The sequence below is a fragment of the Yoonia sp. genome (assembly GCF_042093035.1).
In the GTDB taxonomy this organism is placed as follows: Bacteria; Pseudomonadota; Alphaproteobacteria; order Rhodobacterales; family Rhodobacteraceae; genus Yoonia.
Genome location: NZ_JBELFI010000001.1, coordinates 1 through 105,129, shown reverse-complemented (window position 1 = coordinate 105,129; position 105,129 = coordinate 1). Strand labels below are relative to the sequence as shown.

Sequence of the window (105,129 nt, the reverse complement as noted above, 5' to 3'; positions counted from 1 at the left end):
GTCGGATCGAACAACTTTCCCACCCGCGTCTATGAGAACCCGCCGGAGCTTATTGAATGGCTCGCCTCCGAGATGCGCAAATACAAGATCAAGCCGGAAATTGAGGCCTTTGATCTGTCCCACATCCATCAAGCCGCCGCCATGAACCGCGACGGGCGTATCCCCGGTGACCTTTACATCCAATTCGTGATGGGTGTCAGAAACGCAATGCCGGTCGACCGCGAAACATTTGACTTCTACGTCAAGACAGTGAACCGGATTGCCCCCACCGCACAATGGTGCGCGGCGGGCGTGGGCGCCGGGCAAGTCATGGTCAGCGAATGGGCCATTGCCGCTGGGGGTCACACCCGCACTGGACTGGAAGACAACGTGCGTTGGGACAAACACAGGCTCGCCCCATCCAACGCAGCCCTTGTGAGCCGCACAGCAGAGATTTGCGCGCGCTATGGCAGGCCTGTGGCGACAACTGCGCAAGCACGCGAAATTCTGGGGCTGCACGCCTAGGATTATCTTCGCAATGGCAATCGGGTCCAATCAAAAGCCGCAGATGTCTGACCCGGTTGATTTTTGTCAGTCCGGTCTCTCACAGGAAATGGCACGATTGAATACCAGCCTTATCGTCGCGCTGGCCCGTGCACGAGCGCCACGGTTTCTGTCGTTTTCAGGCGCATTTGCCCGGGCACTGCCGCTGATGCGGGCGGTGGGGTTTTATCTTCCTGTCATCACTGCCCGCATCCCTTATCAACCATTTGTCGGAGCGCGGCGCTGGTCTTTCGTAGCAGAACAGACCGCAATTGACTTTGGTCAATCACGCTTTCGCGCTTTGTGATCTGGTCGTGTTGTACCTGACGATCATAACGGAGGTTTCAACCATGGGCGCATCCCTGAAGGCCCAGATTATTTTCATCATTGATGAAACCGATGACAGCGTCGAACTTGCGAATTTTCGCAGTGTTTCGATCTTGATTTCTGCTCTCGATTGCCGGCGGGGCTTTGGTCACGCTGATCTGGTGCGTGTCTGAAATGCGCGGCAATTCGCAGATACCCCGAAGCGGCAGTTGGTGGGTGCTGCAGGGCACCGGATGGTTGCTCCTGGCCTACCTGACATACGCGCAGCTTATCCCCGCTTTCAACTATGAACGCGGTGTGCAGATGGGCACACAGGAGTCCGCCGGACAAATCACGGAGGTCGGCGTCGCCTTTTTCAAGGGGTTCGCCTTTGGGGATCTGGTAACCTATGCACCGCTTTTGTTCGCGGGACTGGTCGGACACTTTCTACGGCGGCAGTGGGGGCAAATCGCCTTTGCAGCGGCGCTCGGCATTACTGTTTACTGGCCCGTCGTTTGTCTGGCAGCGGTTGTTTCAGCCCAGGACGCAGAAGGTTGGATGCTCGGCAGTCCGATCGCGTATTGGATCGTTCTGCCCATCATCACCTTGTGGGGTGTTTGGGGGCTGCGGGCATTGCTGAAAGAAGGGCAGCTTGCAACAAAAGGAGGACAAAACGGCTTTGAGAGCTGAAACAGATGGACCGGGGCAAACCACTCCAACTGTTCAATCGCTCAAACGCATTGGGTCCGGCCTGCGTTTCCTGCGGTTTCCAATCATGCTGCTGGTTGGTTTTGTCACCCACCCCAAAAAATTCAACTCTGCCGCGGTCACTGACAACGCAGAGCGGGCGTCGCAGTGGCTGAAACCGGGGCCTTCTCTCCCTTGATCGACCGGACCTATCCGCTTTCCGAAATCAGGGACGCCCATGCCTATGTTGCCGCTGGCCACAAGCGCGGCAGCGTTGTGATATTGATGTGAGACAAGCAATCGCGATGACAGCCAACGCAACTGCAAAGAATGTGCAGATTTTCGTTTCCGGTGCAGGGCGATAGCCACTTTAACGGCAGGTACCACTGTTGCCACAAGGCGCCAACCCCGAATAGCGGCCGCCGGCCCTTGGTCGTCAGGCGTAAATGTCTATCGGCGTTCCATCGCGGACCATTGCATAGACATCTTCTATTTGCCGGTCCGTGACGGCGATACACCCAGCAGTCCAGTCCCGTTTGTTGACGGGGTCAATGCCGCGCCGTGGCCCGCCATGGATAAAGATATCCCCGCCCGGCGACTTGCCCTGGGCCCGCGCAAAGGCCCGGTCTGCTGCGTTGGGGTATGAGATCCCGATAGACAAATGGAAGAGGCTGTTCGGGTTTCGCCGGTCGATGCGATAAGCGCCTTCGGGCGTGCGTCCGTCCCCTTCAAATTGCTTATGCCCAACCGGCGCGAATCCAAGTCCGACCGGATAGGTGCGCAACACGCCTTCCGCACCATCCAGTACCAGCCGTCGTCCCGATTTGTAGAGACGAACACGTGTTACCTCTGGCCCGTTATAGGCCCGAAATTTGCCTGCACATCCCGACAGAAAGGCGGTCACACCGCCCAAAAGAACGAATCTTCTTGGAAATTTGCCCATCGTCACTGCTCAATGCCCCATTTTTTTCGAGGTCTGCTATAAGTCAGTGATAACCGAAGCCGACTGCCCGATCAATGTTCCCGTTCAAGGGGCCTTATGCCAATTCGGTCCTGCCTTAGTCGGCAGCGGGATCATGCACGTGTGATTTACAAAAAAGGCCGTCCGTCCCTAGCTGTGAGGCGCGAGACTGTCTTCGGCTGGATAAAGATACGCGGTCGCGCCTGTTTGTACCTTTGGATACATCACATTGATATGCGCCATCACCATGCGCACGCATCCAGAGCTTGCACGGCTGCCGATTGACCGTGGACTAGGCGTGCCATGAATTCGCAGATACGTATCCCGGCCATTCAGATAAAGATAGATCGCACGCGAACCAAGCGCATTTGTCGGGCCCGGCTCCACGCCATCTGCATATTTTTCATAGGTCCACGGCTCGCGTTCGATCATGGACTGGGTCGGCGTCCAATGTGGCCACTCGACCTTTCGTTGCATGACATACGTGCCGGGCTCGTAAAGATTACCCTCTCCGATTGCCACGCCGTAACGCATCGCGGTTCCACCAAATTCGATATGATAGAGGTATCTGGCAATGGCATCGACATGAATATCACCCACCTTGAGATCCTCACGCGCCTCAACCCGCTGCGGCATCAAGCGCGGGGGCAGCCCCCAGGGGTTCGTTGTCTCGAGATCGAAATCCAGCGGGGTCACTTCCGCATCCCAAGCGGCCCGTTGCGCAGGACCCGGCCAAGTGCTTGCGAAGGCGGCGTTTGCAATCGGCGTCGAAAACAGCGCTGTGCTGGTTGCAATGAAATGGCGTCTCGTAAGCATTATCAATTTGTCTCCGTGGTCACGTGCAGGCGCGGGCGCCGATGACAGCGTCCACAGTTGAGCAGGTACAGCCTACCCCTACGGGAGGTTCAAGGGAAAATCCCTGCGATCACGCATAATTGTGCGCCGGGCATGAAAGAAACGGCAGGTTTTTTGCCCTAGGCGCCGAAAAAGGCACCACGCGCAGCCACCTACCCTGCTTTTGATACCACATCGAATTGAGATCAGCCTTTTTTCGCAACTATCGCGTCAGGGTCCGCCAGACAGGCCCGAAGCCGCCCTTTGTGTCGATCCAAAAGCGCCAGCGCCGTTTCTTTCGGGATGCCGCGGGCGACCAGTACCGCCGCCTTTGTCCGGCAATCAGTGTCTTGCAGCGCGCGTTCAGCTTCAGACTGACTTGCGGCAGAGATTTGCCGCACGATATCCACCGCCCGTTTGCGCAACTTGGTGTTTTCGGGCCTGAAATTGACCATCAGCCCGTCATGCACATGCCCAAGTAGAATGCCCATCTGGGTGGACATCATATTCAGGGCGACCTTCTGGACCGTTCCGGCACCCAGCCGCGTTGACCCCGCAAGGATTTCCGGCTGGGTCGGCAGCGCAACGGCGACATCTGCCAGGTCCAAAAGAGCAGACCCCGCCACATTGGCAATGCCGATCACCCTGCCACCTCTGGCACGGGCGGTTTGTGCGAATGCAATGGCATAGGGTGTTGTGCCGCTGGCGCTGACAACAATGGCGACGTCCTCGGGCGCAAGCGATGACGCATCGCGGATCGCATCCTCCGTGTTGTCATCGGTTTCGCCGGGAATGATACCATCGACAGGAACACCCCCGGCCATGTGGATTGCGATCTGCGATGAGGCAATGCCGAATGTCCCGTGCAATTCACAGGCATCGGCAAGTGCCATCAAACCAGAGCTACCCGCCGCAGCAAAATGCAGGCGCGCACCACGCGCGACCCCGTTCGCCATCAGGCGGGCACCCTTGGCAATGGGTTCCAGCGCATCACCCGCAACCGCCACGGCCGCCGCATGGGACGCAAGCATGGCTGACAGGGCGACCTTGGGGGCAAGCGTATCGACCGGATGGGTGACTTTCTGTGGCGGTGCGGACATTATGGCCTCTCTTGAAATCTATCTTTTGTCGACCAATCCTTGCAAATCAGACTGACACGGGCAGAATTCGCAAAGGTTCTGGATTATTGGTATACGATTGGCTTCGGTCTATCCCCAGCATATCTAAAAGGTTTCCAGTGGATACATGCATTAGTCATATTCTTTTTGGTGTCGATGGCGGTGGCACCGGATGCCGCGTGGCGGCGCGCGACATTTCCGGGCAGCTGATCGGAGAGACCAAAGGCGGTCCGGCGAATTTCGCCAGCGACAAGGATCAAACCATCGCGAATGTGCGCGGCGCGATTGCGAAGCTGGCGCGGGATCATGCCATTTCGGCTGACATTCTTGAGAGAAGCGTCGGCCACGTTGGTCTGGCCGGTGTCATGTCCGATGATGATGCGAAGGTGGTTGCGGCTGCGATGCCGTTTGGACACGCTGTGGTATCTGATGATCGCATGACCTCTCTTGAGGGTGCATTGGGGGGCGGGTTTGGCATTCTTGCCGCAATTGGCACCGGATCGCTGATTGCCGCGCGGCTGGCCACGGGGGCGCGGTCCTTTGGCGGCTGGGGCCTGCAACTGGGGGATCAGGCTTCCGGGGCCTGGCTGGGTCGAGAGGCACTTCGACGCACCGTTCTTGCGCATGACGGGCTTGCGGGGCACTCGGACCTGACCAGAACGCTCTTGGCGCAATATCATGGCACACTGCCCGCGATGATCGCATTCGCCGCGCGCGCGACACCCGGTGATTTCGCGGCACATGCGCGGCTTGTGGTTGACGGGGCCCGTGCCGGCGACGCGAACGCGACAGCGTTGATGCAACGCGGCGCGGACTATCTGAATGCCTGCCTTGGCGCGGCGGATCCCGGTCCGGCCGATCCATTGTATTTGTCAGGCGGCGTCGGTCCGCATTACGCAGACTATATTGCAGACCACTTCCGCGCACGCATTCGGGCACCAAGGGGAACCGCCCTGGAGGGGGCGTTGGCGCTGGCCAGACAAGCCCATGAAGAAATCGGAAAAACGACATGACGATTATCAAAATCAGGCTTGAGGAGGAATAGCATGTCGCCCCAAACCCACATGCGCCGCGAGATACTCGAAATCCCGCAAGCGGTTGAAGCACTGCTTGGCACGGGGGCAGATGCCATAGGCAAAGCATCTGCGGCGCTGCGGGACAAAGACCCCGCCTTTATGATTTCTGCCGCGCGTGGATCATCCGACCATGCCGCACTGTATTTCAAATATGTCAGCGAACTCATGACTGGCATTCCCGTCGCGTCCGTCGGGCCGTCAATCGCTTCGATCTACGGCCGCAAACTCAAACTGACCGAGGCAGCGTGCCTTGCGATCTCCCAATCAGGCAAAAGCCCCGATATCGTGCGCATTGCAAAGATGGCCGCGGCGCAAGGTGCTTTGAGCCTTGCGCTGACCAACAATGCCGAGAGCGATCTGGCGCAGGTCAGCGAACATTCTCTTGTGCTTCACGCCGGGGTTGAAACAAGCGTGGCAGCAACGAAAACCTTCGTGAACTCCGTGGTCGCAGCGGTCTGGCTGCTTGCTGAATGGCAGCAGGACACGGATCTGCGAAAGGCGATCCATGCTTTGCCGGATGCGCTGGAGCAGGCGACAAAAGTAGACTGGGGGTTGCTCGCACAAGAGCTTGCAGGAAGCCATTCGCTGTTTTGCCTTGGGCGTGGCCCAGCGCTGGCCATTTCGCATGAGGCGGCCCTGAAATTCAAGGAAACCAGCCAGCTTCACGCCGAATCCTATTCTTCAGCGGAGGTTCTGCACGGTCCTGTGTCAATTGTTGATCGCGGATTTTCCGTGCTGGCTTTTGCCGCCCATGATGCGGCTGAAAGCTCTGTTGTGGCGGTGGCCGACGCGCTTGCGGCCAAGGGAGCAAGGGTTTTCGTCACCTCTGATCGCGCGGATGCTGCGCAAAGACTGCCCGTCGCAAGAACCGGCCATCCCCTCACTGACCCGATTTCCATCATCGTGTCTTTTTACGCGATGGTCGAACGGGTCGCCCGGGCCCGCGGGATGAACCCGGATGCCCCACGCCACCTCAGAAAGGTCACGGAAACGATATGAAAAAGCGCGCCTATCTCGGAGCCGGGATTTTCGACGGCACAGGGCTTCACGACGGCAAGGCGTTGCTGCTTGACGGGACAGCGGTTGCGGGCATTTGTGACCCCGATGACCTGCCGGTCGACTGCGAAGTGACGACACTGACGGGTGGAACGGTTCTGCCGGGGTTCGTTGACCTCCAGGTCAACGGTGGCGGTGGCGTGATGTTTAACGATGAAACGTCACTTGATGGTCTGGTTGCGATCGCCAAAGCGCATGCCGCGACGGGCACGCGCGCGCTGCTTCCGACATTGATTACGGACACCCCCGAACGGACCCGCGCCGCCGTCGATGCCGTTGAAAAGGCGATTGCCGCGCAGGTGCCGGGCATCATCGGGATCCACCTTGAGGGGCCGCACCTGTCGAATGCACGCAAAGGCGCGCATGATCCCGCATTGATCCGCAAGATGGATCAGGCGGACGAGGAATTTCTTGTGCAGGCGGCCCGGCGATTGGCAAATGTCATGGTCACCGTTGCGCCCGAAAACGTGACGCGCGCGCAGATCCGGCGATTGGCAGAAGCGGGGGTGATTGTGTCGCTCGGTCACACGGATTGCAGCATGGCCGAGGCGGTGGCTGCCTTTGATGCCGGTGCCCGCTGCGTGACGCATTTATTCAACGCCATGCGCCAGATGGGCAGCCGGGAGCCCGGGCTCGTCGGTGCGGCATTGCGCACCAAAGGCGTGTCGGCTGGCCTGATTGCAGACGGCATTCACGTTCATCCGGCCAGCATGGCCGTCGCGCTGGATGCGAAAACTGACCCCGGCGCAATTTTTCTTGTCACGGATGCAATGGCGACGGCAGGTTCGGCGATCACCGAATTTGATCTCAACGGGCGCCGGGTCTTGCGCCGCAACGGGCGGTTGACCCTTGAGGACGGAACACTGGCGGGGGCAGACTTGGCATTCGGCCGGGCTCTTTGCGTGATGGTGAAGCAGGTTGGCCTGACAAAAACGGATGCTTTCAGGATGGCCACGACAGTGCCCGCGCAGGTCTTGAACACTGCATTCGGCTATGGCCGTCTTGCCAAGAGCGCCAAGGCCAACGCCATCTGGCTGGACGATAGCTACGGGAATGTCCGCGCACTATAGCAATAAGATCGTTTCACAGGACCAAGCATCCCATCGCATCAGGTGTCTGCGGTCATGGCTGCCTGTAATGAGGTTTTCGCGCCGGTTGCGGCATGTCGTTGATTATTATCAATATTGCGATCCATTTGGCTGCTATCAAATGGCCACGCTGGTCTACAAACCAGAGCGGCATCTGCGCGATTCTCGCCTTTTTTGCCGCGTTTTTGCATTATCGGAGCCTTTGCGCATCGGTGAAACAACGAAGACGGGAGAATGGTATCTTGCAGCGGACCAACACCTTGGCGCAGACTACCGGTGCATCAACCGCGCTGCGTCTGTGCTGCGCATGGTTGCGTAAAACCGGCGCCACTTCGATGAAAGCTCTGTCAGCGGTCGTGCTTTGGACTGCGATGTTCGCGTCGGCCTATGCGCAGACAGCGCTGTCCACCAATGCCGATGGTGCGCCGGAATGGTACGGTGATCCACCCTCGCAATGTACCGCGCTCACCCCCATGATTCCGCAAAAAACCATTCTGCTGTTGCCGGCCCGCGTCAGCGCAGAAAACAACCTCGGTTTGTCGGCCTTTCAGGAGGCACTTGCGTCCTATCTGAACAGCAACGTCAGGATGATTGCCCCGGCGCATTACGATCCGGTCCTGCTTGAAGGCGCTGACGCTGTCGTCGTGATCGGAAACGGGCCGTTCGACGATGCCGCCAACGTCCGGCAGGCCTTATCCGACGCAGGCGCGCGGGACCTCCCCATCGCCTGGATCGGCACAGGAGGCGAACAATTCGCGGACGCGCTCGGGCTGCAATTTGCACCCAGCGAAGCGATCTCACTGCAAGATGACCCCAAAGAGATCACCTATAATGGCGTTTCCATGCCGACCGACTCGCTGGTCTTGGCGCGCCCGCTAACCCTTGAAATGGCGGAGCTGGGCGAGGTTTTGGCCCAGCATCCCGTCCTGAAAAGCCCCATTGTCCTGCATCGCGACCAACTCGCATACGTTGGCTTTCTTCCATACGCAAACAACCGCGGCCAACTGCCCTTTGTTGCGGCGGTAGACAGCGTTGCACGGCTTTTTGGCCCACGTGTACCAGATCGCAGGGTACTTTTGCGGCTCGAAGATATCAGCGCGACCAACTATCCACCTGAGACAACGGTCTTCACCGACGTCACAGATTTCCTTTTGGAGCGCGGGGCCTTCATGCATCTGGGGATCATTCCTCAGGATGTCGATCAGAGCAACGGTTTGCCGGATGAACCTGTCCTTGCAGACATAGGTGCTGCGCGCGACGTCGTGAGCCTTGCCCTGAACCACCCCGATGCGGTGGAAATTGTGCTGCACGGATACCGGCATTTCCGGCCAGACCCGCGAAACGCGGACTGTGCGGAAACGGGTTGCGGATGGGAATTCTTCGATGATGACGAAGAAACCCTTGGCGTTGAAGGCGCCGCTGCTTTTGCGCAAGAGCGGCTTTTGGCCGGGCGAGCGGTGATTGCACAACATCTTTCCCCTGCGATGGTCTTTGAAGCGCCGCATTACACGATGGCGCCCGCACAGATCGCGGTCGCAGAAGAAATGTTCCCGCTGATCCTGCATCAACCACTCAGCTATGGCGGCGAACGCGGCGACCTTTTTCTGCCCTGGTTCACGCAGCGCGCGGGGATGGCCTATGGGCCATCTGACGTTGGATATGTCGCCTATGATGAACCTCTAAGTGTCGATCTTATCCTCAACAAAATGGAAGAGGTCGCCGGTATCCTGCCCGATCCGGTCGTGATCGTGTTCTATCACCCGTTCATGCGTAATGCAGAGGGTCGCGAAGATGATCTTGAACGCCTTGTCGATGGGGTCGCGCGCCTGAACTATCGTTTTGCCTCTGCCTGCGGGGAACTGGCAGCCGCGCGCTAGGCATCACGCCCGATTGCAGTGGTCATTCGTCCGGGGTCAGATTGTCCTTGCGCGTGCGGGGTGTCTTGACCCAGTTTCGCGTGTTCCTGCCTGCAAGCCAGACAAATAGCCCGCTGTAATACGGGATCAGTTGCCAGAACAAATAGACAAAGGCCCAGCGCAGGATTTGCCAGCGTTCCTGACGCCTGCGTTGCCGCCAAACGCCGCGACAGGCAGCCTTTTCCAAAGTCGTCGCAAGCCGTGACAGCCGACCGGTCAGCGCCGCGTCCGGTACCGCACTGGAAGCCGCGGGACGGCTGGCCCAATCGGCCAAAGCCGCAAATTCCGCAGCCAGACTGCGGTCGGCACCCGACCGGACAGCGGCTGGCGTCGCATGCAGCAGCTCTTGAATATTGCTGTCGTCCCACTGCTCAAGCGACCGCGCCGTGAGGTAGCGATGTACAAAGCCGTCCGGCGCTGCGCCGATCTCAAGCGATATCGCAATATGCCTGAGGTATTCGGCGTCTTGGGCGCTCACGCCTGTGTCCTTCAGCCGCGCATGGATCAGGTTGGCAAGATCGCGGCCTTCATCAAGAATGTAATCAACGCTCGTCGCCCGACGGTAGCCGATCACAAAGCGCTCATGGGCCAGAAGATACGGGATTAAATACACCAGATTGCCAAATGTCAGAACCACCGACCATGCCACCAGAACAGGATTGTTCAGAAGGTCCCCGCCATAAACCAATATCCAAAGCGCGATGGTGACGATCGGGCCAGAGCCGCTGAAAACGATATCCAGAGGAAGCAAGGCGTATTTGAGCTTCTGAAGCAGCGGAAGCCTGCTGCGCAGGATCGTTGAAAGGGTCTGAAGCGTGCCAAGCGTCCAGCGGCGGCGCTGGACGATCATATCGCTTGGCTTGGCGGGGACCTGTTCGTATTCGGTGAAAGGATGCCACACTGCGTTGACGTGCCAATCGCTGAAGACACGCACGGCGACCTCAAGGTCCTCGGTGAGCTGACGCGGATCAAACGACAATAGAAACTGGCGCTTGCTCTCGTCGTAGTCGGCCATGGGGATCAGGTGGTCACCCTCTTTGAACCCTTCGATCCGGAAACACCAATTGGTCCCGGCCAGCACATGTGCCCAAGTCTCATGCGACATCATGCGCGGATAGCCGGTTGCGTGCCAGAACCCCATCCAGAGCCCGCCCAAGCGACAGAGCGGATGGACATCATCGTAATTGGCGACAGGCGCGACGGGCCCCTGAAATCCCATGATGCCGGGATCGTTCAGGATATCAGCGGCCAGATGACGGAACAGTTCTATCGGCGGGTCGGCGTCGGCATCGTAGACAGCAACCCAGCGCGACCCGATCTGCCGGGCAAGCTGAAAGAGCTGCGCATGGTTCGTGGCGGCGCCGATTGCTTCATGCAGACGAGGGCGCGTGAGCGCGAGCTTGTGTTCGGTGCGGCGTGATGCTTCTTCCAGTTTTGCCAAAGGACGCGCCTCGATGACCCGCATTTTGTCATAGAGAAAGCGGCGGTCTGCCATCACCTCAAGCCTTGCCGCATCCTGACCGGCACCTTCCACATAATTCAGGAAGAACCGTGCAGCTTCGCCCTGATTGTACTGCAAGAGCGTTTCAACCGCGTCAGTGCGCGCACCAAGCCGGCGCCGCGCAAGTGCGAGGCAGTCACTTAACCGCACGACCTGTCGCGATAACACGCAGGACCCCAGGAAACCCGGTTGGCGTGGGTCGAAAATTGCGCCGATAACAGACGCCGCCTCATCTGGCCCCGCGTCAATTGCCAAAGCAAGCGCGTCCAGCGCCTTATCGATTGCATCGATCCGGCCAAGGCGGCTCATCCGACCGATATGGAAGCTGCGTTCCTCATCTTCGTTCTCTTCATGGATGCTGCGCAGCGCAAAGTTCAAACCTCGCGACTTGCCGATGAATTGCCGGTCTGCGTCCATGGTACCGGGGAATTCACCGTCGAATGTGGCTGGCACGGACAGGACTTGGACAAAATCCACATCTGCCTCCGCGTTGATCTGCTCGGCGATCCGGCTGGCAACGGCGAATGTGGTTTCCTCGCCCGGGGCGGCGACTTCATCGGCATAGGTGACCACAATCGCTTCAAAATGTGTCTGCGGATAGTTCTGAGCCGCCAGCCGCCGCAGGGTTCCGTCAATGACCAGAGCCTCGCGGTAGGCAGGGATTACGACCCTGAAACACGGCAGATCCTGCCCTTTCGCGGCGGCGGCCTGGGCAAGTGCGGTCAGCGGAACGTTTGAGATGCGGCCATATTTCTTGGGAAAGACGATGAAGCGCCGGATCAGCACCGCAATCCGCAAACACACAAAAGAGAACCAGCCAACGGCCAGATAAAAGAAGATCTCCACCCCGGTCATGGTTTGGGTCGCCTCCGGCGCAAGTCAATGCGACCAATGCTTAACAAAACTGTTCCACTTTGGTGAGTGCCGGTTGCTGCCCGTCAAGGTAGCGGGCGATACCAAGTGCGATGCGTTCCGCCGCCCGACCATCACCATAGGGGTTCTGGCCCCCCTGCATGGCTTGATGTTCACGCGGATCATCAAGGATCCGGCTGGCCGCGGCAAAGACTGCGGCGCGACTGGTTCCGGCAAGAAGGGCAAGACCCGCCTTGATCGCCTCGGGCCGCTCGGTGGTGTTGCGCAGGATCAGCGTCGGCACACCGTAGCTTGGGGCCTCCTCCGAGATGCCGCCGGAATCTGACAGGATCAGATGCGCCCGCCGCATCACGGCGTGAAACTGCGCGAAGGCCATCGGTTCGGTCAGGTGCACGCGCGGCTCACCTTCCAGCACGCCCAGCACTGTCGAACGGACCTTGGGGTTCACATGCATCGGCAGGATGACCTCTAGATCGTCGTAGCGGCGCACGATATCGCGGATTGCAAGACAAATATCCTGCATCGGCGCACCCCAGGATTCGCGGCGATGCACCGTCACCATCATCAGTCGTCGATCGGCAGCCATTGGCGGCAGCGGCGGGTCATCGGGTGATGCGCGCGCTTGCAGTTCATCCACCATGCCGAGTGCATCAATCGACGTATTGCCGGTGCAGTAGATTGTATCGGCAGGATAGCCTTCCGATTGCAAGTTTTGCACCGCCAGAACACTTGGCGCAAAGTGAAGGACCGTCATGGCGTCGGTCATGCGACGGTAGGATTCTTCCGGGAAGGGATCATGGATACTGTCTGAGCGCAGGCCCGCCTCGACATGCGCAACGGGAATCCCTTCGTGAAACCCGGCAAAAGCACCCGAAAACGTGCTGGCCGTGTCACCCTGCACAACAATCAAACGGGGCTTTTCGGTGCGCATCAGCTGCGTCAGGCCCTCGATGAGATGTGCATCGAAATCAACAATGTGCTTGTCCTCCGGGCGGCGCGGTTGACGATGATGCGGCGTGATCCCGAAAAGCGCCAGTGTCTCGCTTTCAAGCTGCATGTGCTGGCCGGTTGATATCCAGTGCACAGCCTCGTTGCCGAATTGATGCTGCAAACTGCGCAGGACGGGCGCAAGTTTTATCACTTCTGGACGGGTGCCGGAGATAATCCATATCGGGCGATCCTGCTGACTTTGCGCCATGCTGCTCCCTTTCCTCTTGCAGCAACCTTACACCCGGAAAAATCAATTCCAAGCTTGGAATTCCGTCTGGTCCGACGTAGCGTGAATGACGTATTGTTATGCTCGTTGAATGCGGTTGCACCCCGGGAGAAGCATTCCAAATGGAATTGACCAAAGGCGAGACAGCACTGTTTGAACGCGAGGCAGACGATTATGCAGCGCTGCTGGCCAAGGTGGGAAAAGCAGACACAAAGCACCAGACACGCGGGATCGAACTGACTTCAATCGGCCAATGGGGCGGCGCGTCCAGCGTCGTTCGGGGCGCACCCTGCGGTGGCTTCCTGCTGCGCATAGGCGACCGGACCTTGATTGTGGATCCGGGTGAAAACGCTGTGAAATTCCTTGTGGGGCAAGGCTTTGATCCCTATGAGATCACGGATGTCCTTGCCTCGCATTCCCATAACGATCATGTGGGCGAACTCAGCCTTGCCGTGTCTGCCGCTATCAATCTCGGGCTTAGCGCGCATTGCGATGGCAAGATCGTCGTGGTTCCTGCGCTTGCGGATTACACCCATGCCAGTGCAACGCGGTTTGGCTTTACGCTGCCGGCCTATGCGTGGAAGGCAGAGGTTGTACCGCTGCTGTGGCACGATACGACTGTGACATTGCACGACGGACGCAAGGTTCAATCTGTCCCCCGCACCACAATTGGCGACGCGATTGGAGTGAAAGCAACAGAGGCGCGGCATGGGGGCGTCATGTCGACCGGCTTTTTGATTGAAACGCCGCTTGGAAAGATCGGCTACAGTGGTGACACCGAATATTTCCCGGAGTTGGCCGAATGGCACAAGGGTGCCGATATCTTGTGGTTGAACATGAACACGCTTGCGATTGACGCGCAGGCGATGGGACAGATCGGGAATGGATGCCCGCAAGCGCCAACACACACACATCTGGGATATGTCGGCGCCTGCCAATTGATTGCGCGGGTCCGCCCGAAAACGGCGATCGTCACGCATTTCGGTGCACAATTGGGCCCACAGCATGAAGCCATCGAAGCGGCCCTGCAGGCGCGGTTCTCGCCGCAGGGTATCACGGTGGCCTGCCCGCGAACCGGTGACAGCTTCATCTTTGAGCAGAGCCTGACAGATGCACCCAAGCGCGAAGCATTCCGGCCATGAAAGACACAGGCACGACACCAGTTATCGTGCTGGCAGGGGGACTTGGGACACGGTTGCGCGCAATCACACAGGATCGCTGTCCAAAACCGATGGTGCCGGTGATGCTGGACGGGCAACCCTACCCGTTTCTTGAGTTCGTTCTGGCCGCACACAAGGCCCGCGGTTTTGATGACGTCGTGATCTGCATCGGACATCTGGGCCAGCAGATCGTCGATCACTTCGCAGACGGCAGCCGGTTCGGGATCAAGATCCGCTATGCCGAGGCCGAGACAGCCGATACGGGCCTGCGGGTTCTACAGGCGCAGGCCGTCGCGAAAGCGCCGGTCCATCTGGTTGTCTGCGGCGACGTCTATCTGCCCATTGATGCCCGCGCGTTTCTGCGGTCATTCGCAACACACCCCGACTGGATGGTTGCGCTCGCATCGGTCCGCAGCGGGTCCGCTGGTGCTGTGCCAAATGTTTGCGCCGATGAGAGCGGCACAGTTCTGGCCCATGGCGACGTGCGCGCAATGGCGTGTGAAGCTGTTGGCATCGAAGGTGGAACGTTGGCCGTGCGCGAAAAGGCGTTGGGCGAGTTCGCGACAGGCAAGGATTTTTCGTTAACGGCGGACCTTTTTCCGCAATTGCTGCGCGCGCGCCAACTTGGAACCGTCTTTGTCGAAACGGATTTCTTCGACATCGGCACACCGGAAGGCTATTATCGGTTTTGCAGCTTCGCGGCCGCCGGTGGCGCGCGACCGCTGTCTTTGACAATGGATTGAGATCTCATGCGCAGCACCCGAAAACCTTGGCACGCCCTATCTTTGGCCCTGATTGCAGCCGTGATTTTCATCACGCTGGCAGCACAGACCCAGGCGCAGGAAGCGCAATCGGCAGCGGAGACAAAGCCAAATGTTCTGCTCATCGCGTCCGAACCGCGGCAGGTCTCTGCGGGTTGGCTTGCCGATTACTTAAGCGAGGCTTTCAACGTGGAGGTGACCACCATCGGGCCGGCGGATTACACCCCCCTGATCGACGCCGCCGTCTTTGATGGTTTTGTCTATCTGGGCAACCAGTATTTCAAGCCGCCCAGCGCTGGCTTTCTTGCCGATATCGCCGCAACTGACAAACCTGTGCTGTGGGTCAACTACCATGCATGGCTTTTGTCGCAGGCGTTTCAGGAAGCGCGCGGTTTGGCTTTCTCCGATGTCCACAGCACCGACTTTTCCAAGATAAACTACTTCGGTATGCGCCCGCTGAGTGCGACTGACACGTCTGCGGTGACGGCAGAGTTCCCCGCTTTGCCGCTCTATTGGGTCTATAGCGATGATCTTGGCAGCTCATTGCCGGGCGCAACGGTGTCGGGAAGCTTCGTCTATGTGAGCTATCTGCCTGCGCTTTTGCCGGATCGGCCTGACATGACACCGTTTGAAGCCGCAGCCGATGCCGCGCTTTCACAGGTGGCCGCGCAGGCCGACCCGGCCCCGACCGCCGCCGACCGCCAAAGGGACGCGCGCGCTGATACCTACCGCACCTCTGTCCATTTGCCCTTTATCGTGAACCCCGATCAGGTCTCTGCGCCGCCTCAGTACAGCAGTGAGGCGATGCACGACAATCTGCTGCGCATCCGCGATATCGGCGCCGAAACGGTGATCGTTCATCAGACCTTCTTTCAAAACGGCACGCAGGGGTCTGAGCCGCTGGCAGACCCCGACGCCACGGCAAGTTTCACGGCGCTGGAGAACATCGTTGAGGACGCGCATAAGCTTGGCCTCAGCGTTCGGCTCTCGGTTATTGTCAACCTCTCAGAGGAAGGTCGCAAACCAAACGATTGGCGTGGTTTCATTCAACCAAGTGACCCGGACAGATGGTGGACCAATTATCGCCGGATCATTCTTGAAGCGGCAACCTTCGCCCGCGCAAACGACATTGAGGCGCTGACCATCGGGGCAGAACTAAGCAGCCTTGAGGCCGAGGAAGAAAGATGGCGCGCGTTGATCGATGCGGTCCGCAAAGAGGCGGGTTACGAAAACCTGATCGGATATCAGATCAACTTCGACAAGGTGACGCAATTCACTTGGGGCGATGCCATCGATTACCTCGCGGTCGCGGCCTACTGGCCCTTGGCCGCGCATCGCGACGAACCGCTTGAAACGCTGATGGCGTCATGGGACCGCATCAAGACCAAGCTCGACGTCTGGTTGGCCCAAAACCCCGATGTCACGCTCGAATTTGGTGAGGTCGGTTATACCAGCCAACCCTATGCCGCGGTCTTTCCGTTTTCCTGGAAACCCGACCGAGGTCGGCGACTGAGCCTTGAAGAGCAGGAAAACAGCTATCTTTCGCTCGAATACATGCTGCGCAACTCCCCCCAGATCGCGGGTGTCGGCATCTTCGCATCCACGCAGGACGACCTTAGCGAGGCGAATATCGGGTATAGTCCTTTTGGAAAACCTGCTGAAGATGTCGTGCGCCGCCTTATGTCACTGCGTTAGGCACAGCGCGCAGGCGACCCACAGTTTCTGCAATCAAGGCGAGATACGGGCCGTTGACACAAAGACGGGATTGGCGATGCCTTCACGATAGGCTCTGGTGACGGCTTGCGAGGAATCAAGCCGCATTCGCGACCACGTGCCATCGTCATTGCGCCAGTCACTGTTCCACCAGGAAACGGCCTTGACGCGCGGATAGCGCCCGCTTGCAATGTCACCCAGCGCGTTGCGGATCCACTGCGGTTTGCCATCATGCGCGACCACTCCAAACTCAAGCAGCGCAATCGGCTTTGAGGGAGAAATCGCAGCGACGGACCTGTAAGCGCCGTCCATGACCTCACGGAATTGCGGGTTCCAAGTCCGCATCGTTGTCGGATCCTGCGCGCCATAAACCGAAAGGCCCAGCCAGTCGATGTAGTCATCACCCGGATAATAGGCCGCGTAGCGGTTCCAGGCGGCATCCGATCCACCCGAGGAATTCAGGTGCAGGACCCAAGTGACGTTGTTCGCCCCTTGTTCGCGGAAGATATCAATGATGCGGCGATACGCATCGCGGAACCGTTCCGGGCCATCCGCCTCAGTCGGGGAGCCGTAGCCGGTGGTAGTGGCGCCGCCGTTGCAGGCCCCGCTCCAGGGAAACCAATCGCCGTTCACCTCAGTCCCGAACTCCATGATAAGCGGGCCATCCACGCGCGCGGCTGCCCGTGCATAGCGCCGCAACTGGGTATCGAAGTTTCCCTGATTGATCTTGTCGAGACTATAGCGCTTGTCCGAGCAGGCATTCCAGGTGCTGCGCGGCATCACACGGATAAACGGGACCACGCCGCGACGCTGGATAGTGTTCACATCAGCCGTCGGAAAGGTGATCCCGTCGAACCAATTGTCCGAGAAATACGCCCAGGCCAAGTTCTTGCCGCTGATCCCGTTGGCAAAATCATCAATAATACGCGTGGTGACGGTGTCTTCGGCAGGGCCAAATCCGGGAAACGCCGCGTGGTAGATACTACCCTGCTCCGGCGGAGCCACCTTGTAGGAGCGCCCACTGACCTGTTCAGCGCCCACGGCGCCAGATGCTCTGGTCACGTCAATGCTGTCCTGATTTGTCTGGCCCATGGTGCAGCCTGTGATGGAAAGGACGACCGAAAGTGCAACGCCCCTGAATATATTTCGCTTTGTCATTTACCTTGCCACTCTTGTTTTGGGGACGAGAAGTGGCGGTACTAATCGCATCTTTCGTCATTTCAGTTGGCACCACAAAAAAAACTGGGGCGCGCCCAGTAATTTTGCATGGCAGCCCGTCTCCGGGGCCGTGCCGAATAGGGTGACAGCTAGGGGCCACATTTACACATTACAAGATGTAAACGTTTTCCCTCTGGGCAAACGACTGTCTTATCATGCCCCGGAACGTCCCTGCGCACCCCGTCACATGCAACGCTCCGCTGCAATCAAGCACAAGAATATGGCGCTCGCAAGGCAGCCCTTGCAGTTGTTGCGCAATGCCGTCTTATCCCTTGATACGGCCGCCGTCCGCATCGAAACGAAACGCAACGCCGGGATCAAAACCCAAGGTTACCTCCGATGCCTGAACAATGTTGTGCTGGCCAAAGAGCCGGACAGTCAGCGGAATATCCTCTTCGATATCGACAATAAGGTTTGTATCACCACCCAATTTCTCAACATGGATCACCTTGCCTGAAAGCGGCCCGCTGTCATCCAGCAAAAGATGCTCTGGGCGGATTCCCACGACCTCGCCCGAGGGGCCGTCAAGGCGCGCGGCGGGCAGGAAGTTCATTGTTGGCGCACCAAGAAAGCCCGCGACGAATTGGTTGACAGGGTTGTTGTAAAGCTCCATCGGGCTTCCGACCTGTTCGACCCGGCCATCGCGCAACACGACAATCTTGTCGGCCAGCGTCATCGCCTCGGTCTGGTCATGGGTGACGTAAATCATCGTCGCATTCAGCGCTTTATGCAGGTTCGCAATCTCAATCCGGGTGTTGATGCGCAAAGCGGCGTCAAGGTTTGAAAGCGGCTCATCAAGCAGGAAGAGCTTTGGCTGGCGCACAATGGCGCGCCCAATGGCAACACGCTGGCGTTGGCCGCCCGACAGCTCCGACGGACGCCGATCTAGATAGGGTTCGAGGTTCAGCATCCGGGCTGCCTCTGCCACGCGCGCCGCGATGACATCGCGCGTCTGACGCTCCTGCTTGAGCGCAAGCGCCATGTTGCCGCGCACGGTCAGATGCGGGTAAAGCGCGTAGGTCTGGAACACCATCGCGATGCCACGCTTGGCGGGTGGCGTCGTGTTTACCATCTGGCCGTCGATATAGACATCGCCCGAGGTCGCATCCTCAAGTCCGGCGATCACTCTGAGGACGGTCGATTTCCCGCATCCCGAAGGGCCGACAAAAACGACAAATTCGCCTTGCTCGACGTCAAGCGTGATGTCGTGGAGCACCGCAACCTTTCCGAAGGACTTATAGACATTCCGGAGCGACAGCGCAGTGGTCATTCATATCTCCTGAAGGGCGACAACATTGCCCGTGCGAATGCTTTCATCAGCAGCAAGGCAGATGCGCAGTGATTGAACGGCGTCGGTCATGTGCCGCGAAAGGTCGATGTCTTCAGCAATGGCCCGCAAGACATAGGCTTGCTCGGCATCGCATAATTCCTGATGGCCGGGTTCGTCGGGCAGGTCAATCTGGCGGTCGCCTTCGGGGCGATGGACAAGAATGCCGCCCACCTTGGTATGCCCGCCGATATCGGCCGACGCGCCCTTGTTGCCGTCCGTGATCGACACTGCCCCCAGCGGCGTGACGATATCTTTGACGAAAAAGGCCGTCTCGGACATCATCGGCCCCCAACCGGCCTCATACCAGCCGACAGAGCCGTCGTCGAAGACCACCTGAAACTGGCCGTAATTATACATATCCAGAGGGATCTCATCGCTCAGGCGAAGGCCCATGCCGTGTACACGAACGGGCTTGGCGTCGGTGATCTGGCACATCACATCGACATAATGCACCCCGCAATCGACAATCGGCGGCGTCGTCTGCATCAACGATTTATGCGTCTCCCACTCCGCGCCCGACGACTGCTGGTTGAGGTTCAGGCGAAACACATAAGGCCCTCCAAGCGCGCGGGCCTCTGCAATCAGGCGAATCCATGACGGGTGGTGGCGCAGGATATAGCCCACAACCAGCTTGCGACCGGTTTGCTGCGCCTTTGCCACGACACGGTCGGCATCGGCAACGGTGGTGGCAAGCGGCTTTTCAACAAACACATGCGCGCCTTGGTCCATCGCGGCACAGGCAAAATCGGCGTGGCTATCGGAATAGGTGGCAACAACAACAAGGTCGGGCCGGGTGGCCATCCCTTCCTCAAAACTGTTGTAGAGCGGATAGCCCTGCAATGCCTCTGGCAGCGTCACTGGTGACCGGTTCACAAGGCCGACAATCTGTGCGTCCGGGTGGTGGTGATGGGCCAGCGCGTGGCTTGACCCCATATTGCCCAGCCCAACAATCAAAACACGCGTCATTTGACAGCCCCCGATGTTATGCCGCGGATCAGTTGCCGCGAAAAGATGATGTAAAGGATCAGCACCGGCAAAATAGCCATGGACAGGGCTGACAGAACCGCGTTCCAGTCCGTCACGAATTGCCCGATAAAGACCTGAGAACCCAGCGTGAGCGTCTTGGTTTCCTCTGCCGGAGCAAGGATGAGCGGGAACCACAGATCATTCCAGATCGGGATCATGTTGAACACCGCGACCGTCGCCATGGCGGGCCGTACCAGCGGCAGAACCAGACGAAAGAAGATCGTATATTCCGACAACCCGTCAATCCGCCCCGCATTCTTGAGATCGTCAGAAACCTGACGCATGAACTCTGACAAAATGAAAACCGCAAGCGGCAGGCCCTGCGCCGTATAGACCAAAATCAGCGCCCAAAGCGTGTTTACAAGACCCGTGGCCACCATCATTTCCAAAATCGCCACCGTGCCGATCCGGATCGGGATCATAATGCCAAGCGCAAGGTAGAGGCCCATCAGCGTATTGCCGCGAAACCGATATTCCGACAGCGCGTAGGCGGCCATGGCCCCAAAGAGCAGGGTAAAGAACAGCGCGGCCAGCGTGACGATCATCGAGTTCTGGAAGTAGAGAAAAAAATCACCTTGCCGCATGACCGTCTGGTAGCCGATCAGGCTGAAACTGTCGGCATCTGGCAGTGCAAGAGGTTCGCGAAAGATCGCCCGGCGCGACTTGAAACTGTTAATCAGGATCACGAAGACCGGGAACAGCGCGATCAGCGTGTAGACTATCAGGACTGCATGAACAGCGAAAAGGTTAAGCGGGTTTTGGCGGGCCTTGTTCATGCGCGACCCTAAAGCTGGTAGCGGCGCATCCGGGAATGGATGGCAAAAAGGTAAAGACAAACGCCGATCAGGATGACGGCAAACATGGCGCTCGCGATAGCCGAGCCCATGTGCGGGTCACCAAGCTGCAGCTGGAAGCCAAAGAAGGTGCGGTACATGAAAGTACCTAGAATATCGGTCGAGAAATCCGGCCCCGCCAGCGCCCCTTGCGTGGTATAGATCAAGTCGAATGCATTGAAATTCCCCACGAATGTCAGAATTGAGATGATCCCGATTGCAGGCAGGATCAGCGGTAGTTTTATCCTCCAGAAGGCGGCGGATCCGGTGATCCCGTCAATCTCGCCTGCTTCGAGGATTTGCTCGGGGATCGACAAAAGCGCCGCATAAATCAGCATCATCGGGATGCCGACGAATTGCCAGACCGAAATAAGGGCCAGCGTGGTCAGCGCGGTTTGTTCCTGCCCAAGCCAAGGTGCGAAAAGCCATTTCAGCCCAACCGCATCGAGCATACCCGGCGCGATACCCCAGATCGGCGACAGGATCAGCCGCCAGGCGAAGCCGACAATCACGAAACTGAGGATCGTCGGAATGAAAATCGCCGAACGATAAAGAGCGGCAAAGCGCAACCGGGGGTGCGACAGGATCGCCGCCAGCAGAATGCCGATCGGGTTTTGCACGAGCATGTGAATGATGAAAAACCAGAAGTTGTTGCCAAGCGCGTTCCAAAACGCGTCAGACCATAGCGGGTCAAGAAACAGCGTCCTGAAGTTGGCAAGCCCCACAAAGATGCGTTCCTGATCCACCTTTGTATACAACGCAAGACGCAGCGTGTTGAACAATGGGACGATCATAACCGCCGTATAGACAAGAACTGCGGGCGCAAGGAAAACCGCGATATGCCAGCGTTTGCGGGGGGTATTCATGGCGTCTCCGGTCTTGAACCCGGGCGGTAACGGTACCGCCCGGGAAGTACGTAGCGACCTCAAAAGGCTATTGTTGCGGCGCGTACCAAGACGCCAGGCCGTCCTGCAAGCTCTGGCCCAGTTCCTCTGGCGTCGCGGTGCCCTTGATCGCAGCAACCGAAGCACCCCAGGTTTCGTTCTCCAGGTTCGGGGTCCCGCGTGACAGGATCTGATAGGTCGAACGGATCGTGGACTCGCACTGTGCGCGCCAGCTTACGAATTCCTGTGCCAGCGGATCCTGCATCGGGACGTCGAAGTTCGAGAGCGAGAAAAAGCCGGGAAGCGCGTTGGCATAGATGTTGGCAAATTCCTCTGAGCCGACCCAATTCAGGAAGGTGCGCGCGGCATCGGCATTCGGACTGTTGGCGTTCAGGCCGATGGCAATGTCGGTGTGATCCGAGATATAGCAAGTGTCACCAGCGTTGCGAACCGGCGGCTTGAATGCACCCATCTCGAAATCGGCCAGTGCATTGAACCCGCTGATTTCCCATGATCCCGCAGGATAGATGGCGGCACGGCCAAGGGTGAACACGTTCTGGCTGTCCGGATAAGTTTGCGCCTCATAGCCATCGCCGAGGTAGTTCTTCCAACGGGCGAGTGTTGCATAGGGTGCGACCCAAGCGTCGTCGGTCAGCTTCTGTTCGCCTGCAATCAATGCAAGCCGGCCTTCCTCACCATTCCAGTAGTTCGGGCCGATGTTGTTGTAACCCATCGTGGCGGCTTCCCACTGGTCATTCGTGCCCATCGCCATCGGGACGTAGCTCCCGTCCTCCTTGATCGCATCGAGCACGGCGAAGAATTCGCTTTCCGTCTCAGGTACTTCGAGGCCAAGCTCGGCGAAAGCATCCTTATTGTAGATGAAGCCGTGAATAACACTTGCCATTGGCACGCAGAAAGTGGCCGACCCGTCATCAGTCTGCCAGGCCGACTTGGCCACATCCGAGAAATTCGACATCGCGTCAAGATCACTGAGGTCACTCAGCCGACCCGCATCATAAAGCGCAAGCGAGGCATCAAACGGACGGCAGGTAATCAAATCACCAGCAGATCCGGCGTCCAGTTTGGAATTCAGGACGGCGTTGTATTCGGCCGGGGCCGACGGGGTGAACTGAACCTTGATGCCAGGGTTGGCGGCCTCGAAGGCCGGGATGATCTCTGACTGCCAAAGCGTCAGGTCATCGTTGCGCCAGCTTTCGATCGTCAACGTGACATCTTGCGCCCATGCGCCGCCAGTGGCGATGGTGCTGGCCACAAGGGCCGTGATTATGAGCCTGTTTTTCATGGTGATTCTCCCGTCTGTTAACGCCTAAGCTCTCTGCCTCGACGCAATGGACGCGCCAGCAGTGGTAACTAGATCAATGGAACCCAAATGGCCTTGCTGCACAAATGGGTTGCCGGGGTATTCCTCATCAATCGAGGAAGGTCGCTGATAAGCATCCGCCACTTGATCCCGACGCTTCACCTTACCAAGTGCGCGCCGGATTACAATCGGGACTTGAAAGGAAATGTCGCGCCGCGCGATCCGGCAAATTGACTGACTGAACGTCCTCAAACGCAGTCAATTTTCGCAGCTCTGACGTCATGGTGAGGCGAACTAACTGCCCTGCAAAACAACACTTGTCAGATTTGAAGGGAGCGCGGGCTAAAGACATCGGCCCCAGCTTGATCGTCGCCGGGCTGCACGACAGCATCAATGGCTATCTCGATAATTGATCTTTTGCAAAGACTTCCCGCAGCAACCTTAGCCATGCCTCACGCGGCGGGGCACACCTTGGCATTGGAGCGCCGCTACAATGCCAGATCAGCCATCAATTCCTCTTTGGAATAACCCGCCTTCTGAGCGGATTTCTTCACCTTCCCCTGCTCGACAACGGTAAAATTGTCAGCAATCCGATAGGCGAAATCGGCGTTCTGCTCGACCAGCACAATCGCCATTTGCCCCTGATCGCGCAACGTTTCCAACGCATCGCCGATCTGCTGAATGACGTTTGGCTGAATGCCCTCCGTCGGCTCATCCAGCAAAAGCACCGAAGGTTTGGTAATAAGCGCACGGGCAATGGCGAGCTGTTGTTGTTGACCGCCAGAAAGATCCCCGCCACGTCGCGTTTGCATCTCTTGCAGGACTGGAAACAGCGTAAAGACAAAATCGGGGACCTGGTGATCGGCCTTTGGCAGGCAGGCAAACCCTGTTTCAAGGTTCTCGCGGACGCTCATCATCGGGAACACCTCACGGCCCTGCGGGACGTAAGCGATGCCCGCGCGCGCCGAATGATAGGCAGAGGACAGATGCACCTTTTGACCTGCTACCGATACGTCACCACTAGCAACCGGATGCCGCCCGGACACGGCTTTCAACAGGCTCGTTTTGCCGACCCCATTGTTGCCCATAACGGCCGTGATTTTACCGACATCCGCCGTCAGGGACACGTCGTAGAGGATCTGGCTTTGCCCGTATTTGAGATTGATCCCGCTGACATCAAGCATGGGCGCGCCCCAGATACACGTCAATCACAGTCTGATTGGATGTCACGTGATCGAGCGAGCCTTCCGCCAGTACCGCACCTTCGTGCAGGACCGTGACCTTGCAATTCAGGCGGCGCACGAATTCCATGTCGTGTTCAACAACAACAACCGCGCGGGTCTTTGCGGCTTCGCGCAAAATATCCGTCGTCTTCTCACGTTCCTCCGGTGTCATGCCAGCTGCGGGTTCATCGACCAGCATCAAGCGCGGCTCCTGCGCCAGCAACATGCCAATCTCAAGCCATTGCTTTTGGCCGTGGCTCAGTTCGCCCGCAACACGTGTCAGACTGTCCGACAGCCCGATTTGCGCCGCGACAACTTCAATCCGTTCGGCGTTCGGTTTGGTTTTCTTATGCATCAACACTGCAAAAGGCCCGCGCGGGGTCTTGAGCGCCATTGCCAGATTTTGGCGCACGGTTTGGGCCTCAAACACGGTCGGTTTCTGGAATTTGCGCCCAATGCCTTCGCGCGCGATCTGGCTTTCTGACATGCCGAGGAGCGAGACATTCTGTTCACCCCAAATCACCGTGCCTTCATCGGGTTTTGTTTTGCCTGTGACGATATCCATGAATGTGGTTTTGCCGGCACCATTGGGGCCAATAATCGCCCGCAATTCGGTCGGGGCAAAGTTGACCGACAGGTTGTTGATCGCCCGAAACCCGTCAAAGGAGACGCTGACGCCAGAGACCTCAAGCAACATGCTCATGACGGCTTCCTCACTAGATAGTCAAACAGCCCGCCAATCCCTTTGGGAAAGAACAACGTGACCGCCACAAAAGACAGACCAAGCAGCACAAGCCACCAATCTGTCCATTGGATGACATAGAAACCAAAGTTGATGTCAGGGGCGCCGCCGCCAGTGAACCAGCTCGACAGCAGGGACACGAACGCCGCGCCAATGACGGCCCCGTAAAGGCGCCCGCGCCCACCAATCGCGACCCAGACCGCAAGATAGATCGATGCAATTGGCGCGATTTCACCGGGGTTGATGATGCCCGCCTGCGGATAGTAAAGCGCGCCGGCAATGCCAGCGACAACGGCAGTCGTGGTAAAGACGAAAAGCTTGTAGCTTTCCACATGGTAGCCAAGAAAGCGCACGCGCGCCTCATTGTCACGGATCCCCTTGATGACGCTGCCCATCTTGCCGGACACGATCCAGGCAAAAAAGACATAGCCCGCCGCCAAAGCGAGTGCAGAGGCGATGAAGAACACGATGGATATCACGGCTTGCGACGTATCCTCATAGCCGGGAATGTTTTGCAGACCGGACAAGCCATTGTTGCCACGCAATCCGCTGTCGTTCTGGAACAGATAAAGCGCCAGCGCGAGGGTCATCGCCTGGGTCAGGATGGATAGGTAAACACCCGTCACACGGCTGCGGAACGCCAGCCAGCCAAAGACCAACGCAAGCAAACCCGGCACCAGAACAACCATCATCAATTGCAACACAAGATTGTCTGCAAAGACCCAAATCATCGGAAACTCAGAGCTGCCAACGACCCCGAATATCTGGTTGCCAATCGTGTCTGATATTTCTGCCGGGGTGGGCGGTATCGGTTGTCCGGCAAGGCTGTCTATCACAATCGCCTCTGTGCGGGCGTACATCAACCACATGCCTATCGCGTATCCTCCGATACCGAAGAAGGCGAAATGGCCCAACGACAATATCCCGCAATAGCCCCACACGACATCCATCGCAATCGCGACGAGGCAAAGTGCCAGCGTCTTGCCCAATGTCTTGACGAATGATGTTGAAATCAGTCCGACGCCTGTCACATCGGACAACAGGGTCACGACGATGGTAAAGACAGCAAGGATCGCGATAAACCACAGGACCGATGGGTTTTCTGCAAGAAAGCTTTTTCGCATGACTTAATCCGCCGCCGCACGGCCTTTGAGGGCGACGATACCCTTGGGCCGGAATTGAATGAAGAGGATGATAAACAGGATCATATAGGTCTGGGCAGCCAGCGTGTTGGAGGGGTTTAACCACTCAATCCCCTTTTGCAGGAACCCGATCAGCGACGCGCCTGCCAGCGTACCCCAGACATTGCCGACGCCACCCACAACAACCGTCATGAAGCTTTGTACGATATAATCGGCACCCATCTCTGAGGTCACTTTCGCGTAAAGCCCGATAGCCACCCCAGCGATCCCGGCGATGCCCGAACCCAGACCAAAGGTCAGCATGTTGATCCGGTCCGGGTTGATCCCCATGGAGGCTGCCATGCCGGGGTTCTGGGTCACGGCCCGGACCTCCAGCCCCAATCGTGTGCGCTTGAGGACAAACAGGATCAGCGCGAGGAAGATCAGGGCCAGCACGAATATCGCGATGCGGATATAGCTGATGGCCACGACATCATTGAACACAAGCGCCCCATCCAGCCATTCGGGCGATGTCAGCGGGCGTGCCTGAGTGCCGAAGATGTTCTTGGCCAACTGCTGCAACGCGATTGAAATACCGAAGGTCGCCAGCAATGTTTCAAGCGGGCGGTGGTAAAGGTGGCGGATAACAAGGCGTTCCATCAACACACCAGCGCCAAAAGTAATCGCAAAGGCCAGCGGCAGGGCGATGATGATGGACAGCGTGTAATCGGGCACAAATTGCTGTACGACAAAACCCGTATAGGCGCCCATCATAATGAATTCGCCATGCGCCATGTTGATAACGCCCATCACCCCGAAGGTGATCGCAAGACCGATCGCCGCAAGGAAATAGATCGATGCAAGCGACAGCGCATCAAGCCCAAGGTCAATCCCTTGGCTGACGGCGACGCTGGTCTCGATGGCGCGCTGCGCTGCGCGCGCGGCATCTGTTATCGCCACATCCGTTTCGTCATAGGCCAAAAAGAACGTATGCGCAGCGATAGCCTCTGCCTGTTGCGCATCGGTAACGCGGGGTGCCGCGATGCCGCCCGCCGCAAGCGCATCATAGGCACCGGCGCGCGCTTCATCGGTATCGAGCGTGGCCACTGGGATACCGGCGACAAGCCCGCCTTGGATGTTCGCGACAAGCGCCTCCCTGATCGCCGCCTTCGTAATCAGCGCGGGCGCAAGGTCCGCATCAACAAGCTGCTGATAAGCCTCCACCGCGCTGATATCGGTGCCAACATCGAGCGTTTGCGCCAGATTGGTGCCATCAGGTACCGTCGGTGCAACACTGGACGAGGTCGAAAGCACCGTGCTCAACACTGCGCGCACATCGACTGATAGATCGCCCGCAAGCGCCTCAATCGCGGCAATGCGCGCCTCTTGCGTGTCCGCGAACAAAGCGCCGAGCATCCCGGCCAGCCGCGTTTTCGTGGCCTTCAGGTCCCGGTCAGATTCGCCTTCGATGGACGCGGAAAGCGGTGCCAATTGGCTGGCGTCCATGCTGCGGGCGATTGCTTGGACGGCAGTCAGGCGCTTTTCAATGTCAGGGTCCGAGAGCTGAAACTGCACCAGCGCATCACCAATTGCGCGGCGCACGCCGCCGTTGGGGCGGGATTCTGTCAGGCCTGCTGCATTGGCTGGGCCTAGATTCTCGCCTGTATCAAGATCCATCAGGGTGACCATGTCGCCGTCCTCGCTGGCGCGAAAGAACAACCCGTCACTGTCGCGCTTCACGATTTCGCGGTCGCGCCATGCCTCAAGAAACGGCAAGGCTTGCGGCAATCCGCTGGCCACCAGATCGTCCAACACCACGCCGACACTGCGGCGCCCGGGCTTGAGCACTTCTTCTTGGTGGATTTGCAGAATGTCTTGCAAGGACTGTGCGGCAACTGCGACGGGCACGGTCAGCCACAGCGCGAGGGCCAGTGAAAGCAGTCGGGACATGGGGAATTCAGGCCAATCTGTCAGGTATTCGTGAAACGGGGCGCGCAATACGGCACGCCCCGCCCCCTTTGACGTCTTAGTAGTTTGAGGTCAGCTGAACGCAGGTCTCGGTTTCGGTGTTGTACATGCCGCAACCCAAGGTCTGCCAATCAGACACGAGAGCCGCAGATTCCGGTAGGTAGTCCGTCCATGCATCGCCCGGCACTTCCGTGGTCTGGCTGATGATGTCGAACTGGCCGTCGGCTGTGATCTCACCGATCAGAACAGGCTTGGCGAGGTGGTTGTTTGGCAACATGACCGCCGTGCCACCCGTCAAGTTCGGGAATTCCTGCCCGTACATCGCCTCACGCACGGCATCAACATCTGTCGTGCCAGCGTCTGTCACGGCATTCACCCACATGTTAAAGCCAATATAGTGCGCTTCCATCGGGTCGTTGGTGACACGATCTTCGCCCATTTTGGCTTTCCAGGCTGCGACCCATTCGTCGTTCAACTCCGATTCAGCGGATTGAAAGTAGTTCCAGGCAGCCAGGTGGCCCACAAGGTTAGATGTATCGAGGCCCGAAAGCTCTTCCTCACCCACGGAGAAAGCGACAACCGGAATATCATCCGCAGAGATGCCGGCAGCGGCAAGCTCTTTGTAGAAACCGATGTTCGCATCACCGTTGATGGTCGAAATCACGCCAACCTGCTTGCCATCCGCACCGAGTGCGACGACATCGGCCACAATTGTCGCCCAGTCTGACTGTCCAAACGGCGTATAGTTCACAAAGATGTCCTCAGGCGCGATGCCCTTGTCGATCAGGTACGCTTCAAGGATGTTGTTGGTCGTGCGCGGATAAACATAGTCAGTGCCAAGCAACGCGAATTTCTCAACGCCGAGCTCTTCAAGAAAGTAATCTGTGGCCGGAATAGCCTGCTGGTTTGGCGCGGCCCCGGTGTAGAACACATTTCTGGAGCTTTCCTCACCCTCATATTGCACCGGGTAAAACATCAGACCGTTGAGTTCTTCCAAGACAGGCAAAGCCGATTTGCGGCTCACTGATGTCCAGCTGCCAAAGATCACGTCAACTTCGCTGACGGTCAGCAGCTCACGTGCTTTTTCGGCGAAAAGCGGCCAGTCGGAGGCCGGATCAACAACCACAGCTTCGATTTCACAGCCCAACAGACCACCGGCAGCATTCTGATTTTCGATCAGCAGCTCCATTGTGTCTTTCAATGTTGTCTCGGAAATCGCCATGGTGCCGGAAAGCGAGTGCAGAACGCCCACTTTGATCGGATCAACGCAGTCGGAAGCGGCGGCAGCCATTACGGTGGTGCCCAGCAGGGCGGTCACTGCAAGAGCAGGAATTTTAAAAGTCATAGGTCATAGGTCCCCGTTTGTCGCTGCGGGTCGTCGACCGGACGTAAGCGCCCTTTCAAACAGAAGACCAACCACATAGGTAGGACCCGCAACAGTGATGTTGTAGTCGCGTGAGGGGATTAATCTGCCAGGATGGCCCTTCGCGCGACGCTGATGCTCTTTCGAACGCCTTAACATGATGCTGCGGTGCAGAAGGACGCCAGTGAAAACTGGGCGGCCCGACTTGTCGCTTCCGGTCTGCTCAAAAAAGTGGCGTTTTTTTCGCTTTCGCCTGTAATCCCGACAAACCGATTACGGATTTGGCAGAATCGGCGGCAGGCAACGCCTCTGGGTCGGAATCACTCCTGCCGTATGCCTCATCTGTTATGTCGATTTCATGCAAGCACGGAACAGGTGTTTCACGCATGAAGCGATCAAACGCGATACCGACGACTTGTTTCAGGCAGCCCGGGGAGGACTTCCGGCATGATGACCGCAAAGAATTTTGGCTTCGGCACTCAGATCCGCAAGTCACCCTACTTCGACGCAACTGTGCGCTGGGGCGCGCAGGGTTTTTCTGTCTACAACCACATGTATATCCCGCGTGACTTTGGCGATCCGGTACAGAATTTCTGGAACCTTGTGAACACGGCGATCCTGTGCGACGTCGCGGTCGAGCGCCAGGTGGAAATTACCGGCCCTGACGCCGCCATATTCACGCAAATGCTGACCCCGCGTGATCTGTCGAAGATGGCTGTCGGGCAATGCAAATACGTTCTGATTACAAATGCAGATGGCGGCATCCTGAACGACCCGATCGTGTTGCGCCTTGCCGAGAACCATTTCTGGCTGTCGCTTGCTGACAGCGACATTCTGCTCTGGGCGCAGGGGCTGGCGGTGTATTCCGGACTGGATGTGACAATTCGCGAACCTGATGTTTCTCCGTTGCAATTGCAGGGGCCGAACTCTGGCATGATAATGCAGGCCCTTTTTGGCGATGACATTCTCGACCTGCGTTATTTTTGGCTGCGTGAAGTAGAACTGGACGGTATTCCGCTGGTCGTTTCGCGGACCGGTTGGTCCAGTGAACTTGGCTATGAGCTCTACCTGCGCGACGGAAACCTTGGCGATGTGCTTTGGGAAAAGATCATGGCAGCGGGTGCGCCATATGGTCTGCAACCCGGTCACACATCATCCATCCGCCGGGTTGAAGCTGGCATGTTGTCCTATCACGCCGATATGGATGCCGGGACAAACCCCTATGAGCTTGGTCTGGGCCGTCTGGTAAACCTTGATACCGATGCGAAATTTGTCGGCAAAGAGGCCCTCGCGCGGATCAAGGAGACAGGCGTCAGCCGCAAGCAAATTGGCTTGATTATCGGCGGTGCGCCTTTGACCGGACCGAATACTGTGTTTTGGGATGTCGGCAAAGACGGCGAACGCATCGGGAAAGTGACCTCGGCCGTTTACTCACCAAGGCTTCAGCAAAACATCGCACTTGCCTTGATTTCGGCGGAACATGCGGTGCTTGGCGAATATGTTGACGTGGATCTTGACGGTCAAACAACGTCGGCCGAAATCGTCGATCGCCCGTTTTTCGATCCCAAGAAAGAGCTTCCATCAACTCCAAAGGTCGCTTGAGACATCTTAAGCTGATTGCGGGGCGCGCGCTGGCGTGTCCCATTTCATTTCAGACGAAAGCGTGCGCGCCATATCGGAGATCACGCGCCCAATCTCTGCACGATAGGCGTCGGTAAAGACCCGCGTTGACCCGGTCGCCCCAATCGACATGCTCGCCCCCGGCCCTTCACGCCCCAATGTCGTCGCAACAGAGCACATGCCGCGTTCAATTTCTTCCACGCATTCGGCGTAGCCACGCCGCCTGATCGCCTCAAGCTCAAGCTCCAGATCAGCGACGCGTGTCAGGGTGAACTCCGTATAGGCTTTCAGACGCCCTTCGAGACCTTGCCCCGCAATCAGATCGGGCGAAAATGCCGCGACTGCCTTTGAGCACGAACAAGCGTGCAGGGGGCGTTTTCCCAGCCCCGGGTGCAGGAAGGACACACCAGTGTCGGGGGTTTCAACTTGAATAATCTCTACGTTGCGGCCGCGCAGCCGTGACAGAAAGAACGCCGCACCATGTTTGGTGGCGGCTTGCCGCAGCGTCGGGCCGACAAGCGCGATCAAGGCAGCGTCCGACTGATCCGCCTGCGTGATCTGTTTGAGGCGCATGCCAATGGAAAAGCGGCCTCTTGCGACGGGCTCTAGCAGGCCAACACTCACCAGATCATGCACCAAACGGTACGCCGTTGGCTTCGGTAAGTCGGAATGGGCACAAATGTCTGCGACCGTGGCCTCACCCTTTTGCCCTGCGATTTCCAGAACCACTGCTAAACGTTCGAGGTGCATCATTTTCTCGTATCTTGATAACTATCTTTTCGATATACGGGAAACAACAGGGAATCAAGGAGGAGCGTCAATCATGGATGGAGTATGCTGCGGACCGGGCTACGCTAGCCCCGCTGAGGCAATCAAAGCGCCACGAGAGAAGCTTCTGTATACGATTGCGATCTACACAGGCACGGGCATCCAGAAGCCGGATTACCTTGCAACAGTAGACGCCGACCCAGATAGCCCGACCTATAGTCAGGTCATTCACCGGCTTGAAATGCCCGGCATCGGCGATGAATTGCACCATATGGGTTGGAATGCCTGTTCGTCGTGCAACGATGACAGCTCTATGTCGCGCAAATACCTGCTGGTGCCCGGTGTGCGCTCCAACAACATTCATATCGTCGATACCGCGACCGACCCGCGTGCGCCGCGTTTGCACAAGATCATTGATGGCGCCGAGATCAAATCGAAGACAGACCTGTCCGGCCCGCATACGGTCCATTGCCTGGGATCAGAGATCATCATCTCATTTCTTGGCGACGCCAAGGGCGAAGCGCCGGGCGGCTATCTGCATCTGGACCAAGACTTCGAGATCATGGGCCGTTGGGAAAACTCCATGGGGGACATCCCCTTCGGCTATGACTTCTGGTACCAGCCCCGCCACAACGTGATGGTCAGCTCCGAATGGGCGGCACCCAATACCTTCATGCCGGGCTTTGACCTCGAAGAGGTGGGCTATCTGAAATACGGGCGTAGACTCCACATCTGGGATTTCCAGAAACGTGAACCTGTCGAGACCATGTATCTGGGTGAAGACGGTCTGATCCCGCTTGAGGTGAAGTTCCTGCATGACCCAGACAGCACGCACGGTTTTTGCGGCGCTGCACTTTCGACCAATGTCATCCATTTCTGGAAAAGCGATGCGGGCAAATGGGAATGGGAAAAGGTCATCGACGTCCCCAATGAACCGCATCCGGAATGGCCCATACCAGTGCCCGGTGTGATGTCGGCGATCCTTGTGTCGATGGATGACAAGTATCTCTATCTCAACAACTGGCTGCATGGGGACATGCGCCAGTACGACATATCCGACCCGCATAACCCGAAGCTGACCGGGCAGGTCTGGATGGGTGGGCTTCTGGGCAAAGCGCCAGAGGTGAATGGCGTCAAAGTCGCGGGCGGCCCGCAGATGTTCCAACTGTCGCTGGACGGCAAGCGCCTTTATGTGACGACGTCGCTGTTTTCGACATGGGACAACCAGTTCTACCCCGACATCCGCACCCAAGGCGGGGTGATGTTGATGGTCGACTGCGATGTGGAAAACGGCGGCATGAAGATCAACGAAGACTTCGTGGTTGATTTCGGCAAAGAACCCAACGGCCCCAGTCGCTGCCACGAAACCCGCTACCCCGGTGGCGATTGCACAAGCGACATCTGGCTGTGACCGGCACACGGTCCATCACCATCGGCAATCGCGACTGCCAAACGCTTGAAGTCGATGCACGGCGTCCCTTGCTGGATACGTTGCGCGAACAGGGCGTCGATCTGCCTTACGGCTGCAAATACGGGGGCTGTATCACCTGTGCGGCCAAGCTAACGCGCGGCGAAGTTGACCAACGGCGGCAGGTGGCGCTGAACAATCGGCAAATCGCGAACGGCTATGTGCTGCTTTGCGTGGCCCGGCCCGTGACCGATTGCACCCTCGATATCGGTGTCGAAAGCCACGACACCCTGTACCGCAACCCCTTCCTTGATCCGCTGCAAAGCCACGAGCTGAAAGCGGATATCGCAACCCCAAAGGAGAGCTGAATGCCCGAAGCTGATGTTGATCGTCGTTACGACTATACGCAGGATTACCTGTCCGGCATTTTGCGGTCTGTCAAAACCATCGCAATGGTCGGTGCAAGTGCCGATAAAACCAAGTTCAGCTACGGGGTTCTGCGGGTGTTGCATGAAACCGGCTATGACATGATCCCGGTCAATCCAAACCCGAATGTCACAGAAATCCGCGGGATCAAGGTCTATCGCTCACTGCAGGACATTGACCGCCCTGTGGATATGGTTGAGGTCTTTCGGCCGAAAGAAGAACTCTATGATATCACCAAACAAGCGATTGCGATCGGCGCAAAGGTGCTTTGGGGTCAGATTGGCGTTTATGATGAAGCCGCTGCCAAACTGGCAGAGGACGCCGGATTGAAAGTCGTCATGGACCGTTGCCCCAAGATTGAGCTGTTCCGGCCGTTCTGGAAGCCACGGCTTGATCTGGCAATCTAGGGGAACGATCCCGCCACTGAAAATCCTTTGCAATTCGTTTGTTGGCTCAGCGCGCTAATCGTGTACGATTGGTCAACGGGAGCGTGAAGTAAGTGGATGCGATCACCCTAACATTCGAGATGTCGGTGGTTTTGGGACTGCTGGCCTTTACGGTCGTTCTCTTTGTTTCGGAGGTGGTGCGGATCGACTTTGCAGCCATCCTTGTGATGGTTCTGCTGGGGTTGCTCAGTCAGCTTCCGGGTCTTGGATCGCTTGCGAATATCAGTCAGCTCTTTAACGGATTGGCGTCGAATGCGGTGGTGTCGATTATCGCGGTGATGATTATCGGGGCGGGTCTGGATAAGACCGGACTTATGGGCAAGGTTGCCGCACTGATCCTGAGATATGGCGGCAACACCGAAGCGCGGGTTGTGCCCATCATCTCTGGCACGGTCGGGATCATTTCATCGTTCATGCAAAACGTCGGCGCTGCGGCGTTGTTCCTGCCGGTAGTGAGCCGGATTTCGGTGCGCACGGGCCTGTCGCTCAGCCGCTTGCTGATGCCAATGGGTTTCTGCGCGATTTTGGGCGGCACGATGACGATGGTTGGGTCATCGCCGCTGATCCTGCTGAATGATCTGATCCTGACGGCTAACCAATCGTTGCCCGCAGACCGGCAAATGACACCATTCGGCCTGTTTTCGGTGACACCTATTGGGCTTGCACTGATCGCGACGGGCATTCTCTACTTCATGATTTTCGGACGCTGGATATTGCCGGGCGCGCAAAAGGGCGGTGACGCAACCAGTGGCCGGTCGATGAAATCCTACCTCAAAGAGCTGTACGGCCTCAAAACGGATATCTTTGAAATCTCTGTGCCCGAAGGAAGCCTCTGCGTCGGGAATACCTTCGATGACCTTATCAAGCATTACCATGTCTACATCATCGGCAGCGCATATCAGGGCAAGACATGGTTCGCGCCAGTTATTCAGACCGAGATCACGGCACCTTGTCGTCTTGCCATCCTTGGCAGACGTAAAGAAGTCGTGCAAATGGTCAAGGCTGAGGGTTTCGTTCTTCATGACAAGCTCGACGTCTTTGCCGAAGACTATGCACCCACCCGTTCGGGTGTGGCAGAGGTGGTCATCCCGCCCGGCTCATCGCTGATCGGCAAATGCGCGCATGACGTGGTGTTTCGCAAAACCTATGGCGCGAGCATGCTGGCCATTCACCGAGGTGAAGAAACGCTCAGCCTCGTTGCGACCGAGGATCACGAGCCAACCCAAATCGGCGAAGTACCATTCCGCGCGGGCGATACGCTTGTCATTCTCAGTACATGGGACGCGCTGACGCGACTGACCCGCGACAGGGATTTCGTCGTCGTAACAACCGACTTCCCACAAGAGGAATTGCGCCCCAAAAAGGTCGGCTGGGCGCTGTTTTTCTTTTTTGTGTCCATCTTTTTGATCCTGTTCACTGACCTGCGTCTGTCGCTGGCGCTGCTGACCGGCGCGGTCGGCATGATCCTGACGGGTGTTCTTGATATTGATGACGCCTATGAAGCCGTCAGCTGGAGTACGGTCTTTTTGCTGGCCAGCCTGATACCGCTTGGTCAGGCAGTGCAAACGTCGGGGACGGCAGCATGGATTGCGCAACAGGTGCTTGTTTTGCTTGATGGCTGGCCCATTTGGTCGCTTCAGGCCGGCATGGCTATCTTGGCGACCGTATTCACGCTCATCATGTCCAACGTCGGCGCGACTGTTCTGCTTGTGCCGCTTGCGATTTCCATTGCGGTTGCGGCTGGCGGCGATCCGGCGGTCTTTGCGCTGACGGTTGCGATATCAACGTCGAATTCCTTCTTGATCCCCACCCATCAGGTGAATGCGCTGATTATGGGTCCGGCCGGCTATAAGGTGATCGACTTCGTCAAGAGCGGCGGCATCATGACGGTCCTGTTCTTGGTGGTCTCTCTTGTGGTGTTGAATGTGATCTTCTGAAAACGCGCAGCGAACACTTCGCGCGCGACGGTCTACCTTGCTTCAGCATTAAAGACGAAGGGGTTTTCATCGCCGATGGTGAAATCATTTATCAGCTTTGCGGCGCGCGCAGAGGTCAACCATTCCTCAAGCTGGCGCGCCTGTTCGGCCTTCACATAGGGGTGCAATTCGGGGTTCACCGGAAGAAAGGCATATTGATTGAAAAGCGCCGGATCGCCCGAGAAAAGCAGTGCCAGATCCCCTTTGTTCGCGAAATTCAGCCAACTGGCACGGTCTGACAGGATGTAGGCATTCATGCCCGACGCGGTGTTCAGGGCAGCCCCCATGCCTGCACCGACGGAAAGATACCCGTCGCCAAACCCCTCAACATTGAGGCCCGCATCAGACCAAAGGCGCAGTTCCTTTTTGTGCGTACCACTGTCATCACCACGGCTGACAAACTGGGCACCAGAGGTGGCAATGCGTTGCAAACCAGTGGCGGCATCGATTGCAGATCCTACATCAGCGGGGTCATCGGACGGGCCGATCAGGACAAAATCACTATACATTATCTCGCGCCGATGCGTGCCGTGGCCTGCGGCGACGAAAGCTTCCTCTGCCGTGCGGGAATGGACAAGGATCGCATCCACGTCGCCCGCCTCACCCAAACGCAAGGCTTGCCCGGTACCGACGATCAACAATTGAACCTCAAGCCCCAAATCGGTCTGAATTTCCGGCAAGAGAACATCGGCAAGGCCGGAGTTGTGAAAAGACGTCGTGACCGCCATGCGCATGCTGTCCTGCGCCGATGCGGATGTGGCGCCGATCAGGGCCGCGATGAACAAAAGCCGCTTCATTCCACGATATCTCCGTTCAGAAAGGCGCGTGCTGCGTCAGTCTGGGGGGCATCAAAGAAACCGGGCGCTGGGGCCGTCTCATGGACTTGACCGCCGCGTAGAAAAACAACCGCATCTGCCAATCGGCGCGCCTGCCCCATGTCGTGGGTAGACATGATAAACCGTGTGCCGCGTGCCTTTTGATCCCGCAAAATTGCCTCGATCTCAGCCGTTGCGCGCCCGTCAAGTGAGGCGCAGGGTTCGTCCAGAAACACGACCTGCGGATCGGTGATGAACGCACGCGCAAGGGCCAGCTTTTGTTGCTCCCCCCCCGAAAGGCTCGTCGCGGCGCGTTTGAGCATGTCGCCCAGGCCGACATGCGCGGCCCAAGTGCGGGCCAATGCCAATGCCTTCGGCTTTGTGACGCCGCGGATGAGCTGCGGGTAGGCTATGTTTTCGATGACACTGCGGCGCAGCATGACCGGACGCTGGAACACGAAAGACTGCGCCTCACGCACCGTCTCAATAGGTTGATGCCAGTCAATCGTCCCAGCGTTCAATCGTGCGGTCCCGTGAAGCAGACGCAGAAGCGTCGTCTTGCCGGATCCGTTCGGGCCAACAATCACCGTGGTGCCATCACCATTAAGATCAAGGAAAACCGGTCCGACAATCACCTTGCCGCGACGGCGGGTCTCTGCGCCAGTGACTTTGAGGGGGAACAAGCTCATCACCATCGCCCCTCACGTTCCGTCTGGCTGAGCCAATGGGTCATAAGGTTCACCGCGATCGTCAGGGCAATCAGCACAAAGCCAAGCGCCAGAGCGAGCGCAAACGCCCCCTTGCCGGTTTCCAGCGCAATCGCTGTGGTCAGCACGCGCGTCACGTTGTCTATGTTGCCACCGACAATCATGATCGCGCCCACCTCGCCGATCCCGCGCCCGAAGCCGGCCAGTGCTGCTGTCAGAAGCGCCCTGCGCGCATCCCAGATCAGCGTTCGCATTTTTTGGCTCTGGGTCACATTCATCGAAATGAGAAGGTCGTGATATTCCTGCCAAAGATCACGCAGGGACTGATGCGCGATGCTGGCAATCAACGGGACGATGATAATGACCTGCGCGATAATCATGGCAGTCGGCGTGAACAGAAGACCCAGCACCCCGAACGGGCCGGACCGCGACAGCAGGACATATACGATCAGGCCAACAACAACCGGCGGCAACCCCATCAAGGCATTCAGAACCGCAATGACAAACCGGCGAAACCGGAACCTGCGCACGGCAAGAAGTGCGGCCAACGGAAAAGCGACCACGCAAGCAATCACAAGCGCTGTGAGCGTGACATAAAGCGAGCGCAACGCGATCTCTGCCAGTTCCGCGTCCAAGGTCACCACAAGCCAAAACGCTTGGGTCAGACCATCCCACAGATCGACCATCTGCCGAATCCTTCTACTTGATGCGGGAAAGTGCCAATTTTCCTCTGCCGAAGCCATAGCGGAGCTGTATCAATCGGCAGATAATCTCAGGGTGGCCAATCTTACAAAATTGTAAGCCTCGCAATCAGCGTCTGTAAAGTTTGGACCCCAGATAGGTTTCATCGGAAGGCACAAGGCCATTCCACAAGAAACCCAAGGAGAAACGACATGGATAAGAAAATTCTGACTGGCGGCGCATTGGCTGGCCTGGTTCTGGCCGGTGGTATTGCCAGCGCGGTCTCTGCGCAGACAGCGGCTGCGCAAACCGGCCTGAGCGAAGAACAGGTCATCGCGATTGCGCTGCTTGAAGTGCCCGGCGAAGTCAATGAAGTTGAACTGGAACGCGAGCACGGCAAACAGATCTACGAAGTCGAGATCATTGCAGAGGATGGCACCGAGATGGAGGTTGAGATCAACGCAGAGACAGGCGATGTTCTGAAGGTGTCCGCAGACGGCGACGAAGGATGCGAAAAGGATGACGACAACGACGCTTGATCCCAAGCGCCCCTTGCAGAGCTTTCCCAAAAGCACAGAGGTTGCCGTTCCCGGCAGCCTCTTTCCACCTGCCGTGACAAATTGAGGTTTCCATGCGCATTCTGCTCCTAGAAGACGATGCACATCTTGGCCCTTGGGTCGCCGGTGGGCTGCGTGAGGAAGGGCATGTTGTTGACCACTTCGCAGATGGCAAAGATGCGTTGATGGCAGCGATGGGTCAGGATTACGATCTGCTCATCCTGGATCGGATGGTGCCTCGTCTTGACGGGCTCGCCGTGTTGAAATCCCTGCGCGCCTCAAAAGACACGACACCTGCCCTTTTTCTGACGGCACTTGGCGAAGTTGATGCCCGTGTCGAAGGGTTTGAGGCCGGAGGGGATGACTATCTGACAAAGCCATTTGCCTTTGCCGAGCTTTCGGCGCGTGTTCAGGCATTGAGCAGGCGGCGCGATCCGGGCGCCTTGACCGAAGCTGCACAAACGACATTGCGATACGGCGACCTGACGCTTGATCTGCTGGCGCGCCGCTGCAAACGGCAAGGTACGCCGATTGACCTGATGGCCAAGGAATTCAAACTGTTGGAGTATTTCATGCGCCGCCCCGGCCGCCTTGTTACCCGAACCATGCTGCTGGAGCAGGTCTGGGACATGAGCTTCGATCCAACCACGAGTGTGGTTGAAACGCATATCAGCCGGTTGCGATCCAAGATCGACAAGCCGTTTGATACGGCCTTGCTACGCACCCGACGCGGCGAGGGGTATGTTTTTGGTCAGTAACCTGATCCGCAAATTTGCGTGGCTGCGGCGCTCTTCCATGCTGCGCCTGTCGCTGCTGCTTTCGGCAATCTTTGCGGTCGGGATGGCCGTTGCGCTTTTTGTGGCTTTGTCGCTTGGCAGAGATGCAATCGCCCAGCGCGCCGATACCACACTTGAAGCCTTCGCGAGATCCGCGATCTTGGAAGACGCAGAAGGGCAAAGCCCGTCACTTATACTGCGACCACTGGATGACCTCGAAGACCTGCCCCGCCCGTTTCGTCGCGCCGTTCAGGAACGCCGCCGAACAGTCGAGCTTGATGGCAATTTCCTGCGCTCCGAAGTCTGGCGCATTCTGGTAACCCAAGACAGTCGCGGAACACCAGTGATAGTCGCTGTGCCACTGGAAGAAAGCGAAGACGCGCTGGAGCTTCTGTCAGGTATCTTGTGGACCACTGCGGCACTTGTGATTGGATCTACCATCGCGATTGGCGTGGGAGCAGGGTTTTTTGCCCAGCGCAGGCTGAGCGGAATCAACACCACATTGGGGCAGTTGGCAGCAGGCGATTTGACGGCGCGCACGGGACTTGGACGCTCCAAGGATGATCTTGATGATATCGCGCGGCAACTGGACCGCACCGCGTCTGAACTGGAACGGATTGTTGCCCAAACCCGACATCTTGGTGCCAGTATCGCACATGATCTACGGACCCCACTCGCCCGATTGAGGGCGCGGCTGGAGATGTTGCCAGATAGCGAAGAGCGCGCCGAGGCATTGGAAGAGGCAGGGCAGCTTTCAGATATTTTCGATACCATCATGCGGGTCGCCCGGATCGAGGCGGGTCAAGGCAAAACCGGCTTTGAGGACATCCCGCTGGCGTCATTCATCGACGCGTTGGCCGAAACATTCGGCCCCGTCGTGGAGGACGCAGGAAGGCAGCTCAAGCTGGATGTGTCGGGGGCCAAATCAGTGTTCGCGGATAGGCAGATGCTTGTGCAGGCGATGGCAAATCTGATCCAGAACGCCTTGGTGCATGGCGGATCAGAGATCGCGTTGATCGCCAATGGGCAATCGCTTGGCGTTGCCGATAATGGCGACGGCGTTAAGACTGCGGACTATGACGAGATCGTCAAACCGATGGTGCGGCTCGATGCGGCGCGGTCCAGCATCGGCTCCGGGTTGGGGCTTGCCTTGGTGCGCGCTGTCGCGGATCGGCATGGGGCAAAACTTGATCTTGGCCCAATGCAGCCGGGACAAAAGCCGCAGGGTCTGCGCGTTATGCTGAACTTTGCAGATTTGTAAGGTTCCGGTCAGGCGCCCGTAAATCCCAGCCTCCATATCGGTGTCATCGCAACATTGATGAAACTGGAGACAACAAAATGAAGACCCTTATCAACAAAGCTACAACGGCCCTGTCCGGCGTCGTCCTCTTTGCCTTTGGCGGCCTTATGGTCGGTTTGGGCCTCGCCACGATGAGCCTGCTTGCCCTGTTTGCATTTGCGGCAGTTGGTATCGCAATTCTGGCCGCGCCTCTCGTTGCCATGGCGCAGGTAGCGCCCGTGGAAACCGACGACGTCACTGATGTCACTGAAACGGCATAGGGATTGCGAACAAGACCGGGCTTGACACGGGGCCGCTGTCAGGGCCTTGCCAGCGCATCTTGCTGCTCATGTGGCAGGTGCGGTTTCGGCCAAGGTGCTGCGGCGTGATGGATGGTACGGTCGGCAGGTTTCGGGGGCAACTAGAAATGCGCCGAGAGCGTTTCACGCAATACATCGTCCGCTTGACCGGAGCCCCCGGTCTGGTAGCGCATCGATTTCCAGCCGGTCGTCGTCGCGCGAAAATGCCAATATTTGATTTCTTCATTGTGGGTGAGCGGAAAAAGCGGCCCGGCCGGACGGTGTACCGCGAGCGCAAAGCGGTCCGCGATGCGGCCCGGCACCAGGCACCATTTTGGATTTTTGCATATGCTGTCGGGATCAGTGTGCGTGTGTTCAGCTTGCAAGGTGGGGCCTGTTGCCTCTGGTGCGAAGGCCCACACACCGGTAAAGCTGACGCATCCCAACCGCGACTGCCGCGCCAGATCAAATACGTTTGTCTGTGCAATCGGTTGGACAAACTCATCCACATCCACCGACAGGATCGCCCGCGCCTTGCCCAAAAACCGGGCCCGCATCAGGTTGAGCATCGCGACCTGCAAAAATTTGGCAGGCGTCAGAAACCGCCCGCCAGCATTTGCACCATAAGGGAAAGGACTGCTGACCAAAGCCACAGCGGCAAGTCCCGTTTCCGGCAAAAGACGGTTTTGCAGATCATCCCTGAAATGGCGCTCCGAACCATTGTCGAGCAGGACAAGCCCGTCGGCGCCATGGGCTGACATGTGGTAATTCACCCAGTCGATAATCCAGTCTGCGGGCGTGTCCTTGACCATGGCGATCAGCACATTGCGGCCTGCAAACCGTTCAGGTTCGGCGTCGTGCTGCACCAGGGGCAGCATCTGCCCCTCAATCGTGACAGTCAGATCGCCAGACGCGCCACGCGGCAGATCCAGCCGCTCGAACCGCAAGGATTTGTGTCGTCGCAGTTTCACTGGCCGCCCGTCCAGCCGTAGACCATCGCGCAGCAAAGGCCATAGATTCAACAGGCGAGGGCAAAAGAGGCTGATCCGCTCAGGCGTGCGCAACGCATCATAGACCAACGTATGATGGTCGAAATTCGCGACGTAGGTCTCACTCCGCTTGTCCGTAGAGAGCGGCATTTCGCGGCGCGCGGTTGCCTCTTCTGGCAGGCGCAACCCGCTGAGGCTTGGCGTAAACACAGACTGATCTGACACGTTGTCCTCCACCTTGTGAGCCAAGCAGCGCGCGTCACAATGTGGTGCGCGCCATTCACTCTGACCTGTGCGGGCCGCATCATGCAATGGCAAAGACGCGGCAGGTAGCTGCCTGCCGCGTCGTTCTTTTCTAACCAATCAAGGCGTTCAATGTCGGCGACGGGCGCATTGCCGCGGCGGCTTGCGCCTGCGATGGATGGTAGTAACCGCCCAATTCCACCGCCTGACCACGGGTTGCCGAAAGCTCTGCCAAAATCGCCGCCTCGTTTGCTGCAAGCGCTTCGGCCAATGGCGCAAACTTTGCGGCTAGATCTGTGTCCTGAGTTTGGGCGGCCAGAGCCTCCGCCCAGAAGCGGGCAAACCAATAGTGGCTGTTGCGGTTGTCGGGCTGCCCAACTTTGCGTTGCGGCGAATGCCCCTCTGCCAGCAGTTTTTCGGTCGCCGCATCAACCGCGTCACCCATCAGGGCCGCGACCGGCTTGGACTGGGACGTTGCAAGAAAACGCAGGCTTTCCCCCATGGCACAGAATTCACCCAAGGAATCCCAGCGCAGGTGGTTTTCTTCGACCAACTGCTCAACATGTTTTGGCGCAGAGCCGCCCGCGCCTGTTTCAAACAGGCCGCCGCCATTCATCAATCCTACAACCGAAAGCATCTTGGCCGATGTGCCGACTTCCAGGATCGGGAACAGATCAGTCAGGTAGTCACGCAGCACGTTGCCGGTGACAGCAATCGTGTTTTCACCTTGATAGATCAGCTCAAACGACCGTGTTGTCGCCTCACGGGGGGCCATGATCTTGACCTTGTCGGCCACGCCCGCCGCCGCAAGTGCTGGTGCGACGTATTGCAGAAGTTGGGCGTCATGGGCGCGGTTACGGTCAAGCCAGAAGATCGTCTCGAAGCCTGTCGTGGCCATCCGGTCAAGCGCAAGCTGGATCCAGTTTTCAATCGGCGCCTTGCGGGCAGAGGCCATGCGCCAGATGTCGCCAGCCTCAACGTCATGGCTGTGCAACACGTCCCCATTCGGCGCAATCACGTGCACAGTGCCGTTCTGCGCGATCTCGAATGTGGTCGGATGAGAGCCGTATTCCTCAGCTTTCTGCGCCATCAGACCGACGTTTTGCACCGTCCCCGCCGTGACGGGATCAAGCGCGCCATTGGCTTTGCAAAACGCAACAGAGGCATCATAGACAGGCGCGTAGGAGCTATCGGGGATCACGCAATTGGTATCATCCTCTTGTCCGTCAGGGCCCCAGCCCTTGCCACCTGCGCGGATCACGGCAGGCATGGACGCGTCGATAATGACATCGGACGGCACATGCAGGTTGGTAATCCCACGGTCAGAATTCACCATGTAGAGCGGCGGACGCTGTGCCAGCAGCGCGTCGATTTCAGCGCGAATTTCGGTGCCGTTTGGCATCGCAGCGATGGCATCAAAGAGCGTCCCGAAGCCACCATTGGGGCTGATCCCGGCAGCGGCAAAATCATCGGCATATTTGTCAAAAACAGGTTGCAGATAGGCAACCACCGCATGGCCGAAGATGATCGGATCAGAGACCTTCATCATCGTCGCCTTCATATGCAGTGAAAACAGCGTGCCTTGCTCCTTCGTGGCCGCGATTTGTTCGTGAAAGAACGCCTTGAGCGCCTTGGCAGACATAAACGTCGCATCCACAATCGTGCCCGCAGGCATTGCGATCCCGTCCTTCAGAGTGGTCACAGACCCATCCGCACCGGTCAATTCGATGCGCAGCGCGCCTTCGGCCTGGCCTTCGGTCAAAGTCACGGATGTCTCGTTGGAGAAGAAATCGTTGGCACCCATCATGGACACACCGGTCTTGCTGTCCGGGGACCACTTGCCCATCCGGTGCGGGTTCGCCCGCGCATAGGCCTTCACCGAAGACGGCGCGCGGCGGTCAGAGTTGCCTTCGCGCAGCACCGGGTTCACCGCGGAACCTTTGATCGCGTCATAGCGCTTGCGTGCTTCGATGTCGTCTGCTGTTTGCGGGGCATCCGGATAATCGGGAATGTCGTAGCCCTGCGACTGAAGCTCTTTCACCGCTGCGACCAACTGCGGCACAGAGGCGGACACGTTTGGCAGTTTGACAACATTTGCGCCGGCTTCTTTCACGACGCTGCCGAGCAGGGCAAGATCATCATTCACGCGCTGTTCGTCGGTCAGCTTCTCAGGAAAGACCGCAAGGATACGCCCGGCAAGTGAGATATCCTTGGTGCCAATGCTGATGTCGGCCTCCGAAAGAAATTTGCGCAGGATCGGCAGCAACGATTCAGATGCCAACTGCGGTGCCTCATCTGTTTTTGTGTAGATGATATCGGGTAGTGTCTGGTCTGACATGGGTTTTGTCCTCGTGCTGGGATCGTCATTTCACGGCAAATAGGCGCGATTCCTCGCGTCGTGTTCGGGTATGGCATACAATGGCATACAATCTTCTGCAAGTCTTTCGAGGCGCGACGCGCAGCTTTGCCTCAGGTGGCTTGCGCCGGGGCCTCGTCGGGCGATGAGTTGATATTCCACATCAGTAGCGCCACGGTGCCCAGCACTCCGGCGATGTTCAGCACCAAAACCCCCGGCCAAAGTGCCGCAAGCCCCGCAGCCAGCGACAGCACGCGCATCACCGGCCCGAACCGCTTTTCCATACAACCCTGCAAAGCCGCTGCGATCGCGTAGACGCCGACAACGGCGAAGGCGAACACGGTGAGCATCTCGGACCAGTTTCCCGACAGGAAAGGCGTATAGGCAAACAGGATAGGCACGATATAAAGACCCTTGGCCAGCTTCCAGCTCGCGACGCCTGTGGCCATGGCCGGGGCCTTGGCGATGGCGGCAGCGGTAAAGGCGGCAAGGGCCACGGGTGGGGTCACGTTACTGTCCTGCGACAACCAGAAAATAATCATATGCGCCGACAGAAGCGCTGACATCGCCACCGGCGCTGGTACGACCAGATCACGCAAAGGTGCTGCGATCTCCAGCGGCAGGCCGCGGATCAATTCGCTCGCTTCCGCACGGGTGACGTCACCCGAAAGCAGGGCGGCCTGTTCCGGCACACCAAACATCAACACCGCTCTGGCGGGTTCCGACAATGCGCCCATCGCAAGTTGCTCAATCACGAATTGGTCCGAGATCATGCCGGACAGCGCTGGCGCCGACAGCGTGGCCAGCACGATATAGGCCGCCGTCACAGGCAGACCCATACCAAGCACAAGGCTCGCCAGTGCGATCAGCGCAAGGGCAATCAAGACGTTGCCGCCGGACCATTGCGCGATCATCAAGCTGAATGTGTTGCCAATGCCCGCTGTCGCAATCACGCTGACGATCAATCCAACCGAACACAGCAGAATGGCCGTCAGGACCATCCCCTTGGTGCCCATCACGAAGGCCTCGAAAACGGCGCGTGGGCCCATCGGGTTCTTGGTCAACCAACTGGAGGCGATCACAGCGATAATCCCGAAAACAGCCGCATAGGTGGGCGTGAAACCCGACACCAAAAGCCCGATCAGCAAGGTAATCGGGATAAAGAAGCTCGCCCCGCCTTCTTTGAATGCAGAGGTCAGCGTCTGCCCTTCATCCGGCATCGGCGCCAAATTGTGACGACGCGCTTCGATCCGCACGAAGAACGCAACCGACAGGAAGTACAGCAGGGCTGGGAGTGCTGCGACCGCGACGATATGTTCGTATGGGATCTGTGTGAAGCTCGCCATGACAAAGGCGCCTGCCCCCATGATCGGCGGCATAAGCTGGCCGCCGGTAGAGGCTGCAGCCTCTACCCCGCCAGCAAACTTCGGGGCGAAACCGGCGCGTTTCATGAGTGGGATGGTAATGACGCCGGTGGAGGCCGTATTCGCAACCGCAGAGCCGGAAATCGTGCCGGTCAGGCCAGATGCAATTACCGCCACGATACCGGGGCCACCAACCAGTTTGCCCGCAACTGCGCGCGCCAGGTTAATCACGAATTCCCCTGCGCCCGAACGCAGAAGGAAGGCCCCAAAGATAATAAATAGAAAGACGAAGGTCGAAGATATCCGCGCGATTGTGCCAAAAATCGCGTCATCTCCGTAGATCGACCGAAACGCAACGGTTTCAACGCTCAGGCCCGGAAAGGCGAATATACCGCCGATGAATTGTCCCCAGAATGCAATATAGGTCAGGGCAAGGATGATTAATCCGGGGATAATCAGACCGGCGACCCGGCGGGTCAGCTCAATCGCGCCGACGATCACTGTGATGGCAGCGATCCAGTCAGCAGGTGCGAATTTGACCCCCCGATCATAAATCGCATTCTCTGCAAGCGCGAGCCAGACAGCAGATGCCGCAACAAGCGCACCAAAGGCCAGATCAATCACGATTGGCGTCCGTTTGCCGGACGGCGTCTGCCACATCGGATAGATGACGGCAGCAAGTGCTGCAAAGCTGGCAAAGTGGAAGGCATTGCGTTCAAGCTCGGACAGCAGTCCGGGGTCGAACGCCACGTAGAGATGGCTGATCGCCACAAGAAAGCAGGCAATTGACAGGATGATATCAGGCGTGCCGGTAAAGCTGCGCAACCGCCCTGTGTCTTGTTGCTCTGTGTCTGACATTGCTCCACCCCTCCCAAGATGCGAAACCGGCCCCACGCAGATGCGGGGGCCGGTCATGTTGGTCTGGATTACTGGGCGATCAGACGCTCAGGGATCTCGATACCGATCTCTTGGTAGTAGCGTGCGGCACCGGGGTGCAGTGGCAGCGGCAGACCCGCAATAGCGCTTTCGATGGACATCGCCTTGGTTGCAGGATGGATTGCCTGCAGGAATGGCAGGTTTTCATAGATCGTCTTTGTCAGAAGATAGACATGCTCTTCTGGCAGATCCGCACTTGTGGCAAGAAAGTTCGGCTGTGCGATTGTCTGCACATCTTCATCCTGACCGGGATAGGTGCCCGCAGCGATTGTGTACGGCGTCCAAAGGCCACGACCGCCATCCGCGATTGCCATCTGCTCATCGGTGAAGTTGAGCAGCGTCACATTGTCACCGGCAGATGCCATCAACTGGCTGACCGCACCGACCGGCACACCGGCAGGTGTACCAATGCCTTTGACCTGACCGTTCTGAAGTGCTTCAGCCGATGGGCCGTAGCCGCCAAAGACCAGCTCGTAATCAGTATCCAGATCAACGCCAAAACCGCTGAGAATTGTGCGATTGGACCCGATCGTGCCGGAGTTCTGGCGACCCATCGCCATGGCTTCGCCCTTGAGGCCAGCCAACACGCCGACGGTCCCGTCGCCGGCAACGTCAGAGGACACCAGGAAGTGCTCCACGTTTTGCCAAAGCATCGTGACCGAGCGCAGGTTTTCCTGTGGGCCAACTTCTGCCAATGGGCCAGTGCCGCTCGCGGCATAGTAGCCGAACAAACCCTGCATGATGCCGAACTGTGCTTCGCCTTCGCGGATCAAGCGCACGTTTTCGCCTGACCCGGCAGAGCTGATCGCGGACATGCCGATGCCTTCGCTTGGCTCAAGGCGCACCTTTGCCAAAGTGGCCAGCGCCACGCCCACCGGATAATATGTGCCGCCGGTAGATGCGGTTGCCAGAATGTAGTTTGCATCCTGCGCTTGCGCGCTCACGCCTGTCATCGCAATCGATGCCGCGACTATTGCTGTCTTGAACTGTTTCATGGTTTCCTCCCAAAAATGATCCGTTAAGGATAATAAAGAGAGTAGTACGCTGCGCTGTCTGGTCTCGATATGAAGCAATCCGCAGTGTGCGCGCAAACATGCCTGCGGATTTCCGCAAGGCGCGTTATTGGATCAATTCAGACTTGTCCAAACCCAGTTTGACGATCTTTTCATTCAAGGTCCGCCGCCCGATACCCAGCGCCTCCGCTACGGCATCCATGCGCCCGTTATGGCTGCGCACCGCCTGCCCGATCAGGGTACGTTCGAACCGGGCTACGGCTTCGCGTAGCGTCGCAGGAACATCGTCAGCGGGGTTTTCATTGCGCAAGGCCGCGGCAACTGATCCATCCCCGCGCCGGGCCGCCAGGACACGCCTTTCGGCCACATGACGCAACTCGCGCACGTTGCCGGGCCAATCATGCGCGAGCAGCGCGGCGGCATCATCAGCGGTCAGTTTGGGAGGGGAGATTTCATATGTTTCAGCGAGAAGATCGACGAAATGCGCGAATAGCATGACGATGTCATCACCCCGTTCAACCAGACGCGGCAAATGCAGTTGAAACGCATTCAATCGAAACAGAAAATCCGCACGAAAGCTGCCATCAGCGACTTTCGCATCCAAATCCTCATTCGAGGCCGCAACGATCCGCACGTCCGTCTTGATGTCATCATCAGCACCAACGGGCAGAATGTCCCCGGTCTCCAATGCGCGCAGCAGTTTAACCTGCACCGGAAGCGGCGCCGTGCCGACCTCATCGAGAAACAGGGTGCCCCCGTCTGCGCGCCGGAATGCACCAAGCTGACCGTCGGCAGTGCCAAAGACCTGCGCCTCCAATCGGTCCGGGTCCAGCGTGGCGCAGTTGATCGCGACAAATGCGTTGTCACTGCGCGGGCCAAGGCGGTGCAGGGCGCGGGCCACCAATTCCTTGCCAGTGCCGGTTTCACCGGTAATCAACACCGGTCCGTTCGTCATCGCCAGATCAACCGCATCGGACTTGAGTTGCGCGACCCGCGGACTGCCCCCGATCAAGACACGGTCCAGACCAGAGAGCGCCACCAACTGCGCACGCATCCGTTGCGCCGATATGAACAGCCGGTGCTTTTCTGCGGCATGACGGATGATCGTCAGCAATCGGCGCGGCTCAAACGGTTTTTCAAGGAAGGAATAGGCACCCTTCTGGATCGCATCCACGGCCATCGGAATATCGCCATGGGCCGAAACCAGCACCAAGGGCGGCGCGTCAACGTTTTGCAGCCTGTCCAACAAGTCGAGACCGGACATGCCGGGCATCCGCACGTCTGACAAGACAACGTCGGGTTTCTCAATCTCTAACCGATCAAGGGCAGCCTGAGCTGCCGAAAACCGTGTCACCTGCCAACCAGAGCGCTCGAGCAGAGCGGCAAGGGAATTGCGCATCTCTTTGTCGTCATCAATGACGAAAGCAGCGTAGGTTTCGGACATGGCTCAAGGCACCTTCGGCAGGCGGATACAGAAGATCGCACCGCCGGTCGCGGCTGTGCGGGCATCCAGCGTTCCACCCATTTCATTGATGATCTGCGCCGAAATCGCAAGCCCCAGACCCATCCCCGCGCCGGACGGCTTGGTGCTGAAGAACGGCTCTTTGAGGTCATCCATGTCCAGACCACCCAGTCCCGTGCCGCTGTCTGCCACCTCTATCAATACATCATCAGCGTCGGTGAGACGGAGCGTGATTTCGCGGGTCGGCGCGCCTGCGACGGCATCAACGGCATTGCGCAATAGGTTGACGATCACCTGTTCAAACCGGTTGGCCTGACCTTGGGTGCGCAATGGATCCGGCGCGAGCGCGACGGTGATCTGTGCGCCAGCCTGCGCGGCGGTATGCCGGACCAGAGCCACAGCATCATTGATCGCCTGCTGGATCACAAACTGCCCGGTTTGAGCTGGATCGTTGCGGCCAAAGAGCCGTAGCTGGTCAACGATCCGCTGCATCCGGTCGACCAACCCTGTCAGCTCAGGCGCATAGCTTCCCGGAACCGCCGCGCGCGCGATTTCCTCTGCCACGAGATAGTTTTTCATCGCTGATATCGGCTGCCCCAGCTCATGCGTGATTGACGCGGACAGTTGCCCGAGTGCGGCGAGCTGGTTCTTGCGGGCCAATTCAGAGCGTGCGCTCTCAAGTTTTTCCTCGGCGATGTGACGGTCGTGGATCTCTGTCTCCAGCCGCTTGCGGTCGGCATTTGAAATCGCAAGTGCCTGCCGCAACTGGGATGCACGGTAGAGTGCTGCCGCGATCATCAGCGAAAGCAACGCGGTCAAACCGATTGCGACAAACAACAACGCCTGACGCCGGATTTCGCCCACATTGGACAACAGATGCAGTGTCCAGTCTTCCTGGGTCAAAGACGCGCGGCTGAGCAGATAATACGCACCCGACACCTGGGCTTGGGTGCCGTCACTTTCGCGCCAGTCAAGCGGCGTAAGCACTTGATTGCCAAACTGCTGTTGCTGTTCCAATGTCGCGCGGTCCTGCTGGGAAAGCGGCGCAATCAACCCGTAAAGAAACGCCGGCTCAGACGCCGCCAGCACGACCCCTTGCGCATTCGTCACGAGGATCAGGTCGCCACTGTCAACGATGGCGCGGCTCAGATCACGGAACGGCACCTTCACAACGATAACGCCAAGGATCGTCCCTGCCTCATCGCGCACAGGTTCAGCGATGAAGTAGCCGGGGCGCCCGGTCGTCGCGCCAACCGCATAGAACCGGCCCTGTTCACCCTGCATGGCAGAGCGAAAATAAGGGCGGAATGTGTAGTAGCGACCAACAAGGCTGTTGGCATCCTGATAATTCGAGGATGCGATTGTACGCCCGTTGGTGTCCATCAGGAAGACGAACTCAGCTCCGGATCGCGCGGCGATGGTCGCAAAGGTCGGGTTCAGCTCTGCCACATCTTCTGTTTGCAGGGCCGCCACCGTTCCGGGATCAAGCGACAGCACATAGGGCAAGTGCGCAAGTCGGCTGAGCGCGCTGTCGATCGCATCTGCAAAGAACTGCGCGCGCGCAGGCGTTTCACGGATCTTTTCCGCCTGAAAGCTGCTATTGAGCAGCAAATACCCCCCCGCGGAAAGCACCAGCAGCGCCAAGATAGCCACAGCCAGCCTGATCCGGCGGAATGCACTTCCGGCAAATTGGTCAGCTGATGAAAATCCCGCGAACGCCATTGCCCGCCACATTGCCCCAAGCCACATTGGATTGACCAGCCCAAAGCGACTGTTGCGGCTGGGGCAGAAGATTGCGGGCGCTTTGCCTGCAACAGACTGAACCGATAGACATGTTGGTGCAAAATTCTGCTTGCTTCAACCTGCGGTAGCGTATCGTGTGGCCCAATGAAGTTGAATGGCCCATTCCTGTTTATTCTGGCGACGTTGCTGGTTGACGCAATCGGTGTCGGCATTGTCTTCCCGATCTTGCCGGATCTGATGGACCGGGTCGGGGCGCAAGACACGGCCCAAGGCGCGCTTTGGGGTGGGATCCTCTTGTCGGCCTACGCTGGTGCCATGTTCCTTTTTGGCCCTATCATCGGCAGCCTGTCGGATGCCTTCGGGCGCAAGCCCGTGCTGATTGCAGCACTTGCGATGCTGACGGTTGATTACATCATCATGGCAATGGCAGAAACCTATTGGTTGCTGTTGCTGGGGCGGTTTCTGGCGGGGATGGCGGGGGCGACCTATATCACGGCCACGGCCTATATTGCCGATATCGCCAAACCAGAGGAGCGCGGTGCGGCCTTTGGAATGATCGGTGCGGCCTTCGGGATCGGGTTTGTGCTTGGGCCCGCGCTTGGTGGTTTGGCAGCGACCGTGCATATCACGGCGCCGTTCTGGATTGCGGCGGGGTTGTCGGCGATCAATGTGGCCTTTGGACTTTTCATTCTGCCTGAATCGCTCAAACCCGAAAACCGCAGGGCCTTTGGCAAGCGGGATCTGAACCCGTTCGGAACCATCGCGCGCGCATTTGCCGTTCCGGGGCTGGCAATTCCGCTGATCTGTATTTTTGTCTTTGAGTTTGCAAACATGGTCTACCCGACGCTCTGGGCCTTTTGGGGCCGTGAGGTCTTTGCGTGGGACGCCTTCACAATCGGCCTGACCTTGTCGGCCTACGGGATATTGATTGCGGTTGTCCAGGCAGGGATATTGCCACAGCTCACGAGACGGCTGGGGGATTACCCGACGCTGTTGATTGCGGCGGGGGCCGCTGTCATTGGCATGGTCGGGTTTGGCATGACATCGGCTGTCTGGGCTGTGATTGTCTTTTTGCCAATTGCGGCGCTGTCAGACATGGCGCCGCCTTTGCTGACAGCATTTGCGGCCAATCGTGTTGGCGAAGACCAGCAAGGGTTGGTACAAGGCGTGATTGCATCATTGTCGTCGGTGGCGGCGGTCGCCGCGCCGCTGGCCCTGACCGGCGTGTTTCGCGCCTTCGTGGACGAAACTGGCCTCTACCTGCCGGGCGCACCGTTCTTGATTGCGGGTGCCTTAATCATCGCCATTTTACCTTTGGTGATGCTGTTGAAGCCTGCTCAGGAGTAGGCCACACGAGAAAGGACGCCACTTGCGAAGCGCCCTTTGGTGTTTGCAGGAAGGTATTTGCGGCTTTACTCCCAGCCAACCTGATTGAAGATCACCTGTGCCTCCGGTACGTTCTTGGCGACTTCGGAAAGATCGACCGTATCGGCCCGAAAGAGACCCAAAGCCGCAACAGACGGCGATAGCCCAACACCCGCAACGGCAGGGTATTCGTCGTTTCCGGCACTGAAGTACTGCTGCGCCTGATCGGAGGCGAGGTACTCAAGGAACAATATCGCGTTTTCTCGGTTCGGTGCATTGGCCGCCACGCCGCCACCAGAGAGATTCATATGCGCACCTTCTGCATTCTGAGAGGGGAATATCCAGCCAATGTTTGCCAAGGCTTCTGCGTCCAGACCATCGACATCTTTGCGCAGCGCGCGTGAGAAATAGTAGGTGTTCGCGATTGCGACATCACATTCGCCCGATACCAAAGCGCGAAGCTGATCGGTATCACCGCCCTGCGGATCGCGTGCGAAGTTGTTGACCAAACCCTGCGCCCAGTCGGTGGCCACTTCGGTACCGTAGTTTTCGATCACGGCAGACAGCAAGGTCTGGGAATAGACGTTGGTGGAAGAGCGGTGGCAGACCATGCCTTCATATGCCGGGTCGGCAAGGTCAAGATATGTCAAAGGCGGATTGGTAACGTCGGTTTTATCGTAAAAGATAATCCGCGCACGCTGGCTGAAACCAAACCACATGTTGTCGGCATCCTGCAGGCTCTGGGGTATGCGGACTTCAAGCAAATCACTGTCGATCGCTTGCAGAACGCCGGCATTCTTGGCGCGCTCAAGGCGGGAGGTATCGACTGTCATCAGGATATCCGCGGGAGAGTTCACGCCTTCGGCCTGCATCCGGGCGATCAGCTCATCTGCGTTTGCCTCAATACGGTTGATGGTGATGCCGGTTAATTCGGTGAAGTCGGAATAGAGCCGTTCATCGGTGTCATAATGCCGTGAGGAATAGAGGTTCAACTCTTCTTGCGCAAAGGCAGAAGATGCAAAAGCGGTCGCCGTCGTCGCGCACACAAGGAGCGCCGTCATTGTGAATTTCATCATCGAATCCTTCATAGTTGAGTGTTTTACTCGGGTATGTTTTACCATGGATTCGTGCCTTGTCCAGATATCCGAGTAAAATACTCGGAAAAAACATTCACAACCTACGGAGGCCACTGCAGCCAACAAAAAAGCGGACCGCAATGCAGTCCGCTTTCATCATGGTTATTCTGCGTTTAGGCCAGATGCGCCCGAAGGAACCACGCGAATTTCTCATGGACCTGACCGCGCGCGATGCAAAGGTCTTCTGTTAGCGTATCGCCATGTTCAGCGGCCAGCGCACCGCTGGCACCCAAGGTAGTGGCGAGAGTCTCTTGCGCGCTCAGCATCATCTTAATCATTTCTTTGTCGGTGGCATGCCCGTCATGTTCACTAACCTTTGACCGCTTCAGCATTCCTGCAAGCGTCGCATCGGCATGCATATCAATCGACCGGATCCGTTCGGCCAAATCATCCTGCGCAACAAAGTGATCTTCGTAGATTCTCTGAAAAAGGTCATGCAGCGGCGCAAAGGACATGCCTTTGACGTTCCAATGAAAATTCTGCGCAAGCATCGTTGTCACCGCAGTTTCGGCCACCGACTGGTTCAATGCGTCAGCGATTTGGGTGCGTGCGCTATTGCTGAATGCGATTGCTGGCTGTGTCATTTTCTGTCTCCACTTCGTGCTTCATTTTCATCATGCCGTTAGGCTACGTAACATGACATAAGCAAGGAATTGAAGCAGACAAGTCCTTTTTAGAATTATTCTAAGTTAGCGGCAACCGGCGCTATCAATCCGGATCGTAGGTCCAGCGATACTGTGGCGGTGTCGGTCCTTTTATGCGCTCACCTTGTTCGGTTTGCTCCCACGCATGGGCCAACAAACCCACGCTGCGCGAGAGACCAAAGAAGCCCCTTGCCAACGCAGGCGGACAATCGAGTTCGGCGTAGATGACAGCCGTCGCGCCGTCGATATTCATCGGCACGGGTTTGCCGCGCTCTGCGGCCAGTCCGTTCTCAATGTCGCGCCCAATCTGCGCAAACCGCCCGGACACCGCACCCGCCTCTGCCGCCTCATCCACAAGCGCGAGAAGCCGAGGGGCACGCGGGTCTATGGGTTTGTGAAAGCGGTGCCCGAAACCGGGCAAATAGGGACCATGCGCATCACGCCAAGCATCAAGCGCGGGCCCAATTTCACCTTCAAAACCAGCAACATGCTGATAAAGCGCGACGGCCTGTTCGCCCGCACCGCCATGCACGTCGCCCAGCATATTCAGCCCCGTCGCCATCGCCGATTGCAGGCCGATACCACAAGTCGCGGCCATCCGAGCGGCCGCAATAGACGGCGCCTGCGGCCCATGATCGACAGCGGCCACAAGTGCTGCCTCAAAAAGTGACGCGCGCAGGCCGGACAGGTCTTGCCCCATGACCATCAGCCAGATCATTTGCGCAAAACCGGTCGTGCCGATCAGATCCTGAATGGGGCGACCTCTGATGTCGATGCGACCCGGCTCCATATCGATGATGGAGGTGCGCCACCAGTCTGAAACATCGCTGGTCATATGACGCCCTCCTGTCGGAAATCCGCGATTTCCGTCGTGCTGTAACCCAGCCCCTCAAGCACTTGATCGGTGTGCTGACCAAGGACCGGCGGAGGTGTCGTAACAGCCGGACGCTTGCCATCCACCATGGCGCCGATCCGGGCCACATCAATCGGCATTTCCGCGCCCGGCACATCCGCGAAATGCGATAGGAAATCGCGGTCTGTGACTTGCGGGTGTCCCAACACATCCTCAAGCGCCAGAACCGCCCCTGCCGGAACGCCGATCTGGTTCAATTCCGTTTCCCAATCTTGCGCGTTGCGTGTCGTCAGAACGGTCTCAAGCTCGGCCTTCAACCGCAGCCTGTTGGCCTTGCGGTCTTCGCGGGTGGCGTAGATTGCCGCCTCCAGCAGGTCTTCCCGCCCCAGATGCTTGGCCAATGCGTTCCATTGTTCATCTTTGTTGGCCGCGATATTGAGCAGACCATCGGCACATTGAAATGCGCCCGAAGGGGCAGATGTGGGGTTTTCATTGCCGTTGCGCACGGGGGCAACGCCGCCGATCAGGTGATTGGACACCACCCATCCCATCGTCGCCAGCACCGCATCCAGCATTGAGACATCAATCACACAACCGCGTTCCGGCGCATTCAGAGCCGCCGTAATCGCCATTGCTGCCGTCAATCCGCCAACTGTATCGGCCAAGGGATAACCGACGCGCGTCGGTCCGCCCGCATCAGTGCCTGTCACCGCCATGACGCCTGCCGCGCCCTGGATAATCTGGTCATAGGCCGGGCGATCCGCCCAAGGCCCGCTCTGACCGAATCCGGAAATCGCGCAGTAAATCAGCTTGGGGTTTTCCGCTCTGAGCGTCTCTGGCCCAAGCCCGAGGCGGTCCATCACACCGGGGCGAAAGTTTTCAACCAGCACGTCAGCGCTTTGGATCAGCCGCTTCAGAACGGCTTTGCCCTCTGCCGATTTCAGGTTCAACGTCATGGATTTCTTGCCAGCGTTCTGCGCCAGAAAGCTGATGCCCATGCCCTTTGCGGACAAATCAGGAGAGGCCCCAAGCCCACGCGCCAGATCACCACGCCCAACAGCTTCGACTTTGATGACTTCAGCACCCAGATGGGCAAGTTGATGGCAGGCAAAAGGGCCTGCCAACACGTTTGTCAGATCAAGGACCGTGATCCCCGAAAGCGGGTGATTAGTCGCCATCCGCCACGCCCTCGGCGCGTTTGCGCGCACGACGGTTGCGATAGCTGGGAAGCAGAACAAGCACAGCCGCAAGGGTCAGCAGGCCCAATGTCATCGGCCGCTCAAGAATGAAATCCAGACCGCGATAGAGCTGCATTGACCGCGCAAAGTTATCCTCAAGCATGGTGCCAAGGATGAAACCAATCAGCAGTGGTGCCAGCGGATAATCCGCAAACCGGAAGATCGTCGCCATCACGCCAAGCCCGACCAGCATAAGAAGCTCTGTCGCGTTGTTCTGCCCGATGTAGGCACCCATCAGCGTGAAAAACAGGATAAACGGGATCAGGTAGTTGCGCGGGATCGCGAGGATCTTGGCGATATACGGGATCAGCGGCAGGTTCAGGACCAGCAAAACCAAGTTGCCGATGAACATCGAAATGATGACGGCCCAGAAGATCTCTGGCGTATCGACCATCAGGCGTGGGCCGGGGGTGACGTTCAAGGCAATCAGCGCGCCCAACAGGATCGCTGTCGTGCCGGAACCGGGAATGCCCAGCGTCAGCAATGGCACAAAAGATCCGGTACAGGCCGCGTTATTCGCCGTTTCAGGTGCTGCCAGCCCTTTGACAGACCCTTTGCCGAATTCCGCCTGCTCATCGCCTTTGGCAATGTTGCGTTCGACCGCATAACCAAGGAACGACGCAATCGTCGCACCTGCACCCGGCAGAACACCGATGAAGAAACCTTGGATCGATTGACGGCCAATGACGGGGATCATCGCTTTGCCTTCTTCGCGTGAAAAGCGCAGACCTTCGATTTTATTGCTTGCCCCTTGGCCTGACCCACGCATCGGGTTCAGCACCAGAAACAAGGCTTCTGGCAGGGCGAACATGGCCATCGCCAGCGTGATAAACGAAATGCCTGATTGCAGGTCCATCATACCCATCGTAAAGCGCGGCATGTTGAAAAGCGCGCCTTCGCCAACGGTGGCAAGGATCAAACCGAGGATCGTCATCATCAGCGCTTTGGCCACTTGGCCCGTGCCAGCAAAGGCAGCAATCGCACTTAGGCCCACGACCATCAGCGCGAAATACTCGGCTGAATGGAAAAGCAAAGCCACGCTAGACAGCGCGGGCGCGAAAATCATCAGCAGCACGGCACCGATTGTACCACCAGCGAAACTCGCCACGGCAGCGATGGTCAGCGCCTTACCCGCCTGTCCCTTTTGGGCCATCGGATAGCCGTCAAAACTGGTGGCAACCGTGCCTGCCACGCCGGGCGCGTTCAGCAGGATTGATGAGGTCGATCCCCCAAAGATCGCGCCATAGTAAACACCCGCGAGCAGGATCAGCGCCGCCGCCGGATCACCCAGCGTAATCGCAACAGGGATCATAATCGCGATGATGGACATCGGACCAAGACCCGGCAACATCCCGATAAATGTCCCGATCAAGCAACCCGCGACAACCATAAGAATGTTCTGGATCGAAAAAGCGGCCTGTAGGCCAATCATAATTCCTTCGAGCATCGTTCACATCCCCATGAAAAACGGAAAAGGACGCAGGAAGATGCCGAGCACCTCTTGCACCAGATACCAGACAAATCCCGTGGCCAGGACAGACACGAGCAGCATGATATGGAATTTGCGTTCGCCCAAAACCGCGCTGCCCGCAAACAAAAAGACAGTCGTCGAAATCAGAAAGCCAGCCGGACGCAGCATCAGCGCGTAAAGTACCATAAGACCCAGCAGCGCCGTCGCCTGACCGATTTTATACTCACCCAAACGGCGATAGTTGATGCCGGTCGCACTTTCCGGATCCTTTTCCTCGGCGCCTTTTTCGACACCAAGCAGGACGATCAAGCCAACGATAATTCCCAGAACGGCAAGCACCTTCGGAAAGGTCGACGGCCAAACGGGATTGCGTTGCATGAAGGGGGGGAGAAGCTGATCCATCGTGAAAAATGCTGCATATCCGTAAATGCCGCAAAATGTGACAAAGATCAGCGCGATCCAACGATCGAGCGCCATGGTGTTCCCTCCCCGAAACATATGTTGTGTGACCGCCCCGCGCTTGGGCGGAGCGGTCTGGCTCGTGTCGTTAGACTTACAGGAAGCCCAGCGTTTTCATCAGATCACCGATGACTTGCTCTTGCTCTTCAAGGAAAGCACGGAAGTCGTCACCGTTGTTGTAGATGTTCACCCAGCCGTTGCGTGCGCGCACTTCTTCCCACTCGGGCGTGTCGTACATCTTCATGATCGCGGACTGCATGCTGGCCAGTTTGTCATCAGACAGACCGGGGGCCGCAAAGAACCCACGCCAGTTAACGAAGGTTGTATCAAGGCCCTGCTCCATCATGGTCGGGGCATCTTCAAACGCGGCAACGCGCTCTTGTGATGTCACGCCAAGGATGCGGACTTCACCCTGCTGCGCAAGCGTCACAGCTTCAGAGAAGCCTGTGGAAAGCGCTGCGATTTCGCCGGACAAGAGGCCCGCCATCGCTGCACCACCTGCATCATAGGGGATGTAGTTGAACGCTGTTGGATCTTCGCCAGCCGCCTGCATCACGGATGCTGCAACAAGGTGATCGAGACCACCCGGCACAGAACCGCCACCAATAGCAAAGCTCATGCCGTCCTCACGGTAAGCTGCAAGCAGATCATCCATGGAACCGATCGGGCTATCTGTGTTCACAACAATCGCTGCATAGTCGCCGATTGTGCCTGCAACCAATGTCAGGTCGCGGAAGCTTTGTGGAAACACGCCAGTCAGAGAACGGATCACGATAGGGGTCGAGTTGACCATCATCGTGTTCTGCAGTGAATCCGCGTTTTCGATCAGGTGTGCAATCGCGACGCCGCCGCCGCCACCGGACATGTTTTCATAGCTGGCTGTGCCGACGATCCCGGCACCGGTCAGCGCCTCGCCCGTACCGCGTGCTGTACCATCCCAACCACCGCCGGCACCGCCGGGGATCAAGAAGTTGATTTCTTCCATGACCTGATGGCCGCCAGCTTGCGCCATGCCACCAAAAGCCAAAGTTGCTGTTGTCGCGGCAATAGCCATGCGACGTGTCCACCCATAGGTGCTCATGTGATTTCCTCCCATTTGACAAGGCAGCCTCCCGCTGCCCATGTTGCGACAGCCAAACATAATAAGCTGACACCGGCCTGACACGCGCGAACACGTTGTCATGCTATGGGCGCTGCTGGGGGGAAAACCGTGCGATATCTTTTAGTTGAGGATAATCAGGAACTCGCAGAAGCGGTCGTCAACCGTATCGAATTGGATGGCCATGCGGTCGATCATGCCGCGTCACTGGCAGAAGCGAGCGATTGTCTGGCCGCTGCGGACTATGATCTGATTCTGTTGGATGTGATGCTGCCTGATGGTGACGGGCGCGACTTTCTTGCCAGACGGCGCGATGTGTCGGAAACCCCCGTGATCGTGCTGACAGCCCGCAGCCAGATCAGTGACCGCGTTGGGGCCTTGGATCAGGGCGCTGATGATTACATCACCAAACCTTTCGATTTTGCCGAACTCGAAGCACGATGTCGGGCGGTTCTGCGCCGCCGTGGTGGGGCCGCAAAAAACGAAGTGCCGCTTGGACAAGGCGTCTTTGACCTGACCAACGGCACCTTGCAAGTGCGCGACGAGATCATCCCATTGCGGAACCGCGAACTCCGCCTGTTGGAGGTCTTCGTGCGCAACAAAGGCCAGATCCTGTCCAAGACGCAGCTTGTGGACCGGATGTTTTCCTATGATGCAGAAGTTACCGAGAACGCAATTGAGGTCTACGTGGGCCGATTGCGCAAAAAACTTGACCGCGCGGGCGCCAAAATCGAAACGGTGCGCGGCTTGGGCTATCGGCTGCATTCGACATGAAGACGACGGGTTCGATCAGTCGCAGGCTTACGCTGCTGCTGGCCGTCGTTGCTGCACTGCTGTCGCTTTTGTCGTGGTCAATGGTCAGCAGCTTCGCGCGCCAAGCGGCGGAGCGCACGCAAGACAACATTCTGTCTGCATCCGCCAGCATCATCGCAGAGGCCTTGCGCAGCGAAGACGGTGAGGTACGCCTTGAATTGCCTTTCGCCGCATTTTCCATGCTGGGTGCAATCAGCGAAGACAGGGTGTTCTATCATGTGTCTGCCAATGGCGTGACGCTGACGGGAAACGCGGTAATTGACGACACCATACCGCCGCCTGCCCCTGGGCAAGTCGTTTTGAACACCTCGACCTTTCAGGACGAAGAAGTGCGGTTGGTTTCTGTCACCCGCGTGATCCTCGCCGGGGTTGACCGGGTGCCCGTGACTGTGTCTGTCGGCCAAACCCGCAACGGGGTCAGCCAGATTGCGAATGACCTGTCACGCACAGCCGCATTGCTGAGCGTTGCCTTCTTTGTCGTCGCGGTTGCCTTGTCGGCAATCGTCGCGCGCACCTCATTGCGGCAACTCAACGCCATCGCAGAAGCGGTCGCCCGCCGAGGGCCGTCCGACCTGCGCCCCTTGCAACAAAATCCGCCGGAAGAACTGGCCCCGCTCATGCAATCGCTCAACCGTCTGATCGGGCGGTTGGCGCGCTCCTTGCGGCAGTCGGAAGATTTCATTGCGGAGGCCGCACACCGCATACGCACGCCATTGGCCACTGTGCGCGCCCAAGCAGAGGTGGCGCTGCGCAAGACCGACAATACAGACGAAAAACAACGCATGCGCCAGATTATCCGCGCCGTCGATGAAAGCTCACGCTCTGCGGGGCAGCTTCTGGATCATGCAACGGTGGCCTATCGGTCCGAAAGCCTGTCGGACAAAGTCATGGACCTTGCACAAATCGCGCGGTCGGCAACTGCGGCGCTGGAACCCACCGCCGACATGAAAGACATTGAAATTCAAATAGATACCGCTGAAGCAAAAGTGCGCGGCGACTATGTATTGATGGAAAGCGCCTTGCGGAACGTGCTAGATAACGCGGTGAAATACTCGCCCCCCGAAACCATTGTGACAGTCGCCGTCCGCAACACCGGCACGCACGCAGAAATCATCGTATCAGACGCTGGGCCGGGCTTGGGCGACGGCCCCTTCCAACGCTATACCCAACGCTTTCACAGAGGCGACAATGCCGAAGGAACGGTCGGATCAGGGTTGGGCCTGACGATTGCACGCGATGTGCTTGTCGCCCACAGGGGCCAACTGAAACTCAACAACAACGAAAGAAACGGGACATGCGTGTCGCTCATTTTGCCATTGGCTTAGCATTCTGGTGCTTCGCCACGATCGCTGCTGCGCTGGAAATCGAAGAACAACGCAGCTACCCCGGCGCGGGGCCTGTGATGTTGCGGGTGCTCTCGACCGCCGATCTGGATGTATTTGAGCCGTTCTTGCTCAGGTTTCAGGACCAGTACCCGCAGATCGGCATTGATTACACGGTTTCCTCCAGTGCAGAGGTCTACCGCGCCATTCAAGGGGGTGCGGTGTTTGATGTCGTCATATCGTCCGCGATGGACCTGCAATTCCAACTGGCCAACGACGGATTTGCCGAAAGCTACGCTTCTGACGCGACAGAGGCGCTTCCAAACTGGGCGAAGTGGCGAAGCCTGATTTTTGCCTTCACGTCGGAACCGGCGGTTGCCGTGATCTCGACCGCGCGTTTCGAAGGCCTGCCGATCCCGCGCACACGACAGGAACTGATATCGATCCTGCGGGCGAACCCTGCGCGTTTTGAGGGTGCAACCGGCACGTATGATGTGCGCAGCAGCGGCTTGGGGTACCTTTTCGCAACCCAAGAGGCACGGATATCCGATGCCTATTGGCGGCTGTCAGAAGTCATGGGGCGGCTTGGCCCGCAGCTTTACTGCTGCTCTGCACAAATGATCGACGATGTCTCAGCAGGGCGGCTCGCGATCGCGTACAATGTGCTGGGCAGCTATGCCGCTCAGCGCGTCGAAGGCTCCGAAGGCAGTGGCATGCAAATCCTCGCCTTTGAGGACTTCGACAATGTGATGTTGCGCACAGCGCTGATCCCGGCAACGGTGACTGCCAAAGACGAAGCGGGCGCCTTTGTGGATGCGCTTCTTGAAGAAGGCATGCGTGAGGATAAAGGCGATTGGGTTTTGCCGCCGCTCGCTGCATCGCGCGAAGAGCAGTTGAGCTTTGGCCCGATCCGGTTAGGGCCGGCATTGCTGGTTTATCTGGACCCGCTGAACAGGCGCGCGTTTTTGGAAAGCTGGCGGAATGCGCTTGAGCAAGGGTTAGAATAGGTCAACGATTAGTCCGCCATACCGGCCAAACGCAGTCCTTGCGCGATATGCTCCCAATCCTCGGGCCGCCGCCACATGACGCGCTGCCCACCAAGTGCTTTTTCGACGGTTTCCACATTAACCGGCAGACCTGCTCTGTGCTGATCTTGCCTGCGGGCCTCTATGAATTCTTCAAGCGTGAATGCCGCATCCTGTGCCATGCCCAGCCGCGCTTGCGCACCAGCACGGAAGGCAAGCCCGATTGAATTGAGCAATGACGCCCCGTTCAGCAAACCCACAACATCAGCATCCCGCCCTTGGAAAGACCGCAGTTGGCCCAAGATCCATTCAAATGTGGGTGGCAAATTCGTTCTTCGCGTGGCGACGGCTTCAATCACTTCGGCCGCTTCGTCATGCTTGCCCTGCATCAGCAATGCATAGCCACACCACGACATGGATTCGATTTCATTCTGCGCCAATGACAAGGCGTGTTTGATCTGCGCCTCGGCCGCATCCCAATACCCCATGACATGCAGTGCGAAACCCAGATGGTCCTGAATATGTACATCACGCGGGTCCAAGGCCACTGCGCGGCGCGCATGATAGAGCGTCTTTTGCCTGTCGCGGTCATCCAACACGTCAAACCAATTCTGAATGACATAGGTATCCGAAAGATACATATGCGCGCGCGCAAGGCTCTGATCCTTCTCGACCGCGCGCTCAAGTAGGGCCCGCGCGTCGAGATTTCCTTCAAGGCTGATCGTATCCCGCATGCGCTTGCCAAGGATCATCACTTCGTAGGCCTGCAATTCGTTTGTTGGTTTTCGTGCGGCCTTGTCAGCAATCTCATCTTCAATCCGATACGGGATCGCACCGACGAGATAGCGGGACAGCTCATCCTGCAAATCAAAAAGATCCAAAGTCTGACGGTCCAGCCTGTCCGCCCATTTCACTGCGCCGGTTGCGACTTCGACCAGTTCCACCGACAACCGCAGCCGATCTGCCAGCCAACGTATGCTGCCTGTCAGGACATAATCCGAGCCGATATCAGCAGCATCGGTCAAATGGTCACTTGGGACTTTGGACCCGGCTTGCGCGGGCAACGAGACCACCGCGAGCGTCGAAAACTTCGACAACTGCGTGATGACGTCTTCGGCCAGACCTTCAGCGAAATACCGATGCTCTTGCGCGTCGCTGAGCGTCTTGAATGACATGACAACCACAGTCGGCACACTGACAGGCTTTGCAATTGTTGATTTGGGGTCCACAACTGTCAGCAATTTCGACTTGAGCGCCACGAGATCCGGGCTCATCTCGATCCCTAAATCGGTTTGCAAAAGCCGCTCAAATTCCTCAAAGCGGATTTGTACGCGACTGCGTTCACCTTTTGCTGCATGGGCCTTCAGGCAAAGCGCCATCGCCGTCTCTTCATAAGGATCAAGGGCCAATATCTGGTCTGATGCCTGCAAGGCTTTTTGCGTGTCACCACGCTTTAGCGCCGCAGTTCCAAGATCGAACAAAGCATCCCGCAATGCGCGTGATTGACTGGCGCGCTCAGTTATTAACCACTCCTCGAAGGGGGGTTCATTGACGGATATACCCTCTAGAAAAATTCCTGATTGGACTGCATGGGCGTCGCCTGATCCTGTTGCCAGTTCATCAATATCCAATGCAATAAGTGAGCGATCCAGTGACAGTATCCCTGCATCAGACACGACAAGCGCATCGCCACTCGCAGCAGTGCGAATAGCGAACAATGCTTGCCGCAAATTTGTGCGCGCCTGTTGTTCGGGGCTTCTGCTCCACAACATCGCCGCCGCTTGTTCACGTCGCAAGCTATTGTTCGGCGCGGTCGCGAGCATCGCCAGAAGGGCCACGGCTTTCTGCGTTGAAAACTGAACGACCTTGCCGTCTTTGCCGATTATTTGGGGATGCCCCAAAAATCGCGCGATAAACTTCTTGTTGTTTTTCAATTATTAACACCAATCCCGGCGCTTTTTTCATGTCTGCCTTCCGATTTTACGACTTCGGAACGCTCCATTTCACACCGCCTGAACGCAGCATCGCCACGATGAGGACCAAGCACAATGAAAACTTGAAAGGAAAAAAACAATGTGGACCCCTCATAACAACGATCTTCAATACATGCGTCATTACCAACGTGATCTGGAAAGCCAGGTCGCAAAGCAAAGGCTTCGCACACCGCCCCAAATCCTTGCCGCAAAGGACACCAATGAGACGTCGGGGAAAGCATCCGTGTTTGCCAAGGCCGGGGCGTTTTGGGCGCGTTTGACGACCGCAAAATCCCCCATCGGGTGGTGGTAGATTGCGTGACGTGCATGGCGCCCGGCTTGACAGGCCTGCGCGGATAATGCTGGCTTGCCGGACCGCTACCAAGGAGCCCAAATGCCCACATTCGACACCGAATTACGGGATCGCCTGATCCGCTACTGCGCAATCGACAGTCAGTCGGACCAAGACAGCACCTCTGCCCCATCGACTGACTGCCAGCATGTGATGCTCGATCTCTTGCAAGAGGAATTGCACGAGATCGGCGCGGTTGATGTGGTCAAAACCAGCTATGGCACCGTGATTGCAACAATTCCCGGCACCGTCGAAGGCCCGCGCATCGGATTTCTGGCACATGTCGATACGGCACCACAATTCAACGCGACAGGCGTCAAACCAAGGGTCATAGAGCGCTACAACGGAGGCGCGATCACGTTTCCTGACGACCCCGAACTTATCCTGAGACCACAGGATTTTCCGTATCTGAAAGACAAGATCGGGCAGGACATCGTCACAGCGTCCGGGCGCACGCTTCTGGGGGCAGATGACAAGGCCGGAATTGCGATTATTATGACAGCCGCACGGCATATGCTGGAACATCCCGAAATGCCCCGACCAACCATTCGTGTAGCCTTTACCCCCGATGAGGAAATTGGACGGGGTGTGGACGACAGGTTGCCAGCAGATCTTGGCGTAAACTTTGCCTATACATTTGATGGCGAAGACCTTGGTGAGATCATCTATGAGACATTCTCGGCGGACTTCGCGGCTGTCACCGTCAAAGGCGTGTCCATTCATCCCGGCAATGCGAAAGACCAGTTGGTCAATGCGATTCACCTTGCATCGAAAATCGTCGATACGCTTCCGCAGGTCACACTGACACCGGAGACAACTGATGGCCATGAAGGGTTCATTCATGCGATCGACATGAAAGGCAGTGCCGCCGAAATGGTTGTACGCTTCATTCTGCGCGACTTCGAATTGGATGGCTTGGCGGCCAAAGGCGCGCTCTTGCGTCAGGTCTGTGAGACCATCGCAGCGACAGAGCCACGCGCCACAATCGACTGCAAGATCACAACACAATACCGCAACATGAGATACTGGCTGGAAAATGACATGACACCAGTAGAGCTTGCACGGGACGCGCTCGCCTCATTGGACATGGATGTGCTTTCTGTCCCGATCAGAGGCGGAACCGATGGCTCACGCTTGACAGAACTTGGGGTGCCTTGCCCGAACCTGTTTACCGGGATGCAAAACATCCACGGCCCTCTTGAATGGGTCTCGGTGCAGGATATGGCAAAAGCGACAGAACTTTGCTTGCGCATCACGCAAAAGGCAGGCGCCACTCTATCAGAACCTTGACCGGGCATTGAAAGCGGTCACCTCGGGGCGCCTGATAACCTTTGACTTATCCAGTTTCAGGTATTCACCGCGCAACCGCAGACGACAAAAGCATGGTGCCTCAAGAGGGACTCGAACCCCCGACCTTGTCCTTACGAAGGACCTGCTCTACCAGCTGAGCTATTGAGGCAACCTGCGCGCTTCTAGCATCCGTTTTTGGCGGCGAAAACCGTTATTTTGGGGTTTCGGCGTCTACGACTTCCGCTTCCTCTATGGTGGCGGGCATGGGTGCATCCGCGCTTTGCCCCACGATCAATGGCAGCATTTCCGTGCCCGATGGCATTGCCACATCGCTTGCTGGCGGGGTCTTCCAGGACAGCGTATCAAACGACCCGCAATTCCTGCACGTGGCACCCCAGGAGGCATGAATATGCTGGCAATTGTCGCAGATCCATTGCGGCCCGCGCGGTGCGGTCAGCGCTTTTGCAAGCCAGCCGCGCACGACGGAATCGTCAGCGCCCTCACCCCGCTCAATCGCCGCCATCAGCGTCAGGATACGCGCGGTCGGGTCTTTTTCAACCAAATCACCCAGGGCGCGTTTGGCGGAGGGGAAATCTTCTGCGGAGATGTGAAGCTCTGCCATCAACATCTTGGTTTCGGGATGATCCGCTGTGCCATTTGTCAGTTTGCGGAACCGCTTCAAACGGTCCTCTGCACTTTCATTGGGTGCAATCGCGGCAAAGGCTGCTGCCAGATCCGGATGGGGCTGCGCGTTCCAGGCCTTCGTCAGGACGCGCGTGGCGTAGCGGGCGTTGCCATCGCCGATGTAGCCATCAGCTGCCATGATTGCCGCCGGGATCAAATCCGGGGACAAGCGGTTTGCTTCAATCGCGGTTTCGCGCGCCTCGATTGACTTGCCTTCATCCGCAATATCGCGCGCCTCTGACAGCGCCAAAACAGCGTCCCGGCGTTTGTGAACGTCACGGGGTAAATTGCCAGACTTCAATTTTGCGCCCAAGGTTTGACGCGCACCGGTCCAATCGGACTTCTCCGCCTGCAAACGCAGCAAGACATCCTGCGTTTCTTCATGCTTTGGCTTCAGCGCAAAGGCCTTTTTCGCCAAGGCCATCGCCGTGTCTGTATCACCTTCGGACAGCTTTTGCTTCATGATCCCGCGCACCCCGACAAAACGGGTCTTGCCATCGGTCAGCAGCTTTTTATAGGTGTCTTCCGCTTTCTTGCGATCACCTGTCATTTCAGCCGCCTGCGCAGTCAGAAGGTTGGTGAGCTGCGGTTGCCTGAGCAATTTATCCGCACGCGCGGCCTTGGTCATCGCCAGATGTCCTTCGCCGGACGCCAGCGCCATCATGCCTTCGCTTAAGGCTTCATAACCCTTGCGTTCGCGATTGCGATCAAAGTAGCGCGAAATCGCCGTTTCGTCGCCGTTGAGGAATTTGAATGTTGCCACCAGAAATGCCAGCAGCTTCAGACCAAGCCAGACTGCAACGCAGAGTGCGGCCAGCGCAAAGACCATCTCAAGCGTGCTGAGCGTGATTTCCTGACCCGCGACATCAATCGTCGCACCGCCATCCACTTCCATCAGCTGCGTGCCGCCATAGGTCAACGCGGTGACCGCCAGAACGAACGCTACAATTTTAATCAGGGACCAGAGCATCAGCGTTGCCTTTAATTATCAGAAAGTGTGGATGAAAGAATATCGACGGCGGCGACTGCACCGGCCCGCAATTCGGCCTGCGCCAGCCAGTCAGACATTTCGGCGCGCCCAATTTCCGGAACCGCGCTCAGCTCCGCAAGTGCATCAGACAAGCGCCCGATACGGATTGCCGCTTCGGCGCGTGAAAGAACAGCGTCTGCGCCGTCACCTTCGCGCGGCGCGGTTGAGCGAACATCAAACTGGGTCCGAAAAAACGCGCCCAGACCTGTGGTTTCTTCTCCGGCCACGCCTTCACTGCGCGCGGTGGCCAAGGCAGCACGGGCCGCATCGGGGAAACTGTCTTGCAAGCTGGCGAGGGTCGGAATGCCGTCTTGCGCGGCAACCAGTTCATCGGGGGCGGTCACGCCAATCGCTTCTTCCAGATCGGCCAGCGTCGCGCCAAGTGGCGCGCCACTTTCAAGCGCCGTTTGCACACGCGCAAGGGCGGCGCGTCCGGCCGCATTGCGGGCAGCGGCAACAGCATTCGCTTCGATCGATGCGGCAGCGGCGCGCGCTTCTTCCAGCTCGGTTTGGGCCGCGTTTGTCATTTCAGCAATTTGCGCACGCAGCGCATCCATGTCTGCGGACACATCGACATTCTCACCCGCAGGTGCCGCAACCACCTGAGGGCGTGCTTCAAGCTCCGCGATCCGCGCAGTCAATTCGGCAATTGACGCCTCAATCCCGCTCAGGTCAGGACCCCGCTGGTTTGCGATCCGATCAGAGAGAGCGGCGATTGTGTTTGATTGCGCAGCAACCTGCGTGGCCAGCGATGTGTCCGCCGCAGGCGCAGTAAACGTCGCCACAGCAAACCCAATGACACCGGCGGCAAGACCACCCAATGCCAAAGGCAAAAAGCCGGACTTGGGCGCGGGGGCCGGGGCTGGCATGGGCGCGGCTGATTTTCGTTCCGCTGCGTCAACGGCATCCTTTGGCTTCGCAGACGCGGGCGCCGCTTTTGCGGCAGACACGTCATGCGTCTCTTTTTGTACATGCACCTCAGGGGGAATGGCATCCATCACTGCGGGCTGCGCCGGTGCCGATTCGGCTGGCTTTTGCGCCGGTGCGGTTGGTTTCTTTGCTTTCGTCGCGGTCTTTCGACCTCTGGCTGGCTGTTTTGCCACGTTTTCACCCTCTCAACGCCGCGTCCTGCATGAATACAGGTAAGCGGCAATCCTATCCCGACTAGGTTGGACCCTCAAGCAATCGCCCTAAACGGCGGTGCGGGCCAACGTGTTCACTAGCGCAGCCATCATGGCATCGACATCTGGCCGCGCCGCGACCGAGACCTGCCAGTTCTGCTCCGGATCAATCGCAGTCTTCACCGCCTGACTCAGGGCAACAACCGAAATCGGCGCTGCAAATGGCCCTTGCCTAGACAATATGGTGCATGAGCGCGGCGAAAACAGGGGGAGAATGACAGGTTTTGAACCATTGAGCGCCGCGACCGCCTCTGGGGTCAAGGCGCAGGCGACCTGATCGTAGGCCACCACATCAACGCAGTCCAATCCAGCGGCCTTCAGGCGCATGACGACATCACCGCGCGTGTGTGTGCCGCGAATATGGGCGATCCTGCCTGTTGGCTGAGCAGCAATAATATCATTGACCAGTCCATCGGCGTCACCGGGGCCAGTCCGTGTCTCAAAACCTGCCTCTTTCGCCAAAGCCGTCGTTTTTGCACCAACGCACCACGCATCCAGCCCCTTTGGCAGCCCCAGCGTCGTCGCGGCCTTCACCCCGTTTGCTGAGGTGAAGATCAAGATATCTGCCTCTGGCATGGTGACGGGGAGCGGCTCAATCTGCAATAAAGGTGATATCAACACATGCAAAGGACGCCCCCAGGCCGCCGTCACGTCGGCTGTAAAACGCGCGCTTTGGGCCAAGGGGCGGGTCACGATAAGGGTGGGCGTCATAGGGGCACCATTGTTTGCGCGCATATGCAATGTTACCTCGCAGTGACAGACAAGCAACCGGAACCATAATGACCAAGCCCCTGACCCTTCTTGGAATAGAAAGCAGCTGCGATGACACCGCCGCCGCTGTGGTGCAAGGCGGCAAGGTCCTGTCATCCGTTGTCTATGGTCAAACAGCACTTCATGCCGCCTTCGGAGGCGTCGTGCCAGAGATCGCAGCCCGCGCCCATGCCGAAAAGATTGACCACTGCGTCGAAGAGGCGCTGGCGGATGCTGGCATGTCATTATCCGACCTCGACGGGATTGCCGTGACCGCAGGACCGGGCCTGATCGGCGGGGTCTTGTCCGGCGTCATGTGCGCGAAAGGCCTTTCAGCGGCGACGGGTCTGCCGTTGATCGGCGTGAACCATCTTGCAGGGCACGCCCTGACGCCGCGATTGACGGATAACGTCAGCTACCCCTATCTGATGTTGCTGGTATCGGGCGGGCATTGCCAGTTCCTGATTGCCCACGCCCATGACCGGTTCGACCGGATCGGCGGGACAATCGACGATGCGCCCGGCGAAGCTTTCGATAAGACTGCACGGCTATTGGGTTTGCCCCAACCCGGCGGGCCGTCGGTTGAAAAGGCAGCGCAATCGGGCGATCCCAAGCGGTTCAAACTGCCGCGACCGCTGCTTGGTCAGGAAGAGTGCGACATGTCGTTTTCCGGCCTGAAGACCGCGATTTTACGGGCGCGCGACGGGATTGTGGCCGAACAAGGCGGCCTGACCACGCAAGACCAGGCCGATCTCAGCGCGGGCTTCCAAGCCGCCGTGACTGATGTGCTGATCGAAAAGACCCGGCGGGCATTGGCGCTTTATCTTGCACAGGCACCCGCCACACCGACCTTTGCAATCGCAGGAGGCGTCGCCGCCAATTCATCGATACGCGATGGCTTGACGCGGCTGTGCGCCGAGATGGGCACAGATTTCATCGCACCACCTTTACGCCTTTGCACCGACAACGCGGCAATGATCGCCTATGCAGGCGCAGAAAAAATGGCGGCAGGCGGGATCGACGACCTGACGCTTTCGGCGCGACCGCGTTGGCCGCTCGATGATCGGGCCGCGCCGATGCTGGGGTCGGGCAAAAAGGGGGCAAAGGCATGAAGATCGGGATCGCAGGAGGTGGCGCATTCGGGACCGCGCTCAGCGTCGCGCTCGCTTTGGACGGCAACGACGTGCGGCTTTGGGCGCGCAGCGAGGCCGCAGTCAAACAGATGTGTGAAACGCGACAAAACGGAAAGCTGCCAGACGTTCTCTTGCCGGATCGGGTTTCTGTTTCGTCAGATATCGCGCCACTGCTCGGCTGCGATACCATTCTGCTCGCGACCCCCGCTCAGACGCTTCCAGAGTTTCTGGGCACACATGCTGAGGCGCTTTCCGGCAAAACCCTGATCGCAGCGTGTAAGGGCATTGACCTCAAACGGATGACTGGCCCCGCCAGCACCATCGCTGATCTGGTGCCAAGTGCTACCCCGGCGATGCTGACCGGCCCTAGTTTCGCAGCCGACATCGCGCGCGGACTGCCAACCGCTCTGACGCTGGCCTGCGCGGATGAAGAACACGGTGAAACGCTGCAAAACGCATTGTCGACCGCGACTTTGCGCATCTACCGGACAACAGACACTGTGGGGGCGGAATTGGGCGGAGCCCTCAAGAATGTGATGGCGATTGCCGCGGGTATCGCCATGGGTGCGCGGCTTGGCGAAAGCGCGCGCGCCGCCTTAATCACCCGCGGTTTCCCTGAAATGCAGCGGCTGGCTTTGGCCTTGGGTGCGCAGCCAGAGACGCTCTCTGGGCTGTCAGGTTTGGGCGATCTGGTCCTGACATGTACGTCAGAGCAATCACGCAACTACCGTTTCGGCTCTGCCCTTGGACGCGGTGCGGACTTCGATCAATCGACAACTGTCGAAGGTGCCGCAACCGCGCGCGCTGTCCAGCTGTTGGCAGCCAAGCTTGGGCTTGATATGCCTATTTGCAACGTGGTCGCCGACCTGACCACCGGAAAAACAGACGTGTCGACCGCGCTGAATGCGCTGCTGTCACGCCCACTGAAGGAAGAATAAATGCGCTTTGCCCTGATGACAAAAGACAAGCCGGGCGCCTTGCAGACGCGCTTGGACAACCGCGATGCGCATCTCTCCTATATCGCGGAAACCGGTGTAGTCGAAATGGCAGGGCCGGTTCTTGATGATGCCGGGCAAATGTGCGGATCGCTGATTGTGCTGGAGGTCGATGACCTCAAGGCGGCGCAGGCTTGGGCAGATAATGACCCCTATGCCAAGGCCGGGCTTTTCAGCGGCGTGACCTTGCGCGCATGGAAAAAGGTTATCGGCTGATGGCGTATTGGCTGTTCAAATCCGAACCCGATGTCTGGGGCTGGGACGCACAAGTCGCCAAAGGCGACGCGGGCGAGGAATGGGACGGCGTGCGCAATTATCAGGCGCGCAACAACATGCGGGCAATGAAGCGCGGCGACAAAGGCTTTTTCTACCACTCGCGCAGCGGACTGGAAATTGTCGGCATCGTTGAAGTCTGCGCTGAAGCCCACCCCGACAGCACCACGGATGATGCGCGCTGGGAGTGTGTGGATATCAAGGCTTTGCGTCCTTTCACGACCCCGGTCACGCTGGAGGCAATCAAAGCCGAGCCGCGTTTGGCGGACATGGTTTTGGTCAATAACTCGCGCCTGTCAGTACAGCCCGTCAGCGCTGCGGAGTGGGCGTTGATTTGCCAAATGGGCGACACCGCGCCCTAAGACGCAAAACGCCCGCCGGTTTGGCGGGCGCATACACAGGTCATCGTCAGGCTTTAGCCGTAGATGGCTTCCTTGCCGAAATGCTTTGTCAGCATGTAGTAGACCACAGCGCGATATTTGTTCCGCTCCGACTGGCCATATGTGTTCAGCGCGGAGGCAATCGCGCTATCAAGCTCCGGGCTGTCCTTGAGGCCGAGTTTCTTGATGAGGAAGTTGTTTTTGACAGTTTCCAATTCACTAGGCTGGCTTCCAGCCACGGTCGCGGCATCCGCGTTGTAGATTGCCGGACCACAGCCAATCGTGACCTTTGTCAAAAGGTCCATATCTGCTGTCATACCGCATTTATTTTTCAGGTCGTCTGCATATTTCGCGATCAAATCGTCTCTTTTACCCATTGGATTGTCCCCGTTGCTAGATTTCTTGTTCAAGACACGGTCAGTTTCACCGCGTTGGGCGCAAGTTAAAGTGAGAGGTGACAAAACGTAAAGAAAAAAGCCGATGGCACGGCGATCTTTCGCTAAGGGATCGGTTTTTCAATAGCAGCAAGGCACCTCAAATCAGCGGCATAAGTTCCAACCAGATGATTGCAGATTGACTTGGTTGGCGTGCAGTCTGTTGTTTTCCAGCGATAAAGTATGGTCGCTCCGGTGGCAGACCGCATCACCTGCCAAGCGCCATCATAAAAAAACGCAGCTAGGCCATGAGCCCAACTGCGTTTTGATTTCTCGTCCATTTGCCGCGCGGCATTCTGCGTCGCTTACAATTGGCTGTGCCGCATCGGCGTTTAGTAGCGGTAATGCTCTGGCTTGAAAGGGCCTTCGACGGTCACGCCGATATAATCCGCTTGCTCTTTCTTGAGCTCGGTCAGTTTGACACCAATCCGCGCAAGGTGCAGACGCGCCACTTTTTCATCCAGATGTTTGGGCAGGATATGCACGCCGATTTCATAGGCTTCCGCGTTATTCCAGAGCTCCATCTGCGCCAGCACCTGATTGGTGAAAGATGCGGACATCACAAACGACGGGTGACCGGTCGCGTTCCCGAGATTCAACAAACGCCCCTCAGACAGCAGGATCAGACGGTTGCCAGATGGCATCTCGATCATGTCGACCTGTTCTTTGATGTTGGTCCACTTGTGGTTCTTGAGTGCGGCGACCTGAATTTCATTGTCGAAGTGGCCGATGTTGCCAACAATCGCCATATCCTTCATCTCGCGCATGTGCTCAATCCGGATGACGTCTTTGTTGCCGGTTGTTGTGATAAACACATCTGCGCTGTCGAGCACGTCCTCCAGCACCACAACTTCGAAACCATCCATCGCGGCCTGAAGCGCGCAGATCGGGTCGACCTCCGTGACTTTCACACGCGCGCCAGCGCCTGCCAAAGATGCCGCAGAGCCTTTGCCCACATCGCCATAGCCACAGACAACCGCGACCTTACCGGCCATCATCGTGTCGGTCGCGCGGCGGATGCCGTCCACGAGCGATTCCTTACAGCCGTATTTGTTGTCGAACTTCGACTTGGTCACGCTGTCATTCACATTGATCGCAGGGAACGGCAATTGGCCGTTCTTATGCAGATCATAAAGGCGATGCACGCCTGTTGTCGTTTCCTCAGACACGCCTTTGATCGCATCGCGTGTCTTGGTGAACCAACCGGGGCTGGCCGCCATGCGCTTTTTGATCTGCTCCTTGATCACCGCTTCTTCTTCAGATTGCGGGACAGAAATGATGTCTTCGCCAGCTTCAGCGCGGGCACCCAGCAGGACGTAAAGCGTGGCATCGCCACCATCGTCCAAAATCATGTTCGGGCCGTCGGCGAACATGAAGGATTTATCAAGATAATCCCAATGCTCTTCCAGCGTCTGGCCTTTGATCGCGAAAACAGGCGTGCCGCCTTTGGCAATCGCCGCAGCAGCGTGGTCTTGTGTGGAAAAGATGTTGCATGACGCCCAGCGCACATCAGCACCAAGCGCGTTCAGTGTTTCGATCAAAACCGCCGTCTGGATCGTCATATGCAGCGAGCCGACAATCCGCGCGCCCTTCAACGGCTGTTTGTCACCATATTCTTCGCGCAGCGCCATCAGGCCCGGCATTTCGGTTTCGGCTATGTCGAGTTCCTTGCGGCCATAGGCGGCGAGGTTAATATCTTTGACGATGTAATCTTGCATAGCGGCCTCCTGCGGCGCGGTTAACCTTGTTTGCGGCCTCATAGCAGGGCCAACGCCGCGCGACAATGGGAGCATTGCCGCAGGGATTTCCACCTCAGTAAAGGCAATTCCCTAACGCATCAAAAACGCTTCACGGTTTACGCAGGCGCGCGGGCGTTTTATGCAAACCGGACGCCCAAACACAGCAGGTTCATAAATGACCAAACCCCAACCAAGAGCATGGCAGCGGATGCTGTCGGGACGCAGGCTTGATCTGCTCGACCCGACCCCGATGGATATCGAGATCGAGGACATCGCCCATGGGCTCGCATTTGTGGCGCGCTGGAACGGGCAGACCAAGGGTGATTTTGCCTACTCCGTTGCGGAACATTCCCTGCTCGTCACAGATATTTTTGCGCAGCAGCACCCGAATGCTCCGGTCAAATGGCAGCTTGCGGCGCTTTTGCATGATGCACCTGAATATGTGATCGGCGACATGATAAGCCCCGTGAAAGCCGCCGTTGGCCCCGGATATGGTGAGCTTGATGACCGTTTGACCGCCGCGATCCATCTGCGGTTCGGGCTTCCCGCGCAGATCCCCATAACCATCAAAAAGCAGATCAAGAAGGCGGATAAGCTGTCGGCTTGGCTTGAGGCCGTGCAGATCGCGGGCTTCACCGAGGCGGAGGCAAACAAGTTCTTCGGCAGGCAAGACCCGACCCTCGCAGAGCGGCTTCATATCAAGCTGCGCCCACCTGTTGAGGTCCGCGATGACTATACTGCGCGCTGCCACGCCTTGACCGCTTTATTGTAAACCAACCTTGAGGATTGTACCCGCACACCGTATCTGATCCTCAACCGCTTGAAAAAAGGACCCATCATGGCGAACCACCTTTATAAAAACGACCTCCCCGATGGGTTGGACCTTGGGCCGATTGTGGCGATTGATTGCGAAACCATGGGCCTGAACCCGCATCGTGACCGACTTTGCCTGATCCAGATGTCCGGCGGTGACGGCGAATGCCATCTTGTGCAGGTCAGCAAGGGTCAGACCAGCGCGCCGAACCTGTGCGCGATGCTGGAAAACCCTGACGTGCTAAAACTGTTTCACTTCGGGCGTTTTGATATCGCGGCTTTGTTGAATGCGTTTGGTGCAGTCACAGCGCCTGTCTATTGCACCAAGATCGCATCCAAATTGGTGCGGACCTTCACAGACCGTCACGGCTTGAAGACACTTCTGCAGGATATGGCTGGCGTCGATATCTCAAAGCATCAGCAGCAAAGCGATTGGGGCGCTGAAACCCTGACCGCGGCACAGCTTGATTATGCGGCATCTGACGTTCTTTATCTGCATCAACTCAAGGACAGGTTCGACGCCATCCTCGCCCGTGAAGGGCGAACAGACATGGCGCAGGCCTGCTTTGACTTCCTGCCCATGCGCGCGCAGCTTGATCTTGCGGGCTGGCCCGAAACCGATATTTTTTCGCATTAAACCATGACAGATCATCAAAAATTCCTGGCCTCGGCCAAGCGCGTCATCACCCAAGAGGCGCAAGCGCTGCATACGCTGTCAGACGGGTTGAATGACAGCTTTGCGCAGGCGGTGGCATTGCTGCTTGATGTCAAAGGACGGGTCATCGTCACTGGCATGGGCAAGTCAGGGCACATCGCGCGCAAGATCGCCGCGACTTTTGCCAGCACCGGCACGCCCGCGCATTTCGTGCATCCCGCAGAGGCGAGCCACGGCGACTTGGGTATGATGACACGCGGTGACGTGGTGCTTGTGCTGTCCAATTCCGGCGAAACGCCTGAGTTGGCTGATCTGGTGGCCTACACCAGACGCTTCTCGATCCCGATGATCGGGGTAGCAAGCAAGCCGCATAGCACCTTGTTGACGCGCGCGGATGTGGCGCTCGTTTTGCCCAGCCTGGGTGAAGCCTGTGGCACAGGCGTGGTCCCCACAACCTCGACCACGATGACATTGGCTTTGGGTGATGCGCTTGCTGTCGCGTTGATGGAGCACCGCTCTTTCACGCCCGAAAATTTCCGCGATTTCCATCCGGGCGGCAAGTTGGGTGCACAACTCTCCAAAGTGTCGGACCTGATGCATACAGGTGATGCGATCCCGTTGGTGGCAGTTGATACCCCGATGACCGAGACGCTTCTGACGATCAGTCAAAAGGGCTTCGGAGTTGTCGGGGTTGTGGACGAAACGCAGGCGCTGGTCGGAATTGTGACGGATGGTGACTTGCGGCGGCATATGGCCGGGCTTCTTGGTCATACCGCCCAAGAGGTGATGACAAAGGGGCCGGCAACGGTGAACCCCAACGCACTGGCTGAGGAGGCACTTGCCGTGATGAACGCAAGAACAATCACCTGCCTCTTTGCTGTTGATCCAGACGGTGACCGTCGGGTCGCTGGAGTGCTGCATATTCACGACTGCCTGCGTGCCGGTATCGTTTAGCGGTGGGCGGTGCGGACAACCTGCATTCGCAAATGGTCGGCTGGGCCAAGATCATTCTGCCGCTCTGCGCCCTGGCGCTTTTGTCGACGCTGTTCCTTTTTGCGCGGGGCGCCAATGACATCGACACCGAAGCCTTGGCGCGCGCAGAGGAAATCGCACGCGCGCAGCAGGTGACGGCCCCGGAGTTTTCAGGCGTGACCGACGATGGCAGCATTATCGTCATTGCCGCGAAATCCGCGCAGCCGGACGATATGCGCCCCGATACTGTGCAGGTGGACGATATCAGTCTGCGGCTAAACACACCGCAGGGGCGCGTGCTGAATATCGCCGCCGTGCAAGGAGAGGTTGACGGGCGCGCCCAGATCGCCAGCTTTCTTGGACTTGCGCGATTGGAAACCTCCACCGGCTATGAATTGGAAACGAACGGCCTGACAGCAGAGCTTGGAACAGGCCGGATCACCTCTGAAGGGCTGCTGGAAATTCGGGCGCCCTTTGGCCAACTTACCGCTGGCAGCGTCACGTTTGAGCCCGCGTCAGAGACCCGCGGACAACAGATGCTATTCACCAATGGCGTCCGCCTGCTATATACCCCCCAAGACCCGTAACCCAAGGACGCCCACCGATGCACCGTTTGATCGTTTTCAGCTTTGGGCTTTTGATGGCCACCGCAGCCGCCGCGCAAAGCAACATCGCGTTGGGTGGGCTGAGTGTGGACACCGCCGCCGCGATCGAGGTCGTGGCCGATAATCTGGTTGTCGATCAGGACAGCGGGACGGCCGTTTTCGAAGGATCCGTGGCGATTGGTCAGGGCGACTTGCGTATCACCGCGGGGCGGGTTGAGGTCGTCTATGGCGATAGCACCGCACAAATCGCACGGCTTTTGGCCTCTGGCGGGGTGACCTTCGTGACCGCAACCGAGGCCGCAGAAGCGCAAGAGGCGAATTATGATGTCACCACTGGCCTGCTTTTGCTGTCGGGGGATGTGTTGCTGACACAAGGGGCCAGCGCCATTTCCGCGCAAGAAATGCGGATCAATGTCACCGACGGCACAGCCACGATGCAAGGGCGCGTGCGTACTGTGTTGCAACAAGGTGGCGACGAATGACCACCAGGCCCACCTTGCATATTCAAGACGGCGATGCCGGTCTGCAAATTGTCAACCTGCGCAAAAGCTATCGCAAGCGGCCCGTCATTCGGGACGTGAGCATTGAGCTTGGACGCGGCGAAGTTGTTGCGTTGCTCGGGCCGAACGGATCAGGCAAAACGACGTGCTTCTATGCGATTGCAGGGTTGGTGACACCGGAAGGGGGACGGGTCGTGATTGACGGGCGGGATGTCACGGCTTTGCCAATGTACCGTCGGGCGCAGTTGGGCATTGGCTATCTGCCGCAAGAGATGTCGATCTTCCGCGGCATGAGTGTCGAGGACAACATTATGTCGATCCTCGAAATCGCAGTCCCCGACTGGCATGAACGTGCCAAACGGCTGGAAGAGCTGCTGTCGGAGTTTTCAATCGAACACCTGCGGCGTGCGTCTGCAATGGCGCTGTCGGGTGGTGAACGACGGCGGGTTGAGATCGCACGCTGTCTGGCTTCCGGTCCGAAATATGTCCTGCTGGACGAACCTTTTGCCGGTGTTGACCCGATTGCCGTGGGCGAGATCCGTCACCTCGTTGCGGACCTCAAAAACCGCGGAATCGGTGTGCTCATCACGGATCACAACGTACAGGAAACCCTGCAAATTGTGGACCGGGCCTATATTCTGCATGATGGCAAAGTCTTGATGAGCGGCACAACGCAGGAAGTCATCCGCGACGACAATGTGCGGCGCGTCTATTTGGGAAATAATTTCCGCGTGAACTGATTCTTTTGGTCAGAGCGCCCCGAGGATCATTGACAAGCGCTGGCAATCTGACGCCAAATACCCTTGATGACGAAACTGACTTCTTTCCCCGCAGCTATGCTGGCCTCCCGCCAGAGCTATCGGATAAGAGAAATGATTTCAGCGCGTTATCAAAATAACCGACTTTGAGACTTTGACGCCAAACAGCCCTTGGCTGTGCCGTCACGATGTCCCATGACCCAATAAAGGAGATACGATGCGTTACCAAATCAGCGGAAAACAGATCGATATTGGCGAAGCTCTGCAAACGCATGTGAAGACCGAATTGGAAGAAATCCTAAGCAAGTATGCAGGCCGACCGACCGAGGCCTATGTGGTTTTCTCCAAGTCCGCTCATGAATATATCTGCGAGTCCGTTGTGCATCTTTCCACTGGACTGAACGCACAAGCGACTGGAAAGGCGACGGAAATTTATGCCGCCTTTGACGCCAGCTCCGAGAAGATGGATAAACAACTTAGACGGTATAAGCGTCGCTTGAAGGACCACCATAAAGAGCGCTCGCAACCGGTTGAACTTTCGGACGCAGGCTCATATATCCTTGAATCAAGGGATGAGACTGACGACTCAGGGCAAGACGACGGCGCGCCGATCATTGTCGCTGAGATGGAAGCAAAGATCCCTTCATTGTCGGTTGGCGAAGCCGTCATGCAGATGGAACTAGCGAGTGCTCCTGTTCTGGTATTCAGGAACGAAAAGAACAGCGAGCTGAACGTCGTTTACCGGCGCGATGATGGAAATATTGGCTGGGTCGACCCGAAATCTTCGGGCTAGGCGCTGCCCCCTAAGAAAGACAGATCTGATGCAGCTTGGCACTATCTTGAAGCAGGATGCGGTAAAGACGATTTCATCATGCACAAGCAAAAAGCGGCTTTTCCACGATCTGGGTGAACTTGCCAGTTCTGCTTATGGCTTGGACGCGACTTCTGTCGTTGACGCGCTGATCGAGCGCGAAAATCTCGGACCGACAGGCGTTGGGCAGGGCATTGCGCTGCCCCACGCACGCCTGCCAGAGCTTGACCATGTCGTTGGCTTGTTCCTGCGACTTGAAAAACCACTGAACTTTGAGGCTGTTGACCGCCAGCCCGTCGATCTGGTTTTTGCACTGCTGGCGCCGGAAAAAGCCGGCGCTGACCATCTCAAGGCGCTCGCACTTGTGTCGCGCACATTGCGCCATGACGGTATCTGTTCAAAGCTGCGGGCGAATACGGACGCCGGTACGCTGCACACGATTCTGACCGAAATTCACGCGTCACAGGCCGCCTAGGTCCAGTTTTCGAACCCGAACACACGGTAGTCCTGCGCGTAGGCGTCACGCGCTGCACGCTCAAGTTCCGGCGAATAGATTTCGCGCAACCATGTTTGCCTTTTGTGCGCGCCGCCCGTCCAAACCGGACAATCCGTTATTCCGATTTGCGCCGCCAGATGTGGCAATCCTGTTGCCAATGCATCTTCGCGAAGAACCGCATCAGGCGCGGCGACCTGCGCCATGCCTTGCAACAAGACGTTCTGACTGGCCCATGATGGATCAACGCGAATGCTGGTCTGCCCCGCCAAATTATGGCGCAGGAACCTGAGGAAACCCGCAAATCCTTGCGCGTGCGCGGCCACGTCATAGCCGTCCCGCCCTGTGAAATCGGTCCCGTCAGCGGGAATGCGCAGATCATGTACACGGCGCAGGTTCGCCCTGATCTCCGGCAATTGCGCCGCACCTTGCCCGACGATCCGATCACAATAGGCCACATGCGCACGCGCCAGTGGATGCCTGACAACAGCAAAGCGCCGATGCGGCCCGTGCAGGCTTTGCCATGCTCGCAATGTTCTCTGTGAGAACTGGGTGAGCAGCTCTTCCACCGCCATCCCGTCCAATTCAGCCAACCACGCCATCACAGCCCGATCAGGACCAGACCTGAGCGGCATGTACATCAGCGCCGACTGCGGTGCGGCAACATAGGTCGGGATTGCCGGCCCACGCATCGGTTCAAATTGCGGCAGATGGTCGAGATTGAAGGGGTCAATCTCATGCAGCGCCTGCCGCATCTCATCGTAGTTTGCGACCCTGTCCTGCAATGGTTCGGGGTTCTGCTTCTTGAGTTTCTTATCAACGTTGGACAGCCGCGCGTCGGTACCCAGATAAGCGGCGAGCCCATTGAGAACATCCACATCGCGCAAATCATCATACCGCAGATGAAACACCGCTTGCCCCGTGGTTTGCAGTCTGTGGCGCAGCTTTGAATGGAACTCTCCGAGCGCGTCAACGTGATCGCGGAATGCGTTCCCATCAAAGGTGACAACCTGCGACTTCGTCTTTGTCGCGTTGGTCAGCTTCCATTGCCCCGTTGCCTGCGCGATTTTCCAGCTGACAAAACTATCGACGGGATTGCGGCTCAGGATGATCTTGGCGCAGCGCCGGTCGTTCAAGCAGATGTCGAGAATACGCGGATCGTGATCGTGAAAGAAACGAAACCCGGCGAGAGTATCGCTCTGTTTGATCTTTTCAAGCAGCGCCGTGGGGTCGTTTTCACGCGTTGCCAGATCAACTCCCAACAGCATGTCCGTCTTGGGACCGCCCACAAAAGAAGGGTTGAACGCCTCGCCATGGCAACTGACACCTGCAAGCGCGTTCAGGTTGACTTCAAGCAGGTTAGAGCCTGTGCGCATACCCGCCAGTATGATGAAATAGTCAAAAGGCTTCATTTCCGCGCCACGATATAAGGCTTCGGCGGCGCATCGCGCTTGGCCTGCCGCGCATCACCTTGGGTGATATCGCCGGTCAGGAACGGGTGCATACCCTGGTTACGCAAGTCCTGCAGGAAATCGGCCAAACCGTCCAAATCCGCCATCTTGGGCGGCTCTGACACCGCCTTGCCCCTGTGGCCAGCAATATCGTCGATGATCGTTTGCAAGGCATCTGTCGGCGCCTGAATGAATTCGGCCAATGACATGATCGAGATGCGCGCATGCGCATTTGGTCCGCGCAACGTCTTGAGGAATGCATTTTCAATCCGCTGCAACCGCGCAGCTTCGGCCCGCACGTCGCTTGCGGCACGACCGGACCTGAAAAGCGGGATCGCCCAAGCACCCGAAATCACCCAGATGCTGGCATTGGTATCGCGCGCGATGGTCCAGCGGATGTCCTGGCTGTCGGCGGGGCCGAATTGGAAGCAATGATAGTCCTCGCGCCCGTTCCAGACCAGATTGGTCAGGAACATCGTGGCATTATAATCCCGCAACCGCGGATGGTCGGACAACCCGCCTTTGTAGATCTTGCCATCACCGGCAAAATGCGCGCGGTCCTTGGCATAGAGATGGCCATGCACCTGTGCCCCGGTGCGCCGGGCCAGCCAATTCTGGAACTGCTCAAACACATCATCAAAGCCCTGCAACACAGTATAACGCGCTGCCGCAACGCCGTTTTCCCGGTCGATACTGGGGAACCGGCTTTGCATATATAGCCCCGGCCGACCCAGAGTGCGGCGCATCGCAGCCTGCGAAAAGAGCCGGTCAACCGTCCCGGTATTCGGCGCCGCCTTCGCGCAATCAGGGTCATTCTTTCGTGGAAAACTGCGGTAAAGCAGCTCTGCATCCTTCCAAATCTTGCGAGCAACAAAACAGTCAGACCGGCGCAATAACTGCATATGGTCATCAAAAAAGATATGTGGCTTGCCCTGAAAATCGAACTTCGCCAAGGTCAGGGACCGGCTCTCCACCCGGCGGGCATGTATCCGGACAAGGCTTTGATAATAGCTTTCGTCAGGAATCCAGACCTGCCGGAAATAATGGTCGTAGGCCGGCCTGTTGGGATCCTGCAAAATCGCATCGAGCGTTTGCCGCGTCAGACACCACCATTGCGACCCCATATGCGGCACCAGCCCGTCCGGAGTTTTCCGCGTATAACCTAACATTTGTTGCAGCTTGACGGCGCTGTCAAACAGCTTGCGGCGCTTCTTCCAGGCGAAGGGAAAGCGCAGCGTGAAGCGTTCCCGGTCCAGCCCGCTAACAGTCCAAGGCACATCGGCGGTTGTCGCGCTTTCGATAAAATCGGTGTCGGGATGATCGATCAGAAACGCGATCAGCTCATCCACGGGGCGCAGCGGCAGGCAAGCCCCCGATGCAAGATAGACATGCGAAACGTCGGGGAAGTCTTCAAGCAGCATTGTCGCCGCCGTTTGCGAAGCCGCAACAAGGCCCCATGTCCCCCATTCACAGCGGTTGCGCGCACAAAAGCGCACGTTGGCAAGATCCGCCAAAGCATGTTTGAAGGCATCATGGGTCTCCTGGCCGACCTCGCTGTCCACATGGATCACGACGGGGCAACCGGCGGCATCCCAGACACGCACCATTTGTTCGGCGCGGTCAAAGGCGGTATGCACCAGCATGACAATGCCCAAACTCATGCCCAGTTTCCCTTTGACATCAGCCCCAGGACTTCAAGCTGGCGCCAATTGATATATTGCTCGCTCCACTGGCACCAGAAATCCGGGTCCGCGCCGTGCCTGTCCGCGTATGACTGGTATTCCTGACCCGCTTGATAATGCTCACCGCGCTGCGCTTCCTCCTGCGCGCGCCCAGCGAAGGTGTCGAGGAACTTCGCGTGCAGCAATATCCCGGATGTTTTTTCACCGCCCTGCTGGTCATAAACGAGGTTCAGCCCGCGCGGCAAAATCATATGGGTTGAGCTGACATAGGCATAGGGCTTGCGCCATTTCACGAAGGGGACCTTGTTGAGCGCAGGTGCCTGCTTGGGTTTGCTGGAAAAAAACGTCCGGGCGCGCGGGCCGCCTTGTATCCAGAGATTCCGCAAAAGTTTGTTCATGGTCATCGTATAATTGCCGGGATCAAACCAATTGGCGATCTCGAACGGGTCCGCGCCTTTGGTGTAGCGGGACGCGCTGACCGGGCCTTTTGGATACATATCCAGCAACATCGCGCCGAATGAGCGGACGTTGGATGCGTCCAGCCAATCAGCCAGGGCACGGATCGGGCGCGTGTCGCAGAAGGGATAGACAAAAAACTCATCCACATCGACGGTGAGCGCCCAATGACCGGGGGCAAATCGGCCTTGCAGATAGGTGAGCCAGTCCATGCCAAACCGCGCATCCCCGTAGGCATCATGCGTTGACCAAAGTGAAACATCCGGCTGGTTGGCAAGAAAGGCAGCACCTGCATCACTGCTGTCATTATCGACCATAACGAAGTGGTCGATGCCCAGCTTGCGGTAGTAGTCCAGAAAATACGGCAGGCGCACATCCTCATTGCGGAACGCGCAGAACAGCAGGATATCATCCGGTCCGATCCCATCCGTGCGATCTGCGACAGGCTTCACGACGGCCGCTTTGCGCAAGGCCCGCAGACGCAACCACTTACGCTGCCATCGCAACCGATATGATGTCAAAATCCCCAAGAGCGCCGTGACCTGTTTTTCATCCCCTCCGCCGGCATATCAGACCCAATCGCCTTTTGACATCAACCCTTGCGCAATGAGTTTTTCGGCCCCCTCGTAGCGTTGCGCAGTCTTGTGCCAAAGGTCGGGGTTTTCCGTCAATTGCTGGTGGTAGGTCACATAGGCTTCGGAATTCTGAAAATGCTGTTGGCGGGTCAGCTCTTCTGCGGATTTCTCAGCAATGACAGGCAGGAATTTTGTGTGCAATAAGACGCCGGTCACTTTGGTTTGTCCCTCAGGGTCAAAGACATCATGCAAATAGCGCGGCAAAATTTGATGGGTTGAGCTGACATAAGCGAAGCGCCTGTTCCACCGTACCAAAGGCGTCTTGCTCAGCGTTGGCGCGCGCGCCGGTTCGCGGTCAAAGAACACCCGCCGCCGGACCCCGCCTTGAATCCACAGATTGCCGTAGTAGGGGTGATACTGCTGCGTGTAGTTATCCGCATCATACCAACACAGAGCCTCTGTTGGGTCGTCTCCCGGCGTGTATTGGACATCCTGAATGGGGCCTTCGGGGTATAATTCCAGCATCAGCGCACCCATTGACGAAATACCCTTGCCGTCAAGCCAGGCAGTCAGCGCCTTGAGGTCTTTTGCATCGTGGTCTGGATATATCAGCAGCTCATCCGCATCGACGGTCAGGCACCAATGGTCGTGGCCATATCGCCATTGAAGCCACCCGACCCAATCCATTCCAAAACGCGCCAGCCGATAAGACTTTTGCGTCTGCCAAACCGAGACATCCGGTTGGTCCGCCAGATAGGCAACCGTCCCGTCGTCACTGCCGTTGTCTACGATCAGGAAGTGATCGACACCCAACGCACGGTAATGCGCCAAAAAATGAGGCAGCCGCACCATTTCGTTGCGCATGGTCGCAAAAACAAGGATCGCGTCCTGCGCGACCTCTGCGATGCGATTTTGAAGTGGCTTGATTTGCTTGCGCTTGCGCCAAATCCGAAACAGAAACCGGCGACGTTTCCAGCGCAGGCGATATGCCCCCCAAAGCCCAGGCAATCCCTTCTCGGATGAAAGGGCTCTGCCAGACAACCCTATTGCGCAGCCTTTTGGACTGCGTGCATTTCCGCCAGAAACTCCGCAAATTCATCGCGAAGATCGTCGCGTGCCAAGGCAAAAGCGACAGTTGCCTGCAAGAAGCCCGCTTTGGAACCGCAGTCATAGCGTTCCCCAGCGAACCGATAGCCAAAGACATCGCGCCCGGCGTTAATCTCAGCGGCGATGGCATCGGTCAGCTAGATTTCCCCACCGGCGCCGCGCCCGATATGATCGAAGTTCTTCAAGACCTGTGGCGTCAGGATATAACGCCCGATCACTGCCAGATTGGAGGGCGCGGTGCCCATCGGCGGCTTTTCAACCATCCCGCTGACCTTCACAATCCGCCCATCCTGGCCCGCGATATCCAAAACACCGTATGACGATGCTTGCTCAGGCGAAACCTCCATCGTGGCGACCATGGCGCCGCCGGTTTCCGCATGGGCCTCGACCATTTGTTGCAGGCAGGGTTTTTCCGCTGCGATGACGTCATCTGGCAAAATCACAGCAAAAGGTTCATCCCCAATCATCTTGCGCGCGCAAGACACAGCGTGGCCAAGGCCCAGCGCTTTGTGCTGGCGCAGATAGGCGATCGTGCCGCTGTCCATATTGGTGTTGCGCAGGATTTCAAGAAGCGCGGTCTTGCCGGATTGCTCCAGCGATGCCTCCAGATCGGGCGAGACATCAAAGTAGTCTTCCAACGCAGATTTGCCGCGTGCCGTGACGAAAATAAAATCCTCAATCCCGGCGGCGCGTGCTTCATCAATGGCGTATTGGATCAAAGGGCGGTCCACCAGTGTCATGATCTCTTTGGGCACGGACTTGGTTGCAGGCAAAAAGCGCGTGCCCAGACCGGCAACCGGAAAGACCGCTTTTGTCACTTTTCTTTGCATGACTGCACCACCGAATAACAATTTCCTCGACCATAACCCCTAGATGGTTAACAGCACGATATTAAGGCCATTTCATCAAAATATCGCCTATTTCCATCCCCGGCGGTCATTTTCTGCCTATGCGTGGCCCATTTCCGCCAACATCGCTTCGATCCGTGGCACATCTTCGGGATTGTTAAGCTCCCAAAACTGCCGCCCGTGCGCGTCTACCTCCACGCAAAGCATCGGCACGCCACGTTCGAGGAATCGCAGCTGCTCAAGTCCTTCGAGCGCTTCAAGCGGGCCAGTTGCCCATTGCGGATAGGCCAGAAGCGCTTCGGGCCGATAGGCGTAGACACCGACATGATGAAAAACAGGCGTTTCGTCACCGTCGCCATATGACTGTCCTGTGTAGGGGATTACCTCTTTCGAGAAATAGAGCGCGTTGTGATCTGCGCCAAAGACAGCCGTCGTGCCGCCCACGCGCCCTGCGCGACGGTCCTGCAACAGCCCGTTCAAGGCCTTCCCTTCGGTCCGCAAGACAGGCGTTGCAACCTGTGCCGCAGGATTGTCGCGCAGCCCTTGCACCAGATCCGCGACAAACCATGCAGGGGTGAGCGGCGCATCACCCTGAAGATTAACGATGATTTCAAAGTCCTCAGCGATGTTTTCCAGGGTCTCTGCGCAACGCTCTGTTCCGTTTGCGCATGCCGGTGACGTCATCACCACATCTGCCCCGAAAGCCACGGCCGCCTTTGCTATGCGATCATCGTCAGTCGCCACGACAACACGGTCAACGCCCTTCACGGCACATGCCGCATCCCATGACCGCCGGATCAGGCTTTTTGCCTCTCCAGAGGCACCTTGCAAAGTGACAAGTGGTTTGCCGGGATAGCGGGTGGAGGCATATCGCGCAGGAATTGCAATAAGGACGGACATTAGGGCTGCTCCAGATTGACGCCGGGGGCATAGGCGATGAAGAACGGATTTTCGAATATCGGCTTGCCGTAGCGCAGCTCTGTGTGGTCATCAAAGCGCACGACATGCCCGCCCGCCCCGGAAAGTACGGCGTGGCCTGCTGCGGTATCCCATTCCATTGTGCGCCCCACGCGGGGATAAAGATCAGCTTCACCGGTTGCGACCAAACAGAACTTCAAAGACGACCCCGCGCTTTTCATGTCCTTAGTGTTGTATTTACTGATATAGGCATCAGTCGCAGCATCACGGTGCGATTTCGACGCGACCACGAGCAGGGCTGCGTTATCGGGTTTGGAAACCGCTATCGGCGCCACAGGCCCAAGAATGTTTTTGTCGAAAACGCCGGTTTCTTCAACCGCTTGCCCGGTCGCATCTGTAAAGAAGAGCCGTCCCCGCGCAGGTGCGTAGACAACACCGCGCACCGGACGGCCTTCAAGCACATACGCTATATTGACGGTAAAATCGCCACGCCGCTTGATGAATTCCTTGGTGCCATCCAGGGGATCGACGATCAGGAATGTCTCAACTGTTTGCGCGTGCGATGCCGCCTGTTCCTCTGTCACGAGCGCCACATCGGGAAATGCCTGACGCAACCCGGTGCTGATAATGGCATCGGCCGCTTCATCGGCTGCGGTAACTGGGCTGTCGTCACTTTTGGCCCGGACGTCAAAATCGGCGCTGTCATAGATCTCCATGATCTTGTCACCCGCCTGAAGGGCCAAGCGCCGGATGACTTGCGTTAGCTTTTCGTAGTCCATGAACAGCACCCCATCATTGATCGCTTTGCCAAGATTGCTTATGCTTTGACTTCAGGCAATCAGCAAGGTTTGCGCGAAGGGCTGTACGCCCGAGGCCCACCTTCACCTAATGGAGCTGAAATTCAGCATGTTCCAACCGCACGTCCCCAGAGGCAAGACACGCCGCTTGTTTGCGATGATGGGCGTGATCTACCACACGATTGTTCACAACCTGCGTGGCGGTCACCGGAATGCCGTCGTTGGATTGCTCTTTGCGATGGCGCAGGGTTTGACCCTTGTTGTGGTGTTTTACGGGATGTTCATGCTGATCGGGGTGCGCGGGTCCCCGGTGCGCGGGGATTTTCTGCTTTATATCATGAGCGGCGTGTTTCTGTTTATGACGCATATCGCGGCTGTCTCTGCGGTCCAAAGCGGCGGAAACGCGACATCTTCGGTGATGCAGCACGCGCCGATGAATGCAATCGTGGGGATCATATCTGCGGCTCTGGCAAGCCTGTACCAGCAATTCTTGACCATCGTCATCGTTTTGGCCGCGTATCATATCATCGTCACGCCCATCACAATCGATCAACCGGGTGGTGCGCTGATTATGTTCTTGATGGCGTGGTACAGCGGATGTGTTGTCGGGCTGCTTTTCCTTGCCTTGGGCCCGTGGCTCCCAAATCTGACGGGAGTGATCTCGCAGCTTTACCGGCGGCTGAACATGATCGCGTCAGGAAAGATGTTCTTGGCAAACTCGCTGCCAGCCTCGATGATGCCGTTTTTTGAATGGAACCCGCTCTTTCATACAATTGACCAGGGGCGCGGCTTCATCTTTTTGCATTACAACCCCTTTCAGACATCACTGATGTATCCAATTTACCTCAGTATCGTCATCATGATGATCGGGTTGATGGCAGAGTTTTTCACCCGCAAACACGTGTCTGCAAGTTGGTCAGCGGGCCGATAACGCGCAAATCCGACCGAAGCCCTGAAAATTAGACTCCTTTTCCCCGTTTTGCAGCACCCACACCGCTTGCAGCCCCAAAGAGGCAACCCTATATACGCCAAGATCGAAGTTTTGGGACGTAGCGCCCTGCTTCACACATGAAACTGGCGCGGGTGCCGAAAGTGGGTTCGCGCTGCTCAAACCGCCTAAAGTAGAGGGATTTGAAAAATGGCCAAAGTTATTGGTATCGACCTGGGAACGACGAACTCTTGTATCGCGATCATGGACGGCGCAAAGCCACGTGTTGTCGAAAACGCTGAAGGGGCACGCACCACACCATCCATCGTCGCATTCACCGACGATGAACGTCTGGTGGGCCAGCCGGCAAAACGTCAAGCTGTGACAAATCCTGAAAACACAATCTTCGCAGTCAAGCGTCTGATCGGTCGTCGGTTCGACGACAAGGACCTTGCGAAGGACAAAAAGAACATGCCGTTCGAAGTCATCAATGGCGGCAATGGTGACGCATGGGTCGAAGCCAAGGGTGAGAAATACTCCCCGAGCCAGATCTCTGCTTTCATCCTCGGCAAAATGAAAGAAACCGCTGAGACTTACCTTGGCGAAGATGTGACACAGGCGGTTATCACCGTACCTGCATACTTCAACGACGCACAGCGTCAGGCGACCAAAGATGCCGGCAAGATCGCGGGCCTCGAAGTGTTGCGGATCATCAACGAGCCGACAGCGGCGGCCCTTGCTTACGGCCTCGACAAAACCGAAACCAAGACAATCGCAGTCTATGACCTTGGCGGCGGTACTTTCGACGTGACCATCCTTGAGATCGACGACGGTCTGTTTGAGGTGAAATCCACCAACGGCGACACGTTCCTTGGTGGTGAAGACTTCGACATGCGCATCGTGAACTACCTCGCGGATGAGTTCAAAAAGGAAAACCAAGTCGACCTGACCAAAGACAAAATGGCCTTGCAGCGTTTGAAGGAAGCGGCGGAAAAGGCGAAGATCGAATTATCGTCTTCTTCCAGCACGGAAATCAACCAGCCTTTTATCTCTATGGGGGCGAACGGCCAGCCATTGCACATGGTGATGAAGCTGACACGTGCGAAGCTGGAAAGCCTTGTGAGCGACCTTATCAAAGCATCGCTGAAACCATGCAAGGAAGCGATCAAGGATGCAGGCCTGTCCACATCCGACATCGACGAAGTCGTGTTGGTTGGCGGTATGACACGTATGCCGCGCGTCAAGGAAGAAGTCGCGAAGTTTTTCGGCAAGGAAGCGCACCAAGGTGTGAACCCTGACGAAGTGGTTGCAATGGGTGCGGCTATTCAGGCCGGTGTTCTGCAAGGCGACGTCAAAGACGTGGTTCTGCTGGACGTCACACCATTGTCCCTGGGTATTGAAACCCTTGGCGGTGTCTTCACACGCCTGATCGACCGGAACACAACGATCCCGACGAAAAAGTCTCAGGTGTTCTCAACCGCTGAAGACAACCAGAACGCCGTGACGTTGCGCGTGTTCCAGGGTGAGCGTGAGATGGCGGCAGACAACAAGATGCTGGGTCAGTTCAACCTTGAAGAAATCCCGCCAGCGCCACGCGGCCTGCCACAGATCGAAGTCACATTCGACATCGACGCCAACGGCATTGTGGAGGTCGGGGCGAAAGACAAAGGCACCGGCAAAGAGCAAAAGATCACGATCCAAGCCTCTGGCGGTCTGTCTGATGACGACATCGAAGCAATGGTCAAGGACGCCGAAGCCAACGCTGAGGCCGACAAGGAACGCCGTGAGTTGGTGGACGCCAAGAACCAGGCGGAAAGCCTGATCCACTCGACCGAAAAGTCGATGGAAGAGCATGCCGATAAGGTTGACCCAACAACGATCGAAGCGATCGAACTGGCAATTGCCGCGCTGAAGGATGATCTGGAAGACGGCACTGCCGAGAAGATCAAGTCCGGCATCCAGAACGTGACAGAAGCTGCGATGAAGTTGGGTGAAGCGATCTACAAAGCCAGCCAGGAAGAGGCTGGCGAAGCTGAGCCTGATACGCCGGGCGCGGACGAAGAAATCCTCGATGCGGATTTCGAGGATCTGGACGACGAAAAGCGTGACAACTAAGGCCATGCGCCGCTGAGAATTGGCCGGCCCCTTGAACCGGGCCGGTCGTTTTCATTCCCAAGGGGGAAATTCACATGGCAAAACGTGATTATTATGAAGTGCTTGGCGTCGCGAAGGGCGCCGATGCTGCTGCGATCAAGAAAGGTTACCGCCAAAAGGCGAAAGAGCTGCACCCGGATCGCAACGCCGACAACCCCAACGCCGAAGCACAGTTCAAAGAAGCCAATGAAGCCTACGAAGTTCTTAAGGACGACAACAAAAAGGCTGCCTATGACCGCTATGGTCATGCCGCGTTTGAAAACGGCATGGGCGGCGGCGGCCCGCGTGGTGGGCAGGGTGACTTTGGCAGCGCGTTCTCGGACGTATTCGATGATCTCTTTGGTGATTTCATGGGCGGTCGTGGCGGTGGACGCCGCAGTGCGGCACAGCGCGGCAATGACCTGCGTTACAATCTGCGGATCAACCTCGAAGATGCGTTTTCGGGGATGCAAAAGACGGTCAATGTCCCCACGGCAGTAAGCTGCGGATCATGCAGTGGCACCGGTGCAGAAGGCGGATCAGAACCGCAGACCTGCCCGACATGTTCCGGCATGGGCAAGGTGCGCGCACAGCAGGGTTTCTTCACCGTTGAACGCACCTGCCCGACGTGTTCCGGCATGGGCCAGACGATCAAAGACCCCTGCAAAACCTGTCACGGCCAAGGCCGCGTCGAGAAGGAAAAATCGCTTTCCGTCAACATCCCGGCGGGTGTTGAAACCGGCACACGCATTCGTCTGGCGGGCGAAGGTGAAGCGGGTATGCGCGGCGGGCCGACCGGCGATCTCTATATTTTCATTGAGGTCAACGATCATGCGCTGTTTGAACGTGAGGCGTCCAATCTTTTCTGCCGTGTCCCGGTGTCCATTGCGACCGCCGCCTTGGGTGGTGAGATCGAAGTGCCGACAATCGACGGTGGCCGCAGCCGGGTGAAAGTACCCGAAGGATCGCAATCCGGTCGCCAGATGCGCCTGCGTGGCAAAGGGATGCCGGCGCTGCGCGGCGGTGGCACGGGCGATATGTTCATCGAACTGGCGGTGGAAACACCCGTGAAGCTGACAACGCGGCAACGCGAAATCCTCAAGGAATTCGACCAGCTCAGCGAAGACAACAACCCACAAGGCTCCAGCTTTTTCGCGTCTGTGAAAAGCTTCTGGGATTCCATGAAGGGTTAACAGAACGGTAACCAACACTTCGGCATAATGCGGCATGTCCCATTTTGCCGAAGCGCCTTCTCTTTTCTCCGATCTTGATGATGTGACCGACGTGACGCCCTTGCAAAAAGGGCGCTTGCCGTCCTATGTCCGCGATCATCGCAAACGGCTGCGTGCGCGGTTTGTTGAAGGTGGGGCATCAGCGGTGCCCGACTATGAGTTGCTCGAACTGGTCTTGTTTCGCGCGCTGCCACGCCAGGACGTCAAACCACTGGCGCGGCAGTTGATTGACGTTTTCGGCGATTTCAACCGCGTGCTGTCCGCCAGCATCACGGACTTGCAGGCCATTGAAGGCGTTGGCGAAGCCGTCGCGGTTGAACTCAAGGTGGTGGAAGCTGCTGCGCATCGCCTCGCGCGGGCCAAGGTCATGCAGCGCCATGTCGTTTCAGGCTGGGATGCGCTACTGAATTATTGCCACACGACAATGGCCCACCGCGAAACGGAGCAGTTTCGCATCCTGTTCCTAGACACTAAAAACACGGTCATCGCAGATGAAGAACAAGCCCAGGGCACGGTCGATCATGTGCCCGTCTACCCCCGTGAAATCGTGAAACGGGCGCTTCAGCTCAATGCAGCATCGATCATCTTGGTCCACAACCATCCATCGGGCGACCCGACGCCATCTGTCGCGGATATTGCGATGACAAAACAAATCAATACCGCGGCCAAGGCGCTCAGCATCACGCTGCACGATCACCTGATTATCGGAAGATCATGCGAACTCAGCTTCCGCGCCGAAGGGTTGCTGGCCGACTAGGCCAACCGCCCGTGACATTGCTTGAACTTCTTACCTGACCCGCAAGGGCACGCCGTATTGCGGCCCGGGTTGCCCCAGGTCGTCGGGTCATCTTCAACAAAGCCCGGCTTGGCGTTCGCGCTCGCAGTTGCGGCAGCAGGGGCTGCTGCGGCGGCGGCAGCGGCAGCCGCTTGTTGCTGCTGACGCATCTGCGCGACCAATTGTTCCTGCTCTTCCTTCGACATCGGCCGGATCTGCGACAGCTTCTTGGTCACATCTGTCCGCAACCCATCCAACATGCTTTCAAAGAGCTGAAACCCTTCGGTCTTGTACTCATTAAGCGGGTCACGCTGCGCATACCCACGGAAACCAACGACAGAGCGCAGGTGTTCAAGCGTCAACAAATGCTCGCGCCATTTGGCATCGATGGTTTGCAGCAAAAGCTGCTTTTCCACGTTGCGCATGGTCTCTGCGCCGAAGGCTTCGGTCTTTTCGTTCATGTAGGTGTCGGCGGCTTCCTCAAGACGTTCGCGGATGACATCATCATCCACGCCTTCCTCAGCGGCCCAATCCACAACCGGCACCTCAATGCCGATATGTTCGGTCACATCTGCGCCAAGACCTTCGGTATCCCATTGATCCGCATATGATTTTGGCGGCATGTATTGATCGACAAGGTCATCGATTACCTGATCGCGCATGTCTTTGGTGACCTCTGACAGGTCTTTGGCTTCCATGATTTCGCGACGCTGCGAGAAGATCACCTTGCGCTGCTCATTCATCACATCATCGAATTTCAACAACTGTTTGCGAATGTCGAAGTTACGGCCTTCAACCTTCGCCTGCGCGCGTTCCAGCGACTTGTTCACCCAAGGGTGCACAATCGCTTCGCCCTCTTTCATGCCAAGACCGGCGAGAACTTTTTCCAACCGCTCAGAGCCAAAGATGCGCATCAGATCATCTTCCAGCGACAAGAAGAAAGCGGAACGACCCGGGTCACCCTGACGGCCCGAACGACCGCGCAACTGGTTATCGATCCGACGGCTTTCGTGACGCTCTGTCGCCAGAACGAACAGGCCACCAGCGGCTTTCACCTTCTCTTTTTCATCGGCCACTTCGGCTTCGATCTTCTGACGCAGCGCTTCGATGTCCGCCTCAGGGTCTTCTGCCACAGCCTGAAGGACACGCATTTCCACGTTACCCCCAAGCTGAATGTCGGTACCGCGACCCGCCATGTTTGTGGCAATCGTGACCGCGTTCAGCTTACCGGCATCGGCAACAATCTGCGCTTCCTTTTCGTGCTGGCGGGCGTTCAGCACGTTGAACGTAATACCTTCCGCCTGCAGAAGAGCGGCCAGTTGCTCTGACTTTTCGATAGAGGTCGTACCAACAAGGATCGGTTGTCCATTGGCGTGGGCCTCTTTGATTTCCTCAACAATACCCGCAAATTTCTCGGTCGCGGTGCGGTAGACCTGATCGTCTTCGTCAGCACGTGCGATCGGCCGGTTCGTTGGCACCTCGACCACGCCGAGGTTGTAGATTTCCTTGAATTCATCCGCTTCAGTCGCAGCCGTACCGGTCATGCCGCCCAGCTTTTCGTAAAGACGGAAGTAGTTCTGGAACGTCACAGAGGCCAAGGTCACGTTCTCTGGCTTGATGGCGCAGTTTTCCTTCGCCTCAATCGCCTGATGCAGACCATCGGACAGACGACGACCGGCCATCATACGGCCCGTGAATTCGTCGATCAAAACGACCTCATTGTCGCGCACGATATAGTCTTTGTCTTTGGTGAACAGCTTATGAGCGCGCAATGACTGGTTCACGTGGTGGACCAACGTCGCGCTTTCGGGGTCATAAAGCGTTTGGCCTTCAGGCAGCAAACCGGCCTCTGACAGCTTTGCTTCGATGAAGTCGTTGCCTTCGTCGGTGTAGGTCACCTGACGGGTCTTTTCATCAAGCGTGTAGTGATCGTCGGACACATCGGGGACAATTTTGTCAATCGCCGCGTACATTTCACTGCGGTCCTGGGCCGGACCGGAGATAATCAGCGGCGTCCGCGCCTCATCGATCAGAATACTGTCAACCTCATCCACAATTGCGAAGTTGTGGTGACGTTGGAACATCTGGTTCAGCTCGGATTTCATGTTGTCGCGCAGATAGTCAAAGCCCAGCTCATTGTTCGTGGCATAGGTCACGTCGCAGGCATAGGCGGTTTTCTTTTCCGCTTCTGGCTGTTGGGGGTAAATCACACCCGTGGTCAGACCCAACGCGCCATAAACCTTGCTCATCCATTCGCTGTCGCGTTTGGCCAGATAGTCGTTGACGGTCACGATATGCACGCCCTTGCCGGTCAGCGCATTCAGGTATGCGGGGAAGGTCGCAACAAGGGTCTTGCCCTCACCCGTTTTCATTTCGGCGATATTTCCCTGATGCAGGAAAATACCGCCCATCAGCTGCGTATCAAAGGCACGCAGGCCCAATGCGCGTTTGGCCGCTTCACGACAGTTTGCAAATGCCTCTGGCAGCAAATCATCCAGGCTTTCGCCCCCGTTGGCGCGTTCGGCAAGTGTCTTGGTGCGGGCTTTGATCTCATCGTCCGACAGCGCCTCGAACTCAGGTTCAAGCGCGTTGATCTTGTCAACCAGCGGGCGCACAGCATTCACAGTGCGGTCGTTTGCGGTGCCAAACACCTTTTTGGCAATCGTTCCGAAACCCAGCATATTTTCTCCGGCGGCGCAGATAGCACCTGTCTGACATCTATTTGAGAGGAGGTCGCTTGTAGGCCCGTCGCAGGCCACTTAGAAAGGGCCGAGATTACCGCTACTTTAGGCCCCCTCGGGGCTTTCAATCGATGTAAGGGGCCGCCCCTACAGTGTCAACGCCGCCGGGATACGCGGCCTAACAAGGGAACGTTTAATGCTGAAACATGTCACATTTTTGGGGGCCGCCGCCATTGCTGCCCTCATGTCCACCACAGCGCAGGCGCAAGACGTCACGGCCGACACAGTCGTGGCCACCGTTGGCGATACCGAAATCACCCTGGGAGAGATCATTCTGGCCCGCGTCGCCTTGCCGCAAGAATATGCGCAATTCCCAAATGATATCCTGTTCAATGGCCTGATTGAACAACTGGTTCAACAGCAGCTTCTGGCCGACGCATTGGAAGAAACCACGGCACAGATCGAATACACCCTTCGCAATGAACGTCGCGCGATGATGTCTGCGGCGGTTGTGAACCAGATTTCTCAGGATGAGATTTTGGAGAAAGACATCGTCGCGGCATATGAAGCGCGTTTCGCCGACGCTGCGGAAATTCTGGAATTCCGCGCGTCCCATCTGCTGGTTGAAACTGAGCAAGAAGCCGCCGCCGCCAAAGCGCGCATTGATGACGGTGCCGCATTTGCCGATGTCGCCCGTGATGTATCCACGGGCCCGACCGGGCCGAATGGCGGCAATCTGGGTTGGTTTGGCGAAGGTGCGATGGTGCCTGAATTCGAAAACCAGATTATCGCACTTGAAGTCGGTGGTGTGAGCGCGCCATTCCAGACGCAATTCGGGTGGCATGTCGCCACGCTGGATGAAACCCGCGTTCAACCCCGCCCGACACTTGAAGAATTGCGCCGCCAATTGACTGCCGAGCTCCGTGAAGCCGCCGTCGCCGCCCGCTTGGAAAAGCTTGCAGCGAATGCCATCGTTGTGACCCCTGAAGATGGGGATTTCGATCCCAACCTCATCAATAGCTTCGAACTGCTGGAATAACCTATGGAGATTTCACCTTTGGCGCCTGCGCAATTTCCCGATCTGCCGAAGATTTCGGGCGTAAGTTTTGCTGTGGCCTCTGCCGGGGTGAAATATGCTGGCCGCAAGGACGTGATGCTGGCGCTTCTGGCGCCAGGCACATCGGTGGCGGGTGTGTTCACCCGCTCCGCGACGCGCTCCGCACCGGTCCTGGATTGCCAGGCCAAACTTGGTGGTGATCCGCGCGGGCCAGCCGCCATTCTGGTGAATTCCGGGAATTCCAACGCCTTTACCGGCGCGCGCGGCACCGGATCGGTAGAGGCTTTGACCCAAAGCGTCGCAGCACAGACCGGCGTCGCGGTAGAGCGTGTCTTCACCGCTTCAACAGGCGTGATCGGTGAGCCATTGCCACACGACAAGATCGCAGCACAAGTGGCGACACTTCACGCAAATCAATCCGACACGGGCATCAGTGACGCCGCAAAGGCAATTATGACCACTGACACCTTTCCCAAGGGATCATGCGCGACCGTTGATGTGCATGGACAACCTGTCAAGATCGCTGGCATCGCCAAGGGGTCGGGCATGATTGCGCCTGATATGGCGACGATGCTGGTCTATATCTTTACGGACGCAGAGATCAGGCAGGCTGAATTGCAAGAGCTTGTTTCCGGACTGAACGCCAAGACCTTCAATTGCATCACCGTCGATAGCGACACTTCCACGTCTGACAGTCTGATGGTCTGTGCAACCGGCGCGTCGCGGGTTGATGTCAGTGGCAATGAAGCCTTCGCCAGCGCGCTGCACGCGTTGATGCGTGATCTGGCGCATCAGGTCGTGCGTGACGGTGAAGGGGCGACAAAGTTTGTAACCGTCAGCGTCGTTGGCGCGAAAGACAACGCCGACGCGCATAAAGTCGCGCTTTCCATTGCCAATTCACCCTTGGTCAAGACCGCAATCGCTGGTGAAGACGCCAATTGGGGACGTGTTGTCATGGCCGTGGGCAAATCCGGCGCGGCCGCTGATCGGGACAGGTTGAGCATTCGGTTTGGGGATATTACGGTTGCTGAAAACGGCTGGCGGGCGCCCAACTATTCAGAGGACGCGGCAAGCGCCTACATGAAGAACGCTGAACTTGAAATCGGCGTGGATCTGGCCATTGGCGGCGGGCAAAGCACCGTTTGGACCTGCGATCTGACGCACGGCTATATCAGCATCAACGCGGATTATCGTTCGTGAAGGTCGTCCTTGTCTCTGCGGTTGCGTTGATTGATCCCGACGGGCGCGTGCTTCTGGCGCAGCGACCCGAAGGGAAATCCATGGCCGGGCTCTGGGAATTTCCGGGCGGCAAGGTGGAAGCGGGCGAGACACCGGAGGCGGCCCTGATCCGTGAGTTACAGGAAGAACTGGGGATCGACACTTGGGCGTCCTGCCTTGCCCCGCTGACCTTCGCGAGCCATTCCTACGATGATTTCCATCTGCTCATGCCGCTTTTTGCCTGTCGCAAATGGGAAGGCACCCCGCAAGCGCGCGAAGGGCAGGCGCTGAAATGGGTGCGCGCAAAAGAATTGCGGGACTACCCGATGCCCGCGGCGGATGTGCCGCTGATCCCTATTTTGCGCGATTGGCTATAGGGGCAGGTCAGGCTTTGAGATAGGCATCAATCGCGGCCTCAAGCCCTTGATCCCAAATCAGATTGAGCCAACCTTCAAAGGCTTGCGCGAACCCAGACTGCGCGCCCAAATCACCGTAAAACTGCTTTTGCTGCAACCATGCGGCCGGCGTGACTTTTGCCTGCAATGCGGCCGCGTTCAATACGTCCCAAAATGGGTCGTTCGGCTCAATCACGCTGCCATCTTCGCGGGTGCCCGCGCACATGCGCGCCCAAACTGCCTCAACCAACGCGAGCCCTTTGACGGGTGTTCCGGCGGCCAAGCCATCACGGATCGACGGAATGACAAAACCGGGGTGCCGTGAGGCGCCATCGAAGGCGACGCGACGGGTCGTATCAACAATGCGCGGATTGGCAAAGCGTGTCTTGACGCGATCAAGATAGGCATCTGGTTCCATCTCTGGCACGGGGTGCAGATGTGGCAGAATTTCGGAACGCGCCACTTTCTCATAAAGCGCACTGATCTTGGGATGCGCCATACAGTCGGCGATAGCCTGGATCGACAGGACTTCTCCGGCATTGGCGATCATCTGATGGCCCCCGTTCAGGACCCTGATTTTCATCGCCTCATATCCATGCACATCATCGGTGAACGTCGCGCCGACCTTGTCCCAATCGGGACGGCCCGCGCAGAAGTCATCTTCAATCACCCACTGGCGAAAGTTCTCATGCGACACCGGTGCGGCATCGTCGATGCCAAGGCTGCGCGCCAATGCCAGCTCATTCGGGCCAGTCGCTGGCACAATGCAATCGACCATCGCGTTGGGGAACGTGCAGTTGGCGTCAATCCAGTCAGCCAGCGCCGGGTCTGACATGCGCGCCAATGAAACAACCGTCTGGCGCAGGACCGCGCCATTCCCCTGAAGATTGTCACAGCACATGCAGGTAAACGGCCCAGTGCCCGCATCACGACGAATTTTGAGTGCTGCAATCATCGCGCCAAAGGCAGTCTTGGGCGTGGCGGGATTGGCCGCGTCATGCACGATATCAGGATGTGTCGCGTCGAAACCCTTGGTCGCGGGATCAATGAAATAGCCGCCCTCTGTCACCGTCAGGGCAACGATGCGGATATCTTCGGCCGTCATCCGGGCGATCAAAGGTCCGTTCTTTGCCGCCACAGGCAGGAAATCAACCATCGGGCCGATCACCTCTGCCGTGGTGCGGGTAGGGTCGAGTTCGATCAACGTGTAAAGGTAGTCTTGCGCGGCAAGCCGGTCACGCTGGGCTGCATCACCGGCACGGACACCTGCGCCAACAATCGCCCAATCATGCGCGAGCCCCTGTTCCATCAAACGATGCAGATACCAGGCTTGGTGTGCGCGATGAAAATTGCCCAATCCGATATGGACAATCCCAGCAGTCAGTTTGCTGCGGTCATAAGTCGGCACAGCAACGCCGTCAGGCAATTGCGTCAGCGTTTGGCTGGTCAGCTTCATGGCATCGTTTTCATGGGTTTGCACATTCATCAGCTCATCCAATTTCCGCCATCGACGTTGTAGGTTTGAGCCACGATATAGGATGCATCATCGCTGGCCAGAAAGACGACCATACCGGTGAGATCATCAGCCGTGCCCATGCGCCCGAATGGGACCGCCGCGCCAACTTCTTTCTTCTTTTGTCCCGGCGCCTTGCCTTCGTATTTGGCAAAGAATGCATCCACGCCATCCCAATGCTCGCCATCTACCACGCCGGGGGCGATCGCATTCACATTGATGCCGTGCTTAATCAGGTCCAGCCCCGCCGACTGGGTCAGGCTGATAACAGCCGCTTTGGATGCGCAATAAACGGCGACCAAAGCCTCGCCACGCCGTCCCGCCTGAGACGCCATGTTGATGATCCGGCCCTTGATGCCGCGCGCCACCATATGTTTGGCGACCGCTTGAAGGGTGAACAATGTGCCGCCGACATTGATATCAAAGACGCGTTTATAGTCGTCTTGCGTGATCTCTGCGATGGGTGCGGCGCTGAAAATGGCGGCATTGTTGATAAGAATATCAATCTGGCCCATGGCTTGCACAGCCGCTTCGACGCCCGCTGCAACACTTGCCGGATCAGACACATCCATTTGGACCGCAACCGCTGCATCGCCGATTTCGACGGCCGCTGCGCGCGCGCGCGCAATATCGATATCCGCAATCGCAACTTGCGCACCTTCGGCCACGTAGGCCTTTGCAAAGGACAGCCCAATGCCTCGGGCTGCACCTGTAATCAATGCAGATTTGCCGGCTAGTCGCATTAACCGATCCGCAGTCCCTGCGTATCAAATTTATGCAGCTCGTCCAGACGCGGGTTCAGATAGATTGTATCCCCATGCGTCAGGTTGATATCGCCGATGGCGCGTACTGTGATCGTGTCAGTCAGCCCCGTATTGTTGATATGGAAGAATGTGTCAGAGCCCAAATGCTCTGCGACGCCAACCGTTCCCTTCCACATGCCGCCTTCTGCAACCACATCGATGTGTTCCGGGCGGATACCGATCGTGGCGGCATCATGCTTTGCGGCCTCTTCGCCGGACAACAGGTTCATCTTGGGAGAGCCGATAAAGCCCGCAACAAAGGTGTTGCGCGGTGTGCGGTAAAGCTCCAACGGGGAGCCGACCTGCTCAATCACACCGGCTTGCAGCACGACGATCTTGTCGGCCATCGTCATCGCCTCAACCTGATCGTGTGTCACGTAGACCATTGTTGTTGCAAGCTTTTTATGAAGTTCAGAAATCTCCATCCGCATCCCGACGCGCAGGGCGGCGTCAAGGTTCGACAAAGGTTCGTCAAACAGGAACGCGGCAGGTTCGCGCACAATCGCTCGGCCAATCGCCACACGCTGACGCTGACCCCCCGAAAGCTGGCCCGGGCGACGGTCGATGTAGTCGGCCAGGTTCAAGACCTCGGCGGCGGCATTCACTCTTCGGTCGATCTCTGCCTGATCCATCTTTGCCATCCGCAGCGGAAAGGCGATGTTCTTACGCACTGACATATGCGGGTAAAGCGCATAAGACTGGAACACCATCGCAAGGCCGCGTTTGGCAGGCACCAGATCGGTGGCGTCTTTGCCGTCGATCTCGATGTGGCCCGTGGTGATATCCTCAAGCCCTGCAATCAGACGCAGCAAGGTAGATTTACCACAACCCGACGGGCCAACAAAGACGGTGAATTCGCCATCCTGAATAGTCAGGTCGAGGGGCGGAATGACCTGTACGTCGCCAAAAGACTTGGTCACCTGTTTGAGTTCGATTTGTCCCATATCTCAGGTCCTTCTGATTGCCCTGGTGCTTTGCAGCTTGAGGGTGTTATTTCACCGCGCCGAATGTCAGGCCGCGTACAAGTTGTTTCTGGCTGAACCAGCCAAGGATCAGGATTGGCGCGATCGCCATTGTCGAGGCCGCACTGAGTTTGGCAAAGAACAGACCCTCTGGGCTGGAATAGCTGGCGATAAAGGCTGTCAGTGGCGCCGCATTGACCGCGGTCAGGTTGAGCGTCCAGAATGCTTCGTTCCAAGCAAGGATGAAGTTCAACAGCAAGGTCGATGCAATGCCCGGAATAGCCATTGGCGTCAGCACATAAAGCAGTTCCTGACGGAGCGTTGCGCCGTCCATGCGGGCCGCCTCAAGGATCTCACCGGGGATTTCCTTGAAGTAGGTGTAGAGCATCCAGACGATGATCGGCAGGTTAATGAGCATCAGCACAACAACCAGACCAGCGCGGCTATCCAGCAGACCCAACTCAATGAAGATCAGGTAGATCGGATAGAGAACACCAACGGCAGGCAACATCTTCGTTGAGAGCATCCAGAGCAGGATGTCTTTGGTCCGCTTGGATGGCACAAAGGCCATTGACCAAGCCGCCGGGATCGCAATCGCACAACCGATAACGGTCGAAAGCCCTGCAATAATGATCGAATTCCACAGGAAGCGCCCGTAGTCGGACCGCTCCATCACCGTGCGATAGTTCTCAAGCGTCCAATCGAAGCCCAAAAAGATCGGCGGGGCAGCAATGGCCTGTGCCTCGGTCTTGAAGCTGGTCAGGATCGTCCAGAGGATCGGGAAAAAGATCAGCAGGCCAATCGCCCAAGCGATGGTGGTGTTGATAAGCTTCCGGCGGGGGGTAACTGTACGTGCCATTTTGATTAATCCAAGTTCTTACCGACGATCCGCATAAGGAAGATCGCGATAATGTTTGCAAGGATGATGGCGTAGACGCCACCGGCGGAACCCAGACCAACGTTCTGGCTTTCCAGCACACGTTGGAAGATGAGGTAGGACAGTGTTCGCGTTCCGAACGCACCGCCTGTTGTCACGAAGATCTCAGCGAAGATCGCGAGCAGGAAGATCGTCTGGATCAGGATCACAATCGTAATCGCGCGCCCAAGATGTGGAAGGATGATATACCAAAACCGTTTTGCCCACGGCGCGCCGTCCATCTCAGAGGCTTCCAATTGTTCGCTATCAAGTGATTGAACAGCGGTCAGCAAGATCAACGTGGCAAAGGGCAGCCACTGCCAGCTGACAATCATGATGATCGAACCCATGGATGCGTCGGAAAGCCAACTGACGGGCTCGGCCCCGAAAAAGCGCCACAGGTGCGCGAAAAGGCCGTTCACAGGGTCCATGAACATGTTCTTCCACACCAGCGCGGAAACGGTTGGCATCACAAAGAACGGCGCGATGACAAGGATACGGACAACGCCCTGCCCCCAAATCGGCTGGTCCAGCAAGAGCGCGATCAAGATGCCGAAGATCACGGTAATCGCGAGAACACCGAGGACAATCACGAGGGTGGTTTGGATCGAAGGCCAGAAGGCGCTCGAGGTGACAAAACGGGTGTAGTTGTCAAATCCGGCCCAGCCTTGGTCGCCACCACGCAGGGGCAGATAGACGCGGAATGAGAACCACAGGGTCATAATGAGAGGCACCAACATCCAGCCCAAGAGCAGGATCACAGCGGGCGCCATCATAATTCTGGCAGCGGATCGGGAAGCTTTGGTCGCCATTTGGATGTATCTCCTCTGGTCACAGGGCGGAGGTTTCTCACGCACTATTGTCAGGTGACATTATATTTTTCGAGGTAAGTAGTAAACCAAGGGGCGACCTGGTCGCGCCGCCCCTTAGCTCAGGAGGAGTGCTTAGCGGTAGCCAGCAGCTTCCATTGCTTCGTTTGTGATGGCCTGGGCCTTCTCAAGCGCTTCGTCGATAGACTGCTGACCAGCGTAAGCGGCAGAGAATTCCTGGCTTACTTCTGTGGCAATACCTGCAAACTCAGGGATCGCAGCGAACTGGATGCCGACGTATGGGCTTGGGTCCACTGTAGAGTTGTTAGGATCGGCAGACAGGATGCTGTCCAGTGTCATCTGTGCGAAAGGTACAGCTTGGTAGTTCGGGTTTTCGTACAGGGATGTACGTGCACCAGGAGGTACGTTCGCCCAACCTTCGTTCGCAGCAACCTGCTCGATGTAGCCAGTGCCTGTTGCCCATTCGATGAACTGCTTGGCTTCAGCTTCTTGCTGTGTACCGGCAGGAATTGCCAGTGCCCATGCCCAGAGCCAGTTGGAGCGCTTGCCCATGCCGTTGTCTGGTGCCAATGCGAAACCAACAGAGTCAGCAACAGTCGAATCCGCGCCAGTTACGAAAGAAGCCGCAACAGTCGCGTCAATCCACATGCCGCACTTGCCTTGGTTAAACAAAGACAGGTTTTCGTTAAAGCCGTTGGTTGCGTAACCAACTGGGCCGGACGCGTCCATCATGCCTTTGAAGAAGTTCAGTGTGTTTGCCCACTGCTCTGTGTCAAACTGTGCGTTCCAGTCCATGTCGAACCAGCGTGCGCCGAAAGAGTTGGACATTGCTGTGATAAAGGCGCCGCCCTCACCCCAACCGGCCTTACCGCGAAGGCAGATACCGTTGATGTCTGCATCACGGTCAGTCATGGCTGCAGCTGCT

The 105,129-nt window shown here is 57.6% G+C and carries 101 protein-coding genes, 1 tRNA gene and 1 pseudogene; 47 read left to right on the top strand and 56 right to left on the bottom strand.

The features are described from left to right. The 6 genes from ACFDSS_RS00515 to ACFDSS_RS00490 all read left to right on the top strand — a co-directional run. On the top strand, positions 1-504 hold a 504-nt coding region (locus ACFDSS_RS00515), incomplete at its 5' end, for a 3-keto-5-aminohexanoate cleavage protein (RefSeq protein WP_375253788.1). 43 nt (positions 505-547) lie between these two features. Continuing rightward, positions 548-829 carry a hypothetical protein gene (locus ACFDSS_RS00510; RefSeq protein ID WP_375253787.1) on the top strand — a complete coding sequence of 94 codons (282 nt, stop codon included), beginning with the start codon at positions 548-550 and terminating at the stop codon, positions 827-829. A gap of 43 nt (positions 830-872) precedes the next feature. Then, entirely contained in the window at positions 873-1,022 is a 150-nt protein-coding gene (locus tag ACFDSS_RS00505; RefSeq protein WP_375253786.1) for a hypothetical protein, read from the top strand. After that, a complete protein-coding gene (locus ACFDSS_RS00500) occupies positions 1,015-1,518 on the top strand; it encodes a hypothetical protein (RefSeq protein ID WP_375253785.1) in 504 nt (167 codons plus the stop codon). The genes ACFDSS_RS00505 and ACFDSS_RS00500 overlap by 8 nt, the downstream gene beginning before the upstream one ends. After that, positions 1,508-1,714, top strand: coding sequence for a hypothetical protein (locus ACFDSS_RS00495; protein ID WP_375253791.1), 207 nt, complete (start codon positions 1,508-1,510; stop codon positions 1,712-1,714). Before ACFDSS_RS00500 ends, ACFDSS_RS00495 begins: the two co-directional genes overlap by 11 nt. After that, on the top strand, positions 1,684-1,806 hold the full coding sequence (locus ACFDSS_RS00490; protein WP_375253784.1) for a zinc-binding dehydrogenase: 123 nt from the start codon (positions 1,684-1,686) through the stop codon (positions 1,804-1,806). Before ACFDSS_RS00495 ends, ACFDSS_RS00490 begins: the two co-directional genes overlap by 31 nt. Positions 1,807-1,951: 145 nt before the next feature. Here ACFDSS_RS00490 and ACFDSS_RS00485 read toward each other — a convergent pair whose 3' ends face one another. The 3 genes from ACFDSS_RS00485 to ACFDSS_RS00475 form a co-directional block, all read right to left on the bottom strand. Then, positions 1,952-2,458: a murein L,D-transpeptidase family protein gene (locus ACFDSS_RS00485; protein ID WP_375253783.1), complete on the bottom strand. Its 507-nt coding sequence runs from the start codon at positions 2,456-2,458 to the stop codon at positions 1,952-1,954. 168 nt (positions 2,459-2,626) lie between these two features. Beyond that, positions 2,627-3,292 (bottom strand): L,D-transpeptidase, encoded by a 666-nt coding sequence (locus ACFDSS_RS00480; protein WP_375253782.1) that lies wholly within the window; start codon positions 3,290-3,292, stop codon positions 2,627-2,629. 224 nt (positions 3,293-3,516) lie between these two features. Further along, complete coding sequence (locus ACFDSS_RS00475; RefSeq protein WP_375253781.1) at positions 3,517-4,410, bottom strand: N-acetylmuramic acid 6-phosphate etherase; 894 nt, start codon at positions 4,408-4,410, stop codon at positions 3,517-3,519. Positions 4,411-4,547: 137 nt separating this feature from the next. On the opposite strand from ACFDSS_RS00475, the gene ACFDSS_RS00470 reads away from it, so the two are divergent. From ACFDSS_RS00470 to nagA, 3 genes are read left to right on the top strand one after another with little or no spacing between them, the layout of a single operon-like run. After that, positions 4,548-5,441: a BadF/BadG/BcrA/BcrD ATPase family protein gene (locus ACFDSS_RS00470; RefSeq protein WP_375253780.1), complete on the top strand. Its 894-nt coding sequence runs from the start codon at positions 4,548-4,550 to the stop codon at positions 5,439-5,441. Between the two features lie 33 nt (positions 5,442-5,474). Continuing rightward, positions 5,475-6,503 carry an SIS domain-containing protein gene (locus ACFDSS_RS00465; RefSeq protein WP_375253779.1) on the top strand — a complete coding sequence of 343 codons (1,029 nt, stop codon included), beginning with the start codon at positions 5,475-5,477 and terminating at the stop codon, positions 6,501-6,503. After that, positions 6,500-7,630, top strand: a complete 1,131-nt coding sequence (gene nagA, locus ACFDSS_RS00460; RefSeq protein WP_375253778.1) for an N-acetylglucosamine-6-phosphate deacetylase — start codon at positions 6,500-6,502, stop codon at positions 7,628-7,630. The genes ACFDSS_RS00465 and nagA overlap by 4 nt, the downstream gene beginning before the upstream one ends. A gap of 38 nt (positions 7,631-7,668) precedes the next feature. On the opposite strand, the gene ACFDSS_RS00455 is transcribed toward nagA, so the two are convergent. Further along, positions 7,669-7,839: a hypothetical protein gene (locus ACFDSS_RS00455; protein WP_375253777.1), complete on the bottom strand. Its 171-nt coding sequence runs from the start codon at positions 7,837-7,839 to the stop codon at positions 7,669-7,671. Positions 7,840-7,908: 69 nt separating this feature from the next. Between ACFDSS_RS00455 and ACFDSS_RS00450 the strand changes: the two genes are divergently transcribed. Next, positions 7,909-9,525 carry a DUF2334 domain-containing protein gene (locus ACFDSS_RS00450; RefSeq protein WP_375253776.1) on the top strand — a complete coding sequence of 539 codons (1,617 nt, stop codon included), beginning with the start codon at positions 7,909-7,911 and terminating at the stop codon, positions 9,523-9,525. 22 nt (positions 9,526-9,547) lie between these two features. Here ACFDSS_RS00450 and ACFDSS_RS00445 read toward each other — a convergent pair whose 3' ends face one another. Beyond that, a complete protein-coding gene (locus tag ACFDSS_RS00445; RefSeq protein ID WP_375253775.1) occupies positions 9,548-11,920 on the bottom strand; it encodes a glycosyltransferase family 2 protein in 2,373 nt (790 codons plus the stop codon). 40 nt (positions 11,921-11,960) lie between these two features. Beyond that, positions 11,961-13,136 (bottom strand): non-hydrolyzing UDP-N-acetylglucosamine 2-epimerase, encoded by a 1,176-nt coding sequence (wecB, locus tag ACFDSS_RS00440; protein ID WP_375253774.1) that lies wholly within the window; start codon positions 13,134-13,136, stop codon positions 11,961-11,963. A 140-nt stretch (positions 13,137-13,276) separates the two neighbouring features. On the opposite strand from wecB, the gene ACFDSS_RS00435 reads away from it, so the two are divergent. From ACFDSS_RS00435 to ACFDSS_RS00425, 3 genes are read left to right on the top strand one after another with little or no spacing between them, the layout of a single operon-like run. After that, a complete protein-coding gene (locus ACFDSS_RS00435; RefSeq protein ID WP_375253773.1) occupies positions 13,277-14,296 on the top strand; it encodes an MBL fold metallo-hydrolase in 1,020 nt (339 codons plus the stop codon). After that, a complete protein-coding gene (locus ACFDSS_RS00430; RefSeq protein WP_375253772.1) occupies positions 14,293-15,057 on the top strand; it encodes a sugar phosphate nucleotidyltransferase in 765 nt (254 codons plus the stop codon). The genes ACFDSS_RS00435 and ACFDSS_RS00430 overlap by 4 nt, the downstream gene beginning before the upstream one ends. Positions 15,058-15,063: 6 nt before the next feature. Continuing rightward, positions 15,064-16,770, top strand: a complete 1,707-nt coding sequence (locus tag ACFDSS_RS00425; protein ID WP_375253771.1) for a hypothetical protein — start codon at positions 15,064-15,066, stop codon at positions 16,768-16,770. Between the two features lie 33 nt (positions 16,771-16,803). On the opposite strand, the gene ACFDSS_RS00420 is transcribed toward ACFDSS_RS00425, so the two are convergent. From ACFDSS_RS00420 to ACFDSS_RS00365, 12 genes are all read right to left on the bottom strand, one after another. Further along, the gene (locus ACFDSS_RS00420) at positions 16,804-17,880 is read right to left on the bottom strand and encodes a glycoside hydrolase family 26 protein (protein WP_375253770.1); all 1,077 of its coding nucleotides are present in this window, start codon (positions 17,878-17,880) and stop codon (positions 16,804-16,806) included. A gap of 391 nt (positions 17,881-18,271) precedes the next feature. After that, positions 18,272-19,276 carry an ABC transporter ATP-binding protein gene (locus ACFDSS_RS00415; protein ID WP_375253769.1) on the bottom strand — a complete coding sequence of 335 codons (1,005 nt, stop codon included), beginning with the start codon at positions 19,274-19,276 and terminating at the stop codon, positions 18,272-18,274. After that, on the bottom strand, positions 19,277-20,302 hold the full coding sequence (locus ACFDSS_RS00410; RefSeq protein ID WP_375253768.1) for a Gfo/Idh/MocA family protein: 1,026 nt from the start codon (positions 20,300-20,302) through the stop codon (positions 19,277-19,279). Further along, the gene (locus tag ACFDSS_RS00405) at positions 20,299-21,138 is read right to left on the bottom strand and encodes a carbohydrate ABC transporter permease (RefSeq protein WP_375253767.1); all 840 of its coding nucleotides are present in this window, start codon (positions 21,136-21,138) and stop codon (positions 20,299-20,301) included. Before ACFDSS_RS00405 ends, ACFDSS_RS00410 begins: the two co-directional genes overlap by 4 nt. A gap of 8 nt (positions 21,139-21,146) precedes the next feature. Further along, positions 21,147-22,061: a carbohydrate ABC transporter permease gene (locus tag ACFDSS_RS00400; protein ID WP_375253766.1), complete on the bottom strand. Its 915-nt coding sequence runs from the start codon at positions 22,059-22,061 to the stop codon at positions 21,147-21,149. 67 nt (positions 22,062-22,128) lie between these two features. Next, complete coding sequence (locus ACFDSS_RS00395; protein WP_375253765.1) at positions 22,129-23,382, bottom strand: ABC transporter substrate-binding protein; 1,254 nt, start codon at positions 23,380-23,382, stop codon at positions 22,129-22,131. A gap of 506 nt (positions 23,383-23,888) precedes the next feature. Beyond that, complete coding sequence (gene urtE, locus ACFDSS_RS00390) at positions 23,889-24,584, bottom strand: urea ABC transporter ATP-binding subunit UrtE (protein ID WP_375253764.1); 696 nt, start codon at positions 24,582-24,584, stop codon at positions 23,889-23,891. Next, positions 24,577-25,326: an urea ABC transporter ATP-binding protein UrtD gene (gene urtD / locus ACFDSS_RS00385; RefSeq protein WP_375253763.1), complete on the bottom strand. Its 750-nt coding sequence runs from the start codon at positions 25,324-25,326 to the stop codon at positions 24,577-24,579. Before urtD ends, urtE begins: the two co-directional genes overlap by 8 nt. Continuing rightward, positions 25,323-26,489, bottom strand: coding sequence for an urea ABC transporter permease subunit UrtC (gene urtC / locus ACFDSS_RS00380; RefSeq protein WP_375253762.1), 1,167 nt, complete (start codon positions 26,487-26,489; stop codon positions 25,323-25,325). The genes urtD and urtC overlap by 4 nt, the downstream gene beginning before the upstream one ends. Before the next feature lie 3 nt (positions 26,490-26,492). Further along, positions 26,493-28,436: an urea ABC transporter permease subunit UrtB gene (gene urtB / locus ACFDSS_RS00375; protein WP_375253761.1), complete on the bottom strand. Its 1,944-nt coding sequence runs from the start codon at positions 28,434-28,436 to the stop codon at positions 26,493-26,495. Between the two features lie 76 nt (positions 28,437-28,512). After that, entirely contained in the window at positions 28,513-29,799 is a 1,287-nt protein-coding gene (urtA, locus tag ACFDSS_RS00370) for an urea ABC transporter substrate-binding protein (RefSeq protein WP_375253760.1), read from the bottom strand. Positions 29,800-30,040: 241 nt separating this feature from the next. Then, a complete protein-coding gene (locus ACFDSS_RS00365; protein WP_375253759.1) occupies positions 30,041-30,205 on the bottom strand; it encodes a hypothetical protein in 165 nt (54 codons plus the stop codon). Positions 30,206-30,264: 59 nt separating this feature from the next. Between ACFDSS_RS00365 and ACFDSS_RS00360 the strand changes: the two genes are divergently transcribed. After that, positions 30,265-31,419 carry a glycine cleavage T C-terminal barrel domain-containing protein gene (locus ACFDSS_RS00360; protein WP_375253758.1) on the top strand — a complete coding sequence of 385 codons (1,155 nt, stop codon included), beginning with the start codon at positions 30,265-30,267 and terminating at the stop codon, positions 31,417-31,419. Between the two features lie 6 nt (positions 31,420-31,425). Here ACFDSS_RS00360 and ACFDSS_RS00355 read toward each other — a convergent pair whose 3' ends face one another. Further along, positions 31,426-32,190: an IclR family transcriptional regulator gene (locus ACFDSS_RS00355; RefSeq protein ID WP_375253757.1), complete on the bottom strand. Its 765-nt coding sequence runs from the start codon at positions 32,188-32,190 to the stop codon at positions 31,426-31,428. Positions 32,191-32,260: 70 nt separating this feature from the next. Here ACFDSS_RS00355 and ACFDSS_RS00350 point away from each other — a divergent pair, with 70 nt between their 5' ends. The 4 genes from ACFDSS_RS00350 to ACFDSS_RS00335 all read left to right on the top strand — a co-directional run bounded on the left by ACFDSS_RS00350 (position 32,261) and on the right by ACFDSS_RS00335 (position 36,422). Then, positions 32,261-33,616, top strand: a complete 1,356-nt coding sequence (locus ACFDSS_RS00350) for a selenium-binding family protein (RefSeq protein WP_375253756.1) — start codon at positions 32,261-32,263, stop codon at positions 33,614-33,616. Next, the gene (locus ACFDSS_RS00345) at positions 33,613-33,981 is read left to right on the top strand and encodes a 2Fe-2S iron-sulfur cluster-binding protein (RefSeq protein ID WP_375253755.1); all 369 of its coding nucleotides are present in this window, start codon (positions 33,613-33,615) and stop codon (positions 33,979-33,981) included. Before ACFDSS_RS00350 ends, ACFDSS_RS00345 begins: the two co-directional genes overlap by 4 nt. Beyond that, complete coding sequence (locus ACFDSS_RS00340) at positions 33,982-34,446, top strand: CoA-binding protein (protein WP_375253754.1); 465 nt, start codon at positions 33,982-33,984, stop codon at positions 34,444-34,446. It begins immediately after the preceding gene. Between the two features lie 92 nt (positions 34,447-34,538). Next, positions 34,539-36,422 (top strand): SLC13 family permease, encoded by a 1,884-nt coding sequence (locus tag ACFDSS_RS00335; protein WP_375253753.1) that lies wholly within the window; start codon positions 34,539-34,541, stop codon positions 36,420-36,422. Between the two features lie 32 nt (positions 36,423-36,454). Here ACFDSS_RS00335 and ACFDSS_RS00330 read toward each other — a convergent pair whose 3' ends face one another. From ACFDSS_RS00330 to ACFDSS_RS00320, 3 genes are read right to left on the bottom strand one after another with little or no spacing between them, the layout of a single operon-like run. Then, positions 36,455-37,258 carry a substrate-binding domain-containing protein gene (locus ACFDSS_RS00330; RefSeq protein WP_375253752.1) on the bottom strand — a complete coding sequence of 268 codons (804 nt, stop codon included), beginning with the start codon at positions 37,256-37,258 and terminating at the stop codon, positions 36,455-36,457. Further along, positions 37,255-37,965, bottom strand: a complete 711-nt coding sequence (locus ACFDSS_RS00325; protein WP_375253751.1) for an ATP-binding cassette domain-containing protein — start codon at positions 37,963-37,965, stop codon at positions 37,255-37,257. Before ACFDSS_RS00325 ends, ACFDSS_RS00330 begins: the two co-directional genes overlap by 4 nt. Next, positions 37,965-38,669, bottom strand: a complete 705-nt coding sequence (locus ACFDSS_RS00320; RefSeq protein ID WP_375253750.1) for an ABC transporter permease — start codon at positions 38,667-38,669, stop codon at positions 37,965-37,967. Before ACFDSS_RS00320 ends, ACFDSS_RS00325 begins: the two co-directional genes overlap by 1 nt. 207 nt (positions 38,670-38,876) lie before the next feature. Here ACFDSS_RS00320 and ACFDSS_RS00315 point away from each other — a divergent pair, with 207 nt between their 5' ends. The 4 genes from ACFDSS_RS00315 to ACFDSS_RS00300 all read left to right on the top strand — a co-directional run bounded on the left by ACFDSS_RS00315 (position 38,877) and on the right by ACFDSS_RS00300 (position 41,557). Beyond that, the gene (locus ACFDSS_RS00315) at positions 38,877-39,203 is read left to right on the top strand and encodes a PepSY domain-containing protein (protein ID WP_375253749.1); all 327 of its coding nucleotides are present in this window, start codon (positions 38,877-38,879) and stop codon (positions 39,201-39,203) included. Positions 39,204-39,295: 92 nt separating this feature from the next. Continuing rightward, positions 39,296-39,979 carry a winged helix-turn-helix domain-containing protein gene (locus ACFDSS_RS00310; protein WP_375253748.1) on the top strand — a complete coding sequence of 228 codons (684 nt, stop codon included), beginning with the start codon at positions 39,296-39,298 and terminating at the stop codon, positions 39,977-39,979. Continuing rightward, positions 39,963-41,258, top strand: a complete 1,296-nt coding sequence (locus tag ACFDSS_RS00305) for a sensor histidine kinase (protein WP_375253747.1) — start codon at positions 39,963-39,965, stop codon at positions 41,256-41,258. Before ACFDSS_RS00310 ends, ACFDSS_RS00305 begins: the two co-directional genes overlap by 17 nt. 77 nt (positions 41,259-41,335) lie before the next feature. Next, positions 41,336-41,557, top strand: a complete 222-nt coding sequence (locus ACFDSS_RS00300; protein WP_375253746.1) for a hypothetical protein — start codon at positions 41,336-41,338, stop codon at positions 41,555-41,557. A 140-nt stretch (positions 41,558-41,697) separates the two neighbouring features. Here the strand turns inward: ACFDSS_RS00300 and ACFDSS_RS00295 are convergent, their stop codons facing one another. The 6 genes from ACFDSS_RS00295 to ACFDSS_RS00270 form a co-directional block, all read right to left on the bottom strand. Further along, positions 41,698-42,789, bottom strand: a complete 1,092-nt coding sequence (locus ACFDSS_RS00295) for a hypothetical protein (RefSeq protein WP_375253745.1) — start codon at positions 42,787-42,789, stop codon at positions 41,698-41,700. 130 nt (positions 42,790-42,919) lie between these two features. Then, positions 42,920-45,145 carry an NADP-dependent isocitrate dehydrogenase gene (locus ACFDSS_RS00290; protein WP_375253744.1) on the bottom strand — a complete coding sequence of 742 codons (2,226 nt, stop codon included), beginning with the start codon at positions 45,143-45,145 and terminating at the stop codon, positions 42,920-42,922. Positions 45,146-45,276: 131 nt separating this feature from the next. Continuing rightward, positions 45,277-47,385 (bottom strand): TRAP transporter permease, encoded by a 2,109-nt coding sequence (locus tag ACFDSS_RS00285; RefSeq protein ID WP_375253743.1) that lies wholly within the window; start codon positions 47,383-47,385, stop codon positions 45,277-45,279. A 68-nt stretch (positions 47,386-47,453) separates the two neighbouring features. Next, positions 47,454-48,458 carry a TAXI family TRAP transporter solute-binding subunit gene (locus ACFDSS_RS00280; RefSeq protein WP_375253742.1) on the bottom strand — a complete coding sequence of 335 codons (1,005 nt, stop codon included), beginning with the start codon at positions 48,456-48,458 and terminating at the stop codon, positions 47,454-47,456. Between the two features lie 124 nt (positions 48,459-48,582). Further along, entirely contained in the window at positions 48,583-49,920 is a 1,338-nt protein-coding gene (locus tag ACFDSS_RS00275) for a sigma-54-dependent transcriptional regulator (RefSeq protein WP_375253741.1), read from the bottom strand. 3 nt (positions 49,921-49,923) lie between these two features. Continuing rightward, positions 49,924-51,660, bottom strand: a complete 1,737-nt coding sequence (locus ACFDSS_RS00270) for an ATP-binding protein (RefSeq protein ID WP_375253740.1) — start codon at positions 51,658-51,660, stop codon at positions 49,924-49,926. Between the two features lie 165 nt (positions 51,661-51,825). Between ACFDSS_RS00270 and ACFDSS_RS00265 the strand changes: the two genes are divergently transcribed. Beyond that, entirely contained in the window at positions 51,826-53,028 is a 1,203-nt protein-coding gene (locus tag ACFDSS_RS00265; protein WP_375253739.1) for an MFS transporter, read from the top strand. Positions 53,029-53,093: 65 nt separating this feature from the next. Here the strand turns inward: ACFDSS_RS00265 and ACFDSS_RS00260 are convergent, their stop codons facing one another. The 7 genes from ACFDSS_RS00260 to ACFDSS_RS00230 form a co-directional block, all read right to left on the bottom strand. Next, positions 53,094-54,119 carry an extracellular solute-binding protein gene (locus ACFDSS_RS00260; RefSeq protein ID WP_375253738.1) on the bottom strand — a complete coding sequence of 342 codons (1,026 nt, stop codon included), beginning with the start codon at positions 54,117-54,119 and terminating at the stop codon, positions 53,094-53,096. Between the two features lie 176 nt (positions 54,120-54,295). Then, positions 54,296-54,766, bottom strand: a complete 471-nt coding sequence (locus tag ACFDSS_RS00255) for a Dps family protein (RefSeq protein ID WP_375253737.1) — start codon at positions 54,764-54,766, stop codon at positions 54,296-54,298. A 124-nt stretch (positions 54,767-54,890) separates the two neighbouring features. Further along, on the bottom strand, positions 54,891-55,661 hold the full coding sequence (locus ACFDSS_RS00250; protein WP_375253736.1) for a citryl-CoA lyase: 771 nt from the start codon (positions 55,659-55,661) through the stop codon (positions 54,891-54,893). Continuing rightward, positions 55,658-56,857 carry a CaiB/BaiF CoA transferase family protein gene (locus tag ACFDSS_RS00245; RefSeq protein WP_375253735.1) on the bottom strand — a complete coding sequence of 400 codons (1,200 nt, stop codon included), beginning with the start codon at positions 56,855-56,857 and terminating at the stop codon, positions 55,658-55,660. Before ACFDSS_RS00245 ends, ACFDSS_RS00250 begins: the two co-directional genes overlap by 4 nt. After that, positions 56,847-58,364 (bottom strand): tripartite tricarboxylate transporter permease, encoded by a 1,518-nt coding sequence (locus ACFDSS_RS00240; protein WP_375253734.1) that lies wholly within the window; start codon positions 58,362-58,364, stop codon positions 56,847-56,849. The genes ACFDSS_RS00245 and ACFDSS_RS00240 overlap by 11 nt, the downstream gene beginning before the upstream one ends. 3 nt (positions 58,365-58,367) lie before the next feature. Next, positions 58,368-58,865 carry a tripartite tricarboxylate transporter TctB family protein gene (locus tag ACFDSS_RS00235; RefSeq protein WP_375253733.1) on the bottom strand — a complete coding sequence of 166 codons (498 nt, stop codon included), beginning with the start codon at positions 58,863-58,865 and terminating at the stop codon, positions 58,368-58,370. 76 nt (positions 58,866-58,941) lie between these two features. Next, the gene (locus ACFDSS_RS00230; protein ID WP_375253732.1) at positions 58,942-59,928 is read right to left on the bottom strand and encodes a tripartite tricarboxylate transporter substrate binding protein; all 987 of its coding nucleotides are present in this window, start codon (positions 59,926-59,928) and stop codon (positions 58,942-58,944) included. A 129-nt stretch (positions 59,929-60,057) separates the two neighbouring features. Here ACFDSS_RS00230 and ACFDSS_RS00225 point away from each other — a divergent pair, with 129 nt between their 5' ends. The 3 genes from ACFDSS_RS00225 to ACFDSS_RS00215 are packed head-to-tail and all read left to right on the top strand — an operon-like array spanning position 60,058 to position 63,088. After that, positions 60,058-60,720: a response regulator transcription factor gene (locus ACFDSS_RS00225; protein WP_375253731.1), complete on the top strand. Its 663-nt coding sequence runs from the start codon at positions 60,058-60,060 to the stop codon at positions 60,718-60,720. Beyond that, the gene (locus ACFDSS_RS00220; protein ID WP_375253730.1) at positions 60,717-62,084 is read left to right on the top strand and encodes a sensor histidine kinase N-terminal domain-containing protein; all 1,368 of its coding nucleotides are present in this window, start codon (positions 60,717-60,719) and stop codon (positions 62,082-62,084) included. Before ACFDSS_RS00225 ends, ACFDSS_RS00220 begins: the two co-directional genes overlap by 4 nt. Further along, complete coding sequence (locus ACFDSS_RS00215) at positions 62,054-63,088, top strand: extracellular solute-binding protein (RefSeq protein ID WP_375253729.1); 1,035 nt, start codon at positions 62,054-62,056, stop codon at positions 63,086-63,088. Before ACFDSS_RS00220 ends, ACFDSS_RS00215 begins: the two co-directional genes overlap by 31 nt. An 8-nt stretch (positions 63,089-63,096) precedes the next feature. Here the strand turns inward: ACFDSS_RS00215 and ACFDSS_RS00210 are convergent, their stop codons facing one another. Beyond that, positions 63,097-65,040, bottom strand: a complete 1,944-nt coding sequence (locus ACFDSS_RS00210) for a BTAD domain-containing putative transcriptional regulator (protein ID WP_375253728.1) — start codon at positions 65,038-65,040, stop codon at positions 63,097-63,099. 139 nt (positions 65,041-65,179) lie between these two features. Between ACFDSS_RS00210 and ACFDSS_RS00205 the strand changes: the two genes are divergently transcribed. Together ACFDSS_RS00205 and pepT are read left to right on the top strand one after the other, a co-directional pair. Next, positions 65,180-65,392 carry a hypothetical protein gene (locus ACFDSS_RS00205; RefSeq protein ID WP_375253727.1) on the top strand — a complete coding sequence of 71 codons (213 nt, stop codon included), beginning with the start codon at positions 65,180-65,182 and terminating at the stop codon, positions 65,390-65,392. A gap of 81 nt (positions 65,393-65,473) precedes the next feature. Next, positions 65,474-66,721, top strand: a complete 1,248-nt coding sequence (gene pepT / locus ACFDSS_RS00200; protein ID WP_375253726.1) for a peptidase T — start codon at positions 65,474-65,476, stop codon at positions 66,719-66,721. Between the two features lie 93 nt (positions 66,722-66,814). On the opposite strand, the gene ACFDSS_RS00195 is transcribed toward pepT, so the two are convergent. From ACFDSS_RS00195 to ACFDSS_RS00180, 4 genes are all read right to left on the bottom strand, one after another. Beyond that, positions 66,815-66,890: transfer RNA gene (locus tag ACFDSS_RS00195), tRNA-Thr, on the bottom strand. Positions 66,891-66,932: 42 nt separating this feature from the next. Then, complete coding sequence (locus ACFDSS_RS00190) at positions 66,933-68,375, bottom strand: heme biosynthesis protein HemY (RefSeq protein WP_375253725.1); 1,443 nt, start codon at positions 68,373-68,375, stop codon at positions 66,933-66,935. Between the two features lie 11 nt (positions 68,376-68,386). Further along, positions 68,387-69,433, bottom strand: a complete 1,047-nt coding sequence (locus ACFDSS_RS00185) for a COG4223 family protein (protein ID WP_375253724.1) — start codon at positions 69,431-69,433, stop codon at positions 68,387-68,389. 192 nt (positions 69,434-69,625) lie between these two features. Beyond that, complete coding sequence (locus tag ACFDSS_RS00180; RefSeq protein ID WP_375253723.1) at positions 69,626-70,327, bottom strand: uroporphyrinogen-III synthase; 702 nt, start codon at positions 70,325-70,327, stop codon at positions 69,626-69,628. Between the two features lie 68 nt (positions 70,328-70,395). Here ACFDSS_RS00180 and tsaD point away from each other — a divergent pair, with 68 nt between their 5' ends. From tsaD to ACFDSS_RS00160, 4 genes are read left to right on the top strand one after another with little or no spacing between them, the layout of a single operon-like run. After that, positions 70,396-71,478, top strand: coding sequence for a tRNA (adenosine(37)-N6)-threonylcarbamoyltransferase complex transferase subunit TsaD (gene tsaD, locus ACFDSS_RS00175; protein WP_375253722.1), 1,083 nt, complete (start codon positions 70,396-70,398; stop codon positions 71,476-71,478). Beyond that, on the top strand, positions 71,475-72,437 hold the full coding sequence (locus ACFDSS_RS00170; RefSeq protein WP_375253721.1) for an NAD(P)H-dependent glycerol-3-phosphate dehydrogenase: 963 nt from the start codon (positions 71,475-71,477) through the stop codon (positions 72,435-72,437). The genes tsaD and ACFDSS_RS00170 overlap by 4 nt, the downstream gene beginning before the upstream one ends. Further along, positions 72,438-72,710: a YciI family protein gene (locus ACFDSS_RS00165; RefSeq protein ID WP_375253720.1), complete on the top strand. Its 273-nt coding sequence runs from the start codon at positions 72,438-72,440 to the stop codon at positions 72,708-72,710. Beyond that, positions 72,710-73,129, top strand: coding sequence for an EVE domain-containing protein (locus ACFDSS_RS00160; protein ID WP_375253790.1), 420 nt, complete (start codon positions 72,710-72,712; stop codon positions 73,127-73,129). Before ACFDSS_RS00165 ends, ACFDSS_RS00160 begins: the two co-directional genes overlap by 1 nt. Before the next feature lie 53 nt (positions 73,130-73,182). Here the strand turns inward: ACFDSS_RS00160 and ACFDSS_RS00155 are convergent, their stop codons facing one another. Further along, the gene (locus ACFDSS_RS00155; RefSeq protein ID WP_375253719.1) at positions 73,183-73,524 is read right to left on the bottom strand and encodes a DUF2853 family protein; all 342 of its coding nucleotides are present in this window, start codon (positions 73,522-73,524) and stop codon (positions 73,183-73,185) included. A gap of 389 nt (positions 73,525-73,913) precedes the next feature. Continuing rightward, a complete protein-coding gene (gene ahcY, locus ACFDSS_RS00150) occupies positions 73,914-75,299 on the bottom strand; it encodes an adenosylhomocysteinase (protein WP_375253718.1) in 1,386 nt (461 codons plus the stop codon). Positions 75,300-75,528: 229 nt separating this feature from the next. Between ahcY and ACFDSS_RS00145 the strand changes: the two genes are divergently transcribed. The 8 genes from ACFDSS_RS00145 (at position 75,529) to ACFDSS_RS00110 (ending at position 80,909) form a co-directional block, all read left to right on the top strand. Continuing rightward, positions 75,529-76,092: an HD domain-containing protein gene (locus tag ACFDSS_RS00145; protein ID WP_375253789.1), complete on the top strand. Its 564-nt coding sequence runs from the start codon at positions 75,529-75,531 to the stop codon at positions 76,090-76,092. Between the two features lie 66 nt (positions 76,093-76,158). Next, the gene (locus ACFDSS_RS00140) at positions 76,159-76,770 is read left to right on the top strand and encodes a ribonuclease D (protein ID WP_375253717.1); all 612 of its coding nucleotides are present in this window, start codon (positions 76,159-76,161) and stop codon (positions 76,768-76,770) included. A gap of 3 nt (positions 76,771-76,773) precedes the next feature. Beyond that, a complete protein-coding gene (locus tag ACFDSS_RS00135) occupies positions 76,774-77,742 on the top strand; it encodes an SIS domain-containing protein (RefSeq protein WP_375253716.1) in 969 nt (322 codons plus the stop codon). Positions 77,743-77,744: 2 nt separating this feature from the next. Then, positions 77,745-78,347 carry a hypothetical protein gene (locus ACFDSS_RS00130; protein ID WP_375253715.1) on the top strand — a complete coding sequence of 201 codons (603 nt, stop codon included), beginning with the start codon at positions 77,745-77,747 and terminating at the stop codon, positions 78,345-78,347. A gap of 17 nt (positions 78,348-78,364) precedes the next feature. Continuing rightward, the gene (locus tag ACFDSS_RS00125) at positions 78,365-78,847 is read left to right on the top strand and encodes an LptA/OstA family protein (protein WP_375253714.1); all 483 of its coding nucleotides are present in this window, start codon (positions 78,365-78,367) and stop codon (positions 78,845-78,847) included. Further along, positions 78,844-79,605, top strand: a complete 762-nt coding sequence (lptB, locus tag ACFDSS_RS00120) for an LPS export ABC transporter ATP-binding protein (RefSeq protein ID WP_375253713.1) — start codon at positions 78,844-78,846, stop codon at positions 79,603-79,605. The genes ACFDSS_RS00125 and lptB overlap by 4 nt, the downstream gene beginning before the upstream one ends. Before the next feature lie 235 nt (positions 79,606-79,840). Next, entirely contained in the window at positions 79,841-80,416 is a 576-nt protein-coding gene (hpf, locus tag ACFDSS_RS00115; RefSeq protein WP_375253712.1) for a ribosome hibernation-promoting factor, HPF/YfiA family, read from the top strand. A gap of 28 nt (positions 80,417-80,444) precedes the next feature. After that, positions 80,445-80,909, top strand: a complete 465-nt coding sequence (locus ACFDSS_RS00110) for a PTS sugar transporter subunit IIA (RefSeq protein ID WP_375253711.1) — start codon at positions 80,445-80,447, stop codon at positions 80,907-80,909. Here the strand turns inward: ACFDSS_RS00110 and ACFDSS_RS00105 are convergent. The 7 genes and pseudogenes from ACFDSS_RS00105 to cysQ form a co-directional block, all read right to left on the bottom strand. Next, positions 80,906-82,339, bottom strand: a complete 1,434-nt coding sequence (locus ACFDSS_RS00105; protein ID WP_375253710.1) for a sulfotransferase family 2 domain-containing protein — start codon at positions 82,337-82,339, stop codon at positions 80,906-80,908. The two genes, ACFDSS_RS00110 and ACFDSS_RS00105, sit on opposite strands and share 4 nt — an antisense overlap. After that, complete coding sequence (locus tag ACFDSS_RS00100; RefSeq protein ID WP_375253709.1) at positions 82,336-84,039, bottom strand: beta-1,6-N-acetylglucosaminyltransferase; 1,704 nt, start codon at positions 84,037-84,039, stop codon at positions 82,336-82,338. The genes ACFDSS_RS00105 and ACFDSS_RS00100 overlap by 4 nt, the downstream gene beginning before the upstream one ends. Then, positions 84,036-85,046 carry a glycosyltransferase family 2 protein gene (locus tag ACFDSS_RS00095; protein WP_375253708.1) on the bottom strand — a complete coding sequence of 337 codons (1,011 nt, stop codon included), beginning with the start codon at positions 85,044-85,046 and terminating at the stop codon, positions 84,036-84,038. Before ACFDSS_RS00095 ends, ACFDSS_RS00100 begins: the two co-directional genes overlap by 4 nt. Before the next feature lie 39 nt (positions 85,047-85,085). After that, on the bottom strand, positions 85,086-86,099 hold the full coding sequence (locus tag ACFDSS_RS00090) for a glycosyltransferase family 2 protein (protein WP_375253707.1): 1,014 nt from the start codon (positions 86,097-86,099) through the stop codon (positions 85,086-85,088). Between the two features lie 35 nt (positions 86,100-86,134). Next, a pseudogene (locus ACFDSS_RS00085) lies at positions 86,135-87,028 on the bottom strand (UTP--glucose-1-phosphate uridylyltransferase). Positions 87,029-87,145: 117 nt separating this feature from the next. Next, positions 87,146-87,946 carry a 3-deoxy-manno-octulosonate cytidylyltransferase gene (locus ACFDSS_RS00080; RefSeq protein WP_375253706.1) on the bottom strand — a complete coding sequence of 267 codons (801 nt, stop codon included), beginning with the start codon at positions 87,944-87,946 and terminating at the stop codon, positions 87,146-87,148. After that, entirely contained in the window at positions 87,946-88,743 is a 798-nt protein-coding gene (gene cysQ / locus ACFDSS_RS00075) for a 3'(2'),5'-bisphosphate nucleotidase CysQ (protein ID WP_375253705.1), read from the bottom strand. Before cysQ ends, ACFDSS_RS00080 begins: the two co-directional genes overlap by 1 nt. Positions 88,744-88,870: 127 nt before the next feature. Between cysQ and ACFDSS_RS00070 the strand changes: the two genes are divergently transcribed. From ACFDSS_RS00070 to radC, 4 genes are all read left to right on the top strand, one after another. After that, positions 88,871-89,692: an ABC transporter permease gene (locus ACFDSS_RS00070; protein ID WP_375253704.1), complete on the top strand. Its 822-nt coding sequence runs from the start codon at positions 88,871-88,873 to the stop codon at positions 89,690-89,692. A 207-nt stretch (positions 89,693-89,899) separates the two neighbouring features. Further along, positions 89,900-91,804 carry a molecular chaperone DnaK gene (gene dnaK / locus ACFDSS_RS00065; RefSeq protein WP_375253703.1) on the top strand — a complete coding sequence of 635 codons (1,905 nt, stop codon included), beginning with the start codon at positions 89,900-89,902 and terminating at the stop codon, positions 91,802-91,804. Between the two features lie 74 nt (positions 91,805-91,878). Beyond that, positions 91,879-93,015, top strand: coding sequence for a molecular chaperone DnaJ (dnaJ, locus tag ACFDSS_RS00060; RefSeq protein WP_375253702.1), 1,137 nt, complete (start codon positions 91,879-91,881; stop codon positions 93,013-93,015). A gap of 34 nt (positions 93,016-93,049) precedes the next feature. Continuing rightward, positions 93,050-93,811: a DNA repair protein RadC gene (gene radC, locus ACFDSS_RS00055; RefSeq protein ID WP_375253701.1), complete on the top strand. Its 762-nt coding sequence runs from the start codon at positions 93,050-93,052 to the stop codon at positions 93,809-93,811. On the opposite strand, the gene secA is transcribed toward radC, so the two are convergent. After that, positions 93,808-96,510, bottom strand: a complete 2,703-nt coding sequence (gene secA / locus ACFDSS_RS00050) for a preprotein translocase subunit SecA (protein WP_375253700.1) — start codon at positions 96,508-96,510, stop codon at positions 93,808-93,810. The genes radC and secA overlap by 4 nt on opposite strands. A gap of 196 nt (positions 96,511-96,706) precedes the next feature. Here secA and ACFDSS_RS00045 point away from each other — a divergent pair, with 196 nt between their 5' ends. From ACFDSS_RS00045 to mutT, 3 genes are read left to right on the top strand one after another with little or no spacing between them, the layout of a single operon-like run. Then, the gene (locus tag ACFDSS_RS00045) at positions 96,707-97,549 is read left to right on the top strand and encodes a peptidylprolyl isomerase (protein ID WP_375253699.1); all 843 of its coding nucleotides are present in this window, start codon (positions 96,707-96,709) and stop codon (positions 97,547-97,549) included. A 3-nt stretch (positions 97,550-97,552) separates the two neighbouring features. Continuing rightward, complete coding sequence (gene argJ / locus ACFDSS_RS00040; RefSeq protein ID WP_375253698.1) at positions 97,553-98,767, top strand: bifunctional glutamate N-acetyltransferase/amino-acid acetyltransferase ArgJ; 1,215 nt, start codon at positions 97,553-97,555, stop codon at positions 98,765-98,767. Further along, the gene (mutT, locus tag ACFDSS_RS00035) at positions 98,764-99,162 is read left to right on the top strand and encodes an 8-oxo-dGTP diphosphatase MutT (RefSeq protein ID WP_375253697.1); all 399 of its coding nucleotides are present in this window, start codon (positions 98,764-98,766) and stop codon (positions 99,160-99,162) included. Before argJ ends, mutT begins: the two co-directional genes overlap by 4 nt. Positions 99,163-99,169: 7 nt before the next feature. Here the strand turns inward: mutT and ACFDSS_RS00030 are convergent, their stop codons facing one another. From ACFDSS_RS00030 to ACFDSS_RS00005, 6 genes are all read right to left on the bottom strand, one after another. Continuing rightward, on the bottom strand, positions 99,170-100,666 hold the full coding sequence (locus tag ACFDSS_RS00030; protein ID WP_375253696.1) for a mannitol dehydrogenase family protein: 1,497 nt from the start codon (positions 100,664-100,666) through the stop codon (positions 99,170-99,172). Beyond that, a complete protein-coding gene (locus ACFDSS_RS00025; protein WP_375253695.1) occupies positions 100,666-101,436 on the bottom strand; it encodes an L-iditol 2-dehydrogenase in 771 nt (256 codons plus the stop codon). Before ACFDSS_RS00025 ends, ACFDSS_RS00030 begins: the two co-directional genes overlap by 1 nt. Next, complete coding sequence (locus ACFDSS_RS00020) at positions 101,436-102,440, bottom strand: ABC transporter ATP-binding protein (protein WP_375253694.1); 1,005 nt, start codon at positions 102,438-102,440, stop codon at positions 101,436-101,438. The genes ACFDSS_RS00025 and ACFDSS_RS00020 overlap by 1 nt, the downstream gene beginning before the upstream one ends. A 46-nt stretch (positions 102,441-102,486) precedes the next feature. Further along, positions 102,487-103,317, bottom strand: coding sequence for a carbohydrate ABC transporter permease (locus ACFDSS_RS00015; protein ID WP_375253693.1), 831 nt, complete (start codon positions 103,315-103,317; stop codon positions 102,487-102,489). A gap of 5 nt (positions 103,318-103,322) precedes the next feature. Then, entirely contained in the window at positions 103,323-104,186 is an 864-nt protein-coding gene (locus ACFDSS_RS00010) for a carbohydrate ABC transporter permease (RefSeq protein WP_375253692.1), read from the bottom strand. 132 nt (positions 104,187-104,318) lie between these two features. Continuing rightward, a partial coding sequence (locus tag ACFDSS_RS00005; RefSeq protein ID WP_375253691.1) for an extracellular solute-binding protein occupies positions 104,319-105,129 on the bottom strand: 811 nt, incomplete at its 5' end.

What these genes read in the sequence shown, in the direction of transcription:
- ACFDSS_RS00510 (WP_375253787.1), top strand. Translation starts at nt 548, where the DNA reads ATGTCTGACCCGGTTGATTTTTGTCAGTCCGGTCTCTCACAGGAAATG.
- ACFDSS_RS00505 (WP_375253786.1), top strand. Translation starts at nt 873, where the DNA reads ATGGGCGCATCCCTGAAGGCCCAGATTATTTTCATCATTGATGAAACC.
- ACFDSS_RS00485 (WP_375253783.1), bottom strand. Translation starts at nt 2,458, where the DNA reads ATGGGCAAATTTCCAAGAAGATTCGTTCTTTTGGGCGGTGTGACCGCC.
- ACFDSS_RS00480 (WP_375253782.1), bottom strand. Translation starts at nt 3,292, where the DNA reads ATGCTTACGAGACGCCATTTCATTGCAACCAGCACAGCGCTGTTTTCG.
- ACFDSS_RS00475 (WP_375253781.1), bottom strand. Translation starts at nt 4,410, where the DNA reads ATGTCCGCACCGCCACAGAAAGTCACCCATCCGGTCGATACGCTTGCC.
- ACFDSS_RS00465 (WP_375253779.1), top strand. Translation starts at nt 5,475, where the DNA reads ATGTCGCCCCAAACCCACATGCGCCGCGAGATACTCGAAATCCCGCAA.
- nagA (WP_375253778.1), top strand. Translation starts at nt 6,500, where the DNA reads ATGAAAAAGCGCGCCTATCTCGGAGCCGGGATTTTCGACGGCACAGGG.
- ACFDSS_RS00455 (WP_375253777.1), bottom strand. Translation starts at nt 7,839, where the DNA reads ATGCAAAAACGCGGCAAAAAAGGCGAGAATCGCGCAGATGCCGCTCTG.
- ACFDSS_RS00445 (WP_375253775.1), bottom strand. Translation starts at nt 11,920, where the DNA reads ATGACCGGGGTGGAGATCTTCTTTTATCTGGCCGTTGGCTGGTTCTCT.
- wecB (WP_375253774.1), bottom strand. Translation starts at nt 13,136, where the DNA reads ATGGCGCAAAGTCAGCAGGATCGCCCGATATGGATTATCTCCGGCACC.
- ACFDSS_RS00435 (WP_375253773.1), top strand. Translation starts at nt 13,277, where the DNA reads ATGGAATTGACCAAAGGCGAGACAGCACTGTTTGAACGCGAGGCAGAC.
- ACFDSS_RS00430 (WP_375253772.1), top strand. Translation starts at nt 14,293, where the DNA reads ATGAAAGACACAGGCACGACACCAGTTATCGTGCTGGCAGGGGGACTT.
- ACFDSS_RS00425 (WP_375253771.1), top strand. Translation starts at nt 15,064, where the DNA reads ATGCGCAGCACCCGAAAACCTTGGCACGCCCTATCTTTGGCCCTGATT.
- ACFDSS_RS00420 (WP_375253770.1), bottom strand. Translation starts at nt 17,880, where the DNA reads ATGGGCCAGACAAATCAGGACAGCATTGACGTGACCAGAGCATCTGGC.
- ACFDSS_RS00415 (WP_375253769.1), bottom strand. Translation starts at nt 19,276, where the DNA reads ATGACCACTGCGCTGTCGCTCCGGAATGTCTATAAGTCCTTCGGAAAG.
- ACFDSS_RS00410 (WP_375253768.1), bottom strand. Translation starts at nt 20,302, where the DNA reads ATGACGCGTGTTTTGATTGTTGGGCTGGGCAATATGGGGTCAAGCCAC.
- ACFDSS_RS00405 (WP_375253767.1), bottom strand. Translation starts at nt 21,138, where the DNA reads ATGAACAAGGCCCGCCAAAACCCGCTTAACCTTTTCGCTGTTCATGCA.
- ACFDSS_RS00400 (WP_375253766.1), bottom strand. Translation starts at nt 22,061, where the DNA reads ATGAATACCCCCCGCAAACGCTGGCATATCGCGGTTTTCCTTGCGCCC.
- ACFDSS_RS00395 (WP_375253765.1), bottom strand. Translation starts at nt 23,382, where the DNA reads ATGAAAAACAGGCTCATAATCACGGCCCTTGTGGCCAGCACCATCGCC.
- urtE (WP_375253764.1), bottom strand. Translation starts at nt 24,584, where the DNA reads ATGCTTGATGTCAGCGGGATCAATCTCAAATACGGGCAAAGCCAGATC.
- urtD (WP_375253763.1), bottom strand. Translation starts at nt 25,326, where the DNA reads ATGAGCATGTTGCTTGAGGTCTCTGGCGTCAGCGTCTCCTTTGACGGG.
- urtC (WP_375253762.1), bottom strand. Translation starts at nt 26,489, where the DNA reads ATGCGAAAAAGCTTTCTTGCAGAAAACCCATCGGTCCTGTGGTTTATC.
- urtB (WP_375253761.1), bottom strand. Translation starts at nt 28,436, where the DNA reads ATGTCCCGACTGCTTTCACTGGCCCTCGCGCTGTGGCTGACCGTGCCC.
- urtA (WP_375253760.1), bottom strand. Translation starts at nt 29,799, where the DNA reads ATGACTTTTAAAATTCCTGCTCTTGCAGTGACCGCCCTGCTGGGCACC.
- ACFDSS_RS00365 (WP_375253759.1), bottom strand. Translation starts at nt 30,205, where the DNA reads ATGCGTGAAACACCTGTTCCGTGCTTGCATGAAATCGACATAACAGAT.
- ACFDSS_RS00360 (WP_375253758.1), top strand. Translation starts at nt 30,265, where the DNA reads ATGATGACCGCAAAGAATTTTGGCTTCGGCACTCAGATCCGCAAGTCA.
- ACFDSS_RS00355 (WP_375253757.1), bottom strand. Translation starts at nt 32,190, where the DNA reads ATGATGCACCTCGAACGTTTAGCAGTGGTTCTGGAAATCGCAGGGCAA.
- ACFDSS_RS00350 (WP_375253756.1), top strand. Translation starts at nt 32,261, where the DNA reads ATGGATGGAGTATGCTGCGGACCGGGCTACGCTAGCCCCGCTGAGGCA.
- ACFDSS_RS00340 (WP_375253754.1), top strand. Translation starts at nt 33,982, where the DNA reads ATGCCCGAAGCTGATGTTGATCGTCGTTACGACTATACGCAGGATTAC.
- ACFDSS_RS00330 (WP_375253752.1), bottom strand. Translation starts at nt 37,258, where the DNA reads ATGAAGCGGCTTTTGTTCATCGCGGCCCTGATCGGCGCCACATCCGCA.
- ACFDSS_RS00325 (WP_375253751.1), bottom strand. Translation starts at nt 37,965, where the DNA reads ATGAGCTTGTTCCCCCTCAAAGTCACTGGCGCAGAGACCCGCCGTCGC.
- ACFDSS_RS00320 (WP_375253750.1), bottom strand. Translation starts at nt 38,669, where the DNA reads ATGGTCGATCTGTGGGATGGTCTGACCCAAGCGTTTTGGCTTGTGGTG.
- ACFDSS_RS00315 (WP_375253749.1), top strand. Translation starts at nt 38,877, where the DNA reads ATGGATAAGAAAATTCTGACTGGCGGCGCATTGGCTGGCCTGGTTCTG.
- ACFDSS_RS00310 (WP_375253748.1), top strand. Translation starts at nt 39,296, where the DNA reads ATGCGCATTCTGCTCCTAGAAGACGATGCACATCTTGGCCCTTGGGTC.
- ACFDSS_RS00305 (WP_375253747.1), top strand. Translation starts at nt 39,963, where the DNA reads ATGTTTTTGGTCAGTAACCTGATCCGCAAATTTGCGTGGCTGCGGCGC.
- ACFDSS_RS00300 (WP_375253746.1), top strand. Translation starts at nt 41,336, where the DNA reads ATGAAGACCCTTATCAACAAAGCTACAACGGCCCTGTCCGGCGTCGTC.
- ACFDSS_RS00290 (WP_375253744.1), bottom strand. Translation starts at nt 45,145, where the DNA reads ATGTCAGACCAGACACTACCCGATATCATCTACACAAAAACAGATGAG.
- ACFDSS_RS00285 (WP_375253743.1), bottom strand. Translation starts at nt 47,385, where the DNA reads ATGTCAGACACAGAGCAACAAGACACAGGGCGGTTGCGCAGCTTTACC.
- ACFDSS_RS00280 (WP_375253742.1), bottom strand. Translation starts at nt 48,458, where the DNA reads ATGAAACAGTTCAAGACAGCAATAGTCGCGGCATCGATTGCGATGACA.
- ACFDSS_RS00275 (WP_375253741.1), bottom strand. Translation starts at nt 49,920, where the DNA reads ATGTCCGAAACCTACGCTGCTTTCGTCATTGATGACGACAAAGAGATG.
- ACFDSS_RS00270 (WP_375253740.1), bottom strand. Translation starts at nt 51,660, where the DNA reads ATGGCGTTCGCGGGATTTTCATCAGCTGACCAATTTGCCGGAAGTGCA.
- ACFDSS_RS00265 (WP_375253739.1), top strand. Translation starts at nt 51,826, where the DNA reads ATGAAGTTGAATGGCCCATTCCTGTTTATTCTGGCGACGTTGCTGGTT.
- ACFDSS_RS00260 (WP_375253738.1), bottom strand. Translation starts at nt 54,119, where the DNA reads ATGAAATTCACAATGACGGCGCTCCTTGTGTGCGCGACGACGGCGACC.
- ACFDSS_RS00255 (WP_375253737.1), bottom strand. Translation starts at nt 54,766, where the DNA reads ATGACACAGCCAGCAATCGCATTCAGCAATAGCGCACGCACCCAAATC.
- ACFDSS_RS00250 (WP_375253736.1), bottom strand. Translation starts at nt 55,661, where the DNA reads ATGACCAGCGATGTTTCAGACTGGTGGCGCACCTCCATCATCGATATG.
- ACFDSS_RS00245 (WP_375253735.1), bottom strand. Translation starts at nt 56,857, where the DNA reads ATGGCGACTAATCACCCGCTTTCGGGGATCACGGTCCTTGATCTGACA.
- ACFDSS_RS00240 (WP_375253734.1), bottom strand. Translation starts at nt 58,364, where the DNA reads ATGCTCGAAGGAATTATGATTGGCCTACAGGCCGCTTTTTCGATCCAG.
- ACFDSS_RS00235 (WP_375253733.1), bottom strand. Translation starts at nt 58,865, where the DNA reads ATGGCGCTCGATCGTTGGATCGCGCTGATCTTTGTCACATTTTGCGGC.
- ACFDSS_RS00230 (WP_375253732.1), bottom strand. Translation starts at nt 59,928, where the DNA reads ATGAGCACCTATGGGTGGACACGTCGCATGGCTATTGCCGCGACAACA.
- ACFDSS_RS00220 (WP_375253730.1), top strand. Translation starts at nt 60,717, where the DNA reads ATGAAGACGACGGGTTCGATCAGTCGCAGGCTTACGCTGCTGCTGGCC.
- ACFDSS_RS00215 (WP_375253729.1), top strand. Translation starts at nt 62,054, where the DNA reads ATGCGTGTCGCTCATTTTGCCATTGGCTTAGCATTCTGGTGCTTCGCC.
- ACFDSS_RS00205 (WP_375253727.1), top strand. Translation starts at nt 65,180, where the DNA reads ATGTGGACCCCTCATAACAACGATCTTCAATACATGCGTCATTACCAA.
- pepT (WP_375253726.1), top strand. Translation starts at nt 65,474, where the DNA reads ATGCCCACATTCGACACCGAATTACGGGATCGCCTGATCCGCTACTGC.
- ACFDSS_RS00190 (WP_375253725.1), bottom strand. Translation starts at nt 68,375, where the DNA reads ATGCTCTGGTCCCTGATTAAAATTGTAGCGTTCGTTCTGGCGGTCACC.
- ACFDSS_RS00185 (WP_375253724.1), bottom strand. Translation starts at nt 69,433, where the DNA reads ATGGATGCCATTCCCCCTGAGGTGCATGTACAAAAAGAGACGCATGAC.
- ACFDSS_RS00180 (WP_375253723.1), bottom strand. Translation starts at nt 70,327, where the DNA reads ATGACGCCCACCCTTATCGTGACCCGCCCCTTGGCCCAAAGCGCGCGT.
- tsaD (WP_375253722.1), top strand. Translation starts at nt 70,396, where the DNA reads ATGACCAAGCCCCTGACCCTTCTTGGAATAGAAAGCAGCTGCGATGAC.
- ACFDSS_RS00170 (WP_375253721.1), top strand. Translation starts at nt 71,475, where the DNA reads ATGAAGATCGGGATCGCAGGAGGTGGCGCATTCGGGACCGCGCTCAGC.
- ACFDSS_RS00165 (WP_375253720.1), top strand. Translation starts at nt 72,438, where the DNA reads ATGCGCTTTGCCCTGATGACAAAAGACAAGCCGGGCGCCTTGCAGACG.
- ACFDSS_RS00160 (WP_375253790.1), top strand. Translation starts at nt 72,710, where the DNA reads ATGGCGTATTGGCTGTTCAAATCCGAACCCGATGTCTGGGGCTGGGAC.
- ACFDSS_RS00155 (WP_375253719.1), bottom strand. Translation starts at nt 73,524, where the DNA reads ATGGGTAAAAGAGACGATTTGATCGCGAAATATGCAGACGACCTGAAA.
- ahcY (WP_375253718.1), bottom strand. Translation starts at nt 75,299, where the DNA reads ATGCAAGATTACATCGTCAAAGATATTAACCTCGCCGCCTATGGCCGC.
- ACFDSS_RS00145 (WP_375253789.1), top strand. Translation starts at nt 75,529, where the DNA reads ATGCTGTCGGGACGCAGGCTTGATCTGCTCGACCCGACCCCGATGGAT.
- ACFDSS_RS00140 (WP_375253717.1), top strand. Translation starts at nt 76,159, where the DNA reads ATGGCGAACCACCTTTATAAAAACGACCTCCCCGATGGGTTGGACCTT.
- ACFDSS_RS00135 (WP_375253716.1), top strand. Translation starts at nt 76,774, where the DNA reads ATGACAGATCATCAAAAATTCCTGGCCTCGGCCAAGCGCGTCATCACC.
- ACFDSS_RS00125 (WP_375253714.1), top strand. Translation starts at nt 78,365, where the DNA reads ATGCACCGTTTGATCGTTTTCAGCTTTGGGCTTTTGATGGCCACCGCA.
- lptB (WP_375253713.1), top strand. Translation starts at nt 78,844, where the DNA reads ATGACCACCAGGCCCACCTTGCATATTCAAGACGGCGATGCCGGTCTG.
- hpf (WP_375253712.1), top strand. Translation starts at nt 79,841, where the DNA reads ATGCGTTACCAAATCAGCGGAAAACAGATCGATATTGGCGAAGCTCTG.
- ACFDSS_RS00110 (WP_375253711.1), top strand. Translation starts at nt 80,445, where the DNA reads ATGCAGCTTGGCACTATCTTGAAGCAGGATGCGGTAAAGACGATTTCA.
- ACFDSS_RS00105 (WP_375253710.1), bottom strand. Translation starts at nt 82,339, where the DNA reads ATGAAGCCTTTTGACTATTTCATCATACTGGCGGGTATGCGCACAGGC.
- ACFDSS_RS00100 (WP_375253709.1), bottom strand. Translation starts at nt 84,039, where the DNA reads ATGAGTTTGGGCATTGTCATGCTGGTGCATACCGCCTTTGACCGCGCC.
- ACFDSS_RS00080 (WP_375253706.1), bottom strand. Translation starts at nt 87,946, where the DNA reads ATGTCCGTCCTTATTGCAATTCCTGCGCGATATGCCTCCACCCGCTAT.
- cysQ (WP_375253705.1), bottom strand. Translation starts at nt 88,743, where the DNA reads ATGGACTACGAAAAGCTAACGCAAGTCATCCGGCGCTTGGCCCTTCAG.
- ACFDSS_RS00070 (WP_375253704.1), top strand. Translation starts at nt 88,871, where the DNA reads ATGTTCCAACCGCACGTCCCCAGAGGCAAGACACGCCGCTTGTTTGCG.
- dnaK (WP_375253703.1), top strand. Translation starts at nt 89,900, where the DNA reads ATGGCCAAAGTTATTGGTATCGACCTGGGAACGACGAACTCTTGTATC.
- dnaJ (WP_375253702.1), top strand. Translation starts at nt 91,879, where the DNA reads ATGGCAAAACGTGATTATTATGAAGTGCTTGGCGTCGCGAAGGGCGCC.
- radC (WP_375253701.1), top strand. Translation starts at nt 93,050, where the DNA reads ATGTCCCATTTTGCCGAAGCGCCTTCTCTTTTCTCCGATCTTGATGAT.
- secA (WP_375253700.1), bottom strand. Translation starts at nt 96,510, where the DNA reads ATGCTGGGTTTCGGAACGATTGCCAAAAAGGTGTTTGGCACCGCAAAC.
- ACFDSS_RS00045 (WP_375253699.1), top strand. Translation starts at nt 96,707, where the DNA reads ATGCTGAAACATGTCACATTTTTGGGGGCCGCCGCCATTGCTGCCCTC.
- argJ (WP_375253698.1), top strand. Translation starts at nt 97,553, where the DNA reads ATGGAGATTTCACCTTTGGCGCCTGCGCAATTTCCCGATCTGCCGAAG.
- ACFDSS_RS00030 (WP_375253696.1), bottom strand. Translation starts at nt 100,666, where the DNA reads ATGAATGTGCAAACCCATGAAAACGATGCCATGAAGCTGACCAGCCAA.
- ACFDSS_RS00025 (WP_375253695.1), bottom strand. Translation starts at nt 101,436, where the DNA reads ATGCGACTAGCCGGCAAATCTGCATTGATTACAGGTGCAGCCCGAGGC.
- ACFDSS_RS00020 (WP_375253694.1), bottom strand. Translation starts at nt 102,440, where the DNA reads ATGGGACAAATCGAACTCAAACAGGTGACCAAGTCTTTTGGCGACGTA.
- ACFDSS_RS00015 (WP_375253693.1), bottom strand. Translation starts at nt 103,317, where the DNA reads ATGGCACGTACAGTTACCCCCCGCCGGAAGCTTATCAACACCACCATC.
- ACFDSS_RS00010 (WP_375253692.1), bottom strand. Translation starts at nt 104,186, where the DNA reads ATGGCGACCAAAGCTTCCCGATCCGCTGCCAGAATTATGATGGCGCCC.